Consider the following 108,666-nt stretch of genomic DNA (forward strand, 5'->3'; position numbering starts at 1 on the left):
CGGATCGAGCGGGGCGAGATAGCTTTCCTTCTTGTGGCGATAGCGCCCGCCGGCATTGGCCTGCCAGAATTCGAGCAGTGCCCCCGGCACGGGCCGCGCCCGCTCGTCCAGCACGCGGCCATGCACGATGATGCGCTCGCCGATGGCGCTTTCGCCGGCTTTTGCGAAATTGTGGATCAGGTCGTTGTCGAGCTCGCCCAGCAGGGAATGGCCGAAGACCGGGCCGGTGATCTCCGAGATCGTGCCGTCGAGTGAAAGCAGCGCCTTCTGCGGCGAGCGCAGCACGGAGGTCTTGTAGCCGGGCGTCAGCCCCGGCGGGTGCCAGAGCCGGTCACGGGAGAAGAAGGCGCCCGTTTCGGGCTTTTTGTTGGAAAGGTCTGTCATCTTAGCCTCAGGCCGCCTTTTCCGCGTCGATTTCCTCGAAAACCTGCTTGGCGATCTTGATCGCCCGGTTGGCTGCCGGCACGCCGGCATAGATCGCCACATGCAGCAGCGTCTCGGTCACGTCCTGGCGGCTCGCGCCCGTATTGACGGTCGCGCGCACATGCATCGCCACTTCCTCGTCATGGCCGAGGGCGGCGAGCAGCGCAATCGTCACCAGGGAGCGCTCGCGTTTCGTCCAGCCGGGCCGCGACCAGACCGTGCCCCAGGCACCTTCCGTGATCAGCTCCTGGAAGGGCTGGTCGAAGGCGGTGGTGGTGGAGGAGGCGCGGTCGACATGGGTGTCGCCGAGCACTGAGCGGCGGGTCACCATGCCCTGGCGATAGCGATCGGAAAAGGTATGGGTGTCAGCCATGGGGCTCGTCTCCGGCAGGTAGGGTGTCGATGAAGGCGCGGATCATCTCGGTGAGGATTTCCGGCTGTTCGATGCAGGGAATGTGCCCGGCATCCTTGATGACCTCGTAACGCGCGCCGGCAATGAGCTTGGCCATGGACAGCACGACATCCGGCGGCGTCGAGCCGTCCTGGTCGCCGACGACGCAGAGCGTCGGCACGGCAAGGCGTCTGGTCGATTCGGTAAGGTCGGCATCGCGCAGCGCCGCGCAGGTCGCGGCATAGCCGACGGCGGACTGGCGCGTCAGCATGTTGCGGTAGCCGTGATAGGCGGCGTTTTCCGGGCGGCGGAAAGCGGGCGTGAACCAGCGCTCCATCACGGCGTCGGCGAGGCTCTCGATACCCTTCGTCTCGATGCTTTCGATGCGGGCGTTCCACATGTCCGCGGTGCCGATCTTGTGCGCCGTATCGCAAAGAACGAGCGCCCTGACGAGATCGGGACGCTTGGCTGCAAGCCCCTGCGCGATCATGCCGCCGACGGAAAGGCCGCAGATGACCGCATTCTTCACGTCGAGCCGGTCGAGCAGGGCGGCAAGGTCGAGCACATGGTCGTCGATCGAATAGGGCACCTGGCCGAGATCGGAGAGGCCATGGCCGCGCTTGTCATAGGTGATGATCGGGAAATCGCCGGCAAGGCGCACGATGACGTCGCGCCAGATGCGGAAATCGGTGCCGAGCGAATTGGAGAATACGATGACGGGCCGGTTGGCCGGGCCGCCGATCAGCTGGTGATGTAGGATGACGTCGTTGACGGTTGCGAATTGCACGGATCTTCCTCCCGTCCTTGCAGATTGATCGTTTGATCTGGTTAGGTAAAATGATATTTCATGCCATTTCATTAACTGGGGGGTTATGAAAAGCCGTGATCGATAGCCGTATCAAGTTCCGCCATCTGCAAACCTTTGTCGAGGTGGCGCGCCAGAAGAGCGTCATGAAGGCGGCGGGCGTGCTGCATGTCAGCCAGCCTGCCGTGACGAAGACGATCCGCGAGCTGGAGGCTGTGCTGGGCGTTGCGGTCTTCGAGCGCGAGGGCCGGGGCATCAAGATTACCCGCTATGGCGAGGTTTTCCTGAAGCACGCGGGAGCGGCGCTGACGGCGCTGCGGCACGGCTTCGATTCCGTCTCGCAGGCGCTTTCCGGCGACGCTACCCCGGTTCGCATCGGCGCCCTGCCGACTGTTTCCACGCGCATCATGCCGAGCGCGATGCGGCTGTTTCTGGAGGAGGGCACCGGCGCGCGGATCAAGATCGTCACGGGGGAAAATGCCGTTCTGCTCGAACAGCTGCGCGTCGGTGATCTCGATCTCGTCGTCGGGCGTCTGGCCGCGCCGGAAAAGATGACGGGCTTTTCCTTCGAGCATCTCTATTCGGAAAAAGTCGTCTTTTGCGTGCGCGCCGGCCACCCGCTGCTTTCCGGCGGGTCGTCCTTCTCCGGGCTCGATGCCTATCCCGTGCTGATGCCGACCCGCGCTTCGATCATCCGCCCCTTCGTCGACACCTTCCTGATCACCAACGGCATTGCCGGGCTGCCGAACCAGATCGAGACCGTCTCCGACGCCTTCGGCCGCGCCTTCGTGCGCGAAAGCGATGCGATCTGGATCATCTCCGAAGGGGTCGTGGCCGCCGATATCGCGGAGGGCAAGCTGGCGGCCCTGCCGATCGACACGGGGGAAACGAAGGGCCCGGTCGGGCTTACCATGCGCACCGATGCCGTGCCCTCCATGCCGCTCGCCATTCTCATGCAGACGATCCGCGAGGTGGCCGGCAAGGTCTCGCCGGCGGCTTGAGCGCAGCCCGTCATTTCGCTACGACGGGCCATGACCAGCGAACTCGACCCTTTCCGCAAAGCGATCCTCACGGTTCACCCTGACCTTGAGGATGCCGCGTTCCGTGCGCTGCCGGGTGGCTGGCATTCACGCGCCGTGGCGGTGGATGACCGTCTCGTCTTCAAGTTCCCGCAGGGCGAGGAGGCGGAACTTGCCTTGCGGCGCGAGGCATCGATCCTTGCTGCGGTGCGTCCGCATGTTTCCATGCCTGTGCCGGACCTTCGTCTCCACGAGGGCATGCCGCTCTTTTCCGAGCATGCGATCATTCACGGCGCGCATCTGGAAACGGCGCAGTACGAGGCGCTGCCGGAGGGGCGGCGACAGGCATTGGGCGAGGTCATGGCCGGCTTCTATGCGCAACTCCATGCGCTCGACCGGGCTGCGATGACGGCGGCGGGCGCGTGTCCCGTCGAGCGCTGGCTGGATGGCGATGCGATTGCCGCCAGGGCCCTGCCGCTCCTGCCGGCAGCCCTCCAATCCTTCGCAGGCAGGACCATTGCCGGATGGCGCAACCTGCCGCCTGATCCGCTGGGCGAGACCTATGGCTTCTTCGACGGCCACGGCTGGAACATGGCCTTCGATCATGCGGCCGGGCGGCTCAACGGCATCTATGACTTCGCCGATTCCGGCTTCGGGCCGCTGCACCAGGATTTCATCTATTCGAACTTCATCGATCCGGACCTGACGGCGCGTATCATCGACGGCTACGAGCGGCTGACCGGCCGCGCGATCGACCGCGCCCGCGTCGCGTTGCTCACGGGCCTGCATCGCCTGTGGGAACTGGCAGCGCTCGCCGATGCGCCTGAGCATCATGAAACCATGATCGCCTCGGTTGCCGCCTGGGCTGCGCGTCAGTAGGGCAGGCCGACGTAGTTTTCCGCCAGCACCGTCTCCGCCGCGCGCGAATGGGTGAGGTAGTCGAGCTCGGCTTCCTGGATCTTCTGGTCGAAATCGCCGGTATCGGGGAAGCGATGCAGCATGGTCGTCATCCACCAGGAGAAGCGCACCGCCTTCCAGACGCGGGCAAGCGCCCGTGCCGAATAGGCGTCGATACCGGCATTCGAGCGGTCCTGATAGTGTTCCAGAAGGCCGGCGAAGAGGTAGTGCACGTCGCTCGCAGCAAGGTTCAGGCCCTTGGCGCCGGTCGGCGGGACGATATGGGCGGCGTCGCCGACGAGGAACAGCCGGCCGAAGCGCATCGGCTCGGCGACGAAGGAGCGCAGCGGCGCAACCGATTTCTCGAAGCTCGGGCCGGTGACCATCGCCTCGGCATGATGGGCGGGAAGCCGGCGGCGCAACTCATCCCAGAAGCGATCGTCGGACCAGTCCGCGATCTTCTCGTCCAGCGCGCACTGGATATAGTAGCGGCTGCGGCTGTGCGAGCGCATGGAACAGAGCGCAAAACCGCGCGGATGGTTGGCGTAGATCAACTCGTCGCTGACCGGCGGCACATCCGCAAGGACGCCGAGCCAGCCGAAGGGGTAGACCTTCTCGAAGGTACGGATCGCGCCTTCCGGCACCGCCTTGCGGCTCGCCCCATGAAACCCGTCGCAGCCCGCGATGAAATCGCAGTCGATGCGGTGGGTCACGCCGTCCTTCTCGTAGGTGACGAAGGGCGCCTGCCCGTCGAAGGCGTGCGGCGTCACGTTTGTCGCCTCGTAGATCGTTCGCCGTCCATCGGCCTCGCGCTGTTCGATCAGGTCGCGGGTCAGTTCCGTCTGGCCATAGACCATGACGCGCTTGCCGCCGGTCAGATCGAACAGGTCGATGCGATGGTCGCGCCCGTCGAAGGCGAGCGAAAAGCCGTCATGCGGCAGGCCTTCCTGCTGCATCCGGGCGCCGACGCCGGCCTGGTCCATTAACCGGGTGGTGCCTTCCTCAAGCACGCCGGCGCGCACGCGGCTGAGGATATGCGCGCGGCTCGTCCGGTCTAGGATGACCGTCTCGATGCCGGCATTGCCGAGCAATTGTCCCAGCAGAAGCCCCGACGGACCCGAGCCGATAATGGCGACCTGAACGCGCATGATGTCCTCCCCGAACTGACGTTCTGCAAATTGTCAGCGAGAAGGGTCGCATCGGGCAATGGACGGATCAGCCTTCTGCTTGTACAAATCGAACATTGCAAATTGATGGTGCCGAGATGAGCCGAGCCGTCCCGACCTACGAGCTTTACGGCGAGAAAGCCGGAGACCTGCCGGATTTCTGGTTGCACTGCGAAACGATCCCGTCGCGTAGCAGCCTGCATCGCTACGAGATCGGCCTGCACCGGCATGAGAGTTTTTTCCAGCTCCTGTACATTTCCGCCGGATCGGGCGATGCGTTGTTTGGAAACGCGCGGCTGGCATTGACGCCTGGCAGCGTCGCAACGGTGCCGCCGGCGCTCAGCCACGGCTTTCGCTTTTCGCGGGATATCGACGGTTATGTCTTCACCATGGTCGCTTCGCACCTGCGTCTTGCCGGCGAGGTGCGGCGCTTTGCGGCGGAGCCGCGCGTGACGTCGCTCGATCCCGGCGATCCGGACGGCGCCTTCGTCCTTTCGACACTCGAACGGCTCGCCGCCGAATGGACGGGCCGTCGCAGCGGGCGTACGGATCTGCTGGAGGCCTATCTCGTCTCCGTGCTGGCGCTGACAGCGCGGCTGTGGAGCCGGAACAATCCGGCCGAAGGCGCTGGCGAGACGGCGCGGCGCATGGAACACCTCAACGGCCTGATCCAGCAGCATTTCCGCAGCCAGAAGCCGGCGAATTTCTACGCACAGGAACTCGGCATCTCGCCGACCCACCTCAACCGCATCGTCAAGGCGGCGACGGGGCTGACGGCGCATGCCTATATCGGCCGCAAGCTGATCGACGAGGCAAAGCGCGATCTCGTTTTCACGCAGACGCCAGCGCAGGAGATCGGCCTTCGCCTCGGCTTTGCCGATCCCGCCTATTTCTCGCGCTATTTCCTGCGCGAGACCGGCGAGACGCCGCGCGCCTTCCGGCTGGCCGAGCGGGCGCGGCTTGCCGCTCAGTTGCCGGAATAGCGTTCATCCGCCCCGCCCCGACAAGGATCGTTCAGGCGAGCACCGGCCGCAGCGCCGCCTGCACCGCCTGCATTGCCGGCAGGTAGCGTTCGATCATGTCGTCGGCCGCCGCATGGGCGGCCGGCGCGCCGATATTGAGTGCGGCGACCACCCGGCCGCGTGAATTTTCCAGCGGCACGGCGATGGAGCGCAGCCCGATTTCCAGCTCCTGGTCGATCAGCGCATAGCCCTGCCGGCGCACGCGGGCGAATTCCTCCAGCAGCGCATCGGGTTCCGTTTTCGTGAACGGGGTGTTCGCCTTGCGATCGGAGGCCTCCACGATGGCGCGCGCCTCCGCCTCCGGCAGGGCCGCCAGCAGCACGCGCCCCATCGAGGCGCAATAGGCGGGCAGGCGCGAGCCGGGCATGAGGTTGATCGACATGACGCGTTTCTGTGCGGCGCGCGCCACATAGACGATTTCCGCCCCATCGAGCACGGAGACCGATGCGCTCTGGCCGACCTTCTCGGAGAGCTGGTCGAGATAGGGCTGCACCAGCCGCGGCAGGGGCGTCGCCGAAAGATAGGCATGGCCGAGCCGCAGGATTTTCGGCGTCAGCTCGAAGAACTTTCCGTCATAGGCGGCATAGCCGAGTTCGGCGAGCGTCAGCAGGCAGCGCCGCGCCGTCGCCCGGTCGAGACCGGTTTCCTTCGAGATGTCGGTGATGGTGAGCCGGGGCCTCGCCTCGCCGAATGCCTCGATGACCTTCAGCCCCTTGGCGAACCCGCCGATGAAATCCGTTTCCCGCATCGTCGTCTCCTGTCATCGGGCCATCTGCGCTCTCGCAAGGTGATCCTCGGTGCGAGATCGAGGATGACTATGAGCGTCCCGGTTCATTCGTTGCCTTTCTTCATTTTGTGCGATAATTGAACAAAAGTCAAATATCGCACAAACTGTATTGCCGCTTTTCCCCTTCCGATTTAACTCTAGGGCGACAACAGGAGATTTTGCATGGACAAGACCATCAGCAGCCTGACGGAGGCCGTGGCCGGCATTGGCGACGGCGCGGTGGTGATGATCGGCGGTTTCGGCGGCTCGGGCGCGCCGATCGAGCTGATTCACGCGCTCATCGACAAGGGGCCGAAGGACCTCACCGTCATCAACAACAATGCCGGCAACGGCCGCATCGGCATCGCCGCGATGATCGACGCCGGCATGGTCCGCAAGATGATCTGCTCCTTCCCGCGCTCCTCCGATCCGCGCGCCTTCACGGACAAGTACCTTGCCGGCGAGATCGAGCTGGAACTGGTGCCGCAGGGCACGCTGGCCGAGCGCATCCGCGCCGGCGGGGCAGGCATTCCGGCCTTCTACACGCCGACGAGCTACGGCACGGAACTGGCCAAGGGCAAGCCGATCGCCGAATTCGACGGCCGCATGTATGTGCAGGAGCGCTGGCTGAAGGCCGATTTCGCGCTGATCAAGGCGCATGTCGGCGATACGCACGGCAACCTCTCTTACAACAAGGCCGCCCGCAATTTCAGCCCGCTGATGTGCATGGCCGCCGAAAAAACCATCGTGCAGGTCGGCAGTCTGGTGAAGCCGGGCGGCATCGACCCGGAGCAGGTCGTCACCCCCGGCATCTTCGTCGACGGCGTCGTGGAAGTGGCTGACGCCAGGCAGGAAGAAGATCTCATTCGCGCAGGAGTGGCCTACGCATGACAATCGACACGCGTGAAGACATCAAGCTGTCCAATGCCCAGATCGCCTGGCGCGCCGCGCAGGATATCGCCGACGGCGCCTATGTGAATCTCGGCATCGGCTTTCCCGAAATGGTCGCCCGCTATCAGCCGGAAGGCCGCGCGGCGATCTTCCACACGGAAAACGGCATTCTCGATTTCGGCGAGGCCCCGCCCGCCGGCGAAGAGGACTGGGACCTGATCAATGCCGGCAAAAAGGCCGTAACGCTGAAGCCGGGCTCGGCCTTCTTCCACCATGCCGACAGCTTCGCCATGGTGCGCGGCGGCCATCTCGACGTCGCGATCCTCGGGGCCTACCAGGTGGCCGAGAACGGCGACCTTGCCAACTGGCGCGTCGGCTCGAAGGGTGTGCCGGCGGTCGGCGGGGCGATGGACCTCGTGCATGGCGCGAAACAGGTGGTGGTCATCACCGAGCATGTCACCAAGAACGGCGAGCCGAAGCTGGTCGAGCGCTGCACCTTCCCGCTCACCGGCGTCGGCTGCATCACCCGCATCTATACGAGCCATGCCGTCATCGACGTTGCAGGCGGCCGCTTCGTGCTGCGCGAAAAGCTTGCCGGCATGACGGTCGAGGAATTGCAGGCAATGACCGGCGGCAAGCTCCATGTCGAAGGTCCCGTGGCCGATCTCGTCGTGCCGGAACTTTAGGGGAAGATCATGTCAGACGCCTATATCTGCGACTATATCCGCACGCCCATCGGCCGCTTCGGCGGGGCGCTGTCCTCCGTGCGCGCCGACGATCTCGGCGCCGTTCCGCTGAAGGCGCTGATGGCGAAGAATGCCGGTATCGACTGGGAAGCGGTCGATGACGTCATCTTCGGCTGCGCCAACCAGGCGGGCGAGGACAACCGCAATGTCGCGCGCATGTCGTCGCTGCTTGCCGGCCTGCCGATTGCCGTTTCCGGCACCACGATCAACCGGCTCTGCGGCTCCGGCATGGATGCCGTGATCGCCGCGGCCCGCGCCATCAAGGCGGGCGAGGCGGAACTGATCGTCGCCGGCGGCGTCGAAAGCATGAGCCGCGCGCCCTTCGTCATGCCCAAGGCGGAGACGGCCTTTTCGCGCCAAGCCGAAATCCACGACACGACCATCGGCTGGCGCTTCGTCAATCCGCTGATGAAGAAGCAATACGGCGTCGATTCCATGCCGGAGACCGGCGAGAATGTCGCCGAGGACTTCAAGGTATCGCGCGCCGACCAGGACGCCTTCGCGCTGCGCTCGCAGGACAAGGCCGCAGCGGCGCAGGCGAACGGCCGACTGGCGAAGGAAATCACGCCCGTCGTCATTCAGCAGAGGAAGGGTGACCCGGTGGTCGTCGAGAAGGACGAACACCCGCGCGCGACGACGCTGGAGACCCTCGCCAAACTGGGCACCCCGTTCAAGAAGGAAGGCGGCACGGTGACGGCGGGCAATGCTTCCGGCGTCAATGACGGTGCCGCGGCGCTGATCATTGCCTCGGAGGCGGCGATCAGGAAATATGGCCTGACGCCCATCGCCCGCATTCTCGGCGGTGCGATGGCCGGCGTTCCGCCGCGCATCATGGGCATCGGCCCGGTCGCAGCCACGCAGCGCCTGTGCGCCCGCCTCGGCCTGAAGCCATCCGATTTCGACGTGATCGAGCTCAACGAAGCCTTCGCCTCCCAAGGTCTTGCGACGCTGCGCGAGCTCGGCATTGCCGACGATGCGGGGCACGTCAATCCCAATGGCGGGGCCATTGCGCTCGGCCATCCGCTTGGCATGTCGGGTGCGCGCATCACCGGCACGGCGGCGCTGGAACTGCAGCTCACCGGCAAGAAGCGCTCGCTCTCCACCATGTGCATCGGCGTCGGCCAGGGCATCGCCGTGGCGCTGGAGCGGGTCTGAGGCGAACACGACCGGGCGGTTGACAAGCCGCCCGGTATTTCGCACCCATGCGGACCAATTGTCTCGTTTCCCTGACGGCCCGCCATGTCCAAGACCACCCGCGCCACCCAGGCCCTCGCCAAGGCCGGTATTTCCTTCACCGTTCATACCTACGACTACGACCCGACGGCCGACCGCGTCGGCATCCAGGCCGCCGAGGCGATTGGCGAGGATCCGTCGCGCGTCCTGAAAACGCTGATGGCGGAGGTGGATGGCAAGCCGGTCTGCGTCATCGTGCCGTCGGACCGCGAGGTCAGCATGAAGAAGCTGGCAAGCGCCTTCAAGGGCAAGTCGGCCAATATGATGAAGCCGGCGGATGCCGAACGATTGACCGGCTTCGTCGTCGGCGGCATCAGCCCGTTCGGCCAGAAGAAACAGGTGCCGACGGCCATCGAGGAAGAGGCGCTGGCGCATGAGGCGGTGTATATGAATGGCGGCCAGCGCGGGCTTCAGGTGCACCTTGCCCCGCGCGACGTGGTGACGGTGCTGAAGGCGATTGCCGCATCCGTCATCGCCTGATTGCGCCTTCTCATTCACGCTCCGGCGCACTAAGTTTGCCTGATCCCTTTGCAAATCAGACAGGCATGCCATGACCGTTTCCGCCAGTTCCACCTCTCCCATCGATGCGGCAAAGCTCGACAAGCTTGCCGAAGTCGCCGTGCGCGTCGGCCTTCAGCTCCAGAAGGGGCAGGACCTCGTGATGACGGCGCCTATCGCCGCGCTGCCGCTCGTGCGCCTCATCACCAAGCACGCCTATATGGCCGGCGCCGGGCTCGTCAGCACCTTCTATGCGGACGAGGAGGCGACGCTTGCCCGCTATCGCCACGCGCCGGACGAAAGCTTCGACCGCGCGACCGACTGGCTCTACGAGGGCATGGCGAAGGCCTATGCCAATGGCGCGGCGCGCCTTGCCATTGCCGGCGACAACCCGATGCTGCTCTCCGGCGAGGATCCGGCCAAGGTGGCGCGCGCCAACAAGGCGAACTCCACCGCCTACAAGCCGGCGCTGGAGAAGATCGCCAATTTCGACATCAACTGGAACATCGTCTCCTACCCGAATCCCTCCTGGGCAAGGCAGGTCTTCCCGAACGATCCGGAAAACGTTGCGGTCGAAAAGCTGGCAAACGCCATCTTCGCGGCCTCGCGCGTCGACCTTGCCGATCCGGTGGCCGCCTGGGCCGAGCACAATGCCAATCTTGCCAAGCGCTCGGCCTGGCTGAACGGCCAGCGTTTTTCCGCCCTGCACTTCAAGGGGCCGGGCACCGACCTGACGGTCGGCCTTGCCGATGGCCACGAATGGCACGGCGGCGCTTCCATGGCGAAGAACGGCATCACCTGCAATCCGAATATCCCCACCGAAGAAGTCTTCACCACGCCGCATGCCCTGCGCGTCGATGGCCATGTCTCCTCGACCAAGCCGCTCTCCCATCAGGGCACGCTGATCGACGATATCCTGGTGCGCTTCGAGGGCGGCCGCATCGTCGAGGCGAAGGCCTCGAAGGGCGAGGCGGTGCTGAACAAGGTGCTGGATACGGACGAGGGCGCGCGCCGGCTCGGCGAAGTGGCGCTGGTGCCGCATTCCTCGCCGATCTCGGCCAGCGGCATCCTCTTCTACAACACGCTGTTCGACGAGAACGCCTCTTGCCACATGGCGCTCGGCCAGTGCTATTCCAAGTGCTTCCTCGACGGTGCGAACCTGTCGCCGGAACAGATCCGCGCGCAGGGCGGCAATGAAAGCCTCATCCACATCGACTGGATGATCGGCTCCGACAAGGTGGATATCGACGGCATCCGCGAGGATGGCAGCCGTGCGCCCGTCATGCGCGCCGGCGAATGGGCCTGATCGATCTCCTCATCAAAGGAGCGGCCGGCATCCACCGATGCCGGCCGTTTCATTCAAGGGCCTGACGCGGCAATGCCGGGCCGGTCCGCCGGTTCGCTCTGTGCCCATTGGCTGAGCCAGACGCTGCCCAGCACCACTGCCATGCCGGCGATCTGGAGGGGGCTGAGGTCCTGCCTGAGCAGCGCCCAGCCGAGCACGACGGCGACGAGCGGGCTGAGGAAGCCGAGCGGCGAGATCGCCGCCGGACCAAGGCGCGACAGGCCGCGGAACCAGAGGATATAGGTGAGCGCCGCGCCGATCAGGCCGAGATAGACAAAGCCGACGAGGTTTTGCGCCGTCGGCACGGGCAGCGGGGGCTCGAAGAACAGCGCGACGGGCACGAGCAGCAGGCCGCCTGCCGCAAGCTGCCAGGCGGTGAAGGTGAGCGGCGGCACCGGCGGCTCCCAGTGGCGCGACAGCACCGTGCCGAAGGCCATGGAGATGGCGCCGGCAAGACCCGCGGCAATGCCGATCGGATCGAGGCTGGCGGCGGGCGTCATCACCAGCAGCGCAACGCCGCCGATGCCGGCAAGGCCGGCCAGAACCGAGAGCGGCCGGACCGCCGTGCCCATGACGACGCGTGACAGCCCCAGCACCATCAGCGGCTGGATGGCGCCGACGGTGGCCGCGACGCCGCCCGGCAGGCGATAGGCCGAGACGAAGAGCATGGCCCAGAAGAAGGAAAAATTCAGCGCGCCGAGCAGGAAAGTGCGGGGCCACCAGATGCCCCTGGGCAGCTGGCGGACGAGGAGAAGCAGCAGCAACCCGGTCGGCAGCGCGCGTAGCATGGCGACGGTCAGCGGATAGCCGGCTGGCAGAAGTTCCGTGGTGACGATATAGGTGCTGCCCCAGATGGCGGGGGCGGCCGCGGTCAGGAGAATGTCGGAGGTGCGGGACATGATTGCCTCCAATGAAAGAATCTTGACGTCAAGATATATCATTTTATCTTGACGTCAAGATAATATCTGCTTTAGTCGGGCCATGGATCACGTTGACAGAATTCTCGCCCAATGGAACCGCGAACGGCCGGACCTCGACGTCGAGCCGATGGGGCTTCTCGGCCGGATTTCGCGGCTTTGCACCCATCTCGCGCGGGAAATCGAAAAGACCCTGGCGGCGCACGGGCTGAATTCGGCAAGCTTCGATGTGCTGGCGACGCTGCGCCGTTCCGGCCCGCCCTACCGGCTGTCTCCGGGAGATCTCGTCGCCACCACCATGGTCAGTTCCGGCACCATGACCAACCGGCTAGACCAGCTGGAAAAGGCCGGCCTCATCGAGCGCTCGCACAATCCGGACGACCGGCGCGGCGTCATCATCGCGCTGACGGCGAAAGGGTTTGCGCTGGTGGACGAGGCGGTAAGCGCCCATGTCGAGAACGAGCATCGGCTCATCCAGGGCCTCGATGCACAGGAGCGCGCGGCGCTGGACGGCCTGCTGCGCAAATTCCTCAAGGAATTCGAATAGTCAGATCCGGTCGGCGAGCTTTTCCACCCGTGCGATATGCGCCTTTCGCCCGGCCTCGCTTACGCGGTCCATGTCGTAGAGGTTGACCAGCCTGAAATTCAGCCCCTTGGCGCAGAAGGCGGCGATGCCGCGCTTCAGGAGGCGTCTGACCGGATTGCCCATATAGAGGTTGACCACCCACCAGGGCGAGCCGGTCGTGGTGAAGGCCCAGAACAGGCGGATATTGCCGAGCCGCGGCTGGATGCGCCCGCCGTCCGGGTCGTTCTCGAAGGCGACGCCGGGCGCAAAGACCCGGTCGAAGAAGCCTTTGAGGATGGCCGGGAAATTGAACCACCATTGCGGAAACACCAGCACCAGCCCGTCCGCCTGTTTCAGGCGCGCGACGAAGGGTTCCGCCTCGGACGGATCGTAGGCCGGCGCGAAATAGCGCGAGCGTTCGGACGGGGTCAGGCGCGGATCGAACCCCTCGCGGTAGAGATCGAGCAGGTCGACCGTATGGCCGTTCGCCGTCAGCTTGTTGCGCACCGTCTCGGCGACGCTTGCGGCAAAACTGTCTTCCAGCGGATGGGCGAGCACAAGCAAGATGCGCATGGCGGCCTCAGAACAACGAGCCCTGGCGAGTGGCGGGCTTTGCCGCCTCCACCGCCTCTGTCTTCGCGACCTTCTTGCGCGGTGCGCCGCCGCCCGAGCCGGTAACGGCATCGACCGTTCCATCGTTGAATTCGATGGCGATGGCGCGGCCGGGACCGAGGCTTGCTGCGCCCTTCACCGGCGCGCCGTCCTCGTCGCGCACCAGCGCATAGCCGCGTTTCAGGACATTGCGGTAGGAAAGCGATTGCAGCATGCGGTCCTGCGCCTGCACCAGGGCGCGGCGGCGGGAAAGATCGCCGGCAAGCGCGCTTTGCGCCCGCAGTGCCAGGCCCTTGAGCCGGTCGCCGGCGCGCTCGGTCTGCGTCTTGATGCGGGCGGGCGTTGCGCGCAACGACACGTCGAAGGCGGACAGGCGGGCGCGCAGCTGGTCCAGGCGACGCTCGACGATGCGGTCGGCCCGCAGCAGGTGGTCCGTCACCCGCTGGCGGCGCTCCGTGATGCGGGCGATCAGCATGTCGGGGCGAAGATGCGCCGCCGTGCGCTCGAAGGCGCGGCGCTTGTTCACCGTGTTCATCTGCAAGCCGCGGCCAAGGCCGGTCGCCGCCTCGTCGAAGCGCCGGCGCGGCAGCGCCAGAAGCTGGTCGAGCGAGGGTAGCGCGCGGGCAAGCGCGCGAACGCCCTGGCGGCGATTGTCCATCTGGCGCGCCATCGCGCCGCGAAGCCGCGCGGTGAGCGAAGCGATTTCCGCCTCGAGATCGGCCTTCACCGGTACGGCCATTTCGGCCGCTCCCGTCGGCGTCGGCGCGCGCCGGTCGCTCGCATGGTCGATCAGCGTCCAGTCCGTCTCGTGGCCGACGGCGGAAATCAGCGGGATGTTCGAGGCGGCGGCCGCGCGCACGACGATCTCGTCGTTGAAGCTCCAGAGGTCTTCGAGACTGCCGCCGCCGCGCGCGACGATCAGTACGTCCGGCCGGGGGATAGGCCCGCTGGGCTCGAACCCATTGAAGCCGTCGATGGCGGCGGCCACTTCCTGCCCCGAACCTTCGCCCTGCACCTTGACCGGCCAGACGACCACATGGACCGGAAAGCGGTCGGCGATGCGGTGCAGGATGTCGCGGATGACCGCGCCGGTCGGCGAGGTAATGACGCCGATCACATGCGGCAGGAAGGGCAGGGGCTTCTTGCGTTCTGCGTCGAAAAGTCCTTCGGCGGCAAGCTTGCGGCGGCGTTCCTCCAGCAGCGCCATCAACGCGCCGGCGCCGGCCGGCTCCAGCGTCTCGATGACGATCTGGTATTTCGATGAGCCGGGGAAGGTGGTGATCTTGCCGGTGGCGATCACCTCCATGCCCTCTTCAGGCTTGAAGCGCAGGCGCGAGAAGCTGCCCTTCCAGATGACGGCGTCGATGCGCGCCTTGTCGTCCTTCAGCGAGAAATAGGCGTGCCCCGAGGAGTGCGGGCCGCGATAGCCGGAAATCTCGCCGCGCACGCGCACCTGGTCGAACGCCTGCTCGACCGTGCGCTTGATGGAGCCGGAAAGCTCCGAAACCGAATATTCGGCAAGGTTTGAGGGCGAATCAGTGTCGGAAAAGAAGCTCATGGCGTTAAGTGTAGTGCGTTTGGCCGGCGATGACAGGGCGCGGCGCGCGACATCCCCAATCCGCTTGCCTCGCGTCTATTCCGGCCTCACCCGATAGAGCCGCAGCCGGGCGTTCTCCGTGCCGGGAATGGGCTCCAGATAGGCAGGAACCTTGCCCTTGAAGAGATCGGCATAGAGGCCGCCGGGTTCGGCCTTCGCTATATTGTGGGCCTGCGAGTCGGTTTCGCAGAAGGCGAGCAGGGTCACCTGCGCGCCGCGCAGGAAGGCTTCGGCCTGCTGCGGGTTGGAAAGGCCGATATGCAGCTCGGTCAGCATGCCGCCCTGGTTGCGGTGATAGGGCGCGGCAAGCGCACGGTGGCCGGTGTAACGCAGGATCGGCGCTCCGAGGTTGGATGATCCCGCAACGACCCCGATGGGCTCGGCGGCCAGCGGCGTGATGGATGCCGCAGCAGAGCAGGACGGGCGCTCCTGCCCGTTCGAAAGTCCGGATTTCAGCGTGTCCTGCGAGGGGCCGGGCAGGAGCGCGCCGGCGACTGCCCAGCAGGCCGGAACGGAGGCGAGCGTCAGGCCGATGAAGGCAAGCGCTATCCTGATGTTCTTCGGTTGGGCGCGCGAGGCGCGCTGAAGGTCCGCGATGGCGTAGCCGAGCGGCAGGGCGGACAGCATGTTCGAGAAGATCGCGCCGCGGATCTGGAGGATCGTGATGGCAAAGGCGACAACCAGCAGGCCGAGCACCACGGCATGCGCCTCGACGGCCTGTCCGCGTCGGATGCGCCAGAGGCAGACGACAATGGCGAGCAGGCCCGGCGCATAAAAGATGCCGATCGATGCAGGCTCGAGCTTGAATTGCGCGATGGCCGATTGCGCCTCGGTGACGCCGGAGAGCCAGAAGGTCACGAGGAGCGGATCGAGCGTGTCGAGCGGGTTGCCGAGACAGGCGGGGGCGATGACGAGGACCGACGCGGCAATCACCAGGCCGGCACCGGCAAGGGCGGCCAACCGGCCGCTGAAGGACCAGGCGCTGGTCAGCGAGGCCGTCAGGAACAGCACGCCGCCGCCGAGCGTAGCGAGCGCGTAGAAACCGTAGGAAAGGCTGTCGCAGGTTACCTGGCTGTACTGCGCGGGCGCGACGGTTGCGAAGAAGGCGAGCGTGACGGTCAGCGCCAGCGACAACCCGAAGGCGGCGGCAGCATCGCGCATGGCCGCGCCGTGCCTCAGCCAGCGCAGCGCCACGATGAGGCAGACGGCGCCGATCAACGGTGTCGTCTCCGCGCCGATGGCGATGGCAAGGCCGGCCAGAAGCCCGGCGACGGCTTGGTCGCGCGCCCGGTTCTTCGGGTCGAGCAGCATGGCGGCAATGCAGGCGATGAGCGCCAGCTGCACATTGTGATGGTCGATCGAGCCCGGCTGGAAGCGGTTGAGCGCGACGAGGAAGATGCTTGTCAGCACCAGCGTCGCATGCATCGCCATGGTGCCGCCGAGCCGGTGGGCGGCAAGTCCCATGCCGAAGAGCACCGGCACGACGAGCAGGACCGGCCAGATCGCCAGTGCGATGGCCTCCGCCTGGTGTTGCTCGAAGAACATCGAGAAGAAGCTGATGAGATTGGCGATCGGCAGGTCGATAAGGCGCGACCAGTGCATCTGCGTGCCACCCTCGAGCCCGAGGCGGTACTGCGTCGTGTCGAACCAGCTCTGGCCGGAAAGCAGGTCGCGCACCACGACGAGCCGCATGATGTCGTCATTGTCGGCCCCGACATAGTCGGCCGCAAAGGGCAGCGACAGGGCGAGCAGCAGCGTGATGGCGATGACCGAATAGAATGCGAGCACGCCGAGCGTCATGCCCTGGCGGTGAGACGGTCTGTCCGATTGCGTGAAAGGAAGGGCCGCAGGCATGGATTTCGACACGTTCTGCCCTTTCGGCCGCCGTTTGAAGACAGCCGAAACCTAGCCTTAACCTTCTCAAGAAATAGTAAAACCCAGGGTCGCATGAGGCGACCTGTGACGGGAGAACGCGCCGCCATGTCGGAAGCCTTGCTGGAAGATCTCGATATTGCCGTGCTGTTGCCCTGCTACAACGAGGCGCAGACGATCGGTGACGTCGTGAACGGATTCCGCGCCGCACTCCCCTCGGCCCGCATCTATGTCTACGACAACAATTCCACCGATTCGACCGCGCTGCGCGCCGCGCTTGCCGGCGCGACGGTGGTGCGCGAGCGCCGCCAGGGCAAGGGCAATGTGGTGCGCCGCATGTTCTCCGATATCGAGGCGGATATCTACATCATGGCCGATGGCGACGGCACCTACGCCGCCACGGACGCGCCCGAGCTGATCCGCACCCTCATCACCGAGGGCGCCGACATGGTGGTCGGCACGCGCCGCGGCGTACATGCGGATGCGGGCCGCCAGGGCCACGCCTTCGGCAACCGCATCTTCAACACCCTGTTCCGCTCGCTCTTCGGCAACGATTTCTCCGATATCTTCTCCGGCTACCGCGCCTTTTCGCGCCGCTTCGCCAAGAGCTTCCCGGCCGTTTCCGGCGGCTTCGAGATCGAGACCGAAATGTCGGTGCATGCCTCGCGCCTGCGCCTGCCGGTCGCCGAACTCGAACTCGACTACGGCCGCCGCCCGGAGGGATCGCACTCGAAACTCTCGACCTTCCGCGACGGCGGAAAGATCCTCTGGATGTTCGCCATGCTGATGAAGGAGACGCGGCCATTCACCTTCTTCGGGGCCATCAGCGCCGGCTTCCTCTTGCTCAGCCTCACCTTCATGGCACCGGTTCTGGGGGAATATTTCCGCACCGGCCTGGTCGAGCGCATGCCGACCTGGGTCTTCTCGCTGGTGCTGCTGATGATGTCCTTCCTCGTCTTCTCCGCCGGCATGATCCTCGATTCGCTCGCCCGGGCCCGGGCCGAGCAACTGCGCATCCACTACATGAACCTGCCCGCCGGCCACACCGATCATCGTCGCGCTGCACGACCATCCGAGGAAACGCGGGCGCGCTCGCGCGCCGCATGAAACGCGCTTTCCTCTTTTCTATCGTTGGCGGCGCCGGCTTTCTCATCGATGCCTCGATGCTGGCATGGCTTTTGTGGGCAACGTCCCTCGGCCCTTTCATCGCTCGCATTGTCGCGATCGCAACGGCCATGTGCTTTACCTTCTGGCTGAACCGCAACTTCACTTTCGGCCGTAGCGGCCGGGGTCTTGCGGCGGAAGGGACGCGCTATGGCGGCGTCGGCATCAGCGCCGCGATCCTGAACTACGCGGTCTATTCGGCAATCGTGCTGGCCTTTCCAGCGCTTTGGCCGGTATTCGCCGTCGCCGTTGCCTCTCTTGTCGCGATGGTGTGGTCTTTCCTTGGCTATTCCCGCTTCGTCTTCGGCCGCTCAGCTTCCTCGAAGTGAGCCCGCGTCTCGGCGTCGGCCGGGAAGAAGCTTTCGATCAGCACGCCCTGCACCAGCGCATCCTGCGCCGAGCCGAAGGAGGTGAGGGTGGTGATCCAGTTGAAGCGTTTCGTGCCGATCTTCATCTCGATGGGCAGGACCGGCAGCCGGTCGGTTTTCGGGAAGGCCTCGAGCGCCGCTTTGATATCCGGCGCCGCCGCCAGCCGCTCGATGCGCTTTGAAAGCGGGCTGCGCGGCCCCTGAAGCCAGGCCTCCGCGCGGATGCGGTGCACCAGATCGGCGGCCGATCGAGCCCAGTTTACGACGATCGAGCGCAGCGGCGTTTCGCCGAGATAGGCATCGAGAAAATTGTCGCCCGGCGAGACGGCGATGCCCGCCATGCCGGCAAGGCCGAGAAAGGCCTGGTTGGCGGTCAGCACATTGTATTCATGGTCGAAGACGACGCCCGGATAGGGATCGTGGCGGGCGAGGATAAGCCCGATCGCCTCCGTCACCTCCGGCGGGAAGGCGGCCAGGCTTGCGGCCGGCGATGTCGCAAAGCGCGGGCGGAAACCGGCGGCGGAAAACAGCGCTCCCTGATCGCGCGCCGGAATGTCGAGCACGGCGGAAAGCCGCAGGATCATGCCCTCGGTGGGGCGCGAGCGGCCGGTCTCGAGAAAGGAGAGGTGGCGGGCGGAAATGCCGGCCTCGGTGGCCAGCTCCAGCTGGCTCATGCGCCGGTGGCCGCGCCATTCCTTCAGGTGATCACCAAACTCCATATCTGCCTCCGTTTGCCTCACCGCACTAAACAGGAGGGGCGACATGATTTCCATTACCTCCAAGGTAATTGGTTTGCGTCACCTGTCCCGGCAGGGTCGGCCCATCGAAAACGAAAGGAGCCCATCATGTTCGCCAGCCTCAATCGCAATCTCCTGAAGTCCGTCATGCTCGCCGATGGCGTTTTCTCCATCGCCGCCGCCGCGGTACTCCTCGCCTTCTCCGGTCCGCTCGCAGCCCTGATCGGCCCCCACGCGACGCCGGCCATCGTCACGGGCTTTGCCGCCTTCTTCCTTGTCTGGGGCGTCTTCCACCTTGCCGTCGGCCGGCAGGAGCGCCCGTCACTCGTCGCGGTGCGTGTCGCCATTGCCGGTGATGCGCTGTGGGTTCTCGGCAGCATCGCCGTTCTCCTGCTCGCCCGCGGCGGGCTGACGCCCACCGGCATGGCGCTTATCGCGGTTGCCGCCGTTGCGGTCGCCGATATCCTGCTCCTCAAGCAGGTCGGCATCGGCCGGCAGCAGCGCGCCGCACTCGCCTGAGCCCATCGCCCGCTCTTCGCCCTCCAACAGGCGGGGCGAAGGCGGTTTGTGGTCCTTCGGCAAAGCGGTTCTCTGCCCCGCAGGGGAGATTCCCCTTCCGCGAAAAATGCTCTACCGTCGCGCATAATGAAAAACGGGGAGCCCTTCATGCGCGTTATCTTTTCCGAGGACCACAAGCTCAGAAATGCTCGCAGCGAGCTATACGGCGGCGAGCTGGTGCCGCCCTTCGAGGCGCCGTTCCGGGCGGAATGGATTCTCGCCGCGGTCAAGGATGCGGGCTTCACCGACATTTCCGCGCCGGAGCGCCATGGCCTCGAGACCGCACGCAAAGTGCATGATACCGGCTATCTGTCCTTCCTCGAAACGGCCTGGGACCAGTGGAAGGCCGCCGGCTACAATGGCGAGGCGATCGCCACGTCCTTCCCGGTGCGCCGTACCTCGCCGCGCATCCCGACGCAGATCGACGGCCTGCTCGGCTATTATTGCAACGCCGCCGAAACGGCGATCTCGCCCGGCACATGGGAAGCGGCCCTTTCCTCCATGCAGACGGCGCTGACGGCGGCCGATATCGTCGTGGGCGGCGAAAAGTCCGCCTTCGCACTCTGCCGTCCGCCGGGCCACCATGCCGGCATCGACAGTTTCGGCGGCTACTGCTTCATCAACAATGCCGCTGTCGCGGCCCAGCGCTTCCTCGACAAGGGCGCGGGGAAGGTCGCGGTCCTCGACGTCGATTTCCACCATGGCAACGGCACGCAGGATATCTTCTATGAGCGCGCCGACGTGTTCTTCGCCTCGCTGCATGGCGATCCGGCCGATGCCTTCCCACATTTCCTCGGCTATGCGGAGGAGACCGGCAAGGGCGCGGGCGAGGGCACGACGCTGAACCATCCGATGCCGCCCGGTACGCCCTATTCCGTTTGGGAAGCGGCCCTTGTCGATTCGCTGAAGCGTATTTCCGCCTTCGGCGCGGAGGCAATCGTGCTTTCGCTCGGCGTCGATACGTTCGAAAAGGACCCGATTTCCTTCTTCAAGCTCACCTCGCCTGATTATGTGACGATGGGACGGGCGGTCGCCGCCAGCGGCGTTCCCGTTCTCGTCGTCATGGAGGGCGGCTATGGCGTGCCGGAGATAGGCCTCAACGTCGCCAACACGCTGAGGGGCATCGCGGGCTGACGCCAGCATCAATTTTCCTGAAGCAAGGCGTCACGAATATCAATTTGTCGCGTGGCAGACCCTCCTCTAGGACTGGGTGCCGGAGGAGGAGGACCCCATGGCGGATCAACAGGTAATGGCGCAGCCGAACAATGCAGGGCTCCTTTCGGGCATCCTGCTCTGTTTCGCCTCCATGTCGAGCATCCAGTTCGGTTCGGCTTTTTCCGCCACGGCGATCACCGCCTATGGGCCGTCAGCCACGACCTTCCTGCGCCTCGTCATCGCGGCGGCGGTGCTGGCGCTTCTGGTGCGCCCGCCGATGCGCTCCTACAGCCGCGAACAGTGGAAAAGCGCGCTCTTTCTCGGCGTCACCATGGCGGGCATGACGCTCTGCTTCTTTGCGGCCATCGACCGCATTCCGCTCGGCCTTGCCGTGGCGATCGAATTTCTCGGACCCCTTGCCGTCGCCACCTGGGCGCTCGGCGCCGGCTGGCGGCTGGTCTGGCCGCTTGCGGCCTTCCTCGGCGTCGTGCTGCTTTCCCATGACGGCGAGGGCTGGATCGGCGATCCGGTGGGCGTGCTGTTTGCCTGCGGCGCGGGGATCGGCTGGGGCTCCTACATCATCCTCATGAAGAAGTCCGGCAAGGTATTTCGCGGCCTGGAAGGTCTTTCCATGTCGCTGATCGTCGCTGCGGTGGTCGCGGCCCCCTTTGGCCTTCCGCGGGTCGGGGAAGCGCTCAATCCGGAAGGCCTCGGCCTGATGCTCGGCCTTGCCCTTCTCGTGCCGCTCTTGCCCTATGCGCTGGAAATGATCGCGCTGCGCCGCATGCCCATGTCGGCTTTCGGCATCCTGATGAGCCTCGAGCCGGCGCTCGGCGCGCTTGCCGGTTTCCTCGTGCTCAGCCAGCCGATGACGCCGTTGCAGATGCTCGGCACGGGGCTGGTGGTGGCCGCAAGCGCCGGTGTCACCTCCAGCGCAAACGCCGCCGAAGGCTAGCAAAAGCCGCCCCCTTTCATGTTCCTGCCGCAATCGGTAGGTTGAAGCAGAATCATCGAAGTCTCCGGGGATCCTCCATGTACAAGAAAGTTGCGCTCGTCGCGCTCGCTGCGACCTATCTCTCCGCCTGCACGACGACCGACCCCTATACGGGCGAGCAGAAGGTCTCGAATACGGCCGGTGGCGCCATGATCGGCGCGGGCCTCGGTGCCGCGGCGGGCCTGCTCGTCGGCAACAACCCCGTCCAGCGCCGCAATGCGGCCCTTATCGGCGCGGGCGTCGGCGCGCTCGCCGGCGGCGCGATCGGCAACTACATGGATACGCAGGAATCCGAGCTGCGCGCCCAGCTCCAGGGCACCGGCGTTTCCGTCACGCGCATGGGCGACCGCATCATCCTCAACATGCCGTCGAACGTCACCTTCGCGACGGATCAGGACCGGGTCATCCCGCCGTTCTATCCGACGCTCGATTCGGTCGCGCTCGTGCTGCGCAAGTTCGAAAAGACGCTGATCGACGTCGACGGTCACACCGATTCGGTCGGCAATGCCAGCTACAACCAGGACCTTTCCGAGCGCCGCGCCAATTCGGTCGCCAACTACCTCGCCTCGCGCGGCGTCGATCCGCGCCGCATGTCGGCGATGGGCTATGGCCTCGAGCGTCCGATCGCCTCCAACGCTTCGGAATCGGGCCGTGCACAGAACCGCCGCGTCGAGATCGCCATCTCGCCGCTGCGCCAGTGACAAGCCTCCAATTTTTGCTGCGATTTTTCACGAAGGGCCGTTTTTACGGCCCTTCCCTGTTTGCGGCCCATTGCAGCCGCTTGTAGTCGAAGCCGTATTTCAGCGTCGGCTTGACGATCTCGAAATAGGGCGAGAGGTCGAAATCTCGCGGCGTGTAGAGCGAATGGTGGCGGATGTGGAGGACTTCCTCGCGCGAGTAGGTCGAGGTTGCCGCCGCGTGGCCCGGTTCGTACACGAGGTCGGGCAGGATGGGGTAGCGGATTGTCTCGAAGGCCTGGGCAATCAGTGTCGAGCAGATCGCGCGCGTCGGGTCGCCTGAGCCGAAGGCGATCATGCGGCGGCGCCAACGCACCGGAATGGGCGGCGTCGGCATGAAGTAGCGCAGCATGTCCAGGATGTTTTTCACGTCGTATTTCAGGCCCAGCCGCGAGATCATGAAGGAGAGAACTGCATCCCGGTCCTCCGGCGTCAGGCCAACCGGGCGGCAGATGCGCGTGTTGAAGGTGCGATACTTGCTGAGCGGCACGGCAACGCATCCCTCGCCGATATTCACCTCGATGAGTTGCGGCCGGTCGGCCGCCGGACGCGCCGCCTGGTCGAGCGTCAGGGGAACCTCGTCTCCCACGAAGAGCGCGGCATGCGACCAGGTCGATTGCGTCAGGTATTTGATCGCCGCCGAGACCTTCTGGTTGCCTTCCACCAGCAGCACGTCGCCGGGCCGCAGCGTACGGGCCAGGGTCGCCGGATCGGATGGCGTATAGGGCTCGTAACCGGAGGTCTGGTTTTGCAGCCGGTCGGCGATGCGGCGACCGAGGCGGTCGAGCAGCGTGTCGCGGCTGGCGGAAAGCGGCTTCAGTCCGGCGGTCACGTCACGTCCTTCACATTCATATGCTGCGGCACTCTAGCCTCAGGCGCGACATCCTGTCGAGCTTGACCGTGGCGGTTGTTTTCTTATATTTAGAATAATTCTAAACTGGATATTCGAAGATGTTGTCCCACTTTCTCCGTCCGGGCAAACGCAGCCTGGAATCCCTGAGCGAACAGGAAATTCTCGCCCTCGCCATCTCGTCCGAGGAGGATGACGGGCGCATCTACCTCGCATATGCCGACGCGCTACGGGATGCCTATCCCAATTCCGCGCGCGTCTTCGAGGAGATGGCGGCGGAGGAAAGCCATCACCGCCAGATCCTGATCGACCGGCACATCGAGTGCTTCGGAGACCGCATCCCGCTGGTACGGCGTGAATATGTGCGCGACTTCCCGGAGCGCAAGCCCGACTGGCTGATCCAGAACATGTCGATCGAGAACATCCGCGAGCAGGCAGAAGCGATGGAGGCGGCGGCGCACCGCTTCTATCTGGCCGCCGCCTCGCGCACGCAGGATGCGGCGACCCGCAAGCTGCTCGGCGATCTGGCGCTGGCGGAAAAGTCGCACGAATCGCTCGCCCGCAGGCTCGGCGAGGAGCACACGCCCGACACGGTGAAGGCGGAGGAAGACCAAACGGCGCGGCGGCAGTTCCTGCTGACCTATGTGCAGCCGGGCCTTGCCGGCCTCATGGACGGCTCGGTCTCGACGCTCGCGCCGATCTTCGCCGCGGCCTTCGCCACGCAGGATACCTGGCAGACGTTTCTCGTCGGCCTCTCGGCCTCCATCGGCGCGGGCATTTCGATGGGCTTCACGGAAGCCGCCCATGATGACGGCAAGCTGTCCGGCCGCGGCTCCCCGCTCAAGCGCGGCCTTGCCTCGGGCATCATGACGGCGCTCGGCGGCCTCGGCCATGCGCTGCCCTATCTCATTCCTGATTTCATGCTGGCGACGGTCATCGCCGTCTTCGTCGTGTTCGTGGAACTCTGGGCGATCGCCTTCATCCAGAACCGTTACATGGAAACGCCGTTCTTCCGTGCCGTGCTGCAGGTCGTTCTCGGCGGCAGCCTCGTCCTGGCCGCGGGCGTCCTGATCGGCAATGCATAGCAGGGGACTGAGCGCCTGAAACGGAAACCCCCGGCTCTCGCCAGGGGTTTCAAGTCCTCGGTGGAAAGACCGGCCTTCCTATTCGTCGCCCATCTTGAGCGCGGCGATGAAGGCTTCCTGCGGGATCTCCACCTTGCCGAACTGGCGCATGCGCTTCTTGCCGGCCTTCTGCTTGTCCAGAAGCTTGCGCTTGCGCGTGGCGTCGCCGCCGTAGCACTTGGCGGTCACGTCCTTGCGGAGCGCCGAGATGGTTTCGCGGGCGATCACGTTGCCGCCGATGGCGGCCTGGATCGGGATCTTGAACATGTGCTTGGGGATCAGCTCCTTGAGCTTCTCGCACATTTCGCGGCCTCGCTTTTCAGCCGCCATGCGGTGCACCATCATCGACAAGGCATCGACCGGCTCGCCGTTCACCAGGATCGACATCTTGACCAGATTGCCCTCCCGATGCTCGGTGATCTGGTAGTCGAAGGAGGCGTAGCCCTTGGAGATCGACTTCAGGCGGTCGTAGAAGTCGAAGACGACTTCGTTGAGCGGCAGGTCGTAGGTCAGCATGGCGCGCGTGCCGACATAGGTCAGCTCCACCTGGATGCCGCGACGGTCCTGGCAAAGCTTCAGGATGCCGCCGAGATAATCGTCGGGCGTCAGGATCGTCGCGCGGATCCACGGTTCGTGGATTTCCGAGATCCGCACGACATCCGGCATGTCGGCCGGGTTGTGCAGCTCGCGCTCCGAACCATCGTTCATGAAGAGCTTGTAGACGACCGAAGGTGCCGTCGCGATCAGGTCGAGGTCGAACTCGCGTTCAAGCCGTTCCTGAATGATTTCGAGGTGCAGCAGGCCGAGGAAGCCGCAGCGGAAGCCGAAGCCGAGGGCGGCGGAGGATTCCATTTCGAAGGAGAAGGAGGCGTCGTTGAGGCGCAGCTTGCCCATCGCCGAGCGCAGGTCCTCGAAATCGGCGGCATCGACCGGGAAGAGGCCACAGAAGACGACCGGCTGGGCCGGCTTGAAGCCCGGCAGGGCCTTTGCCGTCTGGCGCTTGTCCTCGGTGATCGTATCGCCGACGCGGGTATCGGCCACTTCCTTGATCGAGGCGGTGATGAAGCCGATCTCGCCGGGGCCGAGGCTGTCCATCGCGACCATCTTCGGCGTCAGAACGCCGACGCGCTCGACGGTGTATTTCGCGTCCGTGCCCATCATGCGGATGGTCTGCCCCTTCGAGAGACGGCCCTCGATGATGCGCACGAGAACCATGACGCCGAGATAGGTATCGTACCAGCTGTCAACGAGCAGCGCCTTCAGCGGCGCTTTCTCTCCGCCCTCGCTCACGGGCGCGGGCAGGCGGTTGACGATGGCTTCGAGCACGTCCGGGATGCCGAGGCCGGTCTTGGCCGAGATCAGCACCGCGTCGGAGGCGTCGATGCCGATCACTTCCTCGATCTGCTCCTTGATGCGCTCGGGCTCGGCCGCCGGCAGGTCGATCTTGTTGAGGACCGTGACAAGCTCGTGATTGTTGTCGATCGCCTGGTAGACATTGGCGAGCGTCTGGGCTTCCACGCCCTGAGAGGCGTCCACGACGAGCAGCGAGCCCTCGCAGGCCGACAGCGAACGCGAGACCTCATAGGCGAAGTCGACGTGGCCGGGCGTGTCGATGAGGTTCAGGATATAGGTCTCGCCATTGTTCGCCTTGTAGTGCAGGCGCACGGTCTGGGCCTTGATCGTGATGCCGCGCTCGCGCTCGATATCCATGTTGTCGAGGACCTGCTCCGACATCTCGCGGTCGGCAAGGCCGCCGGTGGCCTGGATCAGCCGGTCGGCGAGCGTCGACTTGCCGTGGTCGATATGGGCCACGATCGAGAAATTGCGGATATGGTCGAGGGGCGTCGAATTATTGGTGCTCATGCGCGCCATATAGCAGTGAGGAGGATTCCCGCAAAGCGGTAAATGAAAGGTTCCCTCGCCGCAAGCACCGCTATTCCGGGGCTTCCTGGCCTTCCACCAGCGCGCCGGCATTCGGCACCTGCGCGCTTCTGATCTCAAAGCCTTCCCGCTCCTGCGGCGGCACCGTCTCGCGCAGGCGCAGGCGCTGCGCGACGAAGGCGGCATAGAGCAGCGCCACCGCCATCGCGGCATAGATGAAGGTCTTGGGGCCGAAGACCGGCGTCAGCGCCGTCACGCCGAGCGGAACGAGCGTGGCGGAGGTCGACCAGGCGACGAGCAGCGTGGAGGCGAGCGGCACGTAGTCCTCCGGGTCGGTGCGGTCGTTGGCATGGGCGTTGGCGATCGAGTAGACGCTTTCGACGGCGCCCGCCCAGAGCGCGAAGACGATCATCAGCAGGATCAAGGCCCCGAAGGAGACGAAGAGGGCGGCAACCGCGGTGCCGGCGATCAGGAGGCAGGTGAAGATCAGCACGATGCGCCGGTCGATGCGGTCGGAGAGCGTGCCGAGCGGGTACTGCACGAAGATGAGGCCGAACTGCATGACGAACATCAGGAGCGCCACATCGGCCTGCCCGACTTCGTGGGTGGCGGCATAGATCGGCGTGAACCCCTGCACCACCATGGAAAGCCCGCCCGAGGCGAGGATGCCGATGAGCGCGACCGGGGAATTGCGCCAGGCCATGGCGAAGTCGAGGTTGACGCGGGCCGGCGGCGGCGGGGTGGGGAGTTTCGTCAGGCCGATCGGCAGGAGGGCGATCGTGGTGACGAAGATGGTGACGAGCGGGGCGAGATTGCCGTCCGCCGGCATCTGGCCGAACAGCCAGGCGCCGACGCCGAGCCCGAGCACATAGGCCATGTAGAAGAACGACATGGCCTTGCCGCGCCAGCGATTGTCCGCCGCATGGTTCAGCCAGCTCTGGGCGATGATGAAATTGGAATTGCCCGCCACGCCATAAAGACAGCGCGCCAGAATCCAGAGGATCGGATTGACGCCGAGCGCCACGAGGAAGGCGGCGACGATGACGAGCGCCAGCGAGCAGGAAAAGGCGCGGGCATGGCCGACGCGGCGGATGACGGGGCCGGCGATGACGCAGCCGACAAGCCCGCCGAAGGCGATGGCGGTAACCGCCGCCCCCGGCGTCCAGGACGCGGCATCGGCGCGCGACAGCACATAGGGCACATAGGCAAGCATGATGCCGTTGCCGATGGCGACGAGGGTCATGGAAACGACGAGGGCGGTGATGGAAAAAAGCGACGATGTCCGCTGCGTTTCACCCGTCGTCATCCGTCTCTCTCCCCCGATTCTGCGTCCACCTTATCGGGCCGGGCGGCGTCGCATTGTCGCCGGAGCGGCATGACGGGAAATTATTTTCGGATGGGTGGCAGAGGTTGAGCGGCGGCGCGTGCGCCGCCCCGTCAGGCGACCCGCCGGGTCCTTGCTGCCGCGATCGTTCCGACCCAGGCGCGGGCAAGGGCAAGGCCGGTGGCTTCGGCGCTCGGGCCGTTTTCGGCGGCGAGGGCGGCGCGCTGCTCCAGCCAGCCGGGCGCCTGCTTCTCGATGTAGTGGGGGAAGATCGTCGCCCATTCGTCGACGACCTGCCGGTTCGCCTCGAAGTGGAACTGCGTGGCGTAGGTGGCCCGGCCGATCCGGAAAGCCTGGTTTTCGGCCGCGCTGTTGGTGGCAAGCCGCACTGCGCCGTCCGGCAGCGTGAACGTGTCGCTGTGCCACTGGAAGATCTCGAAGGAACCGGCTGCCGCCGAAAGCACCGGATCGCCGGCGCCGTCCGGCGTCAGCGCCACGGTGCACCAGCCGAATTCCGGCGCGGTGCCGATCAGGTTTTCCGCACCATAGGCGCGCGCCAGAAGCTGGCTGCCGAGGCACACGCCGAGCACCGACTTGTCGGCATCGCTGAAACGGCGCATCAGCCCGCCAAGCGCCGGCAGATAGGCGTGGTTTTCGTCGTCGAGTGCGTTCTGCGGTCCGCCCATGACGACGATGGCGTCATGATCGGCGTCGTCGGCGGGGATGGCGTCGCCGGCATGCGGGCGACAGATGTCGAGCTCGGCGCCTGCTTCCTCAAGGGCGATGCCGATCTGCCCGAGCAGCGTTACCTTGTCGTTTTCAACCACCAGAACCCGCATGCGATACTCCTGTCTTCGATGCGGCGAGACAATCATGTCGGCCTGCTTCGTTCAAGAGCCGCGCATGCAAAGAACGCGGCTCTTGCGAGATGAAAATCAGGGGTAGATGACGCCCTTGCGCAGGATGACATTGGCATAGAGCCGCGGTTCGCCCGTCTGCACCAGCGTATGAGCGGCACGCACGCGGTTGTAGAAATCAGCTCCGACGAGGGGAACGACCGTACGTGCCGGCTCGTGCCGGGCGCAGCAGGCGAGGATTTCCTGGTGTACCGGCTCCAGCGTGTCGCGTTCCTGGCGGAAGGTGGAGCGGAAGATCGCGTCCTCGACGAAGTCGTCGATCGGCAGCGCCGAGAGCACGGCGTTCAGCACGGCAACGAGCGGCACGCCATCGAGGCGGATCAGCCGGCGCGCATGTTCGACGCCCGGATAATTGCCGTCGACGATGGCGATCTCGTCGCCATGGCCCATGGAGCGGAGCGTTGCCAGAAGCTCCGGGCTGAGGATGGGGTCGATACCTTTCAACATTCAGGCAAGCTCCTTGAAGAGGACGTTGTGGTCGGGAAGATAGCGGGAAAACAGCGGCAGGCTCGCCCCGCCGATCGAGCGGGCGTGACTGCCGACGGCGCCTTCGACGATGTCGGGCATCGTGACGCCCTGAAGGTCGAGCCGGGCGACGGCGGCCCGGGTCGCCGCGACGACGCGCTCGCGCACCCATGCGGGAAAGCCGCCGTCGATGACGACCGCGGCAAAGTCGATGACGGAGGCGGAGGCGACGACCGCCTGGGCAAGCGCCGCCGCCATGTCCTCGATCCAGATATCGAGCGGCGCACCGAAATCGATCCAGTCGTCGGGCGAATACCACAACGGTTCGGGATCCATCCCGTGCTCGCGCAGCAGGTTTTCCAGCCGGTAGATCGAGGCGATCTTGAGAAGCTGTACCGTCTCGCCGTTGCGACCCTGCACGGGAAGCGGACCGATCGCCCCGGCGGTGCCGGTGCGGCCGGTGAAGAGCGCGGAATTCAGCACCACGCCGCCGCCGATGAAGGAGCCGATGAAGAGATAGAGGAAGTCCGGATATTGCGGGCCGAGGCCGAAGACGAGTTCGGCCGCGCAGGCGCTCGTCGCATCGTTCTGCACCACGACCGGATAGGATACGCGCCTGGCGATCTCCGCCTCCAGATCGACGCCGCGCCATTGCTCCATGTCGGCCTGCGGCGCGCCCACTTCGCTCGCCCAGCTCCACAGCTCGAAGGGCGTGGCGACGCCGAAACCGGCGATGCGGGCGCGCTCCTCGCGCGTCAGCGTCGCCTCCAGTTCAGCAAGGCCTTCCTCGATGAAGGAAAGCAGCGGGCCGGGCATCGGATAGGCAAACGTGCGGCGCACCTGCCGGCGGATGCCGCCGACGAAATCCATCATGACGAGGTCGGCGCTGCGCCGGCCGATCTTGAAGCCGAAGGAATAGACCGCATCCGGATTGAGCAGCATGGGAACCGAAGGCTGGCCGACCTTGCCGCGCATCGGCTCGCCGCGCATCAAGAGCCCCTCGGCTTCGAGCGCCCGCATGATGACCGTGACGGTCTGGGCGGAAAGGCCGCTGCGTCGCGCGATTTCGGCCTTCGACAGGCTGCCGTGCCGGCGCACCAGCGACATGACCAGGCGCTCGTTATAGGCCCGGACGCGCACCTGGTTGGCGCCCCCGCTCGGGTCGAGAATTTCGGCCGGCGACGCGGGTGCCGTCGCGGCATGTCTTGTCATCGTTTCCTCCCGTGCCGGTTCAGGCGAAAACGCCTTTTTCCCGGTCCTCTTAGCGACTGGCGTCCCGCTCTTCCACCGGAAACGATACAGCCCGGGCCTTCGCCCTCTCTTTCCCGGAGCATGCCATATCGGATTAATAATTCAATTCGATTTATTTATTGACAGGTTTTTCTTTTGGTGATTTTCTCATCGCCGGAAGCATGGTCGGCCGGTGGAGGAGCCTCGGCCCCTGCGACCGGATGGCCCCAGGAGAGGGGCGCATCCCGTTTCGTCCTTGGGAGGATTACATGAAGAAGACGCTCGTTTCCGCCGCTCTTGGCGCGCTCGCGCTTGGCGTGGCCTTTGCCTCGCCGGCCGCTGCCGACACTACCGTTTGCCTGATCACCAAGACCGACACCAATCCCTTCTTCGTCAAGATGAAGGAAGGCGCCACCGCGAAGGCGGCCGAAATCGGCGTCACGCTGAAGGCCTATGCCGGCAAGATCGACGGCGATTCGGAAAGCCAGGTTGCCGCCATCGAGACCTGCATTGCCGATGGCGCGAAGGGCATCCTGATCGCCGCTTCCGACACCAAGGGCATCGTTCCCTCCGTGCAGAAGGCGCGTGACGCCGGCCTCGTCGTCATCGCGCTCGATACGCCGCTCGAGCCGCTCGACAGCGCCGACATGACCTTTGCCACCGACAACCTGCTCGCCGGCGAACTGATCGGCAAATGGGCCGCCGCCAGCCTCGGCGATGCCGCCAAGGACGCCAAGATCGCCTTCCTGAACCTCACGCCGTCCCAGCCGTCGGTCGACGTGCTGCGCAACCAGGGCTTCATGAAGGGCTTCGGCATCGACGTGAAGGACATCGGCAAGATCGGAGACGAGGACGATCCGCGCATCGTCGGCCACGACGTGACCAACGGCAACGAGGAAGGCGGCCGCACCGCCATGGAAAACCTCCTGCAGAAGGATCCGTCGATCAACGTCGTGCACACGATCAACGAACCTGCCGCTGCCGGCGCCTATGAAGCGCTGAAGGCCGTCGGCAAGGAAAAGGACGTGCTGATCGTTTCGGTCGACGGCGGTTGCCCGGGCGTCACGAACGTCGCCGATGGCGTCATCGGCGCGACCTCGCAGCAATATCCGCTGATGATGGCGGCGCTTGGCGTGGAGGCGATCAAGAAGTTCGCCGACACCGGCGAGAAGCCGAAGGCCACCGAAGGCAAGGACTTCTTCGACACGGGCGTGACGCTCGTCACCGACAAGCCGGCAGCAGGCGTCGAATCCATCGACACCAAGGCCGGCAAGGACAAGTGCTGGGGCTGATGCCCTGCGGCCGGCCCGGTTTTCCCGGGCCGGCATCCGCTACGGACGGACCGGGCGGCGTGAAGGGCGCAAGGCAACATGCGCTGCATGCACCCTGCTTTGACATTCGCAACAAGACGTGGGCACTTTTCTTCTGCGGGCCGCGGCGATAGCCGGACCTGCCTGCGGGAAGGTCGCCCGAAGATGGCGGCAGGTGCGCAAGGCGCTCCACCGATGCGTCCGTGCACCCAGTTCATCCGGCAGAGCCGCGACGGTCGGCACCGGTAGGGGAGGAACAGGATCATGACTGAGACAACGACGGCCTCGCAGCCATCGCAGGAATTCGAGAAGGCGCTCGCCGGCAGTTCGACGCAGGTCGCATCCTTCGATACGCACGACAGGACAGCCGTCCAGAAATTCCAGCACTTCCTTCATTCGAGCCCGGCGGCCGTGCCGCTGATCGTCCTCGTGTTCTCGGTGGCGGTGTTCGGCATCGTTCTCGGCAGCAAGTTCTTCTCCGCCTTCACGATGACACTCATCCTCCAGCAGGTGGCCATTGTCGGTATTGTCGGTGCGGCGCAGACGCTGGTGATCCTCACCGCCGGCATCGACCTGTCGGTCGGCGCCATCATGGTGCTGTCGTCCGTCGTCATGGGCCAGTTCACCTTCCGCTACGGCCTGCCGCCAACGGTGTCCGTGCTCTGCGGTCTCGCCTGCGGCGCGTTCTGCGGCTATCTCAATGGTCTGCTCGTCGCCCGCATGAAGCTGCCGCCCTTCATCGTCACCCTCGGCATGTGGCAGATCATCCTCGCCTCGAACTTCCTCTATTCGGCCAACGAGACGATCCGCTCGCAGGATATTTCCACCCAGGCGCCCCTCCTTCAGTTCTTCGGCAACAACCTGCGTATCGGCAGCGCGGTCTTCACCTATGGCGTCATCGCCATGGTGCTGCTGGTGGCACTGCTCTGGTACGTGTTGAACCACACCGCCTGGGGCCGCCATGTCTATGCCGTCGGCGACGACCCGGATGCGGCGGAACTTGCCGGTGTCAACGTCAAGCGCATGCTGGTCTCGGTCTATACGCTGTCCGGCCTCATCTGCGCGCTGGCGGGCTGGGCGCTGATCGGCCGCATCGGCTCGGTTTCGCCGACCGCCGGCCAGTTCGCCAATATCGAATCGATCACGGCGGTGGTGATCGGCGGCATCTCGCTCTTCGGCGGGCGCGGCTCGATCCTCGGCATGATCTTCGGGGCGCTCATCGTCGGCGTCTTCTCGCTCGGCCTTCGCCTCATCGGCACGGACCCGCAATGGACCTATCTCTTGATCGGCGTCCTCATCATCTCGGCTGTCGCAATCGACCAGTGGATCAGAAAGGTAGCAGGCTGATGGCTCTCGAACCCATTCTCACGGCGCGCGGCCTGGTCAAGCGCTACGGTCGCGTCACCGCCCTCGACCAGGCCGATTTTGATCTCTATCCGGGCGAGATTCTCGCCGTGATCGGCGATAACGGCGCGGGCAAGTCCTCGATGATCAAGGCGATCTCCGGCGCCATCACGCCGGACGAGGGCGAAATCCGGCTGGAGGGCCGGACGGTCAATTTCCGTTCGCCGATCGAGGCGCGTAGCGCCGGGATCGAGACGGTCTACCAGAACCTCGCGCTCTCGCCGGCGCTGTCGATCGCCGACAACATGTTCCTCGGTCGCGAGATCCGCAAGCCTGGCGTGATGGGGAGCGTGTTCCGCAAGCTCGACCGCGGGGCGATGGAAAAATTCGCCCGCGACAAGCTCTCCGAACTCGGCCTGATGACGATCCAGAACATCAACCAGGCGGTGGAAACGCTGTCCGGCGGCCAGCGCCAGGGTGTCGCGGTGGCGCGCGCGGCGGCCTTCGGCTCGAAGGTTATCATCCTTGACGAGCCGACGGCGGCGCTCGGCGTCAAGGAAAGCCGGCGCGTGCTGGAACTCATCCTCGACGTGCGCCGGCGCGGCATTCCGATCGTGCTCATCTCGCACAACATGCCGCATGTCTTCGAGGTGGCGGACCGCATCCATATCCATCGCCTCGGCAGGCGGCTGACCGTCATCAATCCGAAGGACTACACCATGTCGGACGCCGTCGCCTTCATGACCGGGGCAAAACTGCCGGCGGAGGCCATTGCGGCATGATATCGCCTGCCACGATCGTGGATGCCCTCCAGCGGCGCGCCGGCGACACGCGCCGCTTCCTCGTCGGCCTCGCAGGCCCGCCGGCCGCCGGCAAGTCGACCCTTGCCGAAGCGCTGCGGGAGGGCCTTGTCGCCCGTGGCGAGAGCGCCGAAATCCTGCCGATGGACGGCTTTCACCTGGACAACGCGCTCCTTGCCGCCCGCGGCCTGCTGCCGCGCAAGGGCGTGCCGGAGAGTTTCGACGGCCGCGGCTTCATCGATGTCGTCAAGGCATTGAAGCGGGCGGACGGCGAAGTGCTGGTGCCGGTGTTCGACCGGTCGCGCGAGATCGCCATCAACGCCGCCCGCGCCATTGCGCAGGAGACCCGCTTCGTCCTTGCCGAGGGCAACTATCTGCTCTTCAAGGACGCGCCGTGGGACCGGCTCGACGGCATGTTCGATTTCACCATCTTCGTCGGCCCGCCCTATGCGGTGCTGGAAGAGCGGCTGCGCCAGCGCTGGCTGCAATATGCGCTGCCGGACGACCAGGTCCACTGGAAACTCCACGGCAACGACCTGCCGAACGGAAAGCGCATCCTGGAGCACTCGCGCCCCGCCGACCTCACCATCGACCTCTTCTGAGACGATTGTCGCGCGGCCCCGCGGGTGCTATCGCAGCCGCCAGAGCCATTCCAGCAAGACGCGCAGCGTTTTATCCGGAATAGCGCCAGAATAGGCAGCTAGAGCATATCCGCGAGCGGACATGCTCTGAGACGGGGAGAGACGCCCATGACCAATGAACTGACCATCCGCCGGCCGGACGACTGGCATTTGCACCTGCGCGACGGCGCCATGCTCGAAGGCGTGATCGGCGACACCAGCCGCCATTTCGCCCGCGCGATCATCATGCCGAACCTCGTGCCGCCGGTCGTGACCACGGCCGATGCCACCGCCTATCGCGACCGTATCCTCGCCGCCCTTCCTGCCGGCGATCGGTTCGAGCCGCTGATGACGCTCTACCTCACCGAAGATACGAACCCGGACGATGTTGAAGCCGGGTTCAGAAGCGGACTGATCCGCGCCGTAAAGCTCTATCCGGCGGGGGCGACGACGAATTCCCACGGCGGTGTGCGCGATATCGGCAAGGCGATGCCTGTGCTGGAGCGCATGGCGAAGATCGGCTTGACGCTCTGCGTGCATGGCGAGGTGACGACGCCGGAAGTCGATATTTTCGACCGCGAGGCCGTGTTCATCGAGACGGTTCTCGAGCCGCTGCGCACGCGCCTGCCGGAGCTGCGCGTCACCATGGAGCACGTCACGACGAAGAACGGCGTCGACTATATCAAGGCCTCCAAGGAAAACCTCGCCGGCTCGATCACCACGCATCACCTGATCATCAACCGCAACGCCATCCTCGTCGGCGGTATCAAGCCGCACTATTATTGCCTGCCCGTCGCCAAGCGCGAGGAGCACCGGCTGGCGCTGCGTGCGGCCGCCGTTTCCGGCGATGCCCGCTTCTTCCTCGGCACGGACTCCGCCCCCCATGTCGATCCGCTCAAGGAATGCGCCTGCGGTTGCGCCGGCATCTATACGTCGATCAACACGATGAGCTGCCTTGCCCATGTCTTCGAGGACGAGGGCGCTCTGGGTAAGCTGGAAGCCTTCGCCTCGCTGAACGGTCCGGCTTGGTACGGCCTGCCGGTGAACGAGGAGACGATCCGCCTCGTCAAGCGGGCCGAGCCCGTGTCCTTCCCCGCCAGGATCGAGACAGGGGCCGGACCGGTCACTGTCTTCGACCCGATGTTCCCGCTGCACTGGGACGTCGCCTGACGGCTGGAAAATTCTAGATGAAGGGCCGCGGCCCGCGCTGCAGCCCTTCCCATCCCGCCAGCGCCTGAAGGCCGTCCGGATCGATGATCTCGCAGCCCCGGTCCAGCCAGCGCATCAGCTTGCGGTCGGCGAGCTTGCGCAGCGTCTTGTTCGTGTGGACGAGCGACAGGCCGAGCGTGTCGGCGACATGTTGCTGGGTGATCGGGATGACGCGCCGCCCGCCATTGGCGCCCGCCACATGGGCGCGCTGGTGCAGGAACGAGATGAGGTAGGCGGTGCGCTCCAGCGCCGTGCGCCGGCCGATGCTGAGCAGGTGCTCGTCGAGGATGCGCTCCTCGTGCGCGGCGATCCAGGTGAGGTCATAGGCAAGCGAAGCATGGCGCTCGAAAAGCCGCTCCAGCTTGGAGCGCTCGAAGACGCAGAGTGTCACCGGCGTCAGCGCCTCGACTGAATGGTCCATCTCGCCCATCAGCGTGCCCTGGAGGCCGATAAGGTCGCCGGGCAGCACATAGTTCATGATCTGCCGCCGCCCGTCCGGCAGCAGCTTGTAGCGGAAGGCCCAGCCGGACAGCACGGTGAAGAGGTGCGCGCTGTGCATGCCCTCGACGAGGATCGTCGCGCCGCGCTCGCTCAGGAGCTCGCCGCTCTTGAACTGGGACACGAAATCCAGCTCCCTGGCCGAGAAATCGCGAAAACCGGGGAGCTCGCGCAGGGGACACTGCTGGCAGGGCGTACGCCATTTCGAGGGATGGTTTCCCGCCAAGCTGCTTGCCATGCTGTCTTCGCCCCGCTCGTTCGCAGCCCTCAAGCCTTGGGCTGGCCAATGGAACGCGGTGCAGCCGCGCTTGTTCCGCTCGGCCGGTCCCTATGTCTTATTTAAATGACACCCCGCGGTGCCGGGCCCACAGTCCGCCTCCCGAGCCGCCCCTATTTCGGCGGTTCCACATGGAATGAGGAGTGCGGCGCCATGGAACCCTTTCTTCCGCACATCTTGATCGCCGAACGTGAGTTCCTGATCGCGCTCGATGCGGAATATCTGATCAAGGCGGCGCTCGACTGCCGCATCACGCTTGTTCGCCCGGATCAACTCGACCAATGGGACGAGACGGCGCTGGCGGATGTCGATCTCTGCCTGTTCACCGTGCCGTTCGATACAGCGCGGATGCGGCCGCGCATCGAGCGGCTGATGGAGGCGCAGGTGCCCCTGCTCTTCACGATGGTCGCCGATATCCATCTCCTCGGCGTCGAAGGGCTCGAGGTCATTCCTGTCGTCAGGAAGCCCTATGACGGGGAGACGCTGGTCTCCCTGGTCAGGGGACAGCTGCGGCAAAGGCCGCAACCGTCCGGCAGGATCGATCAGAACTGACGGCCGAGCTTGGCGTCGACCGAATGGCTGTTGCCGCCGCGAATCACGAAGAAGAACATGATGAGCGTCCACAGGATGGATTTTTCCGCGCCCATCAGGCCTTCGCCCTGCACGATGCCGTGGAAGTAGACGGTGACGGCGAGCACGATCATCGCCGCGAAGGCGGCAGGGCGTGTGAGGAGGCCGATCGCGATCAGGATGCCGCCGAAGAACTCGGTGGCGGCCAGCAGCGGCGACCACAACGCGCCGGGGTAGAAGCCGAGGCTTTCGACCATGCCGCTTGCGCCGAGCGGGTTCAGGATCTTGCCGTAGCCATGCGTTACGAGAAGCGCGCCGGCGGCCACGCGTAGGATCGTTTCCGCGCTTTCATGCAGTGCAGCGTAGAGGCCGCCGAGCGCGGGGATGAAAAGGCGAGGGCGGTTAGTGGAAAGCTCTGTCATGGGGGCTCCTGTCGGAATGTTGCAGTGCACCACCTCTCTGATACGAATCCGGCTGCGACAAGATGTCCGGCGACAAAACATGATAAATTGAGTTGACAATTCCGTGAACCGATTGCGATCGGCGGCGTGTCAGGGAGCGTTTGCTGATATATGCTGCGCTGCCGATACAGGAGGTTGCCATGTCCGCAGAAAAGCCGCGCGTTTCCATTCTCTACTGCACCCAATGCAACTGGCTGCTTCGCGCCGGCTGGATGGCGCAAGAGCTGCTGGCGACTTTTTCCGATGCGCTCGGCGAGGTGGCGCTCATTCCCGGGACGGGAGGCAACTTCGAAATCCGTGTGGGGGAGGCCCTTGTCTGGGAGCGCAAGCGCGACGGCGGTTTTCCGGGGCCGAAGGAGCTGAAGCAGCGGGTGCGCGACGTGATCGAGCCCGGCCGCGATCTCGGCCATACCGACCGGGCGGACAAGGCGCCCGGCTGAATGAGAAACGGCGGGCCGAAGCCCGCCGTTCCCGTGTTCGTCTTCCGGCAGCCTCTGCTTACCGGTAGGGCGAATAGCAGGCCCGGTAGATACCGCCGCCGGCATGGTAGCGGTTGGTGTAGGGGTCGTAGGTGCGGTAGCGGTTCATGCACCAGCGCACATGTGCATTGCGCCCTCCACCATAGTAACGTGGCCGCTCATAGTGCCGCTCGCCATAGTAACGCGGCCGCTCGTAGCGCGGACGGTAGTAGCGACGCTCATAGCCGTAATACGGACGATGGTGGCGGCGATAGTAGCGCGGACGGTCGCAGCCGTAGCCCACGCAGAATTCCACCTGCGCCTTCTGCACGCCGCTATTCGTCTGCATCTTCAGGTCCGGTACGGCAAGCGGGACGGCCTGCGCCGCCCCCATGGGCGCGATTGCGGAGGCAATGCCCATTACGCAACCGAAAACGAGATTTCGAATCTTCATCCTGTGATCCTCACGGTTTCTGACGGGATATTTCCCGGTTACGTCCCTGTTTTGCATTACGTTCACGCATTTTGTTTTATTCATGATCGCAACCGTCCATGGGCGGGATGTATCGCCGGATTTTCGATCCGCAAGAGGCATGAGGGGATAGTATGAGCCTGAAATTCGGAACCAGTGGCCTGCGGGGTCTTTCGGTGGATCTCGAAGGGCCGGCGAGCGCGCTTTATGCGACCGCCTTTGCGCGCCATCTGCTGGCCGCCGGCATCGCCCGGCCGGGTGACGAGATCCTGATCGGGCGCGATTTCCGCGCCTCCAGCCCCGCCATCTCGGCCATCGCAATCGCCGCGCTGCGCAAGGCCGGCCTCACCCCGCGCGATTGCGGCGAGCTGCCGACGCCCGCGCTCGCCTTGCTGGGCCTTGGCCGCAAGGCAGCGGGCCTGATGGTCACGGGCTCGCACATCCCCGCCGACCGCAACGGCATCAAGTTCTATCGGCCGGACGGCGAGATCGACAAGGCGGACGAAGCCGCAATCACGGCCGCAGCGGACGCGATCCGGGCCGAAGGCGCGGTTCCCGACGCTGCGCGGGAAACGGCCGAGGACCTCCATGAGGCGGCCATGGCGCTTTACGGCGCGCGCAACCGCCAGCTCCTGCCGCAAGGCTGCCTGGCGAACCTCCGGGTCGGTGTCTACCAGCATTCGACGGTGGCGCGCGATCTCTTCGTCTCGGTGCTTGCCCATTACGGTGCGGACGTGGTTGCACTCGGCCGTTCGCAGACCTTCATCCCGGTCGATACGGAAGCGGTCTCGCCGGAGACCGTGGCGCTGCTGCAGGGATGGGCCGTGCAGCATGGCCTGCATGCCATCATCTCCGCCGACGGCGACGGCGACCGCCCGCTCATCACCGATGAGACCGGCACGCCGATCCGCGGCGATCTCGTTGGCCTCATCGCCAGCCGCTTCCTTGGCGCGGGCGCGATCGCCACGCCCGTCACTTCCAATTCGGGCATCGAGGCGGCCGTCTCCGGCACGGTGCTGCGCACCCGGGTCGGCTCGCCCTTCGTGATCGCGGCGATGAATGAGGCGGTTGCGGCAGGTGAGATAGCCGTCGCCGGTTTCGAGGCGAATGGCGGCACGCTGACGGCAACGCCCTTCACTGTGAACGGCCACACGCTTGCGCCGCTGCCGACGCGCGACAGCCTGATGCCGGTGCTCGCCGTGCTTGCGCTGCGTGCGGCCGAGGAGCGGCCGCTCTCGCAGATCGCCGCCGGCTTCGCCCTGCCGGCTGCGGCAAGCGACCGGCTGGAGAACTTTCCGGTCGAAACCAGCGCCGCGCTTATGGCCGAACTGCGCTCGGGCGCGGATGCGCTCTCCGCTTTCCTGGCGCCGATCGGCGTACCGCAGAAGGTGAGCGACATAGACGGGCTGCGCGTGACGCTGGAGGATGCAAGCGTCATTCATTTCCGCCCCTCGGGCAATGCGCCGGAAATGCGCTGCTATGTGGAGGCGGCCGACGAGGCCGCCACCGCGCGGCTGCTGGATGCCGGGCTTCGGCGCATCCGCGATTGGGCGCTGAACCGCTGAACATCTTTTCCACACATGTCGCGCAAAACCACCCCTCATATTTTGCGCGACATGAGGTTTTCGCCAAGTCGTTGCAAAAACTTCAAAAAGCCTGTTGACACAGGGCGGCGCTCCTTCTACATGCCTCTCCGTCGCCCAGATGGCGGAATTGGTAGACGCGCCAGCTTCAGGTGCTGGTACTCGAAAGGGTGTGGAGGTTCGAGTCCTCTTCTGGGCACCAAATTCCCAATCCGGATTTTTCCGGATGTATCAAAAAAGCCCGGCTTAGCCGGGCTTTTTTGTTGCCTTGCGGCAGCCGGTTTTGCTGCCCTCGTGGCAACACAGAATCTTGCCCTTGCGCCCTTGCGTCATCGGCGCGATAGGCACATAAGCCTTGAAAGTCATCATCTGCCTTTCAAAGATCAGGATCATCGTGGCCCCATCGCAACACGATGCCCGCAAATCGGGCATTCTGTCCAAATTCCGGCTGTTCACTCCCATTCTCGCCGGTGCCACGCTCAAGGAACGCCTCATCGGCTGCCTCGGGGCCCTGATCGGTATTTGCCTTACCGGCTTCGTCTGCGGTCTCGCCCTTGGCAATGATCCACATCTCCCGCTGATCGTCGCGCCCATCGGCGCCTCCGCCGTGCTGCTCTTCGCGGTGCCTGCCAGCCCGCTGGCGCAGCCCTGGTCGATCGTCGGCGGCAACACGATCTCGGCCTTTGTCGGCGTGACGGTCACGACGCTTGTCGCGGATCCGGCGATCGCCATCGGCCTTGCCGTGGCGCTGGCGATCCTCGTCATGTCGCTGACCCGCTCGCTGCATCCGCCAGGGGGCGCAGCCGCGCTGACGGCCGTCATCGGCGGGGCCGCGGTCACCCGCGCCGGCTTCTGGTTCCCGCTCGTGCCGATCGCGATCAACTCGATGATTCTCGTGGCCGTGGGCATGCTGTTCCACCGGCTCGCCGGCCGGCAATATCCGCATCGGCAGGCGGTTGCGCCCGTCAACACGCACAAGACGGCCGATCCGCCGGCGGCCTTTCGCGTCGGTTTCAACACCGAGGACATCGACGCCGCCGTCGCGAGCCTGAACGAGACGCTCGACATCAGCCGCGCCGACCTCGACACGCTGCTGCGGCAGGTCGAGCTTCAGGCATTGCTGCGCCAGCGCGGCGAACTCACCTGCGCCGACATCATGTCCCGCGATGTGGTGACGGTTACCGCCGATGCGACCGCCGAGGAGGCGCGCGCGCTGCTTCTCGACCACGATATCCGCACGCTGCCCGTGGTCGATGCCGAAGGGCTGCTGGTCGGAACCGTGGGCCTCAGGGAACTGGCCGCCACGGTGCCGCCCGCGCCGCTTCCGGTTTCCCAGGCGGCAACGGCAAATCCCTCCGAGCTGGCGATCGGCCTCCTGCCGCGCCTGACGGATGGTTCCATCCATGCGGTCGTGGTGACCGACGAGGCACGTCGCGTCGTCGGCATCATTTCCCAGACCGATCTTCTTGCCACGCTTGCAAAAAGTCTTTCCCAGACCGGCCCCGCCGTCCTGATGGGCGGCCACGGGCAGGGTATCTGAGAATGCCCGGACGATCTAATCCGGGCCGACCGGTGTCATGCCGGCGGCCCTCCCACAAAACGCGAGACCGATAGACGAAAGGAATGCCGCCATGGCGACTGTCGACGAGAAGCTAGAACCGATCCTTGCCCAGGTGCTGCAGCGCAACCCGGCGGAACCGGAATTCCACCAGGCGGCGCGCGAGGTGCTGGAAAGCCTCGGCCTCGTCGTCACCAAGCATCCCGACTATCTGACGGACGCGCTGATCGAGCGCATCTGCGAGCCGGAACGCCAGATCATCTTCCGCGTGCCGTGGGTCGACGACAAGGGGCAGGTGCATATCAACCGCGGTTTCCGCGTGCAGTTCAACTCGGCGCTCGGCCCCTACAAGGGCGGCCTGCGCTTCCACCCCTCGGTCAATCTCGGCATCATCAAGTTCCTCGGATTCGAGCAGACCTTCAAGAACGCGCTGACCGGCCTGCCGATCGGCGGCGGCAAGGGCGGCTCCGACTTCGATCCGAAGGGCCGGTCCGAGGGCGAAATCATGCGCTTCTGCCAGTCCTTCATGACCGAACTCTACCGTCATCTTGGCGAGTACACGGACGTGCCGGCCGGTGACATGGGCGTCGGCGGCCGCGAGATCGGCTGGATGTTCGGTCAGTACAAGCGCCTGACCAACCGCTTCGAGGCAGGCGTCTTCACCGGCAAGGGCCTCAGCTACGGCGGCTCGCTGGTGCGCAAGGAGGCAACCGGCTACGGCGCGGTCTACTTCACGCGCGCCATGCTCAAGAGCAAGGGCACCGGCTTCGAGGGCAAGAACGTCACCGTTTCGGGCTCAGGCAACGTGGCGGTCTACGCCATGGAACAGGCGATCAACTACGGCGCAAAGATCGTCGCCTGCTCGGATAGCAGCGGCTATGTCGTCGACGAAGAGGGTATCGACCTTGCCCTCATCAAGGAATTGAAGGAAGTGCGCCGCGCGCGTCTTTCCGAATATGCCCGCATCAAGACGAAGGGCGTGCATTTCATTCCGACCGGCAAGGGCTCGATCTGGGATGTGCCCTGCGACGTGGCGCTTCCCTGCGCCACGCAGAACGAGCTTTCGGGCAAGGACGCCCGCACGCTGGTCAAGAACGGCGTCATCGCGGTGGCCGAGGGCGCCAACATGCCGTCGACCCCGGAAGCCGTGCGCGTCTTCCAGGACGCAGGCGTGCTGTTCGGTCCCGGCAAGGCGGCCAATGCAGGCGGCGTCGCCACCTCCGCGCTGGAAATGCAGCAGAATGCCAGCCGCGACAGCTGGAGCTTCGAGAAGGCGCGTGAGCGTCTCGGCCAGATCATGCAGGGCATCCATGACAGCTGCGCCGAAACGGCGGAAGAATACGGCTTCAAGGGCAACTATGTGCTCGGCGCCAACATCGCCGGCTTCACCCGCGTGGCCGAAGCCATGCGCGCGCAGGGCGTGATCTAACCGCCCTGCTTTTCATCGTCATGCAGCCGACGGCCCCGGACCATCTCCGGGGCCGTTTTCGTTGGCCGCGGTGAAGGCGCGATCGGTGAGCCCGCCGGCAATCAGCCGGAACGGCGCACGCGCCGACGGCTGGGAGGAGATCGCGGCTGCCGGCTGAAAATGCACCTTTTCCAGCACGAGCCAGTCACTCCGCCCCTCGGGCCGGTCGAAGCTGATCGTCTCGCCTTCCCGGAGCCCCAGAAGCGCGAGGCCATAGAAAGTGGTGATCGACAGGAAGGCGCCGCCGGGCGTGTATGTGCCCGGCAGGCAGAGTGTGCGGGTATCGGTGAGCCCGCTTGCGCAGCGGAAGGAGACACGCGCATCGATCGCCGCGAGGTCGGGAGGTGTCGGGGCATCCGCAGCCAGGCGGCCGCTCGACAGCTTTCGCTGGAGCAGCGCCTGCCATTCTTCCGTCAGCGGCGGCCATTCGCGCAGCACCTTGTCCAGCAGATAGCCGTCTCGCGCGGTAAGCATTCCGGGATCCTGTCCCATCGTCATTCTCCATCCTGCCCGCCGTCCATCGCGGGTCATCCAGGGTCCATGGTGGAGAAGCCCCCTGGCCGCGTGTGCGGCGCAGGGGGTCACGATCCTGCGACGAGGCAACCTCCGATGCGCCCGGCTTGGGAAAAGGACAGGAATTTCATCGGCGGCAGGCCTCAGGACGCGCTGGCGGCATCCGGTGCGCCGTGATGGACGGCGGCGACGCTGATGCGCCGCACCCGGCCATCGCGCGCGGCCCACTCGATCGACTGGCCGGCGGAAAGGCCGAGGAGCGCCGAGCCGACCGGCGTCAGAACGGATATGCGCTGGCGGGAAATGTCGGCATCGCCGGGGAAGACGAGCACGGCGGTCTGCATCGCTTCGTCGTCGATCTGGAATTCGGCGGTGGAGCCGATGCGTATCACGCCGGGGGCCATGCGTGCGTCATCGACGACCTTTGCGCGGTCGAGTTCCGCGGCGAGCTGCTCGGCGGAATGCGGGTCGCGCTCCGCCAGCATGTCGGCAAGGTTTGACAGGCGTTCATATTCGGAACGGGCGATGGTGATGGCGGGCAGGCGGCTGCCCTTGGTCTTGGCCGTCATGGAAACCTCACGACATGAGTTCTCGGCGGCCCGGTGGGCGCGCGCAGAAGTGGAAATTGAGAAATTTGCCGCGCTGCTTCGATGTGGCCCGTGTTATTTCACGAAACCGCTATTGCCCCACGGCCGGGGCGCGACACGACCAAGCCGGGGGCTAGTATCCTGCGAGAGGAAACAACCGTTTCAGAAATCGGGCAAAGGCGTGCGTCGTCATCATGTGTCTATGATGAGGCGAGGTCGAGAGTAAAGTCAAGCCACCCGTTCCGGCGTGGTTGAAGCGCTCCTGCGACGGACTGGCAATTTGACAGAAGCCAGGTGCGGGCAGATAGCTCGGTTGTCCCAACAAGTGGAGCCCCGTCATGATCGAAGACCTTTTCGCCAGGAACAAGGCTTGGTCCACTGAGCGCAAGGCGGAGAAGGCCGACTATTTCGAGCGGCTATCGACGCTGCAGCAGCCGGAATATCTCTGGATCGGCTGTTCCGACAGCCGCGTGCCGGCCAATGTTATCGCCGGGCTCGAGCCGGGCGAGGTCTTCGTCCATCGCAACGTCGCCAACCTCATCCACCCGGCCGACCTCAACATGCTGTCCGTGGTCGAATATGCCGTGCACCAGCTTGGCGTGAAACACATCATCATCTGCGGGCACTATGGCTGCGGCGGCATCCGCGCCGCCGTCAGCGGCGAGCGATTCGGCTTGATCGACCATTGGCTGCAACCGGTCCGCGACGTGGCGGACGGGCGCTTCGAATGCCGGGAATGCGGATCGTGGAGCGACGGGGATCTCGACCGGCTCTGCGAGGCCTCCGTCGCCGCGCAGGTGGAGCGCCTCGCCCGCACGCCCACCCTGCAGGCGGCCTGGCAGGCCGGCAGAGACGTTTCGATCCATGGATGGGTCTATGGCTTGCAGGACGGGCTGCTTTCTGATCTCGAATGTACGGTGAGCGCCAATCGGGGAGGATAGGCATGGCGGTGCATATCAAGCGTGTCTATGACGAACCGGAGGCGGGCGACGGCGAACGCATCCTCGTCGACCGGCTCTGGCCACGCGGCGTCTCGAAGGAAAAGGCCGCCTTCGACGCGTGGATGAAGGAACTCGCGCCGACCTCCGAACTGCGCAAATGGTTCGATCACCGGCCGGAGCGCTGGGAGGAATTCAAGGAGCGCTATCGGGACGAACTGCACGGCAACCCGGCTGTGGATGTCCTGCGGGACCGCATCAGGGCGGGAAGCGTCACGCTGCTCTACGGTTCGCGCAACCGCGAGTTCAACCATGCCCTCGTGCTGGCCGATGTTCTGACAGAAAAATCCTGAGGCCTTCCGCCTGCGGGGGAGAGATTTGCTGCAAAAATCTTGCAGTCATTTAGCAATAGAATTCGTTTGTCAGGGATCAACATCCCCGCCATCTTCCTCGCGTAGCATGAGGAGCAGCACCGATGTCCGAGCGAACGGCGATCGAAGTTCAACCGGAAACCGTTGCCGCGGCGCATGGGGTGGCAAGCGATACCGCCTTCGGCGCGGTGGTGCCGCCGCTCTATCTGTCCAGCACCTATGAATTCGCGGATTTCGATACGCCGCGCGCCTATGACTACGGCCGCGTCGGCAACCCCACGCGCGACCTTCTGGCCGAAGCGCTCGCCAGACTGGAGGGCGGCGCCGGGGCGGTGCTGACGCCGAGCGGCATGGCTGCGGTCGATCTTCTCGTCGGGCGGCTTGCCGTCGGCAGCCTGGTGCTGGCGCCTCACGATTGCTACGGCGGCACGATGCGGCTGCTGAAGGCGCGCGCCGAGCTCGGGCAGATCCGGCTGCGGCTGGTGGACCAGTCCGACATGGAAGCCTTCAAGGCGCGGCTGTGGGATCATCCGGTGCTGGTGCTGATCGAGACCCCGAGCAACCCCCTGATGCGCGTCGTGGACATCGCGGCCCTTTGCACCCTCGCCAGGGCGGCGGGGGCGCGTGTCGCCGTGGACAACACCTTCCTGTCGCCGGCGCTGCAAAAGCCGCTGTCGCTCGGCGCGGACTATGTGCTGCATTCGACGACGAAATTCCTCAACGGCCATTCGGACGTGATTGCCGGCGCGGTGATCGCCGCCGATGCCGGGGAGGCGCTCGAGCTGAAGCGCTGGGCCAATGTCACGGGCGCGATTGCCGCCCCCTTCGATTCCTGGCTGACGCTCAGGGGGCTCAGAACGCTGTTTGCCCGCATGGCGGCGCAGGAGAGGAATGCGATGGCGATTGCCGAGCGGCTTGTCGCCCATCCGGCGGTCGTGCGCGTTCACTATCCGGGCCTTGCAGACCATCCGGACCATGCCCTTGCCGGACGGCAGCAGCAGGGGTTCGGTGCGATGATGAGCTTCGAGCTTGCCGGCGGCGTGCCTGCGGTGCGACGCTTCGTGCGGGCGGTGCGCGGGTTCACGCTGGCCGAATCGCTCGGCGGCGTCGAAAGCCTCGTGGCCCATCCGGCGACGATGACCCATGTCGATATGGGCGCGGAGGCCCGGGCAAGGGCCGGCATCGGCGACGGGTTGCTTCGGCTGTCCGTCGGGCTCGAACATATCGACGATCTTGCGGCCGGGCTCGAAACCGGCCTTTCGGCGTGTTGAGGACGATCAGGGAGAGCAGCGATGGCCGACGACGATACCCCCGCCAGCTTTTCCTCGCCGGCCTGTTTCCTGCATGAGGTCGATCCTGCCTATTCCGGCCTGCCGGGTCCGCTCGACCTGCAGGCCTGGACGGATGTCAGCCGCTGGCGCAAGAACGAACGGGAGCGGCTGATCGCGGCGCGTCTGGCGGTGCCGGCCGAGCTGCGCGCCGCCCAGGGCGAGGCGATCGCGGCCGGGGCGCTTGCGGAGATCGGCGATGTCGCAGGCCGCATCGTCAGCGCCTATTGGCCGTTTCGCGGCGAGCCGGATCTGCGCCCGCTCCTGAAGCAGGTCGCCGACCGCGGCGGGCACACGGCGCTGCCTGTGGTGGTTGAAAAGGGGCGGCCGCTGGAATTCCATCTCTGGAGGGAGGGTGAAGCGCTGTCGCGCGGGGTCTGGAACATTCCGATACCGGCCGAGCAGCGTCCGTGCCAGCCCGATATCGTGCTTGCCCCCGTCGTCGGCTACGATCCGTCCTGCTACCGGCTCGGCTATGGCGGCGGCTTCTTCGACCGGACGCTCGCCGCCATGCCGGCAAGGCCGCGCGTCATCGGCCTCGGCTACAGCGCGGCGCGGCTGGCGACGATCTATCCGCAGGCGCACGATGTCCCGATGGACCTGATCGTCACGGAGGCTGACATCATCCGTCCTCAGGCGGACGTTTCCACCGTGCGCGCATTGACGTAGAGCGCCCGGCCGGCGAACCAGCCGTTGACCGCCGCGCCAAGGCCCAGCAGCACGAAGAGCACGGCGCTCCAGGCGAAACTGCCCGTCCAGCTGCGGATAAGGCCGACAACCAGCGGTCCGATGGCGGCAAGCAGGTAGCCGACGCATTGCGCCATGCCGGAAAGATGCGCCGCCACATGCGGATCACGGGTCCGCAGCACGATGACCGTCATCGCCACTGCGATCAGCCCGCCCTGGCCGATGCCCTGCAGGACGGCCCAGATCCAGACCGTGGAGAGCGGCGCGAACAGCAGGCCGAGAAGGGCGACGACGGCGAAGCCGCAAAGCACGACATTGATCAGCCGCTGGTCCCTGCCGCGCACGGCAATATGCGGTGCGACAAGGCAGGCGGCGGCCTGCACCATCACCGAGACCGAGACGATGGCGCCTGCCGTGACGCCGTCGAGCCCGCGTTCGCGCAGGATCGGCACCAGCCAGCCGAAGACGCAATAGGCGAGCGCCGATTGCAGGCCCATGAAAAGCGTGACCTGCCAGGCGAGCCGGTCGCGCCAGAGGCCTTCGACGCGAAAGCCGGTGCGCTTGGCCTGCGAACGGGTGGCCAGAACCTGCGGCAGCCAGAGCAGCGCGACGAGGAGCGCGGGGAGCGCCCAGATCGCCAGCGCGCCGTCGAGCGAGCCGCCGAACGCATGCTCGATCGGCAACGTCAGGCCGGCGGCGCTTGCCGCGCCCGCGCAGAGCGCCATCGTATAGCAGCCGGTCATCAGCGCGGCCCTGTCCGGGAAGTCGCGCTTGACGAGACCGGGCAGCAGCACATTGCCGACGGCGATGCAGGCGCCGGCCAGCGCGGTGCCCAGAAACAGCATCGGAACGGAGGAAAGGCCGCGCATGGCGGTTCCGAGCGCCAGCAGGAAGATGACGGCGAGCAGCGTGCGCTCCGTGCCGATCCGTTGCGCAAGGCGCGGCGCGAGCGGCGAGAACAGGCCGAGGCAGACGACGGGCAGGGTCGTCAGAAGACTGGCGCCGGTCGCCGAGAGGCCAAGCACGCTCCGGATTTCCGGCAGCAGCGCCGAGGCGCTGGAAAAGACGGGGCGCAGGTTGAAGGCGATCAGCACGAGGCTGGCCCCGAGCAGGAAGCGCGCCACGGGTGTGGGCGGCCGATGCGGCTCGGGTGCGGGCACGCTGTCGGCTTCGGCATCGATCAGGTCGATGGCGGCGGGACTGGTCTGGGCAGGGTGGCTCATGAGAGAAGCAATCGATCAAGGGCTGAAAGGACGGGCGCCATGAAGCGGCGCACGGCGGCATCGGCCGCGTCGGGATCGCCGCTTTCGATGGCGTCGACGATGGCGGCATGGGCCGGCATGTCGGGTTCCGGCAGGTCTTCGTGCAGGCTCGCCTCGATAGTTTCGGCAATCAGCGACGAGAAGAAATCGTACATGCCGATCAACACGGCGTTGCTTGAGGCGGCTATCACTGCCTGATGAAAGGCGAGGTCACGGACGATGAAGTCTGCCTTGTCGCCACCTTCGTGGTTGCCGCGCTCGGCCAGAAGCACGCGCAGCCCGGCGATCACGCCCGGCGTCCGGCGCAGCGCCGCCAGCCGCGCGGCCTGGACATCGAGCGCCATGCGCGCCTCGAACTGGTCGCGCAGGCCCGCACGACGCGCCATGGTGAGCGGGCGTGTCGTATCGGCAGTCGAGAGCACATAGGTGCCGGAGCCCTGGCGGGTTTCGAGATAGCCCTGCGAGACGAGGACGCGCACCGCCTCGCGCACCGTGCCGCGGCTGACGCTTAGCATGGCCGACAGCGCAGCCTCGTTCGGCAGCTTGTCGCCGATCGCCCAGCGTCGCTCGAGAATTTCTGTCCGGATCGCCTCGACCGCGGTGTCGGCGAGATTGGTCTTGCTGAGGGAGTGCATGGATATTCACCAAGTCATCTGATGACTTGGTGAATATCGTGCTTTCGACGAAAGGTCAAAGGCATTTCCGGCCGGTCGCATGTGAGCGCCACCGGCCGGCGGGCAGGAAGCTTACTGCTTGCGCGGCCAGGTATCGGCGAGGCGGTAGCCGGCCGGCCACGGATCGTCCGGGTCGAGCATGACCTGGCTCGTGCCGGTGATCCAGGCGCGGCCGGAAATTTCCGGCACGATGGCCGGCCGGCCGCCGACAGTGGTTTCACCGAGAATGCGGCAGTCGAAGCGCGAATCGAGGATCGAATAGCCCGAGAAGGACTGGCCGATCCTGATCTGGCCGCGCGCATGCAGCACTGCCATGCGGGCCGAGCATCCGGTGCCGGTCGGCGAGCGGTCGAGCTTCGCCGGCTGGATGACGACCGTGTTGCGGCCATGCAGCGCTCCGTCGCGCTCCTCGACCGGCAGCGTCAGCTGGCAGAAGGAGATGTGGTTCCATTCCGGGTTTTCCGGGTGGGTGAAGCCGAGCTGCTCGTTGGCCGCCTTCGTGATGCGGATGCCGGTTTCGGCAAGCTCGCGGGCCTCGTCCGGGCTCACGGCAAAGCCGAGCGCGCGGGCATCGGCAAGGACGAAGCTGTCGCCGCCATAGGCCGTATCGACGGTGAGGGTGCCAAGGCCCTCCACTTCCAGCTTCGCATCCAGCTTATCGGCGAAGGAGGGCACGTTGGTAACGGTGATGCGCTCGGCCTTGCCGTTGCGGCAGGCGGCGACGACATTGACCAGCCCGCCCGGCGCTTCCAGCACCATATGGGTCTCCGGCTCGACCATCGGCACGATGCCGCTGTCGAGCAGCACGGTGGAGACGCAGATCGAGTTGGAGCCGGACATCGGCGGCGTATCTTCCGGCTCCATGATGATGAAGCCCATCGTGGCGCGCGGGTCCTTCGGCGGGACGAGCAGGTTGATATGGCGGAAGACCCCGCCGCGCGGTTCGTTCAGCACGAAGTTGCGCAGCGTCTTGTCCTCGGCGATGAAGTTGCGCTGCTCCCACAGCGTCTTGCCGGGGGGCGGGGCAACGCCGCCGACGATGACGTCGCCCACCTCGCCCTCGGCGTGGCAGGAGACGATATGGATGACCTTGCTGCTGCGCATGGTTTTCTCTCCGATTTCAGGCTGTCTAAGCGCCTTGGCGGGCATGCCGGCGGCGCGGTCGTTCTTTCATAGAAAAATTGGATCCAATATACAATCATGTTTCGTGCATCGGCCTCCAGGTGCGTTTGTTGCCCGGTCGCCGGATTCGACCTATGACCGATTTCTCCATTCACCGGGGTTCATGTGATGAAATTTGCAGCCGTCGATGTCAGGCAAGCCGCTTCGGCGGCCGACATCGTCTATGAGGCCCTGCGCAAGGCGATCATCGAAGGCGAGCTTGCCGTGGGCGAGAGCCTTCGGCAGGAAGAAATCGCGCAGATGTTCAACACCAGCCGCATCCCCGTGCGCGAGGCGCTCTCCCGGCTGGAGCAACATGGCCTCATCACCACCCAGCGCTACAAGGGGGCGGTTGTCGCCGGCCTCTCCATCGAGGAAATCGAGGAGATCTTCGAGTTTCGCGCGTTGATCGAGGCCGAGGTCATCCGCCTTGCGGTGCCCAATCTCGACGGGGAGGTGCTGGAGCGGGCGCGGCTCTACTGCAGCGCATTCGACCACGAGACCGATCCGCATCGGTGGGGCGAGATCAACCGGAATTTCCATTACAGCCTCTACGAGGCTTCGCGCCGCCCCTACTATCTGCAGAATGTGCGCTCCTCGCTCGATCGCATCGATCGCTATCTGCGCGCCCAGCTCACCTTCACCAATGGCGTGTCGCGGGCCGGCCGCGAGCACGAGGCGATCCTTGCCGCCTGCCAGAAGGGCGATGCCGATCTTGCCTCGCAACTGACGCGCGATCATATCCTCGACGCGGGAAAATCGCTGATGACGTTCCTTCGGGAGCAGCGGGCGTAAAACGGGCGGGTTTTCCCGCCCTTTCTTTTCCATCCGTTCCTTTGATGGCTTGACGACGCTTTCGTCAAAATGCCCATTTTAAGCGATTGATAGCGCGGGCAGACAGTTGTATTTCTTTTGTCGACAAAAGGATTTTCGATGACCAAAACCGTTTCCAGCTCCCTGCCCGAGCGCAAGCGCGGCTCCGGCGTAAAAATGGTCTACGACCTGCTGCGCGACGAGATTCTCGACCTGCAGCTCGCACCCGGCAGCCCGATCGACGAGGTGCAGCTTGCCGAGCGGTTCAAGATGTCGCGCACGCCGATCCGCGAGGCGCTGGTGCGGCTTGCCGGCGAAGGGCTGATCGAGACCCTGCCGAACCGTTCGACCATGGTGGCGAGCATCGATTTCCTGAACCTCAACACCCTCTTCGATGCCCTCGTGCTGATGTACCGCGTGACGACGCGGCTCGCGGCGCAGAGCCATCGCCCGGAGGACCTTGCCGTCATCCGTGGATTTCACGAGGATTATGCCGAGGCGGTCAGGGCGCGCGATACGCTGGCCATGATCTCGACCAATGCCGCCTTCCACGCCGCCATCGCCGAAGCTGGCCGCAATCCCTATTTCACCGGCTTGTTCCGCCGGCTGCTCGACGAGGCGCGGCGTATCCTGCGCCTTTACTACCAGTCCTATGAGGAGCAGTTCCCGCAGCTCTTCGTGGACGAACATGCGGCGATCATCGCGGCCATCGAGGCGCGCGACATCGAGGAGGCCGACCGCCTCGGCAAGGCGCATGCCGAGCAGATCGTCGCGCAGGTCCAGAAGCTTTTCAGCCGCAACGACCGCCTGGACATTCCGCTCTGAGTTCTTGTATTTTTCTTGTCGACAAATAAAATACAGAGTGCTATATCTACCATCGAGAGAGGGGAGGCCATGCGTTATTGCCGGCCGTTCCCGACCGAACGGCAAAAAAGGAGATTTGACGTGAAGGCCAAGGTATTTTCCGGTGTCATTCCTGCTCTGATGACCCCCTGCAAGGACGACCGCACCCCCGATTTCGACGCTCTCGTGCGCAAGGGCAAGGAACTGATCGAGAAGGGCATGTCCGCCGTCGTCTATTGCGGCTCGATGGGTGACTGGCCGCTGCTCACCGATGCCCAGCGCATGGAAGGCGTCGAGCGCCTGGTGAAGGCCGGCGTTCCGGTCGTCGTCGGCACCGGTGCCGTCAGCACGGCGTCCGCCGTCGCCCACGCCGCCCACGCCCAGAAGGTCGGCGCCCATGGCCTGATGGTGATCCCGCGTCTTCTGTCGCGCGCCACGATCGTTTCCGCCCAGAAGGACCACTTCAAGGCGGTTCTGGCCGCGGCTCCGGATCTGCCGGCTGTCATCTACAACAGCCCCTATTACGGCTTCGCAACCCGTGCGGACCTCTTCTTCGCGCTGCGCGAGGAACATCCGAACCTGATCGGCTTCAAGGAATTCGGCGGCGGCGCAGACATGCGTTACGCAGCCGAGCACATCACCAGCCGCGATGACGACGTTCTGCTGATGATCGGCGTCGATACCTGCGTCTTCACCGGCTTCGTCGATTGCGGCGCGTCCGGCGCCATCACCGGCATCGGCTGCGTCCTGCCGAAGGAAGTGCTGCACATGTGCAATCTGGCAAAGGCGGCTGCTGCCGGCGATCCGGATGCCCGCCAGCGCGCACTGGAGCTGGAATCGGCGCTCGCCGTGCTCTCCTCCTTCGATGAAGGCCCGGACCTCGTCCTCTACTTCAAGCACATGATGGTGCTGAAGGGCGACAAGGAATACACGCTGCACTTCAACGAGAGCGATGCGCTCTCCGACAGCCAGCGCGGCTATGTCGAAGCCCAGCTCAAGCTGTTCGACACCTGGTACGCCGAATGGAGCAAGCTGCCGGGCGCCGTAGAGAAGTACAAGGCGTAAGCTTCAGGCTTTCCCCAATGCGAAAGGCCCTCCGCAAGGAGGGCCTTTTTTTGTCGGCTGACAAATAGGAAGACACGATCAGGAGATCGCGTCGAGGCCCTTTTCCAGCAGGCGGTCGAGCTGTTCCACCTCGGCGGCGCTCAGCGTGACGCCGTCCGTGTCGGAGACCTTGCGGGCGGCGAAGCGGCGCTGCGAGGGCAGGCGGGCGCCCTGGCCGACAATGGCGTCGAACAGCACTTCGGCGCGGGCGAAGGGATTGCCGGGCCGGCCGGCGGCGAAGGCTTCCGGCGACATGGCGATGATGAGTTCGCCATGGAAGGGCGAGAGCGTCGTCGTGCCGAGATAGTCGAGCACTTCAGGGCTCGTCAGGTCGCCGATCATGATGCCGGCGAGCAGCTCGATCATCGTGCCGATGGCCGAACCCTTGTGGCCGCCGAAGGGCAGCATGGCGCCGTCAAGCGCGGCTTCCGGATCGGTGGTCGGGTTGCCCTCGGCGTCGATCGCCCAGCCTTCCGGCAGCTGCTTGCCGGCGCGGCGGTGCAGCTCGATCTCGCCGCGCGCAGCGACCGAGGTGGCGAAATCGAAAACATAGGGCGACCCGTTGGGGCGCGGCCAGCCGAAGGCGAAGGGGTTGGTGCCAAGCAGCGGCTTGTTGCCGCCGGTCGGCGCGACCGTCGCATAGCTCGGGCACATGACGAGGCCGGCAAGGCCTTCCTTCGTCACGGCTTCCACTTCCGGCCAGAGCGCGGAGAAATGGGTGCAGTCGTTGATGACGAGGGCGGCAATGCCGAGCTTGCGGGCGCGGTCGGCCAGTGCCGGAACGCCAAGCTCGAAGGCGGGGTTGGCAAAGCCGCCGTCTGCGTTGACCTTGACGATGGCGGAGCCCTCGTTGAGGTCCAGCTCAGGCACGGCATCCGGCTTGACCTTCCCGGCCTTTACCGTGCGCAGCGCGCCTTCGATGCGGTAGACGCCGTGCGACTTGCAGGCATCCCGCTCGCCGGCGACGATAACGCGGGCAATGGCCCCGGCCTGCACGGCGTTCAGGCCAGCCTTTAGGAAGATCGCTTCGACCCGCTGGTGAAGGGCGGCAATCGTAAAGGTCGTGCTTTGCGTCATCTCTCGTCTCTTCAAGTCTGGTGCCGCCGTGCGGTCGGCGATTGAACATTTGCATACATAGAGTATACAAGATTTCGATAAGTGCAATTCGCACCGCCGTCGCCTATATCGGGCGAATCCCATTCCAACGAAAGGTACGTCAAATGGCTTTCACTCCCAACGGTAAACACCTCGTCGCCGGCGAATGGCTCGACGGGGAGGGTACCTTCGCCTCTACGCCAGCCCACGGACCGTCGCATAATTTCGCCGTTGGTACGGTCGCTCTCGTGAACCGCGCAGCCGAGGCTGCCGAAGAGGCGTTCCTCAGCTACGGTTATTCCTCCCGCGCCGAGCGTGCCGCGTTCCTGCGCGCTATCGCCGACGAGATCGAGGCGCGGGCCGAGGCCATTACAGAGATCGGCACGCAGGAAAGCGGCCTGCCGGTTGCGCGCCTTCAGGGCGAGCGTGGCCGCACCACCGGCCAGCTGCGCCTTTTCGCCGACCACATCGAGAATGGCGACTATCTTGACCGCCGCTTCGACGCCGCCCTGCCGGATCGCCAGCCGGCGCCGCGTCAGGAAATCCGCCTGATCCAGCGGCCGATCGGCCCGGTCGCCGTGTTCGGCGCCTCCAACTTCCCGCTGGCCTTCTCGACGGCCGGCGGCGACACGGCGGCAGCGCTTGCCGCCGGTTGCCCCGTCGTGGTGAAGGGCCATTCCGCCCATCCGGGCACCGGCGAGATCATCGCCGAGGCCATCGAGGCCGCCATCCGCAAGACCGGTGTGCATCCGGGCGTCTTTTCGCTGATCCAGGGCGGCAACCGCCAGGTCGGTGAAGCAGTGGTTCAGCATCCGCTGATCAAGGCCGTCGGCTTCACCGGCTCGCTGGCCGGCGGTCGTGCGCTCTTCAACCTGTGCGCCGCCCGTCCGGAGCCGATCCCGTTCTTCGGCGAGCTCGGCTCGGTCAACCCGATGTTCCTGCTGCCGGAAGCCCTGAAGGCTCGTGCCGAAGCGCTCGGTCAGGGCTGGGCTGGCTCGCTCACCATGGGCGCCGGCCAGTTCTGCACCAATCCGGGCATCGCCATCGTGGCCGAAGGGGCCGATGGGGATCGCTTCACCGCCGCCGCCGTCGAGGCGCTCGGCAAGATCGGCCCGCAGACCATGCTGACGGACGGTATCGCCAAGGCCTATCACGATGGCCAGGCGCGCTTTGAAGGCCGCAATACGGTGAAGCCGCTGTTCACGACGCAGTCGGCCGGCCGCGAGGCGCTGCCGAACCTCTTCGAGATTTCCGGCGAAAAGTTCCTCGCCGACCATGCGCTTTCCGAAGAGGTCTTCGGCCCGCTCGGTCTCGTGGTCCGCGTCGGCTCGGTCGATGAGATGGTTGAGCTTGCCCGTGGCTTCGTCGGCCAGCTGACCGCGACCATCCACATGGATGCCGGCGATCTCGACAATGCCAAGCGCCTGCGCCCGATCCTTGAGCGCAAGGCCGGCCGCGTGCTCGTCAACGGCTTCCCGACGGGCGTCGAAGTGGTCGATTCCATGGTTCACGGCGGCCCGTATCCGGCCTCCACGAACTTCGGCGCGACGAGCGTCGGCACGATGTCGATCCGCCGATTCCTGCGTCCGGTTTCCTACCAAAATATGCCGGAAGGCCTGCTGCCGGAAGATTTTCTCAACTGATTCAGTCTGTTGAATAGAGCGGAGCCGGGCCTTCCAAGGGAGGCCCGGCTCCCGTATTTTTATGCTCCCGGGCTATATACTTTTTGTATATTGGTTGTATTTTGTTGGCAGGTTGACGTTTGGCGCAGGAGGATCTTCGCTGGCGTGAACTGCTAGATCAATCCAGGGAGAGAGTTATGAAGAAGATCTCGGTCCTCGCCTTCGGCCTCGTGGCCGCCACCGCTCTGACCAGCCCGGCCAAGGCCGACAAGCTGGACGACATCATTTCGTCTGGCACGCTGCGTTGCGCCGTCGTCCTCGACTTCCCGCCGATGGGTTCGCGCGACGAGAACAACAACCCGATCGGCTTCGACGTCGACTACTGCAACGATCTCGCCAAGGCGCTCGGCGTCACCGCGGAGATTGTCGAGACGCCGTTCCCCGAGCGTATCCCGGCCCTGATGTCCGGCCGCGTCGATGTCGGCGTCGCCTCGACCTCCGACACGCTGGAACGCGCCAAGACCGTCGGCATTTCGATCCCCTACTATGCTTTCGAAAACTCGGTCGTTGCGAGCGAGAAGGCGGACTTCGCCAATTGGGAAGGCATGAAGGGCAAAGTCGTCGGCGCCACGGCCGGCACCTATGAGGCAATCTGGCTGGAAGGTCAGGTCAAGGCCTGGGGTGAAGGCGAGTTCCGCCCGTACCAGACCCAGGCCGACGTCTTCCTCGCCCTGAGCCAGGGACAGCTGGACGCCACCGTTTCCACGACCGAAGTGGCCAATGCCAACGTCAAGTCCGGCAAGTTCCCGGGCATCAAGATCGTCGACAAGGCCCCGATGGTTCCGGACTACGTCGCGCTCTTCACCAACCGCGAGGAATACGGCTTCCTCAACTATCTCAACCTGTTCATCAACCAGCAGGTTCGTACCGGACGTTACGCCGAGCTTTACAAGAAGTGGGTCGGCGAAGGCGAGCCTGCGAACCTTTCCGTGAACGGCGTCTATCGTTGATCTCACCTTGACACTGACGGCGCGGGACGATTGTCTCGCGCCGTTCCTCGTTTCCAAAAGGTGAGACGGCATGTTCAACTACACCTTCCACTGGAACCAGGCGCTGAAGGCGTTGCCCCAGATGCTCGACGGAGCGCTGGTCACGCTGCAGATTGCGCTGCTTTCCATGGCCATCGGCCTCGTCGTCGCCCTGGCGCTGACGCTCTTCCGGCTGTCCGGCAACCGCGTCCTGAACGGCTTCGCCACGGCCTGGGTCGAGGTCGCGCGCAACACGCCGGCCCTCTTCCAGATCTACATGGCCCATTTCGGCCTCGGCAATTTCGGCATCCACCTCAGCCCCTTCACGGCGCTGCTCGTCGGTATCGCCTTCAACAATGCCGGCTATCTCGCGGAGAACTTCCGCGGCGCGCTGAAGGCGATCCCGGAGACGCAGACCCGCGCCGGCCGCTCGCTCGGCATGACGCCGCTGCAGGCCTTCCGCTACATCGTCATGCCGCAGATGCTGCGCATCGCCTTCCTGCCGGCCACCAACCAGATGGTCTGGGCGATCCTGATGACGTCACTCGGCGTCACCGTCGGCATGAACACGGATCTTGCGGGCGTCACGCAGGCCTTGAACGCGGTGTCTTTCCGTACCTTCGAATTCTTCGCGCTTGCGGCGGTGATCTACTACCTGATCGCCAAGGCCGTGACGCTCGCCGCCCGGCTCGCCGCCGCGCGCATGTTCCGCTACTGAGAGGGGTAAGCCATGTTCGATACCGCTCTCACCTGGGCCGATCTCGGCTTCCTTGCGCAAGGCGCCGCGATGACGCTCGCCGTCACCGCCGTCTCCGTGCTGGCGGGCACCGTGCTCGGCGTCTTCTTCGGCGTCGTGCGCAACCAGCTCGGCCCCTACTGGTCGATGCCGATCACCTTCCTGCTCGATATCTTCCGCTCCGTGCCGCTGCTCATCCAGCTCGTGCTCGGCAATGCGCTGCAATCGATCATGAAGCTCGGCTGGGCGCCCTTCACCACGTCCTGCGTGGTGCTGTCGCTCTATACCGCTGCCTATTGCACCGAGATCGTGCGCGGCGGCATTTCCGCCGTGCCGGCCACAACGCGCCGGGCGGCCCGCTCGCTCGGGCTGACCTGGTGGCAGGACATGCGCTACATCGTGGCGCCGCTCGCCACCCGCGTCTCGCTGCCGGCATGGATCGGCCTGACGCTCGGCGTCATGAAGGATTCGGCCCTCGTGCTCTGGCTCGGCCTGATCGAGCTCCTGCGCGCCTCGCAGATCCTCGTCACGCGCCTGCAGGAACCGCTGTTCATCCTGCTGATCTGCGGCGCCATCTACTTCATCATCAGCTTCCCCATCGCCCGGCTCGGCGGTTATCTCGAAAGACGGTGGTCCAATGATTGAGATCGAAAACGTCCGCAAATCCTTCGGCTCGCTCGAAGTCCTCAAGGGGATCAACCTCACCGTCGAAAAAGGCGAGGTGCTGACCATCATCGGCGGCTCGGGCTCGGGCAAGTCGACGCTGCTCACCTGCATCAACGGCCTGGAGACTATCGACGCCGGCCGCATCGTCGTCGACGGCACCGACGTCCACGCCAAGGGCACGGACCTCAACAAGCTGCGCCGCAAGCTCGGCATCGTCTTCCAGCAGTTCAATGCCTTCCCGCATCTGACGGTTCTGGAAAATGTCATGCTGGCGCCGCTCAAGGTGCTGGGCCAGTCCAAGGCCGAAGCCGAGGCGATGGCCGTCAAGCAGCTCACCCATGTCGGCCTCGGCGACAAGCTGAAGGTCTATCCGAACCGCATGTCGGGCGGCCAGCAGCAGCGTATGGCGATTGCCCGCGCGCTCGCCATGTCGCCGGCTTACATGCTGTTCGACGAAGTGACCTCGGCGCTCGACCCGCAGCTCGTCGGCGAAGTGCTCGACACGCTGCGCATGCTGGCTTCCGAAGGCATGACGATGATCTGCGTCACGCATGAAATGAAGTTCGCTCGCGAGGTTTCCGACCGCGTCGCCTTCTTCCACAAGGGTGTGATGGCCGAGATCGCCCCGCCGGAAGCGCTGTTCGGCGCGCCGAAGGATCCCGACCTTCAGGCGTTCCTCGCCGCGACCCACTGAGGCCATCATGAAGACTGGAATCGAACCCGGCGTCGTCGTCATCGGCGCCGGCGTGGTCGGCCTGTCCGCGGCGATCGCCGCGCAGGCGCGCGGCCTTGCCGTCACCGTCCTCGAACGCGAGGAGCCTGCCGCCGGTGCGTCCGCCGGCAATGCGGGCGCCTTCGCCTTCACCGACATCCTGCCGCTCGCCTCGCCCGGCATTCTCAGGAAGGCGCCGAAATGGCTGCTCGATCCGCTCGGGCCGCTCTCCGTGCCGCCGTCCTATGCCTTGCAGATCGCGCCGTGGATGTTCCGCTTCTGGCGCGCCTGCTCGGCAGGCCGTGTCGCCCATTCCACCGCCGCGCAGACCGCGCTGATGGATCTTTCCAGGGCCGAGCTGGAGCCGTTCCTCGATCAGACCGGCACGGCCGCGATGCTGCGCAAGGACGGCAATCTCCAGGTCTATGAGAGTCAGGCCGAGCTCGACGCCTCGCTGCCCGGCTGGAAGGTACGGGAAGAACACGGCATCGAGTTCCGCCACATGGATGCGGCCGCCATGGCGGAAATCCAGCCCGGCCTTGCGCCGCGCTTCACGCATGGCACCTTCACTCCCGGCTGGTATTCCATCGCCGATCCGAAGCTCTACACGCTGGCGCTTGCCGATCATTTCCGCGCCAGAGGCGGCGTGATCGAGCGTGCCGAGGCCTCCAGCCTGCACCCCGTCGAGGGAGGCGTGGAGATCTGGACGGCGGATGGGCGGACGCTGCGCGCGCAAAAGGTCGTGCTTGCCGCCGGTGCGTTCTCCCACCGCCTCGCGCGCACGCTCGGCGAAGCCATTCCGCTCGAAACCGAGCGTGGCTACAACACGACGCTGCCGCTGGATGCCTTCGACCTGCGCATGCAGGTCACCTTCGGCGGTCACGGCTTCGTCGTCTCGCGCCTTTCCACTGGCATCCGCGTTGGCGGTGCGGTGGAACTCGGCGGGTTGAAGCTGCCGCCGAATTTCAAGCGGTCGCAGGCCATGCTGGAAAAGGCCCGCAGCTTCCTGCCGGGCTTGAAGCCCGCTGGCGGCGCGCAGTGGATGGGGTTCCGCCCGTCGCTGCCGGACAGCCTGCCGGCCATCGGCCGCTCCCGAGCGACGCCTGATATCGTCTATGCCTTCGGCCACGGTCATCTCGGCCTTACCCAGTCGGCCGGCACCGCGCGCCTCGTCGCCGATCTCCTCACCGATAGCAGGGCGGCGATCGACATAGCCTCGTTCTCGCCACAACGCTTCTAGCGACAGGAACCGCTCCATGGCCGATCTCTCCGCCCGCAGCATTCTTTCCGGAACAGCCTCCGGTCCGATCATCGCCGCTGGCGAAGCGCTGAGCTTCTGGGGCGGCGTCGATCCGGCGACCGGCCGGGTCATCGACGTGCACCACCCGCTGCATGGCGTCACGATCACCGGCGGCATCCTGATGATGCCGTCGAGCCGTGGTTCGTGCACCGGCTCTGGCGTGCTGCTCGACCTTGCCTTGACGGGCCGCGCGCCCGCCGCGCTGATCTTCAGCGAGGCGGAGGACGTGCTGACGCTCGGTGCGCTGATCGCGGCGGAAATGTTCGGCAAGTCGCTGCCGGTGCTGCGCCTCTCGCGCGATGCCTTCGCCGCGCTCTGTCGTGCCAAAACGGCGCGTATAGGCGAGGCGGCCATCGAGGCCGATGGTCTCGTGATCCCCGTTGCTCCGCCTGCAACCGCTGCCCTCGATCTCACTGGCGACGACCGCGCCATGCTGGAGGGCCGTGACGGTGTCGCCGTGCAGCTTGCCATGCGCATCACCGCGGCCATGGCGGCGCAGCAGGGTGCGTCGAAGCTTACCGACGTGGTGCAGGGCCATATCGACGGCTGCATCTATGCCAGCCCCGCCAACCTCACCTTTGCGGAAAAGATGGCCGATATGGGCGCGAAGGTGCGCGTGCCGACCACGATGAACGCCATTTCCGTCGACCGGGCCAACTGGGAGAAGCAGGGCGTGCCGCGCGATTTCGGCGATCCGGCCGCCCGTCTTGCCGACGCCTATGTCCGGATGGGCTGCCGCCCGACCTTCACTTGTTCGCCGTACCTCCTCGATAGCGCGCCGAAAACCGGCGAAGCCATCGCCTGGGCGGAATCCAATGCCGTGATCTTCGCCAATACCGTGCTCGGCGCGCGCACGGCGAAACATCCGGATTTCCTCGACCTCTGCATCGCGCTGACCGGCCGCGCGCCGCTCTCCGGCGTCTATCTCGATGCGCAGCGCAAGGCGCGCCGCGTCATCGACGTCGACCTGCCGGACAATGTGGACGACGCCTTCTGGCCGCTCGTCGGCTATCTCGCCGGGCGCGCCGCGCCCGACCGCATCCCGCTTTTGCGCGGCCTTGCGGCCGCAAAGCCGACGCGGGACGACCTGAAGGCCCTCTGCGCCGCCTTCGGCACCACCTCGGCGGCGCCGATGCTGCATATCGAGGGCGTGACGCCCGAGGCGGACGATGCGGCAGGACCGGATGCAGACCGTGCGACCATCACCCGGGCCGACATGATCGAGGTCTGGAGAATGTTCAACGACGGGCCGGAAGAGGTCGAGCTTGTCGCCATCGGCAGCCCGCATGCCTCGCTTTCGGAATGCCGTGCCTTCGCCGATGCGCTCGGTGATCGGCAGAAGCACGCGGACGTGGCCGTGATCGTCACGGCCGGGCGGGATGTCATGATGCAGGCGGGCGACGTGCTGGCGCGGCTCAGGGCAAGCGGCGTGCAGGTCCTGCCGGATCTGTGCTGGTGCTCGATCTCCGAACCCGTCTTCCCGCCGAAGACCCGCACGCTGATCACCAATTCCGGCAAATACGCCCACTACGGTCCGGGCCTTTCCGGCCGCACCGTGCGCTTCGGCAATCTTGCCGACTGTATCGAGGCGGCACTGACCGGCCGCGTGCCGCCGCGCCTGCCCGGCTGGCTTGCCTGATCAGTCCCGGCCGAAGACGTCGCGCGTGTAGACTTTGCCGGCGACGTCGTCGAGGTTTTCCGAGAGGCGGTTGGCGATGATGACGTCGGCCCGGCGCTTGAAGGCGTCGAGGTCGCGGACGATTTCCGCGCCGTCGAAGCTGTCCTCCGCGAAGTCCGGCTCATAGACGATGAGGGCAATGCCCTTCGCCGCAACGCGCTTCATGACGTCCTGGATCGAGGATTCGCGGAAATTGTCAGAACCCTTCTTCATGGCGAGGCGATAGACGCCGACGACCTTCGGGTCGCGCGCGATGATATCGGCGGCGAGGAAGTCCTTGCGCGTCGCATTGGCCTCGACGATGGCGCCGATGAGGTTCTGCGGCACGTCGCCGAAATTGGCGAGCAGCTGCTTGGTATCCTTCGGCAGGCAATAGCCGCCGTAGCCGAAGGAGGGATTGTTGTAGTGGCCGCCGATGCGCGGATCGAGGCCGACGCCCTCGAGGATCTGGCGCGTGTCGATGCCGTGCGTCATGGCGTAGGTGTCGAGTTCGTTGAAATAGGCGACGCGCATGGCAAGATAGGTGTTGGCGAAGAGCTTGATCGCCTCCGCTTCGCCCGGGCCGGTGAACAGCACGGGAATGTCCTTCTTCACGGCGCCCTGCCGCAACAGGTCCGCGAACTGGCGGGCCTCGGGCGTATCCGCGCCCATGACGATGCGCGAAGGATGCAGGTTGTCGTAGAGCGCCTTGCCCTCGCGCAGGAATTCCGGCGAGAAGACGATGCGCTCGTCCTGCCGCTCTACGCGCACCGACTGCGTATAGCCGAAGGGGATCGTCGACTTGATGACGATCGTGGCGCGCTTGTTGACCTGCCTGACGTCCTCGATGACCGCCTCGACGCTACCCGTATCGCAGCGATGGGTCTCGGGATCGTAGTTGGTCGGCGTCGCGATGACGACGAAGTCGGCATTTGCAAAGGCTTCCGCCTTGTCCGTCGTCGCCTTCAGCCGCAAGGGCTTCGAGCGCAGGTAGTCCTCGATCTCCGCGTCGACGATCGGCGAGATGCGCGCGTTGAGCGCTGCGACCCGTTCCTGCCAGATGTCGTAGGCGATGACGTCGTTGTGCTGGGCGAGAAGCACGGCATTGGACAGACCGACATATCCGATGCCGGCAACCGTGATATTGACCATGAAAAACCGTCCGAAATAGGCGTGTAAGACTGGATCCGCCGCCTGAAACGCCGGGCTCGACTGGCATTAGGCAACAATAGCATGCCTTGCAAGTGCGTTTCGGCCCGTCTGCCCGCATGAGGCGGAGCCACCGGCTGTTTTCGACGCTGCTTGTCGCACGAACTGAGAGGATGAAATGGAGATGGCGGACAGAGAGGGATTCGAACCCTCGATAGAGTTTCCCCTATACACGCGTTCCAGGCGTGCGCCTTCAACCACTCGGCCACCTGTCCATCCGCTCGCTGCCGGAGGTTAGCCCGGCGCGGTTCGCTTTCCTGTTTCCAATCCGGCGAGACGGCGCGATATATACCGAGGTTTGGCGCGGGATCAACCGCTTTCTGACAGATTTTTGAAGGATATCCCGCATTGCGGTGAAGGATTGCGCAAGATGGCCCGTCTTCCTATCTATAGGCAGGAAACAAGCGAGGCAAAAACCGGCTCGCGCAAGCGCCACCAGGAGGGTGCGATGGTAAGATTCATCCTGAGAGCGATCAGTCTCATAGCCCTCGTCATCGCGGTCATGGCGGGCACGATCGACGCGATCCAGTCGGTTTCCGCGTCCGAACCCGTGCTGACGCCGCTGGCCGTCGCGTGGAGCACGGCAAGCCCTGACACGATCGCGCTGGTCGCTGACGGCATCATGCGCAACTTCCATCCCTACGCCTGGGATCCGACGGCCATGTGGGTGCTCTCCCAGCCGGCCTTCGCCGTGCTGCTCGCCGTCTCGCTGTTCTTCTGGCTGATCGCCTACAAGCGTTCGCCCGTTGCAGGCCGTTTTGCGGCCTGACGCTCCATTTCACGCAATTGCGGCCAGGAGGCCACGATGTTCCTGATCGACATGTTCAACAAGAAGACCGTCATGCCCGCGCCCGAGGCAGCCTTGCCCGGCCGCAACGAGCCCATTCCCACATCCGCCGCGCATTTCGTCAACGGACGGCCGCTGAAGGGGCCCTATCCTGCGGGCCTCAAGACCGTGCAGCTCGGCATGGGGTGCTTCTGGGGCGCAGAACGGTTGCTCTGGCAGATCCCGGGTGTCTGGGTCACTGCATCCGGCTATGCCGGCGGCTTCACGCCGAACCCGACCTATCACGAGACGACGACGGGCCTTACAGGCCATACCGAAGTCGTGCTCGTCGTCTATGATCCCGAAGAGGTCTCGCTCGAAGCCCTGCTGAAGGTGTTCTTCGAGGCGCACGACCCCACCCAGGGCATGCGGCAGGGCAACGATATCGGCACCACCTACCGGTCGGCGATCTATCTCGACGACGAGGCGGACCTTGCAACGGCGCGCCGCGCCCGTGACGTCTACCAGGCGGCGTTGAACGCGGCGGGCCGGACGGACCGCATCACCACGGAGATCGCCGGAACCGGTCCGTTCTACTTTGCCGAGGACGTGCACCAGCAGTATCTCGCCAAGAATCCGGGCGGCTATTGCGGCCTTCGCGGCACGGGCGTTTCCTGCGCCATCGGCTGAAGGCGCCTTTGTTTTCAACGGGCTGGCGCCGCTGCGAACGGGTGTTTAACCCCCCGCTTCGCAGCGGTTCATATTTTTTACCAACTGAAAAAATTCTGGTGAATTTTTCCCGGAGCCGTGCAAGGATGCCGCCAGCCTGACCCAGGGGAAAGGGTCGGTGGCTCCGTTGCGCGCTTTGCGAGCGCCCACGCGGAAGGTCCCTATAAGATCAATAGCGAACAGGGCTGCACAATGAAAAAAACCCTTCTCACCGTTCTCGCCACGGCCGCCATGTCGGCAAGCGCGCTCGCCGCGGATATCAAGCCGGCGATCATCTACGATCTTGGCGGCAAGTTCGACAAGTCGTTCAACGAGGCAGCCTATAATGGCGCGGAAAGGTTCAAGGCCGAGACCGGCATCGAATTCCGCGACTTCGAAATCGCCAACGACGCGCAGCGCGAACAGGCGCTTCGCCGCTTCGCCGGTGATGGCAACAATCCGATCGTCATGGCGGGCTTTTCCTGGGCCGCTGCGCTTGAGAAGGTCTCCGTAGAATATCCGGACACCAAGTTCGCCGTCATCGATATGGTTCTCGACAAGCCGAATATCCGCTCGATCGTCTTCAAGGAAGAAGAGGGCGGCTGGCTCGCCGGTATCCTGGCCGGCATGGCGTCGAAGTCGAAGACCGTCAGCTTCGTCGGCGGCATGGACATCCCGCTGATTCACAAGTTCGCCTGCGGCTATATCGGCGGCGCCAAGTCGCTTGGACCGGATTACAACGTCCTTGAAGCCTATACGGGCACGACGCCGGATGCCTGGAACGACCCGGTCAAGGGCGGTGAAATCGCCAAGTCGCAGTTCGACCAGGGTTCGGACGTGGTCTACCACGCCGCCGGTGGCACGGGCGTCGGCGTCCTGCAGGCTGCCGTCGATGCCGGCAAGCTTGGCATCGGCGTCGATTCCAACCAGAACGGCATGCATCCGGGCAAGGTGCTGACCTCCATGGTCAAGCGCGTCGACGTCGCCGTCTACGATGCCTTCATGACCGCCAAGAACGATACGTTCCAGCCCGGCGTCAACGTGCTCGGCCTCAAGGAAAATGGCGTCGACGTCGCGATGGACGAGAACAACGCGGCGCTCATTACGCCGGAAATGAAGGCTGCGATCGACAAGGCCCGCGCCGACATCATCTCGGGCGCCGTGAAGGTGCACGACTACATGTCGGATGAAACCTGCCCCTACTAAGCGGCATTGAACGGCCCGTTTGCGCAAGCAGACGGGCCGATTCCGTCTTCAAGGACGCCTGTTTTGCCTGACCCAATTCCCCGAACGCTGAACCGCTGCGCGCGCTTGCCGAAATGGCCTCAATAGTGCGGCGGGCGCGTGATGGCCGGGGCTTCGAGGGCTCCCTCTTCCAGCGCGAGGAAACGTTCCGTCAGCCGGTCGACTTTTGATCGCAGTTGCTCGACCACGCGCCATTGTTCGGCGAGCTGGTCGGAAAGCTCCTCGATCGTATTGGCCTGATGGGCGATATGCTCCTCCAGGCTGGCAAGGCGCTGGGATTGGGTCTCGTCGGGATGGGCGGGCGTGGTCATGGCAATCCTCGTCGATCAGGGCCGGCGGCGTGAGCTATAGCGGCGCGGGCCCGCGCCCGCAATCGGGCTGGACAAGCGCTTCGGAAGTAACAAGACTAAGACCGGCAGGCCGGACGGCTGTCGGCCCCAAATCCCCGTAAGAGTGGATCGTCATGAGCGAATTGGCAATCGAACTGAAGGGCATCGACAAGAGCTTCGGCCTCGTCCACGCCAACCGGAACATCAACCTGAAGGTCCGAAAAGGCACCATTCACGGTATCATCGGCGAAAACGGCGCCGGCAAGTCCACCCTCATGTCCATCCTCTACGGCTTCTATCAGGCCGATCGCGGCGACATCCTGATCGGCGGCAGCAAGGTCAATATCCGCGACCCCAATGCCGCCATCGCGGCCGGCATCGGCATGGTGCACCAGCACTTCATGCTGGTGGAAAACTTCACCGTGCTGGAAAACATCATGCTCGGCGCGGAGGAAAGCCAGATCCTCAATGCCGGCATCACCAAGGCGCGTGGAGAGCTGAAGCGGCTCGAGAAGGAATATGCGCTGGAGGTCGATCCCGATGCGGTGATCGAGGAACTGCCGGTCGGCATCCAGCAGCGCGTGGAAATCCTGAAAGCGCTTTACCGCAAGGCCGACATTCTCATTCTGGACGAGCCGACGGGCGTTCTGACGCCGCCCGAAGCCGACCACCTTTTCCGCATCCTCGAACAGCTGAAGGATCAGGGAAAGACGGTTCTCCTCATCACCCACAAGCTGCGCGAGATCATGGCGATCACCGACGAGGTCTCCGTCATGCGCCGCGGCGAGATGGTCGCGACGCGCACCACGAAGGATACTTCCGTCGAGGAGCTGGCCGAGCTGATGGTCGGCCGCCGCGTGCTGCTGCGTGTCGAGAAGGGCGAGGCCAGGCCGGCCGACGTCAAGCTTTCGGTGAAAAACCTCACCGTGCGCGACAGCCGCGGCGTGACCATGGTCGATGACGTCTCCTTCGACATCCGCGCCGGCGAGATCGTCGGCATTGCCGGCGTTGCCGGTAACGGCCAGTCGGAATTGCTGGAAGCGATCGCCGGCATCTGCCGCGCGCAATCCGGCACAGTGCTGCTCAACGGCAGCGAAATCGACGTGACCGGCCATGCCGACCCGGCGCAGCTGCGCAAGCGCGGCCTTGCCCACGTGCCGGAGGACCGCCACCATGTCGGCCTCGTCCTCAAATTCGAGGAGAGCGAGAACGCCATCCTCGGCTATCACGACGATCCGAAGTACCGCAAAGGCCCGTTTCTCGACATAGACGCCATCCGCGCCGATGCGGAAGCGAAGATCGCCGCCTACGACATCCGCCCGCCGAACCCGCGGCTGAAGACCGCGAATTTTTCGGGCGGCAACCAGCAGAAGATCGTGCTGGCGCGCGAGATGGAGCGCGGGCCGGACGTGCTGATCATCGGCCAGCCGACGCGCGGCGTCGATGTCGGAGCCATCGAATTCATTCACAGGCGCATCATCGAAATGCGCGATCAGGGCAAGGCGGTGCTGCTCGTCTCGGTGGAGCTCGACGAAATCCGCGCGCTGTCGGACCGCATTCTGGTGATGTTTGCCGGCCGGGTTGTCGGCGAGCGCACGCCGGACGCCACCGAAGGAGAAATCGGCCTGTTGATGGCCGGTGTGGAAGGCCGGAAGGAGGCCGCGGAATGAGTGTTCCCTATGCGAAACTGCCGGCCTGGGCCGAATACGGCCTGATCCCGCTGATCAACCTCGCCGTCGCCTTCCTGATTTCCGGTCTCGTCGTGCTGATCGTCGGCGAAAGCCCTCTGGAAGCCGCCTATCACATGATCAACGGCGCCTTCGGCCGCGGCGAATATATCGGCTTCACGCTCTACTATACGACGACCTTCATCTTCACTGGCCTTGCCGTGGCGGTGGCCTTCCATTGCGGCCTGTTCAATATCGGCGGCGAGGGGCAGGCCTATATCGGCGGCATCGGCGTGGCGCTTGCCTGCCTTGCCTTCGACCGCACGCTGCCCTGGTATCTTGTCTTCCCGATCGCCATCCTGGGCGCTGCATTCTTCGGCGCGCTCTGGGCGGTGATCCCCGGCTGGCTGCGGGCCAGGCGTGGCAGCCACATCGTCATCACGACGATCATGTTCAACTTCATCGCCGCGAGCCTGATGAACTACCTGCTCAACAAGGTGTTCAAGCCGCTCGGCTCCATGTCGCTCGAAACCCGCACCTTCGAGACCGGCGGGCAGTTGCCCAAGCTCGACTGGCTGATGTCGATCTTCGGCCTTTCCGTCGGCACCGCACCGTTCAACATTTCCTTCCTGCTGGCGCTTGTCGCCGCCTTCGGCGTCTGGGTGCTGATCTGGCGCACCAGGCTCGGCTATGAGATGCGCACCATGGGCCACAGCCCGGAGGCCGCGCGCTACGCCGGCATCAAGGAGGCGCGCATCATCGTCATCGCCATGATGATTTCCGGCGGCCTTGCCGGCATGATGGCGCTGAACCCGATCATGGGCGAGCAGTTCCGCATGCAGCTTGATTTCGTGCAGGGCGCCGGCTTCGTCGGCATCGCGGTGGCGTTGATGGGCCGCTCGCACCCGGCAGGCATCATTCCTGCCGCGCTGCTCTTCGGCATGCTCTATCAGGGCGGCGCGGAAATCTCCTTCGAGATGCCCTCGATCTCCCGCGACATGATCGTCATCATCCAGGGGCTGGTGATCCTCTTTGCCGGCGCGCTTGAACACATGTTCCGTCCGGCCATCACGCGCATCATCGTCGGGCTTTCGCCCAAGGGCCGCGACGTCGCCGCCACCAAGGGAGCCTGATCGCCATGGATTTCTTCCAGACCTTCATCGAGCTTTCCCAGTCCACCGTCCGCGTCTCGACGCCGCTGATCCTCGCCGCCCTTGCCGGTCTCTTCACCGAACGGGCCGGCGTCTTCGACATCGGCCTTGAGGGCAAGATGCTGGGCGCGGCCTTCGCCGCCGGCTCCGTCGCCTATATCACCCAGTCGGTCTATATGGGCCTGCTTGCCGCCATTCTCGTTTCGGTCCTGCTCGCGTTGGTGCACGGCTACGCCTCGATCACCCAGCGCGGCAGCCAGATCGTCTCGGGCGTTGCGATCAACTTCGTCGTCGCCGGCTCGACGGTGATCCTTGGCGAGGCGTGGTTCCGTCAGGGCGGACGCACGCCGGCGCTCTCCGCCGATGGCCGCTTCGGCACGATCCAGCTGCCTTTTGCAGATAGCGTGCGCGAGGTGCCGATCCTCGGCCCGCTCTATTCGAACCTGCTCTCCGGCCATTCGCCGCTCACCTATCTCGCTTTCCTGATGGTGCCGCTCAGCTGGTGGATCCTTTACCGCACGCGCTTCGGCCTCAGGCTGCGCGCCGTCGGTGAAAATCCGGGCGCGGTCGATACCGCCGGCATCTCGGTCATCTGGCTGCGCTACCGCGCGGTCATCTGCTGCGGCATCCTGTGCGGCATTGCCGGCGCCTATCTCTCGCTGGCGGCCAATGCCGGCTTCACCAAGGGCATGACGGCGGGCAAGGGCTATATCGCGCTCGCCGCACTGATCTTCGCCAAGTGGCGGCCGAAGAACATCCTCTTCGCCTGCCTGCTCTTCGGCTTCCTCGATGCCTTCGCCATCCGCTACCAGGGCTACGCCTTCCCGCTGATCGGCAAGGTGCCGGTACAGCTGATGCAGGCGCTGCCCTATATCCTCACGGTGATCCTGCTTGCGGGCTTCATCGGCAAGGCCATTCCGCCGAAGGCCGGCGGCGTGCCCTACGTCAAGGAGCGCTAGAATGTCCCACGACCTCTTCGAGGCGGCGCGCGCGGCAATGAGCCTTGCGCATGCGCCCTACTCCAAGTTCCCGGTCGGCGCGGCGATCCGCGCCGAGGACGGCAGGATCTATGCCGGCGCCAATATCGAGAACCTGTCCTTCCCGCAGGGCTGGTGCGCCGAGCCGACCGCGATCAGCATGATGATCATGGGCGGGGCGAAGAAGATCGTCGAAATGGCGGTCATTGCGGAAAAACTGCCGCTCTGCCCGCCCTGCGGCGGCTGTCGCCAGAAGATCGCGGAGTTCGCCACGGCCAGGACGCCGATCTATCTGTGCGACGAGACAGGGGTGAAGAAGACCATGACCATGGAAGAATTGCTGCCGCACGGTTTTTCGACGGATATCCTCGGATGAGCGTCCAGACCACCGACCTCCTGCTCTCCCGTCTCGGCGACGTGGCGCCGCGCTACGGCATCGTGCTCGGCTCCGGCCTCGGCTCGCTGGTGGACGCGGTCGAAAACCCGCTGCGCATTTCCTATTCGGACCTGCCGAGCTTTCCGGTCAGTTCCGTCTCCGGCCATGCCGGCGAGCTGGTCATCGGGCATCTGGGCGCGGTGCCGGTGATCATGCTGTCCGGCCGCGTGCACTTCTATGAACGGGGCGATGCCAATGCCATGCGCACGCCCATCGAGGTGCTGAAGGGGCTCGGCGTCACCTCGTTGATCCTCACCAACTCGGCAGGCTCGCTGCGCCAGGACATGCCGCCCGGCTCGGTGATGCGCATTGCCGACCACATCAATTTCTCCGGCACGAACCCGCTGATCGGCCTCGACAGCGACGACCGCTTCGTCGGCATGACCAACGCCTACGATGCCGATCTTGCGGCCCGCATGGACGCGGCGGCCAAACGGCTCGACATTCCGCTTTCGAGCGGCGTCTATATGTGGTTCTCCGGCCCGAGCTTCGAGACGCCGGCGGAAATCCGCATGGCGCGCGTCTTCGGCGCGGATGCCGTCGGCATGTCGACCGTGCCGGAGGTGCTGATCGCGCGCCATCTCGGCCTCAAGGTCGCAGCCGCCTCGGTCATCACCAACTACGGCGCCGGCATGACGGGCGCCGAACTCAGCCATCACGAAACCAAGGATATGGCCCCGATCGGCGGGAAGCGGCTTGCCGCGATCCTTTCCGAAATGATCGCGGGCGGAGGCGATGAACATGCATGAGGACCGCAAGAAGGAGACCGCGAGGAAGGCGCTCTCGCTGCTCGACCTGACCGACCTCACGGACACCTGCGATGCCGCAGCCATCGAAAAACTCTGCGCGCAGGCGCAGACGCCCTTCGGCACGACGGCCGCCATCTGCATCTGGCCGCGCTTCGTGGCGCAGGCCCGCGGCATTCTCGGCGCCGGTCATGCGGTGAAGATCGCCACGGTCGTCAACTTCCCCTCCGGCGAGCTCGTCGTTTCCAAAGTGGTTGCCGAGACGAAGCAGGCGATTGCCGACGGCGCCGACGAGATCGATCTCGTCATTCCCTACCGCGATTTCATTGCCGGCGACGAAGCGGCCGTGACGGAGATGGTGGCTGCGGTGAAGGCCGCCTGCACACCGCCCGTCATCCTCAAGACCATTCTGGAAACCGGCGAACTCAAGGATCCGGCGCTGGTCCGCGAGGCCTCGGACCTTGCGATTGCCGCCGGCGCGGATTTCATCAAGACCTCGACCGGCAAGGTTCCCGTCAACGCCACCCTGCAAGCCGCCGAGGTCATGCTGAACGCCATCAAGGCCAGCGGCAAGCCGGTCGGTTTCAAGCCGGCGGGTGGCGTGCGCACAGTGGGCGATGCGGCGGACTATCTTGCGCTCGCGGCCACCATCCTCGGCGACGACTGGGCGAAGCCAAAGACCTTCCGGTTCGGTGCTTCGGGCCTGCTCGCAGATATCCTCACCGTGCTCGGTGGCCAGTCCGCACCGTCAGCGCCGGCGAGCTATTAGAATGCTCCCGCAGGAGACGATCCGCCGCAAGCGGAACGGCCAGCCTCTTTCCCGCGAGGAGATCGCCCGTTTCGTTGCGGGCATCACGGATGGCAGCGTCTCCGAGGGGCAGGTGGCGGCCTTCGCCATGGCGGTCTGCTTCAACGGTATGGCGCGCGACGAGACGGTGGCGCTGACGCTTGCCATGCGCGATTCGGGCGACACGCTCGACTGGTCGGGCATCGACCGGCCGGTTGCCGACAAGCATTCGACCGGCGGCGTCGGCGACAATGTCTCGCTGATGCTGGCGCCGATCGCGGCGGCCTGCGGCCTTGCCGTGCCGATGATTTCCGGCCGCGGGCTCGGCCATACGGGCGGCACGCTCGACAAGCTGGAAGCGATCCCCGGCTATACGATCATGCCGTCCGCCGACCTGTTCCGCCGCACCGTGCAGGACATCGGCTGTGCGATCATCGGCCAGACGGCCGATCTCGCCCCGGCCGACAAGCGCCTCTATGCGATCCGCGACGTCACCGCGACGGTCGATTCCGTCCCGCTGATCACCGCTTCGATCCTCTCCAAGAAGCTCGCAGCCGGTCTCCAGTCGCTGGTGCTGGACGTCAAGGTCGGCAACGGGGCCTTCATGACGGATACGGCCGAGGCCGAGACGCTGGCCCGCTCGCTGGTGGAAGTCGCCAACGGTGCGGGTGTCAAGACCGCTGCTCTCATCACCGACATGAACCAGCCGCTGGCGGATGCGGCCGGCAATGCCGTCGAGATCGCCAGTTGCATCGCCTTCCTGAAGGGCGAGAAGGCCGGCACGCGGCTGGAGCGCGTCGTACTCGCCTTCGCGGCGGAAATGCTTGTCCTGTCAGGCCAGGAGACGGATCTGGCCGTGGCCGAAGCCAAGGCGGGCAGGGCGCTTGCCAGCGGCGCGGCGGCCGAAACCCTCGGCCGCATGGTGCATGCCCTCGGCGGGCCGTCCGACATCGTGGAGAAAGCGGATCGCTATCTGGTGCCCGCCCCGGTCATCCGTCCGGTCAGGGCCGCTGATGGCGGCTATCTCGTCTCCTGTGATACGCGGGGCGTGGGACTTGCCGTCATCGAGCTTGGCGGCGGGCGCACCAGGCCGGACGATGCGATCGACCATCGCGTCGGCTTTGACCGGCTGTTGCCCCTCGGCACGAAGGTGGAAAAGGGCGTGGAGATCGGCCGCGTGCATGCGGCCAGCGAGGCGGATGCGGCGCGCGCCATGGAGCGTCTTGCCAGCCTCTACCGGATCGCGCCCGAGGCGCCGGCGGCATCATCCGATATTCTGACGCGCATCAGCGCGTGAGGTGCAGCCGGCCCTCTTCCACCTTGTAGGAGGTAAGCCCTTTCAGGAAGCTCATGCCGATCAGTGTGCCGGACAGCGCCTTGTCGTCGAGCACCATCGCGCCGACATTCTCGATACGAACCGGGCCGATCTCTATCTTGTCGAGGCGGATATAGGCCGCGCGCGTCTTGCCGTTGGCCGTATCGACGGCATAGCGGAAATCGAGGCTTGCCTTGTCGATGCCGATGCGCTGCGCCGTCGAGACGTTGAGGGCGACCATGCTGGCGCCGGTATCGACCATGCCTTCTTCCTTGCGGCCGTTGATGGCGAAGAGGCCGGTGAAATGGCCATCCGTATTGGCGCTGATCACGGCGCTGCGATTGCCGGTATAGCGCGCCGCGCCCTGTCCGGTCTGGACGGCCACCTTCTCGATCCTGACGTCGGGCGTCTTGCTTTCTTCGAGATAGCGGGTCGCAAGGCCGGGCACGAAGGTGGCGGCGGCAATGACGGAGCCGACGACAAACACAAGGCTGCGAACGAACATGGGACAGTCTCCGGAAGGATTTGTCCCGAAATAGCACGCATCCGGCTAACGGAAGGCAAAAGGGACGCCTGATGGCGTCCCTCTCCACGATCTTCGCGCGGCTTGGTAAATGGCCGGTTAAGGCGTTACTTCGTGCCGTACATGCGATCGCCCGCATCGCCGAGGCCGGGCACGATATAGCCCTTCTCGTTGAGCTGGCGGTCGATGGAGGCGGTGTAGACCGGCACGTCCGGATGGTGTGCGCGGAAGCTTTTGATGCCTTCGGGCGCAGCCAGCAGGCAGAGGAAGCGGATGTTCTTCGCACCGCGGCCCTTCAGCGTGTCGATGGCGGCGATCGCCGAGTTGCCGGTCGCCAGCATCGGGTCGACGACGATCACGAGGCGTTCATCGATGCTGTCAGGCGCCTTGAAGAAATATTCGACCGCCTCCAGCGTCTCGTGGTCGCGGTAGACGCCGATATGGGAGACGCGGGCCGACGGCACCAGTTCCAGCATGCCTTCGAGAAGGCCGTTGCCGGCGCGAAGGATCGAGGCGAAGACCAGCTTCTTGCCTTCGAGAACGGGAGCGTCGATCTCTTCCATCGGCGTCTCGATGCGCTCGGTGGTCAGTTCCAGATCGCGCGTGACCTCATAGCAGAGCAGGGTGGAGATTTCGCGCAGCAGGCGACGGAAACTGCCCGTGGACGTTTCCTTCTTGCGCATGATGGTCAGCTTGTGCTGCACGAGCGGGTGATCGATGACTGTGACGCCGTCCATGGCCAACCTTCCGAAAGTAAGAGAACACCTCTTTTTCCACGGAACGGCAGGGCCCCGCAAGAGAAGAGAGCCGGCCGCGGGCAACTTCCCCAGCCAGCTTGTGCCTCAGAGGCGCAAAAGCAGCCGCTGCCGCGTCGGCTCGTCGACGAAGGCGGCCTCGATGGCCGTCCGCGTCATGCCGATTATGTCCTCATCGCTGAAGCCCATCACGCTGGAGGCGATCTCGTATTCGCGCGCCAGTGACGTATGGAAGAATGGCGGATCGTCGGAATTGAGCGTGACGCGCACGCCAGCCTCGTGAAGCGCCCGCAGCGGATGGCGCTGAAAATCCGGGAAGACGCCGAGCGCGATGTTCGAGCCCGGGCAGACTTCCAGCACCACGCCCTCATCCGCCAGCCGCTTTACGAGATCGGCATCCTCGATGGCGCGCACGCCGTGGCTGATGCGCGAGGGCCTGACATGGTCGAGCGCGTCACCCACGCTGAAGGCGCCGGACAGTTCACCGGCATGGATGGTGATGCCGAGGCCGGCATCGCGCGCTATATCGAAGGCGCGCGTGAAATCGGCGACGCGGTGCATGCGTTCCTCGCCGGCAAGGTTGAAGCCTGATATCAGCGGATGCGCCCGGCGCGCGGCATACTCCGCCGCCTTCACCACGCGCTCCGGACCGAAATGGCGGATGCCGACGATGATCAGGCGCGTCTCGATGCCGGTCTTCTCTCTCGCCCGTTCGGCCCCTTCGGCAAGGCCGTTCACATAGGCGTCGGCGCCGATGCCGACGGCGTCGCCCTGGTCCGGCGAGACGATCAGCTCGCTATAGATGGCACCGGCCTCGGCGATCTCGGTCAGGTAGGTTTCGGCGAGCAGCGCATAATCCTCCTGCGTGCGGAAGAGGTTGGCGGTCGCATCGTAGCTTGCAACGAAGCTGGTGAAGTCCTGCCAGGCATAGGCGCCGTCCCGGATGAAGCCGGACGTATCGATGCCGTAGCGTTCGGCCTGGGCAAGCGCCAGGCCGGGGGGCGTCGCGCCCTCGATATGGCAGTGCAGCTCCGCCTTGGGCAGGGTTTTCGTCACAGGAAGCTCCTTCCGTGGGGGCCTGGTGGAATGCCGAGATGGCGGGCGATGCTTTCTCCGATATCGGCGAAAGTGGTGCGGGTCTCGATCAGGCGCGAACGAATGCCGGGGCCGAAGCTCATGATGGGCACGCGCTCGCGCGTATGGTCGGTGCCGCGCCAGGTGGGGTCGCAGCCGTGGTCGGCGGTAAGGATGACGATGTCGCCCGGTTTCAGCTTGCGGTCGACTTCCGGCAGGCGCCGGTCGAAGGCTTCAAGGGCGGCCGCATAGCCGGCGACGTCGCGTCTGTGGCCGTGCAGCATGTCGAAATCGATGAAGTTGGTGAAGACGAGATCGCCGTCCTTCGCCTCGTCCATAACGCGCAGCGTCGCCTCGAAAAGCGCCATGTTGCCGTTCGCCTTGGTGAGCGTGCCGATGCCCTGGTGGGCGAAGATGTCGCCGATCTTGCCGACGGCGTGCACGGTGCGGCCGGCATCGGTCAACCGGTCGAGCAGGGTCGGTTCGGGCGGAAGCACGGAATAGTCGCGGCGGTTGCCGGTACGTTCGAAGGTTTGCGGCGTCTCGCCGGTGAAGGGGCGTGCAATGACCCGGCCGATGCGCCCGCCCGGCCGTTCGTCGAGGATTTTCCGCACGCTCTGGCAAAGGGCGAGCAGGCGGTCGAGGCCGAAGCGGCCTTCATGCGCGGCAATCTGGAAGACGGAATCGGACGAGGTGTAGCAGATCGGCCTTCCCGTGCGGATGTGCTCCAGGCCGTATCTTGCGATGATGTCCGTACCGGAAGCATGGCAATTGCCGATTATGCCCGACACGTTGCCGGCAGCACGTATCGCCTCGACCAGCTCCGGCTCGAAGGCGTCGCCATCCGATGGAAAATAGCCCCAGTCGAAGGTGACGGGGGTGCCGGCGATCTCCCAATGGCCGGATGGCGTGTCTTTGCCGTTCGAGACTTCGCTGGCGGCGCCATGATAGCCGAAGACGCGCTGCGGCACGTCCATGCCCGGCGGGAACCGGCCGGTCGCGGCGCGCGCGGCATGCAGGAGGCCGAGGGCCGACATGTTGGGAAGTTTCAGCGGGCCCTGCCGCAGGCCTGTCCGGTCGGCGGCGCCTGCCGCGCAGAATTCGGCGATATGGCCGAGCGTGTCGGCGCCGAGGTCACCGAAGGCTGCTGCATCCGGGCCGCCGCCGATACCGAAGGAATCGAGAACGAAGAGAAAGGCCCGCGCCATGATTCACCTGCCGTCTGTCCGCATCATCCGTCTGACATGACACGCGCATGACAAAGGGTTCAAGAGAAATCGCGCCGTGAAAAGCCGTCAGCAGCCGCTGCAGGTGATCCCGTCGCCCTCGCGCTGGCGGAAGAAGCTCGTTCTTTTGAGATCGAACTTTCTAAGGTCGGCGGACAGGCCCGGCGCCATGAGAAGAATCGTGTGCGGCACGGCGTACTCCGTGCGAACGAGGAAAGTGCTCGTGGCGGTCATGTCCTTGGGCAACGTTACAGCCGCTCCCTTGGCATAGGCGGCGTCCGCTCCCGCGCCGTGTGACCAGGCAATGGTCGCTTGTCCCGCAGCGTTGACCGCGATGCCGGTAATCTTCAGCGTGTGGCCGTCCTGGGAGAACGGTGCGACGATGTTTTTCGTAACGTCCGTCATAGCGGCAAGCGTCGTCGCACTTGTCGTCTTGCTCCGCGTCAGAAGATCGGAAACCGTACTGGATGCACGGCTGACCTTGCGCGACATGGAAACGGCGACGGAAATCTCGAAGGCGCCGATATAGGCCATGATCATCAGCGGCGCGACGATGGCGAATTCGATCGCACCGACGCCCCGGCGGTCGGTGAGGAAACGGCGCATGCGCATGAGAAGGCCGCGCCCCTGCAATACCTTATCCCTTGCGGCCACCGGTGACGAAGCGATCCGTTCCGTCATGGATAGTCCTCGTTCTGCACGACAGCGGTCGCCACCATCAGGTAGTTCTGCCTGGAGCCGTTCTGCGTCTTGATGTTGGAGAGCAGCGGGCGCACGAGATCGGTGACGATATCCCAGCGATAGTAGGCGCGGACGATGTTGATCGACTTCTTGCCGCCGGGGTCAATCTTGAACCCACTTGTATCGAGGTCGGTGTCAATAAGGGGAACGGTTGCCGGAATGCTCGCATAGTCCGGGAAGTGACGCACATCGAGGAAGAGCTTGTTTGGGGTGGCAATCTCTTCCGCCGAGCAGCGCATCAGGATCTTGATTTCTTCGCAGAACGCTGTCCTGAATTCTTGCTCCTGTTGCTGCGCCGATGTGCCGGGGCGGATTTCGCCGGTGCGGATCTTGCGCGCCATCGTCTCGGTGGCGTTGGCCAGCAATTGCTCGCCGGTAAAGGCCACGAAGGTTTCGATCGAAGCGAAGACGATGACGAAGAAGGGAATGGCGAGGATCGCGAACTCGATGGCGGTCGCGCCGTCGCGACGGGCGAGGAGGCGGCCGAACAGGCTCTTCATCGGCCGACGGCGAGTGGTTGCGTCATGATCGAGCGGCATCGCGATCCGTTCCCAAATGCTCCAGCCGACGAGACTAGGCGGCAGACCGTTTATATTTCGTGTGCGAGGAGCGGAAGCTTGAAAGGTTTCCCGTATTCATACGTGCGAAAGCGCGGCGGCTCAGTTGCCGTTGCCGGATTTGGTGACATGCTCTTCGCAATTCGGCGTACAGGAGAGCACGGAGCGATCTGTCTGCCGGAACACGCGCACAGTGTTGCCTTCGTCGATGGACACGAGGATGCGCTCGTCGACAATGGCATTGCCGTCAGCGTCGAGGAGAACGAGGTTGGTGGTGCCAAAATTGCGGCCCGTGAGGACGATCGTCTGGGCATCGGCCACCGTCGCATCGGCGACCTCCGCATTGCCGATGATCACCTTGCTGACGGGCCGGTCGAGCCGCAACACGCGGGCATGATCCATGTGGACGCGCAGGAACTGTTCTTCCGCGAGGGCATTGGCGGCGACTGGCAGCATGACCAGAGTGGCCAATGCAAGCTTTGCCGCACTCATAGCGAAGGTCCGATCGCGTCCCATAAACAGTCATCCCACATGAAAACAGAAAGCAGCATCGCCGGGAATGGTGAATGAAGCTTTAAGGGAGCCTGCCGTATTCTCATTTCAACCCTCGCGTTCAGTGGTTCATTTTCAAGAGAAGGGTGAGAAACGTAGGGAAATACGCGGTCACAAGCGAAATAACCAATTGGAAACCATAGATTTGGTAGTTCCGTGTGATGGATTGTTTACCATCTTCCTTAAAGTGGTGGAAATGGACTGCCTGTAGGTTGCATTCATCCGAGCAACGGAACCGGTTGACGGGCGTACTGCACCAATATCGCGGAGCTAGGGAATGCCATGACCAAGATTTTCGCTCGCCTTGTGAAGGACGAATCTGGCGCAACCGCCATCGAATACGGCCTGATCGCCGCCCTGATTTCCGTCGCCCTCATCGCTGGTGCGACGTCGCTCGGCGACACGCTGAATGAAACGTTCTCTGCAATTTCTGGTAAGATAGAAGACGCCAAAAGCGTATCCGACACCTACACCGCTCCCTGAGTGGCTCACACCAGAAAGCCGCCGAAACCGGCGGCGTTCTATTTCTGCAGGAAGTTTTTGCGCACCGCGCCGGGGAAGGCAGTATTGACCCAAGCCATCATCTTTGTGGTTTTCCCGCTTTGCCTTGCGGTCGCGGCCTGTTCCGATTTCCTGACCATGCTTATTCCCAACCGGGTTTCGGCGATCCTGCTGGCCTCGTTCGTCGTCGTGGCTCCGCTTGCCGGCCTCGGCCTGACGGATATCGCCATGCACCTGGCCGCCGGCCTGATCGTCTTTTCCGTCTGCTTTGCGCTCTTCGCTCTCAACATCATGGGCGGCGGTGATGCAAAACTCCTGACGGCGAGTGCCGTCTGGTTCGGAATGACCTTCTCCCTGTTTGAATTCCTGATCTATGTGTCGTTCGTCGGCGGGGTCCTGACCATGGCGATCCTGGCCCTGCGCGCCCATACGAACACGATCCTTGCGAGCGGCCTGCCCATTCCCGCACATATCGTGCTGGCGAAAAAGGTGCCTTACGGCATCGCGATCGGCGTTGCGGCCTTCATGGCCTACCCCTCCTCGCCGCTGATGCTTGCCGCCCTCGGCGGCTGACTGCCTCTCCCTTCAGGTGAAACCACAGATTGGTTGAGCGCCGGTGCGAAGACGTGCCGGCCTGTTTTTGTCAATCGGCTGTTAACCATACCCGTAAGGCGCTTATTAACCATAATTACACCATTGCCGGTCAATGTGGGCGGATAGAAAAGTCCGCAGTTCAGGGAAGCCACATGAAACCGGCGCGAATCATCATTCTGGCAGTGGCCGTCGTTTCGGCGGGCGTCGCAGGCTTCCTCGCCCTGCAGATCGCTCGCGGCAACGGCGTGTCCGTGGTGGAGACCGAAAGGGTCGTCGAGCGCGAGCCCACCATCAACGTGCTCGTCGCCAAGGAAAGCCTGCCGGTCGGCGCGCGGCTCAATCCCGAAGTGATCGCCTGGGCGGCCTGGCCGCAGGGGTCGATCGTCGAAGGCTTCATCACCGATCAGGCCCGGCCGGATGCGATGGAAACCCTGAACGGTGCGATCACCCGCATGCCGATCTTCAACGGTGAGCCGATCCGTCAGGAAAAGATCGCCGATTCGTCCAACCGCATCATGTCGTCGCTTCTGCCTTCCGGCAAACGGGCCGTGGCAACGGAAATTTCGGTTTCGACCGGCGCCGGTGGCTTTATCCTGCCGAACGACCGCGTTGACGTCATCATGGTGCGCAAGGGCGATGCTGGCGCCTATCTCACCGAAACCGTGCTCTCCAACGTTCGCGTGCTCGCGATCGACCAGCAAATCCAGGAAAATCCGGATGGCTCCAAGGCTGTCGTCGGCACGACGGCCACGCTCGAGCTCACGCCTGACCAGACCAAGGTGATCTCGGTCGTGCAGCAGATGGCTGAGCGCCTGTCGCTGGCGCTGCGCAGCGTCGCCGACGCTCAGGAGCCCGATACGGGTGCAGCAGAATACCTGCTCAGCGGCGGTGAGGGCCGGCCGCAGGTTCAGGTGATCAAGACCGGCACAATCGTCAACGGCAACACCCCTGCCGCAGCGCAGTAATGACCAGGAGCTGACCGTGTTTGGAATCGCAAGGACTTTCAAGGCTTCTGTCGCCGGCGGGATCAGCTTCTGCATGGCGGTTGGGGGCCTGCCCGTCGCCCTCGTCACCGGTGCGTCCGCCGAAGCGGCGACCTCATCCATCCTGCGCATTCAGGAAAGCGGACCCGGCGCCCGCAAGTCCGTCAAGCTCGGCCTCAACAAGGCGCTTGTCGTGGACCTGCCGAGCGATGCGCACGACATTCTCGTCGCCGATCCGGTGAAGGCCGATGCAGTCACGCGCACCTCGCGCCGCATCTATCTGTTCGGCAAGGAAGTCGGCCAGACCAATATCTTTGTCTTCGGCCCGAACGGCGAGGAGATCGTCAGCATCGATCTCAGTGTCGAACGCGATGTCAGCGGGCTTCAGGCAAACCTGCGCCGCTTCATTCCCGAGTCCGACATCCAGGTCGAGATCATCTCGGACAATATCGTGCTGAGCGGTTCCGTGCGCACGCCGCAGGATGCCACGCGGGCGCAAGAAATCGCCACGATCTTCCTCAAGGGCGGCGAAGCGACGACACGCAACATCACCGCGCAAGGAAACAATGGCGATGCAGCGATCTTCGGGGAAGCCCGCCAGAACTCCCAGATCATCAACATGCTGCAGATCGAGGGCGAGGATCAGGTCACGCTGAAGGTCACCGTTGCGGAAATCCGCCGCGAAGTGCTGAAACAGCTCGGTTTCGACAATGCGTTCCGCCGCATTCCCGGCGCGTCCGGTTCGAGCCTCGATGTCCTGCAATTTGCCACGGATGCCACTGGTGTAACCGGTACGATTGCGGGCAATATCGGCAAGCTCGGCATCGGGACGATGATGAGCGCGCTCGAGCAGGCCAAGGCGATCCGTACGCTGGCCGAGCCGACGCTCACGGCGGTTTCCGGTCAGTCGGCGACGTTCAATTCCGGCGGCGAACGGCTCTACTCCGTACCCGATGGCGACGGCGGTGTCCGGATAGAAACCTACCAGTACGGCATTTCGCTCGGCTTCACGCCCACCGTGCTTTCCTCGGGCCGTATCGGCCTGCGCATCCAGACGAAGGTTTCCGAACCGGTGGCCTCGACAACCGGAACGGAGTATCGCCGCCGCTCCGCCGAAACGGTCGTGGAACTGCCGTCGGGCGGTTCCATCGCGCTGGCGGGCCTCATCAACGACGACGTCGAGCAGACCATGTCCGGCACGCCTGTCGCCTCCAAGGTGCCGGTCCTCGGCGCGCTCTTCCGTCAGAAAACCATCACGCGCAACGAGACGGAACTGGTGATCATCGCGACCCCCTATCTGGTCAAACCGGTGAGCAGGAACGCGCTGGCGCGGCCGGACGACAACTTCAATCCGGCCAATGATGCCGCAAGCGTGTTCCTTGGCCAGGTAAACCGGATTTACGGCAGGAAGAGCGACCTGCCGGTCCAGCGCTACGAAGGCAGCGTCGGGTTTATCTACAAATGATCGGGTGCGATGTGACGAAGGAACGGGTCCAGCCCATGGCAAACCAAATGCATTCCACCAGAAAGAACGCTCGCCCCAGCAATTACGCCGGGCGCAATGTCACGCTCCTTGCAATGGCGGCCCTCATCGCGGTCGCTTCGGGATGCGCCAACCCGGACCGGTCGACAACAGGCTCGCTGCCCGATGACTACCGCACGCGCCATCCGATCGTCGTCGGCGAGCAGGAGCGGACGATCGACATTCCGGTCGCCACCGGCGCAAGCCAGCTGACGCGTGGCCAGAGCGAGGTGGTTGCCGGCTTCGTCTCCGGCTATTCGGTCGCTTCGTCCGGCACGTTCCGCATCATCCTGCCGCGTGGATCGCGCAACGACGCCGCGACGACCGTCGCCGGCCGGCAGATCCGCAAGATCGCCACGCGGCATGGTGTTCCGGCGAGCAAGGTGATCGTCGAAAGCTACGCCGGCAATCTGGACGAGGCTGCGCCCATCCGCCTTGCCTACTATGCGATCGCCGCCTCTACGCCGGCCTGCGGCCAGTGGCCGGACGACCTCGTGGTCAACACCCACGAGAACAAGAACTACTACAATTTCGGCTGTGCGACGCAGAACAACCTCGCCGCCCAGATCGCCGATCCGAACGACCTTCTCGGCCCGCGCCGCATGACCCCGGCGGACGCCACGCAGCGTGGCCAGGTGCTCGATCGCTACCGCGGCGCCTATACCGAACTGAAGGAGATGCAGTGATGCCCACCTTTATCCAGCCAGGTCAGGTACGTCATGAGCACGGTTGATTACACGTTCGACAATGGGGTTGCGCGCGATCAGGTCGACGATGCCGTCCGGCCGGCGGACATCGAGGCCGTGCGCCCGCTGCCGCGCATTTCCGTGCATGCCTTCTGCGAGAGCGAAGCGATGCTGCGCACGATGGAACGGTGTGGGCAGGACCGGCGCATGGCGAAGGCGAGCCTTCGCATATCGAGCGCCAGCATCACGGCGGCGGCCAACATGTTCGCCTCTGCGCCGACGCCGAACCTCCTGATCCTCGAAACTTCGACGGAGCCGCACTCCATCATGGAGGAGCTTGCGCCACTCGCCGAAGTCTGCGATCCGAGCACGAAGGTCGTCATTGTCGGGCGCTATAACGACATCGCGCTCTACCGCGAGCTCATCCGTAACGGCATTTCCGAATATCTGGTCGGGCCGATCGGCATGGCCGAGGTGATGAACGCCATGGCGGCGATCTTCATCGATCCGGATGCAGAGCCGCTGGGCCGCACCATCGCCTTCATCGGCGCCAAGGGCGGTTCGGGCTCCTCGACGATCGCCCACAATTGCGCCTTCGACGTTTCCAACCTGTTCCAGACCGAAGTCATCCTCGCCGATCTCGACCTGCCCTACGGCACGGCCAATATCGACTTCGATCAGGACCCGCCGCAGGGCATTTCCGAGGCGATCTATGCGCCGGAACGCCTCGATGAAGTGTTCCTCGACCGCTTGCTGACGAAGTGCTCGGAGCATCTTTCTCTGCTTGCGGCGCCGTCGATGCTCGACCGTGCCTACGATCTCGAGCGCGGCTCGTTCCAGCCGGTTATCGAGGTGCTTCAGCGCAGTGCGCCGGTCACTGTGCTGGATGTGCCGCATGCCTGGTCGGAATGGACGCGAACGCTGCTGTCCGAGGTGGACGAGCTGGTCATCACGGCGGTGCCGGATCTTGCCAACCTGCGCAACGCGAAGAACATGCTCGATGCGTTGAAGAAGCTCCGGCCGAACGACAAGCCGCCGCATCTGATCCTCAACCAGGTCGGCATGCCCAAACGCCCGGAAATCGCGCCCGGCGACTTTTGCGAGCCGCTCGGCATCGAGCCGATCGCGATCATTCCCTTCGATGCGCAGCTCTTCGGCTCGGCCGCCAATAGCGGCCGCATGATCGCCGAGATGGATCGCAAATCCCCGACCGCCGAAACCTTCTCGCAGATCGCCCATCTCGTGACGGGCCGCGCGACGGTGAAGAAACCCAAGAAGGCCGGGCTCGGCAAGATGCTTGGCCTCATCGGTCGCAAGTAAGCCGCACGCGGCGCAACAACTGGATGAAACGGCATGTTCGGCAGACGTGGCAATGAGGGTTTCGGCAAGAGCGGTGCGACAGGTCAGGCGACCCACGTCGAGCCTGCGGCCGCCACGACCGTAACGATGGAGCGGCAGGCCGCCGCCGCGCCGGCGCTGCAGCCTGCCTTTGAACCCGCACCACCGCCGGTGGCGGTGCCGGCTGCCGCACGCCGCCGCGTGGCCCGCACCGAGGACTACTACGACACGAAGAGCCAGGTCTTCTCCGCGCTTATCGACACAATCGACCTCTCGCAGCTCGCCAAGCTCGACACGGAAAGCGCGCGTGAGGAAATCCGCGATATCGTCAACGACATCATCACGATCAAGAACTTCGCGATGTCGATTTCCGAGCAGGAGGAGCTGCTCGACGACATCTGCAACGACGTTCTCGGCTATGGTCCGCTGGAGCCGCTTCTGGCGCGCGACGACATCGCCGACATCATGGTCAACGGGGCGGGCAAGACCTATATCGAAGTGGCCGGCAAGGTGCAGGAATCGGAGATCCGTTTCCGCGACAACGCCCAGCTTCTCTCGATTTGCCAGCGCATCGTCAGCCAGGTCGGCCGCCGCGTCGATGAATCGAGCCCGATCTGCGACGCGCGCCTGCCGGACGGCTCGCGTGTCAACGTCATCGCCCCGCCGCTCGCCATCGACGGCACCGCGCTCACCATCCGTAAATTCAAGAAGGACAAGCTGACGCTCGACCAGCTCGTCCGGTTCGGCTCGATCACGCCGGAAGGCGCCACGCTTCTCCAGATCATCGGCCGCGTGCGCTGCAATCTCGTCATCTCGGGCGGTACGGGGTCGGGCAAGACCACGCTGCTCAACTGCCTGACGAATTATATCGACCGGGACGAGCGGGTCATCACCTGCGAGGATTCGGCCGAACTCCAGCTCCAGCAGCCGCATGTCGTGCGCCTCGAAACCCGCCCGCCGAATATCGAAGGCGAGGGCGAGATCACCATGCGCGATCTCATCAAGAACTGCCTGCGCATGCGCCCGGAACGGATCATCGTCGGCGAAGTGCGCGGACCGGAGGTCTTCGATCTCCTGCAGGCGATGAACACCGGCCACGACGGTTCCATGGGCACGATTCACGCCAACACGCCGCGCGAATGCCTCAGCCGTATGGAATCGATGATCGCCATGGGCGGCTACACGCTGCCGGCGAAGACCGTACGCGAAATCATCGCCGGCTCGATAGACGTCATCATTCAGGCGTCGCGCCTGCGCGACGGGTCGCGCCGCATCACCCACATCACCGAAGTGGTCGGCATGGAAGGCGATGTCATCGTCACCCAGGACCTGATGCGTTTCGAGATGCAGGGCGAAGATGCCAATGGCCGCATCATCGGCCAGCATACGGGTACCGGCATCGGCAAGCCGCATTTCTGGGATCGCGCACGCTATTTCAACGAGGACAAGCGACTGGCGGCAACGCTCGACGCAATGGAGAAGCCGTAAGCGGCGGGCGGGGCGCAGATGTTCGGACTGGATATCAACATCGTGGCGATCTTCGCGCTGGCGGCGCTCTCCACCGCCGGCCTTGCCTATGGTTTGCTCTATTCTCGCATCGAGGCGGAGAAGAAGACGGAAAGCCGCGTTCGCCGGGTGCAGTCTGCCGAGACCGAACAGGGCAAGGCGAAGGCTGCGCGCGACCGCGTGCAGGAAATGTCCAAGCGCCGCAAGTCGGTGCAGGATTCGCTGAAGGACCTCGAAAAGAAACAGCAGGAGCAGACCAAGCGTGTCGCCACGACGCTGAAGGCGAAGCTCATCCAGGCCGGCCTTTCGATCACCCCGGCGAAATTCTATGTCTTCAGCGCGGTCTTCGGCCTGTTCGCCTTCGTGGTCGCGCTCATCGCGGGCATGGGGCTTCTCGTTTCGCTCGGCGTCGCCTTCATCGCGGCCGCAGGCCTGCCGCGGTGGTTCGTCGGCTTTCTCATCAAGCGCCGGCTGAACAAGTTCCTCGAGGAGTTTCCCAACTCGCTCGATGTCATGGTGCGCTCCATCAAGTCGGGCCTGCCGCTGACGGACGCCCTCCGGCTGATCGCGGCCGAAGGCCAGGAGCCGGTGAAGAGCGAGTTCCGCAAGGTGGTCGAATCCCAGCAGGTCGGCCTCAGCGTGCCGGAAGCCTGCGCGCGCATGTTCACCAACATGCCGTTGCAGGAGGTCAATTTCTTCGCGATCGTCATCGCCATCCAGAGCCAGGCCGGCGGCAACCTGTCCGAAGCGCTCGGCAACCTTTCCCGCGTGCTGCGCGAACGCCGCAAGATGCGCGCGAAGGTCAGCGCGCTGTCGATGGAGGCAAAGGCCTCGGCCGCGATCATCGGGGCGCTGCCGTTCATCGTGACGCTGCTCGTCTACCTGACGTCGCCGGACTATATCATGGTCCTGTTCCAGGATCCGCGCGGCCACCTCATCCTCGGCATTTCCGCCGTCTGGATGTCCATCGGCATCCTTGTGATGCGCAACATGATCAATTTCGACATCTAGGGGGCCGACAAACATGGTCGCCATGCTTACCGATCCCGCCATCCTGCTCCCCGCCTTCGTCATGATCGCGGTGCTGGCCACCTTCTATACGCTCGCGGTTCCCTATTTCGATCGCGGCGATCTCGACAAGCGCATGAAGTCGGTGGCGCTGGAGCGCGAGCAGATGCGCGCCCGCGAGCGCGCCCGCCTCAATGCGGAGGGCGTGCAGAGCAAGGCGTCGCTGCGCGCACAGCACAACACGTCCGTGCGCCAGGTCGTCGAGCGGCTGAACCTGCGCGAGGCGCTGGTCGACGCCAATACGATGAACCGGCTGCGGCAGGCTGGCTATCGCTCGCAGAATTCGCTCAACGTCTTCCTGTTCGCGCGCTTCGTGCTGCCCTTCGTCTTCCTGCTGCTGGCTGCCTTCTACATCTTCTATCTCGGCGTTCTGGGCGACAAGCCGCTGCCGATGCGTCTCCTGGCGACCATCGCCGCCGCCTATCTCGGCTTCTATGCGCCCAATATCTTCATCTCCAACAAGGTGACGAAGCGCCAGAAATCAATCCGCAGGGCCTGGCCGGATGCGCTCGACCTCATGCTGATCTGCGTGGAATCGGGTATTTCCATCGAGGTCGCCTTCAAGCGCGTGGCGGACGAAATCGCCCTGGCCTCGCCGGAGCTTGCCGAGGAACTGGTGCTTACCACGGCGGAACTCTCCTTCCTGCAGGAGCGCCGCCAGGCCTATGAAAACCTTGGAGCACGCATCGGTCTCGATACGGTCCGCTCGGTGATGCAGGCTCTCATCCAGGCGGAGCGCTACGGAACGCCGCTCGCCCAGGCGCTGCGCGTGCTGGCGCAGGAATGCCGGGACCAGCGCATGAACGAGGCGGAAAAGAAGGCCGCGGCCCTGCCGCCCAAGCTGACCGTGCCGATGATCCTGTTCTTCCTGCCCGTGTTGGTCGCCGTCATCCTCGGCCCGGCCGGTATTCAGGTCGCCGATACGTTCTAATCACACGGGATCGAACACAAGAAAACGCCCCGGTCGATGCTGTCGGCCGGGGCGTTGGCGTCTTGGGAGGGACGCGGGGTTAGTTCGTGTTGCGGCTGTCGTCGGCCGCGAGCTTCTTCCAGGCATTCTGCTGGGACAGCATGGCGCGCAGATAGGCGACATTGGCTTCGGCCTGGGCAGCCGTCAGTTCCTGGCGCGCAATGGTTTCCGCCTCCTGGAAGCGGCCCTGCAGGCCGACGGCAAGGGCAAGGTTCTGCCGCACGCTACTGTCGGCGCCGGGCTGGTTGGCGGCCGAGCGCAGGTAGGTCTCGGCGGTCTTCAGGTCCCGGGCGAGCACATAGGACATGCCGAGATTGGACAGGATCGAGGATTCGTTCGGCTGGATGTCGAGCGCCTCGCGGTAGCGCTGGCGCGCCTCGGGCGCGCGGCCGAGCTGGTCCAGGATCGCGCCTTCCGCCGACTTCAGCCGCCAGTCCGGCCGGTCGGGCGTCTGGGCGCGGAGGATCGTGTTCAGCGCCTCTTCGAGCTGGCCGGCGGCGGCCTGCGCCTTGCCATAGGCGGCAAGCACCTCGCGGTTGTTCGGATTGGTGATGGCGACCTGCTGCATGACCGCGAGCGCCTGATCGTTGCGCCCGTTCATGCGCAGCACATTGGCATAGTTGATACCGGTCGCGGCATCCCTCGGGTTCTTCTCGTAGGCGCGGCCGATGCTGTCGGCGGCGCTGCGCAGCTCGGTTGCATTCATCTCGCCGACGGGCTTGGATGTCTTGGCGATGGAGCCGGTGGTGAGGTTGCTCTTTCCGGCGCAACCCGCCACCGCGACGCCGATCGCGATCAGTGCCGCGCCTCTCAGGAGCGCCGAGCGAAGTGACGGAACGGAAGTGGCCATGATCAAGTCCCCGAAGCGATTTCCGCATCTCGCGACGGTTAAGAATCACGCCGCAATCTCCGCTCCAGCAATAATCTGTTAACCCTAACAGAGTGTTAATCGCCTGATTCTGAAGCTCTTCCCAAAGGTTCCGCCATGGCTCCCTTCCAGTTCATCGACCGGCCCTCTCCCTTCAATACGAAAGGCGGCAAGACGCTGCCGATCTTCGCGATCACGCCGGCCCATATCGAGACCGGGACGATAGATCCGATCGCGCTCGACTGGGCGAAGAAGGCCGGGTTCAAGGCGGATGCTGGCGCGCTGTTGATGGTGCCGACGGCGGACGGGCATCTTGGCGGCGCGCTGTTCGGCCTCGGCAGGAACCCGTCCGACGCACCGTTCCTGACCGGCAAGCTCGCACGCTCGCTTCCCGCCGGCGACTGGCATATCGAGACCGCGCCGCTGACGGCGAACCGGCTGGCGCTCGGCTACGGCCTCGGCAGTTACCGCTTCGAGCGTTACAAGGCCTCCACCTGCGAAGCGCCGACCCTGCTCATCCCCTCCGACGCCGACGCGGCCGATATCAGGCGCCAGCTTGCCGGCGTCTTCCTTGCGCGCGATCTCGTCAACACGCCGACCAACGACATGGGGCCGGAGGCGCTGGAGGATGTCTTCCGCAAGCTCGGGGCGCACTACAAGGCCAAGGTCTCCGTCGTCACGGGCGACGATCTCCTCAAGCAGAATTTCCCGCTCATCCACACGGTCGGGCGCGCCTCGGAACAGGCGCCGCGCCTGCTCGAACTCACCTGGGGCAAGAAGGGCCACAAGCGCGTGACGCTCGTCGGCAAGGGCGTCTGCTTCGATACGGGCGGCCTCGACATCAAGCCGGCTGCCTCCATGCTCCTGATGAAGAAGGACATGGGCGGGGCGGCGAATGTCATGGGCCTTGCGCTGATGATCATGGACGCCAAGCTGAAGGTGGACCTGCGCGTGCTGCTGCCGGTCGTCGAGAATTCCATCTCGGCCAATGCCTTCCGTCCCGGCGACATCTACAGGAGCCGCAAGGGCCTGACCGTGCAGATCGACAATACCGATGCCGAGGGCCGGCTGATTCTGGCCGACGCGCTTGCCTATGCCGACGAGGAGGATGCCGACCTCATCATCGACATGGCGACGCTGACGGGCGCGGCCCGTGTCGCGCTCGGCCCGGACCTGCCGCCCTTCTTCACCGACGACGACGACCTTGCCCACGACCTTGCCGAGGCGAGCCTTGCGGTGGATGACCCGATGTGGCGCATGCCGCTCTATATGGGCTACGACAAGGACGTATCGGCCCGCATCGCCGACCTCACCAACGCGCCCGCAGGCGGCATGGCGGGCTCGATCACAGCGGCGCTCTTCCTCAAGCGCTTCGTCACGCGCAACCGGCACTGGGCGCATTTCGACATCTTCGCCTGGGCTCCGGCCGAGCGGCCGCATTCGCCTGTCGGCGGCGAGGCGCAGGCGATCCGCGCGCTCTACCACCACCTGCGCGGCGTGACCGCGTGAGCGGTCACTTTCCTTCGGGCGAATGATACGGTAGCGTAACGAAATACGGAGTTGCGTCCAACAGCGCCCGGAAGGAGCGAGCCGTGACGGTAGACCTGAGCCCTTCGCAGGCGCTGAGCCTCTGGCACGCGGTGACCGTGCGGCAGGTCCACCAGGACGGGCGCGACCTGACGCTGCGCCAACTCGCCATCCTGCTCGAAATCTATCTCGTGCCGCCCCCGCACACCGTGCGGGGGCTGGCGGCCAAGCTCGGCGTCACCAAGCCGGTCATCACCCGCGCGCTCGACACGATGGGCGAGCAGGGGCTGGTCACCCGCGTGCGCGACGAGCGTGATCGCCGCAACGTCATCATCAAGCGCACTGTGGACGGCGCGCTCTATCTCGAGCGCCTCGGCGACCTTATTATCGCCACGGGACGCAGCCAGATTTCATGAAGGCCTCGTGAGAACACTATGAACGCTCTGCCAGACCGCCGCCTCAACGCCTATCGTCCCGACCTCGCCGAAGCGGCGCTTCAGGACACCGTGACGGCCGAACGATACGTGACGGGAACGCCGGCGCGCGTTGCCGCCCCGGTCGCCGCCCTTCGCCCCCGGCCGGACGAAACGGCTGGCATCGATACGCAGGTGCTGTTCGGCGAGCGCCTGCGGGTGCTCGACCGGGCAAACGGCTGGGCCTGGGTAAAGTCGGATCTCGACGGCTATGTGGGCTATCTGCCGGAAGCGGCGCTGGATGAGGCTGCGGCAACAGCCGCAACGCATGTTGTCGCGGTGCCGCGCAGCTTCGCCTATAGCGGTCCGGACCTGCGCACACCCGCAGCCTTCGCCCTTTCCATCGGAAGCCGGCTAACGATTACAGGCGAGAGCGAGACGCGCGGCACGCGCTATTTCACGCTCGAAGGCGGCCAGTCGGTCATTGCCGGCCATTGCCTGCCCGTCGGCGAGATGGTGAGCGACGACTATGTCGCCGTGGCGGGCCGGTTTCTCGAAACGCCCTATCTGTGGGGCGGTCGCTCCGGCTTCGGCCTCGATTGCTCCGCCCTCGTGCAGCTCTCGATGATGATGACGGGCCGCAGCGCGCCGCGCGATTCCGACATGCAGGCAACGGGCCTCGGTACGCCCATCACACGCGAGGAACTGCGGCGTGGCGACCTCGTGTTCTGGAAGGGCCATGTGGCCATCATGGAGGATGGCGAAACCATCATCCACGCCAATGGTCACACGATGAGCGTTGCCCGCGAGCCGCTGGCCACGGCCATCGAGCGCACCGGCTATCTCTACCAGCAGCCGACCGGCTATCGCCGGCCCGCCTAGAGATCCAGACGTTCAGAACAGGGTTTCGTAGATGTCCGGCTTGAAACCGGCGGTCAGTTGCCCGTCGCGGTCGAGGATGGGGCGCTTGATCATCGAGGGCTGGGCGAGCATCAGCGCGATTGCCTTCGCCGCATCGATATCCTGCTTGTCTGCGTCGGGCAGGTTGCGGAAGGTGGTGCCGGCGCGGTTGAGCACGGTTTCCCAGCCGAGCGCATCGACCCAGTGCGTGAGGCTTGCCGCGTCGATGCCTTCCAGCTTGTAGTCGTGGAAGCGGTAGACGACGCCCCTGCCGTCGAGCCAGGTCCTCGCCTTCTTCATCGTGTCGCAGTTCTTGATGCCGTAGATCGTGACGGTCACGCGCCTCTCCTCATGTCTTTGAAATGCCTTCATAAAGCTCTGTGGCTGTCACGTCACCCCGTGATAGCGGCCGGGGCGGTGATTGATGGCGAGCGTCATGTTGACGACGACGGCGCCTACGATGGAAAGGGCGAGGCGGTCGAGCGGAATGACAAAGAAGGCGGCGGATAGGATGGCAAGATCGACGGCAAGCTGGAAGTAGCCGGCGCGCAGGCCGAAGCGGTCCTGCAGGTAGATCGCCAGCACATTGATGCCGCCAAGCCCCGTGCGGTGGCGAAAGAGGATGAGCAGGCCCGTGCCGGACAGCGCCCCGCCCATGATCGCCGCATAGAGCGGATCGAGATGGGAGAAGGAGACGAGGTCAGAAGTGAGCCGGGTAAAGATCGACACCAGCGTGACGGCAGCGAAGGTGCGCAGCGTGAAGGCCCAGCCGAGCTTTTTGACGGCAAGCACGTAGAACGGCAGGTTGATGGCGAAGAACAGCCACCAGAAGCCGATGCCCGTCGCATATTGCAGCAGCAGGGCCAGGCCCGCAGTGCTGCCGGCAAGCAGCACCGCCTTGGTATAGATCACTACGCCGAGCGCCATGAACATCGTGCCGACGACGATGGCGATGACATCCTCGTAGGCGGAATGGCGCTCGGGCTGCGCCGCCGTCTCGACCGTCATGTTTGACCTCAGAGGCTCAGGAATTTCTCGATGACGGCATCGACTTCCGCCGACTTGAGGCCGGCAATGTTGATGCGGCCTGAGGTCGGCATGTAGATGGCGTGCTCGGCGCGCAGCTTCAGCACGGCCGCCTCTTCGAGCGGCAGCAGCGAGAACATGCCTTCCTGCTCGCGGATGGCCGTCAGCACCTGCCAGCGGGCGGAAAGGCCGGTGGCGAGGCGCTCGCGGATCGAGGTGATGCGCAGCCGCATGCTTTCGATCTCCGCCTTCCAGTCGGCCGTCAGGGCCGCGTCGCCGAGGATCGTGCTGACGATGGCCGCGCCATGATCCGGCGGCATGGAATAGCTGGTGCGGGCGAGCGCGGCGAGGTTGGTGCGCACGGTCAGCGCCGCCTCGGCATTGCTGCAGGCGGCATAGATCGCGCCGGTGCGTTCGCGGTAGAGGCCGAAGGATTTCGAGCAGGAAACGGAAACGAGTGCTTCCGGCACGGTGGCAAGCAGCGTGCGCAGGCCCGCGGCGTCCTCGTCTAGACCGCGGCCATAGCCCTGATAGGCGATATCGACGAGCGGCAGCAGGCCACGCTCGGCGATGAGGTCGGAGACGGCGCGCCACTGGTCGGCCGAAAGGTTCGCGCCGGTCGGGTTGTGGCAACTGGCATGAAGCAGCACGGCATCGCCGGGCGCGGCGCCCGACAGCGATTCCATCATGCGGTCGAAGAGCACGGCCTGCGAGGGGATGTCGAAGAAGGGGTAGGTGATGACTTCAAGGCCGGCCGCCTTGAAGATGCTGGCATGGTTCGGCCAGCTCGGCAGGCCGAGCCAGATGCCCTTGGTGCCTATGCGCGCCATCAGGTCGGCGGCAAGGCGCAGCGCCCCGGAACCACCCGGCGTCTGGAGGGCGGCAACAGCCCGGCCGCGGCCGGCGTCGCCCGTCGTCAAGTCCCAGAGCCGCTCGAGAAAGACCGGGTCGCCTTCCGGTCCGACATAGGACTTGGTCGGTTGGGTCTCGACGAGGCGGCGCTCGGCCTCCTTCACCGCGCGGAAGATCGGCGTCGCGCCCGTTTCGTCGCGATAAACGCCGACGCCGAGATCCACCTTGCCGGCCCGCTCGTCCGCTCGGAAAAGGCCGATCAGGGCAAGCAACGGATCATCGGGCTGGCGGGTGAGGGCGTCGAACATGGCCGGTTTCCTGTATGGGGTGGAGTATGCAGTGGGTGTAGGCCAAAGTCCTCGCAAAATCGACCATGATATTGCGGAGAAAGCGCAAGAAGCTTTTGTATTCTTGCCCATGGCGGCTAGATTGATGCAGGTTTTTGCTCCGGGAGCGGGATATGGACAGAAAAGCTGGCGACGGGATGGTGCTGGACCAGACGGACCGGCGCATCATCCGCCTGCTCGTCGAGGATGCGGGGCTTTCCAACAACCAGCTCGCCGAAAAGGTCGGGCTCTCTCCCGCGCCGCTCTCGCGCCGGCTGGCGCGGCTGGAGGCGAATGGCGTGATCCGCCATACGGTGATCGTCGATCCGCGCGCGGCCGGTATCGGCTTCCAGGCCTTTCTGGAGGTGACGCTGGAGCGCACGGCGCCCCGCGTCGGCGAGCGGTTCATCGATCTCGTGCGGCGCATGCCGGAAGTGGTGGAATGTCACACGGTCGCCGGCGATTTCGATTTCCTCCTCAAGATCGCGGTGAAGGACGTGGCTGACTACCGGCGGCTGCTGTGGAGCGAGTTCGAGCGTATCGGCGAGATCAAGACGCTGCGTTCGACCATCCTGCTCGACAGTCCGAAGATGCAGGTGAGCGCTCTTCCGTGAGGCTTTTGTTGAACATTTCTCGGCGGCAAAAGGTTGTCGATGGTTGGAAAGCGCCCATATGATGGATGCGCCACCAAGGAAGGGCCAGTGGACAGGAAGCTGAACGAGAAGATCATGCCGGCGGCGTTGCTTTCGGCCATCCGCAAACGGCGTGGCCATCGTCCGCCGGAAAACAATCGCCCGGGCGACACCGTCATCGCGTCCTACAACGTGCACAAATGCGTGGGCATCGACCGGCGTTTCGATCCGGAGCGCACGGCGAGCGTGATTGCCGAGATCGACGCGGATATCATCGCGATCCAGGAAGCGGACAAGCGCTTCGGCGAGCGCTCGGGCCTGCTCGACCTCGACATGCTGGAGCGCGATTGCGGCCTCGTGCCCGTACCGATCGCCGCGCTATCCTCCACCGGCCACGGCTGGCACGGCAACATGATCATGATCCGCAAGGGCGCGGTCGGCGGGGTGCGGCAGCTGAAGCTGCCGGGCATCGAGCCACGCGGCGCGCTGGTCGTGACCCTTGATCTGCCGGTCGGAAAACTCCGGCTCGTCGCTGCGCATTTCGGCCTGTTGAAGCGCTCGCGCGAACAGCAGGCGATGGCGATTCTCGCCTCGGTCGCGCAGGAGGAAGAAATGCCGACGCTGCTGGTCGGCGACCTCAACGAATGGCGCGTCGGCCGGGGCTCCTCGCTCTCGCGCCTGCAGCCGACCTTCGATCCGGCCTCCGGCGCGGTGCCGAGCTTTCCCTCGCGCTTTCCGGTTCTGGCGCTCGACCGGGCGCTCGGCCATCCGCACGATCTCGTCACCTCCGTGGAGGTGCACAACTCGCCGCTCGCCCGCATCGCCTCCGATCATCTGCCGATCAAGGCGCATATCGACCTCAAGGTCGTCTGGGAGCGGTCGTTCGGGCCTACAGATACGGTGAGCCAAGCCATGTGATGCGCTCGACGAGGCGCTGCGGGAAAGGCCGCGCCTTCAGATCGTCGAGCCTGACCTCCTCGGCCTGTGAAAGGGCGGCGGCGATGCGGTTGCCGATGAGGTCGGCGAAGTCCGCATCCAGCACCTCGATATCCACCTCGAAATTCAGCCGCAGCGAGCGCGGGTCGATGTTCGACGAGCCGACATAGGACCAGGCGTCGTCGATCACCGTCAGCTTGGAATGGTTGAAGGGACCGGAGGCACGCCAGATGCGGCAGCCATATTTCAGCATCTGGTCGAACTGTGCGGTCATGGCAAGATCGACAAGCTTCAGGTTGTTGGACGAGGGCACGACGATGTCGATCTCCACGCCGCGCCGCGCTGCCGTGACGATGGCGCTGATCAGCTCGCGGTCGGGCAGGAAATAGGGCGACATGATGCGGATATGCTTCTTGGCGACGGAAACGGCGCCCATCAGCATGCGGTGATTGGTCTCCAGGCTCTTGTCCGGCCCGGAGGGCACGACGCGGGCAAGCATGCCGCTCTCCGGCGCGTCCGGCGGCGGCGCTATCTGCCAGGTCTCGCCGGAGAGGTCGTCGCCGCCGGAAAAGCGCCAGTCCTCATAGGAAATGCGGAACAGATCGCCGACGACCGGTCCGGTAAGGCGGAAATGCGTATCGAGTGCGGTCGTCGCGCCGGAAAATTCTGCGCAGAAGCCGGCTCGGATATTAAGCCCGCCGGTGAAGGCGACGCTGCCGTCGACGATGAGGATCTTGCGGTGGGTGCGCAGGTTCGCATAGGGCAGGCGCAGGCCCATCACGATATTGCCGTTGAAGACGTCCGTCGGCACATTGGCGCGCTGCAGTTCCGACACGATGGAGGGGATGGAATAGCGCGCGCCGACCGCATCGATCAGCACGCGCACCTCGACACCGCGGGCAACCGCTGCCGACAGGGCCGCGACGAAGCGCTCTCCCACGCCGTCGCGGTCGAAGATGTATGTTTCCAGCAGGATCGAGCGCTCGGCGCTGCCGATGGCCGAAAGCATCGCGGCATAGGCCTCATCGCCGGTCGGCAGCAGCGCGATGCGGTTGCCGGAAGTGAGCTTGCAGCGGCCGACCGCATTGCCGAGGCGCTGCATCGCGGCAAGCGCTTCGCCATAGGCCACCCTTACATGCTCGTTCGACACGTCATATTCGGCCATATGGTGCCAGCCGGCGGCCAGCAGCTCCTCGCGGCTGAGATTCAGCGTCTTGCGGCGGATTCGGTTCACCCCGCCGACCGCATAGATGAGCGGGCCGACCACCGGAGAGAGCATGATGACGCCGACCCAGCCGATCGCCGCACGCACCTCTTCCTTCGTCATCGTCACATGGATTGCGGCCGGCACGCCGAGGATAATCGACAGGGCGACGAGAATATGCGGCCAGTAGGCGGAGAGCGTCTCAAACATGATGCGTGCGGACCATCCCAGGGCGGCAAATTCTTTTGCCGCCTCTATATATTGCTCTGGACGATACGAATGCGAGGGGGGCAAACGTCCCCCCGCGGAAAGATTTTTTCCGCAGGACGCTCAGTCCTCCAGCGTGCCCGGCTTGCGATCCTTGCGTGTCGCTTCGTGGCAGGCGAGCTTCATCAGGTCCTCGCCGCGCCGCGCATAGCGGGCGGAGCTGCGCGTGGCGACCAGTCCGTCATGGCCGGCCTTCACGGCAAGCGTGCCGTCCGGCTCGCCCGGCCGGGTGATCAGCGTCGCCAGAAGGTCGCCCGCCTTCACCGCGTCGCCGATTTCGCGGTGGAACAGCACGGTGCCGGGCTCGGGGGCTCGCACCATCTCGATATTGTCGAGCGGCACGGCCGGGCCGGCATAGGGCTTTGCCGCTTGCGTCGGATCCGCAACGACGCCGCGGCCGGCGAGGAACGCCCAGAGCCCGTCCGCATCCCGCTTTGCCATGTCCGGATAGACATCGCGCTTTCCACGCAGTTCAACGGTGACGGCAAGCCGGCCCGGCACGGTCTTGAGCTTGTCGCCGCCCTGGTGCTTGAAGGCATGGCCGACGGCCTCCTCGAAGGCGGTGCTTTCGCCGTCCGAAAGGAACACGGCCTGCATGTCGAGCGCGCTCGCAAGGTCGGCCGCTTCCGGCCAGAAGGCCTCGTCGATATAGGCGTATTGCAGGGATTCGTCGTCGCAGTGCAGGTCCAGCATCAGATCTGCGCCGAGCGCCTTGTGCAGCAGCGCGCGCTTCAGCCGGTCGGCGGCGGGGCGGCGATCGAGGTCTTCCAGCAGCGTGTCACGCTCGGCAAGCGCCACCAGCGGGAAATCGCGGTTGAAATTCGTGCGTGAGCCGAGGTCGAACCGGCCCTCCATCTCGCTGAAGTGATATTGCGCAAGGCCGATCGGATTTGCCTGCGGGACGACGGTGATGTCGCCGCGAATGGCGTCATCGGCTTCCGCCCTGCGCAGCCGTTCGAGCAGGAAGTGGAGAAGCGCCGTGCCGGGCAGTTCGTTGGCATGCAGCGCCGCCTGGATATAGACGCAGGGCGCCTTCGCGTCGCTGCCCGCAAAGCGGAAGACCGGCACGCGCCATTCGATGCCTGCCGTATCACCGCCGATGATGATCTCCGAACGTTCCACTTTGCGTCCTCCTGAATTCTTGCCGAGGGTTATGCGAATTGGCTGCGGGGAGCGCAAGCCCTGGCAAGAAACGGGTTGAAAGCGGCCGGGCGAAGCCCGATCTTGTGACAAACGGGATGAGGAGCCGATCATGACCGGCAAGACCTATTTTCGGATCTTCGATACGCAAGGCGGTCCCTGCGGCATCGCCTGGACGGCGGTCGGGGTCGTGCGCTTCCAGCTCCCCGGCGAGGATGCCGCCACCACGCAGCGCCTGCTGCTGCGCCATCTGCCGGGCGCGGAAGCAGCCGAACCGCCACCGGCAATCGCCAGCGCCGTCGCGGCGGCGCAACGGTATTTTGCCGGCGAGGCGGCGGACTTTACCGAGGTTCCGCTCGATCTTACAGGCCAGAGCGATTTTTTCCGGGTGATCTACGATGCAGCGCGCCGTTTGCACTGGGGCGAGACGACGACCTATGGCGCGCTTGCCCGCGCCCTCGGTACTGGCCCGGAAGGCGCCCGCGAGATCGGCCAGGCCATGGCGAAGAACCCGATCGCCCTCATCATTCCCTGCCACCGTGTGCTCGCCGCCGGCGGCAAGGTCGGCGGTTTCTCCGCGCCGGGCGGCGCTTCGTCCAAACTGAAGATGCTCGCCCTCGAAGGCATTTCCTTCGCCCCGCCGGAACCGGCGCAGCAGTCGTTCGGGTTCTAGCCGGGCAGTGCGAGGGCGGTAAGCTTGTCCGACTTGCGCGTGCGGTAGATGGCGGTGATGCTGCCAAGGCAAAGAAAAAGTCCCGGCGCGAGGCACCGGGACTTTGATTGTCTTTCGACGTTGAGAGGAAGCGTCGGGCCTGAAGCCCTCACTCCCACTCGATCGTACCCGGCGGCTTCGACGTCACGTCGTAGACGACGCGGTTGATGCCGCGGACCTCGTTGATGATGCGCGTGGCCGCACGGCCGAGGAAGTTCATGTCGTAGTGGTAGAAGTCGGCCGTCATGCCGTCGACCGAGGTCACGGCGCGCAAGGCGCAGACGAACTCGTAGGTGCGCCCGTCGCCCATGACGCCGACGGTCTGGACCGGCAGCAGCACGGCGAAGGCCTGCCAGATCTTGTCGTAGAGGCCGGCCTTGCGGATCTCGTCGAGATAGATGGCGTCGGCTTCGCGGAGAATTTCCAGCTTGTCGCGGGTGATGCCGCCCGGGCAGCGGATGGCAAGGCCCGGGCCCGGGAAGGGGTGACGGCCGATGAACGAGTCCGGCAGGCCGAGTTCGCGGCCGAGCACGCGCACTTCGTCCTTGAAGAGCTCGCGCAGCGGCTCGACGAGCTTCATGTTCATGCGCTCGGGCAGGCCGCCGACATTGTGGTGCGACTTGATCGTGACCGAGGGGCCACCGGTAAACGAGACGCTCTCGATGACGTCGGGATAGAGCGTGCCCTGGGCGAGGAATTCCGCGCCGCCGAGCTTCTTGGCCTCTTCCTCGAAGACTTCGATGAACAGACGGCCGATGATCTTGCGCTTGGTTTCCGGGTCGGAGACGCCTTCCAGCTCGCCGACGAAGCGATCGACGGCATCGACGTGGATGAGGTGCAGGTTGTAGTGCTCGTGGAACATGGCGACGACGTCCGCCGCCTCGTTCTTGCGCATCAGGCCGTGGTCGACGAGGATGCAGGTAAGCTGCGCGCCGACGGCCTCATGGATGAGGAGAGCGGCAACGGAACTGTCGACGCCGCCGGAAAGGGCGCAGATGACGCGCTTGTCGCCGACCTGCTCGCGGATCGCCTCGACGGCGCGCGCACGGTAGGCCGACATCGACCAGTCGCCCTTGATGCCGGCGATTTTGTGCACGAAGTTGGAGATGAGTTTCGCGCCGTCCGGCGTGTGCACCACTTCCGGGTGGAACATGGTGGTGTAGTAGCGCTTCGCCTCGTTGACGCAGATGGCGAAGGGTGCGTTTTCGGAAACGCCGATGATCTCGAAGCCTTCGGGGGCGACGGTGACGCGGTCGCCGTGGCTCATCCAGACCGGGTATTTGTTGCCGACATGCCAGAAGCCGTCGAAGAGCGGGCTCTCTTTCAGGATTTCCACGTCGGCGCGGCCGAATTCGCGGGCATGGCCGCCCTCGACGGTGCCGCCGAGCTGGGTGGCAAGCGTCTGCTGGCCGTAGCAGATGCCGAGGATCGGCAGGCCGGAATCGAAGACGACCTGCGGCGCGCGCGGGCTGCCCTGGTCGAGCACCGAGGCGGGGCCGCCGGAGAAGATGATCGCCTTCGGCTGCATGCGGTGGAAGGCTTCTTCCGCGGACTGGAAGGGGATGATCTCGCAATAGACGCCTGCTTCGCGCACGCGCCGCCCGATGAGCTGGGTCACCTGGCTGCCGAAATCGATGATGAGAACGCTGTCGGGATGAGCTGTCTGGGTCATGGCGAGCCTTTAATGAATATCCGCGCGGCGCGCAACCGGGGAAAGCCGGTTTTTCAGCCTTTGCGAAGGAAGGTCGCACCGGTGATTGCTGCTTCCAGCCGATCGACGGCGGCGGAGAGCTTTTCGTCGATCACGTGCAGGTATTCCGTCCAGTCGCCGATATGGGTGAGTTCCGCCTTGCCGTCGGAAATACCGCGCAGGCCGATGAGCGGGATGCCGAAGGTCTGGCAGGCGCGCAGGGCCGCATAGGTTTCCATCTCCACCATGTCGGCATCGATATCGTCATAGGTGGCGCCCGAGACGATGTTGGCGCCGGTCGAAAGCCGGGCCTGCGGGATGCCGGGAATGCGGATGGGAAGCGGTATTTCCACGGGAAGGTCGAGGAAGGGCGTCGCGCCCCTGGTAAAGCCGAGCGGCGAGGCGTCCATGTCGCGATAGGAGACGGTGGATGCCTGATAGACGCCGGTCTGCTCCAGCGTCGCCGAACCGGCAGAGCCGAGCGAAACGACGAAATCGGGCAGGTTGCCTTCCGCCGACAGATGAGAGAGCGCGAGCGTGAGCTGCACGGCCGCCTCGACCGGGCCGACGCCCGTCATGAAGGGCGCGATGCGCGTTTTCAGATGCGGTCCGTATTCGGCATCGGCGGCCATGACATAGAGGATGCGGTGCGCGCCGACGGTCTTGAGGGGGATGCTCATTCGGCAATATCCTCGCGGCCGCGCATGACCATCATCGTGCCCGTCATGGAGGCGATCAGCTTGGCAGGGCCATCGGAGATGGCATAGCCGCGCCCGTCGGCCACGATGATGTTGGAGCCGGGCTTGGTCACCTCGCCGCGGAAGAGGAAACGCTCGCCGCGCCCCGGCGACATGAGGTTGACCTTGAACTCGATGGTGAGGATCGAGGCATCCGCGTCGATGACGGAATAGGCGGCATAGCCGCAGGCCGTATCCAGTGCGGCGGAAATGACGCCGGCATGGAGAAAGCCGTGCTGCTGCGTCAGTTTCTCGTCGAAGGGCAGCTCGATCTCCACCGTGCCATGTTCGACACGGGTCAGCTCCGCCCCGATCAGCTGCATGGCAGCCTGCCGGTCGAAACTCTTGCGGATGCGCTCGGAAAAACCCGATGGAGGAAAACTGTTCATGATGCACACATTTGCCGGCATGTCGGCCCGAAGTGAAGTTGGCCGACGTTTGCACGGTGCATGCTGCACTGCAAGCGTTCTGTGCCGGTCACGGCAATCGGCCTGTTCAGCGAGGCGGCTTCAGGCTGGCGATGTGCTGATCCCAGGCGACATTCTCGCGCCGTCCGGCAAAGCGGCCATCATAGGAGGAAACGGCGAAGCCGCGCGGCGCCGTGGCGATGCCGGCGGCGTCCGCGATGTCTTCCTGGCTGACGACACGGCCGGAACCGGCGTCGAGAACGACGAAGCGTCCGCCATTCGGCGAGGTAAGGCCGACAAGCCCCTCGCGCCGGTTGACGGCGATAGCGCCGACATAGTTGGCAAGGCCGAGCGTGGTTTCTTCCGGCAGCGTGAGGAAGGTCAGGTCCTCTCCCTTGCCGAAATGGCCGACGAGCGGCGGCAGGTCGTTGCGCGGACCTTCATACTGGCAGGCGAACCAGATGCGGCCCCTGTCGTCGAGGTCGATATGGCGCGTGGAAAGCTGGCGTAGCGTTTCCGGTAGTGTGTGACGCTCGACAAGGGTGCCGGTCGCCGCCGCGATGAGGGCGAGCGAGGGTTCCATGTGGTCGAGGTTGAGCTTGGTGCGGCCGAAATCCGGATGGGTCTCGATGCCGCCATTGGCTGCAATCAGCAGGCGTCCGTCGTCGCTGACGGAGAGGTCGTGCGTGCCGATGCCATAGGTGGAATATTCGCCGATGCGGCGGTAGCCGTCACGGGCGTCGTAGAGGCCGATCACGCCGCGATTGGCCTCGAAATCGTTCTCGCTGGCATAGAGCAATCTGCCGTCCGGCGAAAAGCAGCCATGGCCGAAGAAGTGCCGGTCCTCGGCAGCCGCGATGGTTACGGGTTCCGTCTCGCCCGTCCGGTCTGTCACCAGTGCGAAGGTGCCGGGCCGCCTTGCGAAGGCGACGAGATGGCCGGTGGCGGGGGAGAAGGCCATGCCGTGGCTGCGGGCGGGCAGCGCCGTGCGGTCGATGATCGTGCCGTCTTCGGCAAGCACCGCAATGCCGAAGCTGCCGTCGCGCTCCATGTAGCCGGAGGCGAAGACGGCGTCGGTGCGCGATAGCGCAAAGGACTGGCGGGCATCGAGCGTCGCGACCCAGGCCGCGCCCGCCATGCGCAGGAAGGCGCGGCGGTCGACAAGCGCGCTATGGCTGCCCGTGGTCGCCATCAATCGCCGTCCGCAAAGGAGAAGCCCGCGCCAAGCCCGATGGCGCCGCCATATTCCGTGTTGAGGCGCAGGATCAGGTCGCGCGTGTTGACGAGCAGGAAGGTGATCTTCTGCTGTTCCGCCGGCACGGATACCGCCTTTTCTATGTCGGCATCGATCGTCGGGGCGACGCGATGCAGCGATTTCAGCACGAAATCGATATTGCCGGCGATGGACTGGAAGTTCGGGTCGATGAGGTCCGCCATGCCGGACTTGTCGAACAGCGTTTGCAGGCCCTCGATATTGGCATTCACCGACGTCCAGGTGTTGCCGGAGCGCCAGAATACTGCCGATTTCGGCCGCGCCGTGCCGCCATTGCGGTAGAAGGTCTCGATGCGCTGGTCGCGCACTGCTTCCGCGCCATGCACGAGGATGCCGAGCAGCGCCGTCATGGCTTCCTTGCCGGTGCGGAAGACGGGGTTTTGCGGGCCGGGATGCTTCCAGTCGCGCTGCACGCCATCCGGTGCATCCCAGGCGGCGGCAAGCTGGCTCGCCGTCGTGCGGATATGGGCGGCGACGGCAGCGGCATAGCGGCAGCGGAAGCTGTCCTTCCCGGTCGCCAGCGTTTCGGAGCCGGTGCCGTAGAGGGCGAATTCGAGCGCGCCGAACCCCTGGATGGCGACGCTCTTGCCGGCCATCGTCGTGGCGTCGGTATCGGCTTCGTCCTGTTCCCGCAGCAGCGCCTGCACCTGTTTCAGGCCGGTTCCCTTGCGGTCGGGATAGAACAGGATGCGCTCGAAGCGGTTGTCGTCGAGCACCGGGCCGATGCGCACGATCTCGATATGGCCCCAGTCGGTGACCGCCTGCCGGAAGGCGTCATCGACGGTTTTGCGCGAGGCTTGGGAAGGCGTCTTGCAGTAGGAGGCCGTTGCTTCGGCGAGCTTGCCTGCCGAGGCCTCGAAGGCGCGGTAGCCGGGTCGGATGACGTCATCGACCGCACGCGTCATCACGCCCAGCACGTTGTCTGCGGTCAGGTCCGGCGGTACGGGCGCCGCGCCCTCCTGCGCGAGCGCCGGCAGGGTGGCGGAAAACATCAGGCCTGCCGCAAGAAGGGTGGCAAAACGCGGGAAGATCGGGCGCCGGTTCAGCATCAGAGGCTCTCCAGAAAGGTCAGAAGGGCGTCGCGGTCACGTTTTTCCAGCGCCGCGAAGCGGTCGCGCGCAGCCTTTGCCTCGCCGCCGTGCCACAGGATAGCCTCGGTGAGATTGCGGGCGCGCCCGTCATGCAGGAAGAACGTATGGCCGTTGACGGTATTTGTAAGGCCGATACCCCAGAGCGGCGGCGTGCGCCACTCCCGGCCATCCGCCACGCCGACCTGCTGCCCGTCGGCAAGGCCTTCGCCCATGTCGTGCAGCAGGAAATCGGAATAGGGCCAGATCAGCTGGAAGGCATGGGCCTTGTTGGCGGCATCGCGCCGGGTAACGAATTTCGGCTGGTGACAGGAAGCGCAGCCTGTCTCGTAGAAGACGCGCTTGCCGGCGAGCGTTTGGGGAAAGCTCGCCCTGCGCCGCGCCGGCACGGCGAGGTTCTCCGCATAGAAGGTGACGAGGTCCATCACCGGCGGCGGCGCTTCCGCCTCGCCCAGCCGGGCCTGCACGCCGTCCGGTCGTTCGAGGCAGGCGGCTTGCGCCGCCGTGCAGTCGCCCTGATGCAGCGGCACTTCCGGCGTCGAGATGCCGATGTCGAAGGCGAAGGCTTCGGCGCTCTGCTGGCGCACGCTCGCCGACTGTGCCTTCCAGCCGAACCGGCCGAGCGCCTGTTTGCCGGTCGTCGGATCGATGGCGATGGCGGCCTTGCCGCTGATGCCGTCGCCGTCCGCATCGTCGGGATCGGCCAGCGCCAGGATGTCCGCCTCGTGGATCGCCTGAATGAGGCCGAGGCCGAGCATCGGCTGGGTGACGCGCGGCGAGAGCGTCGTTGTCGGGTCGAGATCGCCATAGGCGAGATCGGCGACGGAATAGGTCGGGCGGCGCAGCAGGATGACCTCGCCGCCGGCAAGCGTTACCGGCTCTTCGCTGTAGTCGATCACCATGCGGCCCTCGCCCTTGAGGCCGGGAATGGCGAGATCCTGAAGCTGGCGGCCATAGATCGGATCCGGCAGGCTCATCTCGCGCAAGCTTTTCAGCGCCGCCTCTTCGTCCGGCGTCTTGGCGGCGCGGGCGAGGCGCAGGAACATGGATGTCGCGTCTGCCGCTCGATCCTCCGGCGGATGGCCGCGGCCGTCCTTGATGTGGCAGGTCTGGCAGGAGCGCGCATTGTAGAGCGGCCCCAGCCCGTCGGAGGCCTGCGTGGAAGAGGGCGAGGAGACCCAGAGCTTCTGGAAGAGGGCATTGCCGAGCTTGAAGGTCTCTTCCTCGACGAAGGTGATGTTTTCCGAAAAATGCGAAAAACTGTTCACGTTGATCGCGGCGAGCGACGTCGCCGCCCCGCCCGACATTGCCTCATATTGCTCGGCCCTGGAAAAATCGGACGTCCGGGCGGTCACGGCTGCGACACGGTCCCGGTCCTTTTGCGAAAGGTCATCGCGCCCATGATCGGCGGAGCGGGCATCGGCCAGAACAAAAACGCCTGCCGCGACGATGAACGCGGCGGAAACCGCGAGCAGGCGACGGGCAGGGCGTTTCGTCATTTCTGAAATCGGGCCGTCTCTCCGCAAAGGGGACGGCCCGCCTTCTATCATTGGAAGACAGCGTTAGGATTATCCAGGCTGTCGGAGCCTTCAAGCTCGATCTTGCCGAGGTCCAGCGACCCGATGACGCGTTCGATCGTCTTCGTCTGGTCGATCAGGCTGTCGATGGCGGTCTGGACGACCTTGTTGCCCTCTTCATTGCCTTCGCCGATCATCTGGTCATAGGCCTCGCCGCCTTCGGCACGGTCGACCAGCGCCTTGAACGCGGTGTGGCTGGCGTCGAGCTTGCCCTTCATTTCCGTATCAAGCGCGGCATCCTTTTCCGCAACCAGTTCGGACAGCGACGGCCCGGTCAATTTCGAGCCGTCCGGCCGGGTATATTCGCCCGTATAGACGGTCTGGATGCCGACGACGTCGTAGTAGTGCGAGTTGTGCGTGTTGTCGGAAAAGCAATCGTGCTCCTCTTCCGGATCGTGCAGCAGCAGGCCGAGCTTCATGCGCTCGCCGGCAAGTTCGCCATAGGAGAGCGAGCCCATGCCGGTCAGCATGGCGGTGATGCCGGCCTTCGGATCGGCGGTCACGTTCTTGGTGGCGTCGCCGTCCGCGGCCCAGGCCTTCACCATTTCTTCGAGGTCGGTGACGAGCAGCGAGGAGGCGGCCTTCAGGTAGGCGGCGCGGCGGTCGCAATTGCCGTTGGTGCAATTGGCCGTATCGTAGTCGCTCGCCTGCCGGTTGCCGGCGCCCTTTCCGGTGCCGTTCAGGTCCTGGCCCCACAGCAGGAATTCGATGGCGTGATAGCCGGTGGCGACGTTGGCTTCCACTTCGCCGGCCTCGTGCAGTTCCTGCAGGACCTCCGGCGTGATCGTGGTGGCGTCGATCGTCTTGCCGCCGATCTCCAGCTTCGGATTGGCAATGACATTGCCAACGAAGAGGGCGTTCTCGTCGCTTTCCGTGCCGTAGCTGCCATCGACATAGTCGATCAGGCCTTCATCGAGCGGCCAGGCGTTTACCTTGCCTTCCCAATCGTCGACGAGCGGATTGCCGAAGCGGTAGGCCTCCGTTTGCTGGTAGGGCACGCGCGACTTCAGCCACGCCTCGCGGGCGGCCTTCAGCGTTTCGTCGCTCGGCTTGGCGATGAGGGCGTCGATCGCCGCATCGAGCGCCTTGGCGGCGTCGAGCGAGTCGGAAAACTTGGCATGCGCGATCTCGGCATAGTGCTTGACGATCGCAGCCGGATCGGTGGCCGCATGGGCGGAGCCGATGGCAAGGCTTGATGCCGCAGCAGCAAGCGCAAAGGCGGCCGCGCGAAGGAAGGAAGTGGTCATGACGTCTCCTGGTGTCCTGTTGGCGTGTCCCCCCGACACCGGATGCCGCAGCTTGCATGCCGCTGCCCGGATGGTCCGGCAGACCGCCGGGCTCGGGTTTGTTCAGGCATGACTGTCATGAACCAAATGAAAACTGGTGTCAAAATGTATAGTTTAGAACGATTTCAAGCTGCTCTTCCGTCCTTGACGGATCGCAACTGAATCAAGCCTTGCGGCCCATGGCGCAGAAGAAGAAGCCGTCCGTATCGGTCAAGCCCGGCGTCAGGGTGACCGTCTTGCCGTCGCGCGACCAGGGCTGCGGCTTGCCGCTGCCGAAGAGGGTCTTCCAGGTGTCGGCGGCAGACTGGATTTCGAATTCCGGGTTGTTCTGGCAGAAGCTGTGAACCTGCTCTTCGTTCTCCTGCGGCAGGATCGAACAGGTGACGTAGAACAGGAGGCCGCCGGGCCGCACGAAGGTGCTGGCATTGGCTAACGCTTCCTGCTGCTGGACAAGGCGCTCTTCCAGATTCTTGTCGGTGAGGCGCCATTTCGTATCGGGCCGCCGGCGCCAGGTGCCGGTGCCCGTGCACGGCGCATCGACCAGCACGCGGTCGAAACGGCCCTCCAGCGATGAGAGGCTGGAAATATCCTCGTGGATCTGGACATTGCGGGTGCCGGCGCGCTTCAGCCGCTCGATGATCGGCATCAGGCGCTTGCGATCGGTGTCGTAGGCGTGCACCTGGCCCTTGTTGTTCATTGCGGCCGCCATGGCGAGCGTCTTGCCACCGCCGCCGGCGCAGAAGTCGAGCACCTGATCGCCTTCCTGCGGGAAGACGAGATCGGCGACGATCTGCGAGCCCTCGTCCTGCACCTCGAACCAGCCCTTCTGGAAGGATAGGTCGGCGGTGAGGTTCGGCAGGCGGGACGGGCCTTCGCCGGCCGGAATGCGGATGCCCTGGCGGGCGATGGGGGAAGCGGCGGCGGCGTTGCTCTCGAGCGCCTCCAGCACTTTTTCGCGGCTTGCCTTGAGGGTATTGGCGCGCAGGTCCAGCGTCGGCCGGCCGGCAAGCGCCTTGGCCTCCCTCAGCCAGCCTTCGGAAAAGTTCGTCTCGAATGAGGGCTGGATCCATTCCGGGATGTCGCCCTGCACATGCGGGGCGGCCCCGGCGAGATCGCGGGCGTGGAAGGCGGCAAGCTTTTCCTGCGAGAGCGGTTCCGGCGCGAACCGGTCGCCCTCGAATTCCGCGGCGAGCGCCTCGGGTGCAAGACCCCATTGGCGCAGCAGCACGGCATGGCCGAGGGCGGTGGGGCTGTCGTCGCCCATCAGATAGGCGTGCGACAGTTTCATGCGCAGGGCGTCGTAGACGATATTGCCGATGGCCGCGCGGTCGCCCGAACCGGCAAACCGATGGGAGAGGCCCCAGTCCTTGAGCGCATCGGCGACGGGGCGCCGCCGCGTCTCGATATTCGTCAGAACCTCGATGGCTCCCGAGAGCCGCCCACCCAATCGCATCCGTATACTCCGTTTTGCGTCGTGGTAGCGGCGGAATGCAGGAAGAGCAAGCTGGAAGCCGCAGAATGGGGTGTCGGTTCAGCCGATGACTTCGAAACAGATCTTGGCGTGGCCGGAGCTGATCATGCCGATGTTGGAGGCGGCCGCCTTGGAGAGATCGAGCACCCGGCCGCGGATGAACGGGCCGCGATCGTTGATGCGCACCACGACGCTCTTGCCGTTGTTCGAATTGGTCACCTTCACCTTGGTGCCGAAGCGCAGGCTCCGGTGTGCGGCCGTCAGCAGGTTCGGGTTCATGCGTTCACCGGAAGCGGTGCGCGAGTGCAGCGCATACCACGATGCACGGCCGCAGCCGGCCGCCTGTGCTTCCGAGAATGTAACGAAAGACGAGGAGGCTATGACGAGAGAAGCAAGCGCGAGACTGGA

115 protein-coding genes and 2 tRNA genes (2 of these 117 running past the window's edge) are annotated in these 108,666 nt (G+C 64.9%); 66 read left to right on the plus strand and 51 right to left on the minus strand.

All coding sequences use genetic code 11. From position 1 onward, the window contains the following. The 3 genes in view from pcaH to pcaD are tightly spaced (at most 7 nt apart) and all read right to left on the minus strand, a layout consistent with a single transcriptional unit that may run on beyond the window. Positions 1 to 384, minus strand: partial view of a protocatechuate 3,4-dioxygenase subunit beta gene (pcaH, locus tag WA950_RS05755; RefSeq protein ID WP_424550735.1) — the 5' portion only. The gene continues 366 nt to the left of window position 1, outside the view; only the first 384 of its 750 coding nucleotides appear in the window; it begins with the start codon at positions 382 to 384; its stop codon lies off the left edge, out of view. Between the two features lie 7 nt (positions 385 to 391). Continuing rightward, complete coding sequence (gene pcaC / locus WA950_RS05760; protein ID WP_424550736.1) at positions 392 to 796, minus strand: 4-carboxymuconolactone decarboxylase; 405 nt, start codon at positions 794 to 796, stop codon at positions 392 to 394. Next, positions 789 to 1,601: a 3-oxoadipate enol-lactonase gene (gene pcaD, locus WA950_RS05765; protein ID WP_424550737.1), complete on the minus strand. Its 813-nt coding sequence runs from the start codon at positions 1,599 to 1,601 to the stop codon at positions 789 to 791. Before pcaD ends, pcaC begins: the two co-directional genes overlap by 8 nt. Positions 1,602 to 1,696: 95 nt before the next feature. On the opposite strand from pcaD, the gene pcaQ reads away from it, so the two are divergent. Both pcaQ and WA950_RS05775 read left to right on the plus strand, forming a co-directional pair. Further along, on the plus strand, positions 1,697 to 2,620 hold the full coding sequence (gene pcaQ / locus WA950_RS05770) for a pca operon transcription factor PcaQ (RefSeq protein ID WP_424550738.1): 924 nt from the start codon (positions 1,697 to 1,699) through the stop codon (positions 2,618 to 2,620). Between the two features lie 30 nt (positions 2,621 to 2,650). Further along, complete coding sequence (locus WA950_RS05775) at positions 2,651 to 3,517, plus strand: phosphotransferase family protein (RefSeq protein ID WP_424550739.1); 867 nt, start codon at positions 2,651 to 2,653, stop codon at positions 3,515 to 3,517. Here the strand turns inward: WA950_RS05775 and pobA are convergent. Then, complete coding sequence (gene pobA / locus WA950_RS05780) at positions 3,511 to 4,683, minus strand: 4-hydroxybenzoate 3-monooxygenase (protein WP_424550740.1); 1,173 nt, start codon at positions 4,681 to 4,683, stop codon at positions 3,511 to 3,513. The two genes, WA950_RS05775 and pobA, sit on opposite strands and share 7 nt — an antisense overlap. Positions 4,684 to 4,799: 116 nt before the next feature. Between pobA and WA950_RS05785 the strand changes: the two genes are divergently transcribed. Continuing rightward, on the plus strand, positions 4,800 to 5,684 hold the full coding sequence (locus WA950_RS05785; protein WP_424550741.1) for a helix-turn-helix domain-containing protein: 885 nt from the start codon (positions 4,800 to 4,802) through the stop codon (positions 5,682 to 5,684). A gap of 31 nt (positions 5,685 to 5,715) precedes the next feature. Here WA950_RS05785 and WA950_RS05790 read toward each other — a convergent pair whose 3' ends face one another. Next, the gene (locus WA950_RS05790; RefSeq protein WP_424550742.1) at positions 5,716 to 6,471 is read right to left on the minus strand and encodes an IclR family transcriptional regulator; all 756 of its coding nucleotides are present in this window, start codon (positions 6,469 to 6,471) and stop codon (positions 5,716 to 5,718) included. Positions 6,472 to 6,672: 201 nt separating this feature from the next. On the opposite strand from WA950_RS05790, the gene WA950_RS05795 reads away from it, so the two are divergent. The 5 genes from WA950_RS05795 (at position 6,673) to WA950_RS05815 (ending at position 11,163) form a co-directional block, all read left to right on the plus strand. After that, positions 6,673 to 7,380 (plus strand): 3-oxoacid CoA-transferase subunit A, encoded by a 708-nt coding sequence (locus WA950_RS05795; protein WP_424550743.1) that lies wholly within the window; start codon positions 6,673 to 6,675, stop codon positions 7,378 to 7,380. Beyond that, entirely contained in the window at positions 7,377 to 8,066 is a 690-nt protein-coding gene (locus tag WA950_RS05800; protein WP_424550744.1) for a CoA transferase subunit B, read from the plus strand. Before WA950_RS05795 ends, WA950_RS05800 begins: the two co-directional genes overlap by 4 nt. 9 nt (positions 8,067 to 8,075) lie before the next feature. After that, positions 8,076 to 9,281: a 3-oxoadipyl-CoA thiolase gene (pcaF, locus tag WA950_RS05805; RefSeq protein WP_424550745.1), complete on the plus strand. Its 1,206-nt coding sequence runs from the start codon at positions 8,076 to 8,078 to the stop codon at positions 9,279 to 9,281. An 84-nt stretch (positions 9,282 to 9,365) separates the two neighbouring features. Continuing rightward, complete coding sequence (ybaK, locus tag WA950_RS05810) at positions 9,366 to 9,839, plus strand: Cys-tRNA(Pro) deacylase (protein WP_424550746.1); 474 nt, start codon at positions 9,366 to 9,368, stop codon at positions 9,837 to 9,839. 70 nt (positions 9,840 to 9,909) lie between these two features. Further along, complete coding sequence (locus tag WA950_RS05815) at positions 9,910 to 11,163, plus strand: aminopeptidase (protein ID WP_424550747.1); 1,254 nt, start codon at positions 9,910 to 9,912, stop codon at positions 11,161 to 11,163. A 53-nt stretch (positions 11,164 to 11,216) separates the two neighbouring features. Here the strand turns inward: WA950_RS05815 and WA950_RS05820 are convergent, their stop codons facing one another. Next, positions 11,217 to 12,101, minus strand: coding sequence for an EamA family transporter (locus tag WA950_RS05820; RefSeq protein ID WP_424550748.1), 885 nt, complete (start codon positions 12,099 to 12,101; stop codon positions 11,217 to 11,219). Between the two features lie 82 nt (positions 12,102 to 12,183). Here WA950_RS05820 and WA950_RS05825 point away from each other — a divergent pair, with 82 nt between their 5' ends. Continuing rightward, positions 12,184 to 12,666, plus strand: coding sequence for a MarR family winged helix-turn-helix transcriptional regulator (locus tag WA950_RS05825; RefSeq protein WP_424550749.1), 483 nt, complete (start codon positions 12,184 to 12,186; stop codon positions 12,664 to 12,666). On the opposite strand, the gene WA950_RS05830 is transcribed toward WA950_RS05825, so the two are convergent. The 3 genes from WA950_RS05830 to WA950_RS05840 all read right to left on the minus strand — a co-directional run bounded on the left by WA950_RS05830 (position 12,667) and on the right by WA950_RS05840 (position 16,747). After that, positions 12,667 to 13,257: an NAD(P)H-dependent oxidoreductase gene (locus WA950_RS05830; protein ID WP_424550750.1), complete on the minus strand. Its 591-nt coding sequence runs from the start codon at positions 13,255 to 13,257 to the stop codon at positions 12,667 to 12,669. A gap of 7 nt (positions 13,258 to 13,264) precedes the next feature. Then, positions 13,265 to 14,854 carry an exodeoxyribonuclease VII large subunit gene (gene xseA, locus WA950_RS05835; RefSeq protein WP_424550751.1) on the minus strand — a complete coding sequence of 530 codons (1,590 nt, stop codon included), beginning with the start codon at positions 14,852 to 14,854 and terminating at the stop codon, positions 13,265 to 13,267. Positions 14,855 to 14,929: 75 nt separating this feature from the next. Then, positions 14,930 to 16,747 (minus strand): hypothetical protein, encoded by a 1,818-nt coding sequence (locus tag WA950_RS05840; RefSeq protein WP_424550752.1) that lies wholly within the window; start codon positions 16,745 to 16,747, stop codon positions 14,930 to 14,932. A gap of 126 nt (positions 16,748 to 16,873) precedes the next feature. Between WA950_RS05840 and WA950_RS05845 the strand changes: the two genes are divergently transcribed. After that, entirely contained in the window at positions 16,874 to 17,872 is a 999-nt protein-coding gene (locus WA950_RS05845) for a glycosyltransferase (RefSeq protein ID WP_424550989.1), read from the plus strand. Further along, a complete protein-coding gene (locus WA950_RS05850; protein WP_424550753.1) occupies positions 17,869 to 18,258 on the plus strand; it encodes a GtrA family protein in 390 nt (129 codons plus the stop codon). Before WA950_RS05845 ends, WA950_RS05850 begins: the two co-directional genes overlap by 4 nt. Here the strand turns inward: WA950_RS05850 and WA950_RS05855 are convergent. Then, a complete protein-coding gene (locus WA950_RS05855; RefSeq protein ID WP_424550754.1) occupies positions 18,216 to 19,016 on the minus strand; it encodes a helix-turn-helix domain-containing protein in 801 nt (266 codons plus the stop codon). The genes WA950_RS05850 and WA950_RS05855 overlap by 43 nt on opposite strands. Positions 19,017 to 19,142: 126 nt before the next feature. On the opposite strand from WA950_RS05855, the gene WA950_RS05860 reads away from it, so the two are divergent. The 4 genes from WA950_RS05860 to WA950_RS05875 all read left to right on the plus strand — a co-directional run bounded on the left by WA950_RS05860 (position 19,143) and on the right by WA950_RS05875 (position 22,442). Beyond that, entirely contained in the window at positions 19,143 to 19,553 is a 411-nt protein-coding gene (locus WA950_RS05860; RefSeq protein ID WP_424550755.1) for a hypothetical protein, read from the plus strand. A 147-nt stretch (positions 19,554 to 19,700) separates the two neighbouring features. After that, entirely contained in the window at positions 19,701 to 20,726 is a 1,026-nt protein-coding gene (locus WA950_RS05865; protein ID WP_424550756.1) for a histone deacetylase family protein, read from the plus strand. 97 nt (positions 20,727 to 20,823) lie between these two features. Further along, positions 20,824 to 21,702 carry an EamA family transporter gene (locus WA950_RS05870; protein WP_424550757.1) on the plus strand — a complete coding sequence of 293 codons (879 nt, stop codon included), beginning with the start codon at positions 20,824 to 20,826 and terminating at the stop codon, positions 21,700 to 21,702. A 77-nt stretch (positions 21,703 to 21,779) separates the two neighbouring features. Next, complete coding sequence (locus WA950_RS05875) at positions 21,780 to 22,442, plus strand: OmpA family protein (RefSeq protein WP_424550758.1); 663 nt, start codon at positions 21,780 to 21,782, stop codon at positions 22,440 to 22,442. 43 nt (positions 22,443 to 22,485) lie between these two features. Here WA950_RS05875 and WA950_RS05880 read toward each other — a convergent pair whose 3' ends face one another. Continuing rightward, positions 22,486 to 23,310, minus strand: coding sequence for a lipo-like protein (locus WA950_RS05880; RefSeq protein ID WP_424550759.1), 825 nt, complete (start codon positions 23,308 to 23,310; stop codon positions 22,486 to 22,488). 119 nt (positions 23,311 to 23,429) lie between these two features. Here WA950_RS05880 and mbfA point away from each other — a divergent pair, with 119 nt between their 5' ends. After that, a complete protein-coding gene (mbfA, locus tag WA950_RS05885; RefSeq protein ID WP_424550760.1) occupies positions 23,430 to 24,413 on the plus strand; it encodes an iron exporter MbfA in 984 nt (327 codons plus the stop codon). Positions 24,414 to 24,491: 78 nt separating this feature from the next. On the opposite strand, the gene lepA is transcribed toward mbfA, so the two are convergent. The 5 genes from lepA to WA950_RS05910 form a co-directional block, all read right to left on the minus strand. After that, positions 24,492 to 26,324, minus strand: coding sequence for a translation elongation factor 4 (gene lepA / locus WA950_RS05890; RefSeq protein ID WP_424550761.1), 1,833 nt, complete (start codon positions 26,322 to 26,324; stop codon positions 24,492 to 24,494). A 61-nt stretch (positions 26,325 to 26,385) separates the two neighbouring features. Then, positions 26,386 to 27,639, minus strand: a complete 1,254-nt coding sequence (locus WA950_RS05895; RefSeq protein WP_424550762.1) for an MFS transporter — start codon at positions 27,637 to 27,639, stop codon at positions 26,386 to 26,388. 131 nt (positions 27,640 to 27,770) lie between these two features. Beyond that, positions 27,771 to 28,496 carry a type 1 glutamine amidotransferase gene (locus tag WA950_RS05900; protein ID WP_424550763.1) on the minus strand — a complete coding sequence of 242 codons (726 nt, stop codon included), beginning with the start codon at positions 28,494 to 28,496 and terminating at the stop codon, positions 27,771 to 27,773. A 96-nt stretch (positions 28,497 to 28,592) separates the two neighbouring features. Continuing rightward, complete coding sequence (locus WA950_RS05905; protein ID WP_424550764.1) at positions 28,593 to 29,021, minus strand: RbsD/FucU family protein; 429 nt, start codon at positions 29,019 to 29,021, stop codon at positions 28,593 to 28,595. Continuing rightward, a complete protein-coding gene (locus tag WA950_RS05910; RefSeq protein ID WP_424550765.1) occupies positions 29,022 to 30,251 on the minus strand; it encodes an ROK family transcriptional regulator in 1,230 nt (409 codons plus the stop codon). Positions 30,252 to 30,538: 287 nt separating this feature from the next. Between WA950_RS05910 and WA950_RS05915 the strand changes: the two genes are divergently transcribed. The 5 genes from WA950_RS05915 (at position 30,539) to pyrC (ending at position 35,513) form a co-directional block, all read left to right on the plus strand. Further along, positions 30,539 to 31,561 carry a sugar ABC transporter substrate-binding protein gene (locus WA950_RS05915; protein WP_424550766.1) on the plus strand — a complete coding sequence of 341 codons (1,023 nt, stop codon included), beginning with the start codon at positions 30,539 to 30,541 and terminating at the stop codon, positions 31,559 to 31,561. Between the two features lie 282 nt (positions 31,562 to 31,843). Further along, positions 31,844 to 32,926, plus strand: a complete 1,083-nt coding sequence (locus WA950_RS05920) for an ABC transporter permease (protein ID WP_424550767.1) — start codon at positions 31,844 to 31,846, stop codon at positions 32,924 to 32,926. Continuing rightward, entirely contained in the window at positions 32,926 to 33,705 is a 780-nt protein-coding gene (locus WA950_RS05925) for an ATP-binding cassette domain-containing protein (RefSeq protein WP_424550768.1), read from the plus strand. Before WA950_RS05920 ends, WA950_RS05925 begins: the two co-directional genes overlap by 1 nt. Next, positions 33,702 to 34,325 (plus strand): nucleoside/nucleotide kinase family protein, encoded by a 624-nt coding sequence (locus WA950_RS05930; protein ID WP_424550769.1) that lies wholly within the window; start codon positions 33,702 to 33,704, stop codon positions 34,323 to 34,325. Before WA950_RS05925 ends, WA950_RS05930 begins: the two co-directional genes overlap by 4 nt. 147 nt (positions 34,326 to 34,472) lie before the next feature. After that, positions 34,473 to 35,513 carry a dihydroorotase gene (pyrC, locus tag WA950_RS05935; protein ID WP_424550770.1) on the plus strand — a complete coding sequence of 347 codons (1,041 nt, stop codon included), beginning with the start codon at positions 34,473 to 34,475 and terminating at the stop codon, positions 35,511 to 35,513. Positions 35,514 to 35,526: 13 nt separating this feature from the next. Here the strand turns inward: pyrC and WA950_RS05940 are convergent, their stop codons facing one another. After that, positions 35,527 to 36,288 carry a Crp/Fnr family transcriptional regulator gene (locus WA950_RS05940; RefSeq protein WP_424550771.1) on the minus strand — a complete coding sequence of 254 codons (762 nt, stop codon included), beginning with the start codon at positions 36,286 to 36,288 and terminating at the stop codon, positions 35,527 to 35,529. 192 nt (positions 36,289 to 36,480) lie between these two features. Between WA950_RS05940 and WA950_RS05945 the strand changes: the two genes are divergently transcribed. Beyond that, positions 36,481 to 36,879, plus strand: coding sequence for a hypothetical protein (locus tag WA950_RS05945; protein ID WP_424550772.1), 399 nt, complete (start codon positions 36,481 to 36,483; stop codon positions 36,877 to 36,879). Here WA950_RS05945 and WA950_RS05950 read toward each other — a convergent pair. Beyond that, entirely contained in the window at positions 36,870 to 37,319 is a 450-nt protein-coding gene (locus WA950_RS05950) for a DoxX family protein (RefSeq protein WP_424550773.1), read from the minus strand. The two genes, WA950_RS05945 and WA950_RS05950, sit on opposite strands and share 10 nt — an antisense overlap. Before the next feature lie 179 nt (positions 37,320 to 37,498). Between WA950_RS05950 and WA950_RS05955 the strand changes: the two genes are divergently transcribed. Next, complete coding sequence (locus WA950_RS05955) at positions 37,499 to 37,798, plus strand: SelT/SelW/SelH family protein (RefSeq protein ID WP_424550774.1); 300 nt, start codon at positions 37,499 to 37,501, stop codon at positions 37,796 to 37,798. Between the two features lie 58 nt (positions 37,799 to 37,856). Here the strand turns inward: WA950_RS05955 and WA950_RS05960 are convergent, their stop codons facing one another. After that, positions 37,857 to 38,270: a BA14K family protein gene (locus WA950_RS05960; RefSeq protein WP_424550775.1), complete on the minus strand. Its 414-nt coding sequence runs from the start codon at positions 38,268 to 38,270 to the stop codon at positions 37,857 to 37,859. A gap of 152 nt (positions 38,271 to 38,422) precedes the next feature. On the opposite strand from WA950_RS05960, the gene WA950_RS05965 reads away from it, so the two are divergent. Together WA950_RS05965 and WA950_RS05970 are read left to right on the plus strand one after the other, a co-directional pair. Further along, positions 38,423 to 39,853, plus strand: coding sequence for a phosphomannomutase (locus tag WA950_RS05965; RefSeq protein WP_424550776.1), 1,431 nt, complete (start codon positions 38,423 to 38,425; stop codon positions 39,851 to 39,853). 133 nt (positions 39,854 to 39,986) lie between these two features. Next, positions 39,987 to 40,073: transfer RNA gene (locus WA950_RS05970), tRNA-Leu, on the plus strand. A 44-nt stretch (positions 40,074 to 40,117) separates the two neighbouring features. On the opposite strand, the gene WA950_RS05975 is transcribed toward WA950_RS05970, so the two are convergent. Next, a complete protein-coding gene (locus WA950_RS05975; protein ID WP_424551004.1) occupies positions 40,118 to 40,264 on the minus strand; it encodes a hypothetical protein in 147 nt (48 codons plus the stop codon). On the opposite strand from WA950_RS05975, the gene WA950_RS05980 reads away from it, so the two are divergent. Continuing rightward, positions 40,260 to 41,411: an HPP family protein gene (locus WA950_RS05980; protein WP_424550990.1), complete on the plus strand. Its 1,152-nt coding sequence runs from the start codon at positions 40,260 to 40,262 to the stop codon at positions 41,409 to 41,411. The two genes, WA950_RS05975 and WA950_RS05980, sit on opposite strands and share 5 nt — an antisense overlap. A gap of 91 nt (positions 41,412 to 41,502) precedes the next feature. Continuing rightward, complete coding sequence (gdhA, locus tag WA950_RS05985; protein WP_424550777.1) at positions 41,503 to 42,858, plus strand: NADP-specific glutamate dehydrogenase; 1,356 nt, start codon at positions 41,503 to 41,505, stop codon at positions 42,856 to 42,858. 18 nt (positions 42,859 to 42,876) lie between these two features. Here gdhA and WA950_RS05990 read toward each other — a convergent pair whose 3' ends face one another. Together WA950_RS05990 and rnk are read right to left on the minus strand one after the other, a co-directional pair. Beyond that, positions 42,877 to 43,395, minus strand: coding sequence for a hypothetical protein (locus tag WA950_RS05990; RefSeq protein ID WP_424550778.1), 519 nt, complete (start codon positions 43,393 to 43,395; stop codon positions 42,877 to 42,879). Positions 43,396 to 43,553: 158 nt separating this feature from the next. Beyond that, entirely contained in the window at positions 43,554 to 43,979 is a 426-nt protein-coding gene (rnk, locus tag WA950_RS05995) for a nucleoside diphosphate kinase regulator (protein ID WP_424550779.1), read from the minus strand. 356 nt (positions 43,980 to 44,335) lie between these two features. Between rnk and WA950_RS06000 the strand changes: the two genes are divergently transcribed. The 4 genes from WA950_RS06000 to WA950_RS06015 all read left to right on the plus strand — a co-directional run bounded on the left by WA950_RS06000 (position 44,336) and on the right by WA950_RS06015 (position 47,303). Next, on the plus strand, positions 44,336 to 44,938 hold the full coding sequence (locus tag WA950_RS06000) for a carbonic anhydrase (RefSeq protein WP_424550780.1): 603 nt from the start codon (positions 44,336 to 44,338) through the stop codon (positions 44,936 to 44,938). Between the two features lie 2 nt (positions 44,939 to 44,940). Beyond that, positions 44,941 to 45,288, plus strand: a complete 348-nt coding sequence (locus WA950_RS06005; protein WP_424550781.1) for a DUF488 domain-containing protein — start codon at positions 44,941 to 44,943, stop codon at positions 45,286 to 45,288. Positions 45,289 to 45,410: 122 nt separating this feature from the next. After that, positions 45,411 to 46,577, plus strand: coding sequence for a cystathionine gamma-synthase (metB, locus tag WA950_RS06010; protein WP_424550782.1), 1,167 nt, complete (start codon positions 45,411 to 45,413; stop codon positions 46,575 to 46,577). A 21-nt stretch (positions 46,578 to 46,598) separates the two neighbouring features. Next, positions 46,599 to 47,303 (plus strand): 5-formyltetrahydrofolate cyclo-ligase, encoded by a 705-nt coding sequence (locus WA950_RS06015; protein ID WP_424550783.1) that lies wholly within the window; start codon positions 46,599 to 46,601, stop codon positions 47,301 to 47,303. Here the strand turns inward: WA950_RS06015 and WA950_RS06020 are convergent. The 3 genes from WA950_RS06020 to WA950_RS06030 all read right to left on the minus strand — a co-directional run bounded on the left by WA950_RS06020 (position 47,267) and on the right by WA950_RS06030 (position 50,361). Further along, positions 47,267 to 48,544, minus strand: a complete 1,278-nt coding sequence (locus WA950_RS06020; RefSeq protein ID WP_424550784.1) for a CynX/NimT family MFS transporter — start codon at positions 48,542 to 48,544, stop codon at positions 47,267 to 47,269. The genes WA950_RS06015 and WA950_RS06020 overlap by 37 nt on opposite strands. Beyond that, a complete protein-coding gene (locus WA950_RS06025) occupies positions 48,541 to 49,218 on the minus strand; it encodes a FadR/GntR family transcriptional regulator (protein WP_424550785.1) in 678 nt (225 codons plus the stop codon). Before WA950_RS06025 ends, WA950_RS06020 begins: the two co-directional genes overlap by 4 nt. Before the next feature lie 111 nt (positions 49,219 to 49,329). After that, positions 49,330 to 50,361 carry a trans-3-hydroxy-L-proline dehydratase gene (locus WA950_RS06030; protein ID WP_424550786.1) on the minus strand — a complete coding sequence of 344 codons (1,032 nt, stop codon included), beginning with the start codon at positions 50,359 to 50,361 and terminating at the stop codon, positions 49,330 to 49,332. Between the two features lie 186 nt (positions 50,362 to 50,547). Between WA950_RS06030 and WA950_RS06035 the strand changes: the two genes are divergently transcribed. From WA950_RS06035 to WA950_RS06045, 3 genes are all read left to right on the plus strand, one after another. Beyond that, positions 50,548 to 51,213 carry a GntR family transcriptional regulator gene (locus tag WA950_RS06035; RefSeq protein ID WP_424550787.1) on the plus strand — a complete coding sequence of 222 codons (666 nt, stop codon included), beginning with the start codon at positions 50,548 to 50,550 and terminating at the stop codon, positions 51,211 to 51,213. A gap of 138 nt (positions 51,214 to 51,351) precedes the next feature. Further along, positions 51,352 to 52,056, plus strand: coding sequence for a GntR family transcriptional regulator (locus WA950_RS06040; RefSeq protein WP_424550788.1), 705 nt, complete (start codon positions 51,352 to 51,354; stop codon positions 52,054 to 52,056). A gap of 120 nt (positions 52,057 to 52,176) precedes the next feature. Next, positions 52,177 to 53,139 (plus strand): dihydrodipicolinate synthase family protein, encoded by a 963-nt coding sequence (locus WA950_RS06045; protein ID WP_424550789.1) that lies wholly within the window; start codon positions 52,177 to 52,179, stop codon positions 53,137 to 53,139. A gap of 78 nt (positions 53,140 to 53,217) precedes the next feature. Here the strand turns inward: WA950_RS06045 and WA950_RS06050 are convergent, their stop codons facing one another. Continuing rightward, positions 53,218 to 54,255, minus strand: a complete 1,038-nt coding sequence (locus WA950_RS06050) for an Ldh family oxidoreductase (protein WP_424550790.1) — start codon at positions 54,253 to 54,255, stop codon at positions 53,218 to 53,220. A gap of 143 nt (positions 54,256 to 54,398) precedes the next feature. Between WA950_RS06050 and WA950_RS06055 the strand changes: the two genes are divergently transcribed. The 7 genes from WA950_RS06055 (at position 54,399) to WA950_RS06085 (ending at position 61,976) form a co-directional block, all read left to right on the plus strand. Further along, a complete protein-coding gene (locus WA950_RS06055) occupies positions 54,399 to 55,916 on the plus strand; it encodes an aldehyde dehydrogenase (NADP(+)) (protein WP_424550791.1) in 1,518 nt (505 codons plus the stop codon). Between the two features lie 176 nt (positions 55,917 to 56,092). Continuing rightward, entirely contained in the window at positions 56,093 to 56,905 is an 813-nt protein-coding gene (locus WA950_RS06060; protein ID WP_424550792.1) for a transporter substrate-binding domain-containing protein, read from the plus strand. Between the two features lie 70 nt (positions 56,906 to 56,975). Beyond that, on the plus strand, positions 56,976 to 57,641 hold the full coding sequence (locus WA950_RS06065; RefSeq protein ID WP_424550793.1) for an amino acid ABC transporter permease: 666 nt from the start codon (positions 56,976 to 56,978) through the stop codon (positions 57,639 to 57,641). Positions 57,642 to 57,653: 12 nt separating this feature from the next. Beyond that, entirely contained in the window at positions 57,654 to 58,304 is a 651-nt protein-coding gene (locus WA950_RS06070; RefSeq protein WP_424550794.1) for an amino acid ABC transporter permease, read from the plus strand. Beyond that, positions 58,297 to 59,019 (plus strand): amino acid ABC transporter ATP-binding protein, encoded by a 723-nt coding sequence (locus tag WA950_RS06075; RefSeq protein ID WP_424550795.1) that lies wholly within the window; start codon positions 58,297 to 58,299, stop codon positions 59,017 to 59,019. Before WA950_RS06070 ends, WA950_RS06075 begins: the two co-directional genes overlap by 8 nt. A gap of 7 nt (positions 59,020 to 59,026) precedes the next feature. Further along, positions 59,027 to 60,277, plus strand: coding sequence for an NAD(P)/FAD-dependent oxidoreductase (locus WA950_RS06080; RefSeq protein WP_424550796.1), 1,251 nt, complete (start codon positions 59,027 to 59,029; stop codon positions 60,275 to 60,277). 16 nt (positions 60,278 to 60,293) lie between these two features. Then, positions 60,294 to 61,976 (plus strand): aconitase X, encoded by a 1,683-nt coding sequence (locus WA950_RS06085; RefSeq protein ID WP_424550797.1) that lies wholly within the window; start codon positions 60,294 to 60,296, stop codon positions 61,974 to 61,976. Here WA950_RS06085 and WA950_RS06090 read toward each other — a convergent pair whose 3' ends face one another. Further along, complete coding sequence (locus tag WA950_RS06090; RefSeq protein ID WP_424550798.1) at positions 61,977 to 63,146, minus strand: nucleotide sugar dehydrogenase; 1,170 nt, start codon at positions 63,144 to 63,146, stop codon at positions 61,977 to 61,979. It abuts the gene before it with no gap. 182 nt (positions 63,147 to 63,328) lie between these two features. Next, positions 63,329 to 63,418: transfer RNA gene (locus tag WA950_RS06095), tRNA-Ser, on the minus strand. A gap of 233 nt (positions 63,419 to 63,651) precedes the next feature. Between WA950_RS06095 and WA950_RS06100 the strand changes: the two genes are divergently transcribed. From WA950_RS06100 to WA950_RS06110, 3 genes are all read left to right on the plus strand, one after another. Beyond that, the gene (locus tag WA950_RS06100; RefSeq protein ID WP_424550799.1) at positions 63,652 to 63,972 is read left to right on the plus strand and encodes a hypothetical protein; all 321 of its coding nucleotides are present in this window, start codon (positions 63,652 to 63,654) and stop codon (positions 63,970 to 63,972) included. 36 nt (positions 63,973 to 64,008) lie between these two features. Continuing rightward, positions 64,009 to 64,659, plus strand: coding sequence for a peptide-methionine (S)-S-oxide reductase MsrA (gene msrA, locus WA950_RS06105; protein ID WP_424550800.1), 651 nt, complete (start codon positions 64,009 to 64,011; stop codon positions 64,657 to 64,659). 231 nt (positions 64,660 to 64,890) lie between these two features. Beyond that, on the plus strand, positions 64,891 to 65,883 hold the full coding sequence (locus tag WA950_RS06110; protein ID WP_424550801.1) for a BMP family lipoprotein: 993 nt from the start codon (positions 64,891 to 64,893) through the stop codon (positions 65,881 to 65,883). A gap of 119 nt (positions 65,884 to 66,002) precedes the next feature. Here the strand turns inward: WA950_RS06110 and WA950_RS06115 are convergent, their stop codons facing one another. Continuing rightward, a complete protein-coding gene (locus WA950_RS06115; protein WP_424550802.1) occupies positions 66,003 to 66,233 on the minus strand; it encodes a SlyX family protein in 231 nt (76 codons plus the stop codon). Between the two features lie 152 nt (positions 66,234 to 66,385). Here WA950_RS06115 and WA950_RS06120 point away from each other — a divergent pair, with 152 nt between their 5' ends. Genes WA950_RS06120 through deoA form a run of 7 tightly spaced genes read left to right on the plus strand, consistent with a single transcriptional unit; the run spans position 66,386 to position 73,312 of the window. After that, complete coding sequence (locus tag WA950_RS06120; RefSeq protein ID WP_424550803.1) at positions 66,386 to 67,921, plus strand: ABC transporter ATP-binding protein; 1,536 nt, start codon at positions 66,386 to 66,388, stop codon at positions 67,919 to 67,921. Then, positions 67,918 to 69,051 carry an ABC transporter permease gene (locus WA950_RS06125; protein ID WP_424550804.1) on the plus strand — a complete coding sequence of 378 codons (1,134 nt, stop codon included), beginning with the start codon at positions 67,918 to 67,920 and terminating at the stop codon, positions 69,049 to 69,051. The genes WA950_RS06120 and WA950_RS06125 overlap by 4 nt, the downstream gene beginning before the upstream one ends. Positions 69,052 to 69,056: 5 nt before the next feature. Beyond that, positions 69,057 to 70,028, plus strand: a complete 972-nt coding sequence (locus WA950_RS06130; protein WP_424550805.1) for an ABC transporter permease — start codon at positions 69,057 to 69,059, stop codon at positions 70,026 to 70,028. A gap of 1 nt (position 70,029) precedes the next feature. Then, positions 70,030 to 70,422: a cytidine deaminase gene (locus WA950_RS06135; protein ID WP_424550806.1), complete on the plus strand. Its 393-nt coding sequence runs from the start codon at positions 70,030 to 70,032 to the stop codon at positions 70,420 to 70,422. After that, positions 70,419 to 71,231 (plus strand): purine-nucleoside phosphorylase, encoded by an 813-nt coding sequence (locus tag WA950_RS06140; RefSeq protein ID WP_424550807.1) that lies wholly within the window; start codon positions 70,419 to 70,421, stop codon positions 71,229 to 71,231. The genes WA950_RS06135 and WA950_RS06140 overlap by 4 nt, the downstream gene beginning before the upstream one ends. Then, entirely contained in the window at positions 71,218 to 71,997 is a 780-nt protein-coding gene (gene deoC / locus WA950_RS06145; RefSeq protein ID WP_424550808.1) for a deoxyribose-phosphate aldolase, read from the plus strand. The genes WA950_RS06140 and deoC overlap by 14 nt, the downstream gene beginning before the upstream one ends. Then, positions 71,993 to 73,312 (plus strand): thymidine phosphorylase, encoded by a 1,320-nt coding sequence (gene deoA, locus WA950_RS06150; protein ID WP_424550991.1) that lies wholly within the window; start codon positions 71,993 to 71,995, stop codon positions 73,310 to 73,312. Before deoC ends, deoA begins: the two co-directional genes overlap by 5 nt. On the opposite strand, the gene WA950_RS06155 is transcribed toward deoA, so the two are convergent. The 7 genes from WA950_RS06155 to WA950_RS06185 all read right to left on the minus strand — a co-directional run bounded on the left by WA950_RS06155 (position 73,302) and on the right by WA950_RS06185 (position 78,662). Continuing rightward, positions 73,302 to 73,835: a TIGR02281 family clan AA aspartic protease gene (locus WA950_RS06155; RefSeq protein ID WP_424550809.1), complete on the minus strand. Its 534-nt coding sequence runs from the start codon at positions 73,833 to 73,835 to the stop codon at positions 73,302 to 73,304. The genes deoA and WA950_RS06155 overlap by 11 nt on opposite strands. Positions 73,836 to 73,960: 125 nt before the next feature. Then, on the minus strand, positions 73,961 to 74,590 hold the full coding sequence (gene upp, locus WA950_RS06160; RefSeq protein WP_424550810.1) for a uracil phosphoribosyltransferase: 630 nt from the start codon (positions 74,588 to 74,590) through the stop codon (positions 73,961 to 73,963). Positions 74,591 to 74,695: 105 nt separating this feature from the next. Continuing rightward, a complete protein-coding gene (locus WA950_RS06165) occupies positions 74,696 to 75,664 on the minus strand; it encodes an adenosine deaminase (RefSeq protein ID WP_424550811.1) in 969 nt (322 codons plus the stop codon). Then, a complete protein-coding gene (locus tag WA950_RS06170; protein WP_424550812.1) occupies positions 75,661 to 76,890 on the minus strand; it encodes a phosphopentomutase in 1,230 nt (409 codons plus the stop codon). Before WA950_RS06170 ends, WA950_RS06165 begins: the two co-directional genes overlap by 4 nt. Before the next feature lie 87 nt (positions 76,891 to 76,977). Further along, positions 76,978 to 77,589 (minus strand): TadE/TadG family type IV pilus assembly protein, encoded by a 612-nt coding sequence (locus WA950_RS06175; protein WP_424550813.1) that lies wholly within the window; start codon positions 77,587 to 77,589, stop codon positions 76,978 to 76,980. Then, positions 77,586 to 78,188, minus strand: a complete 603-nt coding sequence (locus WA950_RS06180; RefSeq protein WP_424550814.1) for a TadE/TadG family type IV pilus assembly protein — start codon at positions 78,186 to 78,188, stop codon at positions 77,586 to 77,588. The genes WA950_RS06175 and WA950_RS06180 overlap by 4 nt, the downstream gene beginning before the upstream one ends. A 120-nt stretch (positions 78,189 to 78,308) precedes the next feature. Further along, on the minus strand, positions 78,309 to 78,662 hold the full coding sequence (locus WA950_RS06185; RefSeq protein ID WP_424550992.1) for a pilus assembly protein N-terminal domain-containing protein: 354 nt from the start codon (positions 78,660 to 78,662) through the stop codon (positions 78,309 to 78,311). A gap of 378 nt (positions 78,663 to 79,040) precedes the next feature. On the opposite strand from WA950_RS06185, the gene WA950_RS06190 reads away from it, so the two are divergent. The 9 genes from WA950_RS06190 (at position 79,041) to WA950_RS06230 (ending at position 87,887) form a co-directional block, all read left to right on the plus strand. Beyond that, positions 79,041 to 79,241 (plus strand): Flp family type IVb pilin, encoded by a 201-nt coding sequence (locus tag WA950_RS06190; RefSeq protein WP_424550815.1) that lies wholly within the window; start codon positions 79,041 to 79,043, stop codon positions 79,239 to 79,241. An 84-nt stretch (positions 79,242 to 79,325) separates the two neighbouring features. Beyond that, on the plus strand, positions 79,326 to 79,832 hold the full coding sequence (locus WA950_RS06195; protein ID WP_424550816.1) for an A24 family peptidase: 507 nt from the start codon (positions 79,326 to 79,328) through the stop codon (positions 79,830 to 79,832). 173 nt (positions 79,833 to 80,005) lie between these two features. Beyond that, positions 80,006 to 80,818 (plus strand): Flp pilus assembly protein CpaB, encoded by an 813-nt coding sequence (gene cpaB / locus WA950_RS06200; RefSeq protein WP_424550817.1) that lies wholly within the window; start codon positions 80,006 to 80,008, stop codon positions 80,816 to 80,818. 16 nt (positions 80,819 to 80,834) lie between these two features. Beyond that, entirely contained in the window at positions 80,835 to 82,301 is a 1,467-nt protein-coding gene (locus WA950_RS06205; RefSeq protein ID WP_424550818.1) for a type II and III secretion system protein family protein, read from the plus strand. A 35-nt stretch (positions 82,302 to 82,336) separates the two neighbouring features. Next, positions 82,337 to 83,044 carry a CpaD family pilus assembly protein gene (locus WA950_RS06210; RefSeq protein WP_424550819.1) on the plus strand — a complete coding sequence of 236 codons (708 nt, stop codon included), beginning with the start codon at positions 82,337 to 82,339 and terminating at the stop codon, positions 83,042 to 83,044. Between the two features lie 33 nt (positions 83,045 to 83,077). After that, positions 83,078 to 84,364: an AAA family ATPase gene (locus tag WA950_RS06215; RefSeq protein ID WP_424550820.1), complete on the plus strand. Its 1,287-nt coding sequence runs from the start codon at positions 83,078 to 83,080 to the stop codon at positions 84,362 to 84,364. Positions 84,365 to 84,397: 33 nt separating this feature from the next. After that, positions 84,398 to 85,870: a CpaF family protein gene (locus WA950_RS06220; RefSeq protein WP_424550821.1), complete on the plus strand. Its 1,473-nt coding sequence runs from the start codon at positions 84,398 to 84,400 to the stop codon at positions 85,868 to 85,870. 18 nt (positions 85,871 to 85,888) lie between these two features. Continuing rightward, the gene (locus WA950_RS06225; protein WP_424550822.1) at positions 85,889 to 86,899 is read left to right on the plus strand and encodes a type II secretion system F family protein; all 1,011 of its coding nucleotides are present in this window, start codon (positions 85,889 to 85,891) and stop codon (positions 86,897 to 86,899) included. Positions 86,900 to 86,912: 13 nt separating this feature from the next. After that, positions 86,913 to 87,887, plus strand: coding sequence for a type II secretion system F family protein (locus WA950_RS06230; protein WP_424550823.1), 975 nt, complete (start codon positions 86,913 to 86,915; stop codon positions 87,885 to 87,887). Positions 87,888 to 87,966: 79 nt separating this feature from the next. On the opposite strand, the gene WA950_RS06235 is transcribed toward WA950_RS06230, so the two are convergent. After that, positions 87,967 to 88,776 carry a tetratricopeptide repeat protein gene (locus WA950_RS06235; RefSeq protein WP_424550824.1) on the minus strand — a complete coding sequence of 270 codons (810 nt, stop codon included), beginning with the start codon at positions 88,774 to 88,776 and terminating at the stop codon, positions 87,967 to 87,969. Between the two features lie 135 nt (positions 88,777 to 88,911). Between WA950_RS06235 and WA950_RS06240 the strand changes: the two genes are divergently transcribed. The 3 genes from WA950_RS06240 (at position 88,912) to WA950_RS06250 (ending at position 91,616) form a co-directional block, all read left to right on the plus strand. After that, positions 88,912 to 90,303 carry a leucyl aminopeptidase family protein gene (locus WA950_RS06240; RefSeq protein WP_424550825.1) on the plus strand — a complete coding sequence of 464 codons (1,392 nt, stop codon included), beginning with the start codon at positions 88,912 to 88,914 and terminating at the stop codon, positions 90,301 to 90,303. A gap of 83 nt (positions 90,304 to 90,386) precedes the next feature. Further along, complete coding sequence (locus WA950_RS06245; protein WP_424550826.1) at positions 90,387 to 90,737, plus strand: MarR family transcriptional regulator; 351 nt, start codon at positions 90,387 to 90,389, stop codon at positions 90,735 to 90,737. 18 nt (positions 90,738 to 90,755) lie between these two features. Continuing rightward, positions 90,756 to 91,616, plus strand: a complete 861-nt coding sequence (locus WA950_RS06250; protein WP_424550827.1) for an NlpC/P60 family protein — start codon at positions 90,756 to 90,758, stop codon at positions 91,614 to 91,616. A 12-nt stretch (positions 91,617 to 91,628) separates the two neighbouring features. On the opposite strand, the gene WA950_RS06255 is transcribed toward WA950_RS06250, so the two are convergent. The 3 genes from WA950_RS06255 to WA950_RS06265 are packed head-to-tail and all read right to left on the minus strand — an operon-like array spanning position 91,629 to position 93,820. Further along, positions 91,629 to 91,973: an ArsC family reductase gene (locus tag WA950_RS06255; protein ID WP_424550828.1), complete on the minus strand. Its 345-nt coding sequence runs from the start codon at positions 91,971 to 91,973 to the stop codon at positions 91,629 to 91,631. Positions 91,974 to 92,021: 48 nt separating this feature from the next. Beyond that, positions 92,022 to 92,642 carry a YitT family protein gene (locus WA950_RS06260; RefSeq protein WP_424550829.1) on the minus strand — a complete coding sequence of 207 codons (621 nt, stop codon included), beginning with the start codon at positions 92,640 to 92,642 and terminating at the stop codon, positions 92,022 to 92,024. An 8-nt stretch (positions 92,643 to 92,650) separates the two neighbouring features. Beyond that, complete coding sequence (locus WA950_RS06265) at positions 92,651 to 93,820, minus strand: amino acid aminotransferase (protein ID WP_424550830.1); 1,170 nt, start codon at positions 93,818 to 93,820, stop codon at positions 92,651 to 92,653. A gap of 152 nt (positions 93,821 to 93,972) precedes the next feature. Between WA950_RS06265 and WA950_RS06270 the strand changes: the two genes are divergently transcribed. Further along, positions 93,973 to 94,452 (plus strand): Lrp/AsnC family transcriptional regulator, encoded by a 480-nt coding sequence (locus WA950_RS06270; RefSeq protein WP_424550831.1) that lies wholly within the window; start codon positions 93,973 to 93,975, stop codon positions 94,450 to 94,452. Positions 94,453 to 94,566: 114 nt separating this feature from the next. Then, positions 94,567 to 95,388, plus strand: coding sequence for an endonuclease/exonuclease/phosphatase family protein (locus WA950_RS06275; RefSeq protein ID WP_424550993.1), 822 nt, complete (start codon positions 94,567 to 94,569; stop codon positions 95,386 to 95,388). Here the strand turns inward: WA950_RS06275 and WA950_RS06280 are convergent. Beyond that, positions 95,360 to 96,820, minus strand: coding sequence for a phospholipase D-like domain-containing protein (locus WA950_RS06280; RefSeq protein ID WP_424550832.1), 1,461 nt, complete (start codon positions 96,818 to 96,820; stop codon positions 95,360 to 95,362). The genes WA950_RS06275 and WA950_RS06280 overlap by 29 nt on opposite strands. Positions 96,821 to 96,940: 120 nt before the next feature. Further along, positions 96,941 to 97,999, minus strand: coding sequence for a peptidase M14 (locus WA950_RS06285; RefSeq protein WP_424550833.1), 1,059 nt, complete (start codon positions 97,997 to 97,999; stop codon positions 96,941 to 96,943). A 130-nt stretch (positions 98,000 to 98,129) separates the two neighbouring features. Here WA950_RS06285 and WA950_RS06290 point away from each other — a divergent pair, with 130 nt between their 5' ends. After that, positions 98,130 to 98,690 (plus strand): methylated-DNA--[protein]-cysteine S-methyltransferase, encoded by a 561-nt coding sequence (locus tag WA950_RS06290; protein ID WP_424550834.1) that lies wholly within the window; start codon positions 98,130 to 98,132, stop codon positions 98,688 to 98,690. A 148-nt stretch (positions 98,691 to 98,838) separates the two neighbouring features. On the opposite strand, the gene guaA is transcribed toward WA950_RS06290, so the two are convergent. From guaA to WA950_RS06335, 9 genes are all read right to left on the minus strand, one after another. Beyond that, positions 98,839 to 100,401, minus strand: coding sequence for a glutamine-hydrolyzing GMP synthase (gene guaA / locus WA950_RS06295; RefSeq protein WP_424550835.1), 1,563 nt, complete (start codon positions 100,399 to 100,401; stop codon positions 98,839 to 98,841). Between the two features lie 53 nt (positions 100,402 to 100,454). Then, entirely contained in the window at positions 100,455 to 101,099 is a 645-nt protein-coding gene (locus WA950_RS06300) for a 5'-methylthioadenosine/S-adenosylhomocysteine nucleosidase (RefSeq protein WP_424550836.1), read from the minus strand. Continuing rightward, on the minus strand, positions 101,096 to 101,545 hold the full coding sequence (locus tag WA950_RS06305) for a PaaI family thioesterase (RefSeq protein WP_424550837.1): 450 nt from the start codon (positions 101,543 to 101,545) through the stop codon (positions 101,096 to 101,098). Before WA950_RS06305 ends, WA950_RS06300 begins: the two co-directional genes overlap by 4 nt. Before the next feature lie 106 nt (positions 101,546 to 101,651). Beyond that, entirely contained in the window at positions 101,652 to 102,755 is a 1,104-nt protein-coding gene (locus WA950_RS06310) for a DUF1513 domain-containing protein (RefSeq protein ID WP_424550838.1), read from the minus strand. Further along, positions 102,755 to 103,885, minus strand: a complete 1,131-nt coding sequence (locus WA950_RS06315) for an imelysin family protein (RefSeq protein ID WP_424550839.1) — start codon at positions 103,883 to 103,885, stop codon at positions 102,755 to 102,757. The genes WA950_RS06310 and WA950_RS06315 overlap by 1 nt, the downstream gene beginning before the upstream one ends. Beyond that, a complete protein-coding gene (locus WA950_RS06320; protein WP_424550840.1) occupies positions 103,885 to 105,423 on the minus strand; it encodes a di-heme oxidoredictase family protein in 1,539 nt (512 codons plus the stop codon). The genes WA950_RS06315 and WA950_RS06320 overlap by 1 nt, the downstream gene beginning before the upstream one ends. Positions 105,424 to 105,470: 47 nt before the next feature. Then, positions 105,471 to 106,748: an imelysin family protein gene (locus WA950_RS06325; RefSeq protein WP_424550841.1), complete on the minus strand. Its 1,278-nt coding sequence runs from the start codon at positions 106,746 to 106,748 to the stop codon at positions 105,471 to 105,473. A gap of 202 nt (positions 106,749 to 106,950) precedes the next feature. Then, a complete protein-coding gene (locus WA950_RS06330; RefSeq protein WP_424550842.1) occupies positions 106,951 to 108,240 on the minus strand; it encodes an RsmB/NOP family class I SAM-dependent RNA methyltransferase in 1,290 nt (429 codons plus the stop codon). 78 nt (positions 108,241 to 108,318) lie between these two features. Further along, a protein-coding gene (locus tag WA950_RS06335; RefSeq protein WP_424550994.1) for a septal ring lytic transglycosylase RlpA family protein crosses the window boundary here: on the minus strand, positions 108,319 to 108,666 show its 3' portion. Its footprint extends 12 nt past the window's final position; only the last 348 of its 360 coding nucleotides appear in the window; its start codon lies off the right edge, out of view — the gene reads right to left on this strand; the stop codon is at positions 108,319 to 108,321.

It is taken from the genome of Shinella sp. (assembly GCF_049651085.1).
GTDB lineage: Bacteria > Pseudomonadota > Alphaproteobacteria > Rhizobiales > Rhizobiaceae > Shinella.

Excerpts from the sequence above, each read along its gene's own strand:
- WA950_RS06215 (WP_424550820.1), top strand. The coding sequence starts at position 83,078 with ATGAGCACGGTTGATTACACGTTCGACAATGGGGTTGCGCGCGATCAG.
- WA950_RS06250 (WP_424550827.1), top strand. The coding sequence starts at position 90,756 with ATGAACGCTCTGCCAGACCGCCGCCTCAACGCCTATCGTCCCGACCTC.
- WA950_RS06075 (WP_424550795.1), top strand. The coding sequence starts at position 58,297 with ATGATTGAGATCGAAAACGTCCGCAAATCCTTCGGCTCGCTCGAAGTC.
- WA950_RS05860 (WP_424550755.1), top strand. The coding sequence starts at position 19,143 with ATGTTCGCCAGCCTCAATCGCAATCTCCTGAAGTCCGTCATGCTCGCC.
- WA950_RS06040 (WP_424550788.1), top strand. The coding sequence starts at position 51,352 with ATGACCAAAACCGTTTCCAGCTCCCTGCCCGAGCGCAAGCGCGGCTCC.
- WA950_RS06265 (WP_424550830.1), bottom strand. The coding sequence starts at position 93,820 with ATGTTCGACGCCCTCACCCGCCAGCCCGATGATCCGTTGCTTGCCCTG.
- WA950_RS05950 (WP_424550773.1), bottom strand. The coding sequence starts at position 37,319 with ATGACAGAGCTTTCCACTAACCGCCCTCGCCTTTTCATCCCCGCGCTC.
- WA950_RS05905 (WP_424550764.1), bottom strand. The coding sequence starts at position 29,021 with ATGTTGAAAGGTATCGACCCCATCCTCAGCCCGGAGCTTCTGGCAACG.
- WA950_RS05940 (WP_424550771.1), bottom strand. The coding sequence starts at position 36,288 with ATGGCAAGCAGCTTGGCGGGAAACCATCCCTCGAAATGGCGTACGCCC.
- WA950_RS06065 (WP_424550793.1), top strand. The coding sequence starts at position 56,976 with ATGTTCAACTACACCTTCCACTGGAACCAGGCGCTGAAGGCGTTGCCC.
- WA950_RS06130 (WP_424550805.1), top strand. The coding sequence starts at position 69,057 with ATGGATTTCTTCCAGACCTTCATCGAGCTTTCCCAGTCCACCGTCCGC.
- WA950_RS06015 (WP_424550783.1), top strand. The coding sequence starts at position 46,599 with ATGGCCGACGACGATACCCCCGCCAGCTTTTCCTCGCCGGCCTGTTTC.
- WA950_RS05910 (WP_424550765.1), bottom strand. The coding sequence starts at position 30,251 with ATGACAAGACATGCCGCGACGGCACCCGCGTCGCCGGCCGAAATTCTC.
- WA950_RS06230 (WP_424550823.1), top strand. The coding sequence starts at position 86,913 with ATGGTCGCCATGCTTACCGATCCCGCCATCCTGCTCCCCGCCTTCGTC.
- WA950_RS06020 (WP_424550784.1), bottom strand. The coding sequence starts at position 48,544 with ATGAGCCACCCTGCCCAGACCAGTCCCGCCGCCATCGACCTGATCGAT.
- WA950_RS06030 (WP_424550786.1), bottom strand. The coding sequence starts at position 50,361 with ATGCGCAGCAGCAAGGTCATCCATATCGTCTCCTGCCACGCCGAGGGC.
- WA950_RS06320 (WP_424550840.1), bottom strand. The coding sequence starts at position 105,423 with ATGACGAAACGCCCTGCCCGTCGCCTGCTCGCGGTTTCCGCCGCGTTC.
- WA950_RS05795 (WP_424550743.1), top strand. The coding sequence starts at position 6,673 with ATGGACAAGACCATCAGCAGCCTGACGGAGGCCGTGGCCGGCATTGGC.
- WA950_RS05930 (WP_424550769.1), top strand. The coding sequence starts at position 33,702 with ATGATATCGCCTGCCACGATCGTGGATGCCCTCCAGCGGCGCGCCGGC.
- WA950_RS05965 (WP_424550776.1), top strand. The coding sequence starts at position 38,423 with ATGAGCCTGAAATTCGGAACCAGTGGCCTGCGGGGTCTTTCGGTGGAT.
- WA950_RS06005 (WP_424550781.1), top strand. The coding sequence starts at position 44,941 with ATGGCGGTGCATATCAAGCGTGTCTATGACGAACCGGAGGCGGGCGAC.
- pobA (WP_424550740.1), bottom strand. The coding sequence starts at position 4,683 with ATGCGCGTTCAGGTCGCCATTATCGGCTCGGGTCCGTCGGGGCTTCTG.
- pcaF (WP_424550745.1), top strand. The coding sequence starts at position 8,076 with ATGTCAGACGCCTATATCTGCGACTATATCCGCACGCCCATCGGCCGC.
- WA950_RS05875 (WP_424550758.1), top strand. The coding sequence starts at position 21,780 with ATGTACAAGAAAGTTGCGCTCGTCGCGCTCGCTGCGACCTATCTCTCC.
- pcaC (WP_424550736.1), bottom strand. The coding sequence starts at position 796 with ATGGCTGACACCCATACCTTTTCCGATCGCTATCGCCAGGGCATGGTG.
- WA950_RS06210 (WP_424550819.1), top strand. The coding sequence starts at position 82,337 with ATGGCAAACCAAATGCATTCCACCAGAAAGAACGCTCGCCCCAGCAAT.
- WA950_RS05850 (WP_424550753.1), top strand. The coding sequence starts at position 17,869 with ATGAAACGCGCTTTCCTCTTTTCTATCGTTGGCGGCGCCGGCTTTCTC.
- WA950_RS05975 (WP_424551004.1), bottom strand. The coding sequence starts at position 40,264 with ATGATCCTGATCTTTGAAAGGCAGATGATGACTTTCAAGGCTTATGTG.
- WA950_RS05815 (WP_424550747.1), top strand. The coding sequence starts at position 9,910 with ATGACCGTTTCCGCCAGTTCCACCTCTCCCATCGATGCGGCAAAGCTC.
- WA950_RS05845 (WP_424550989.1), top strand. The coding sequence starts at position 16,874 with ATGTCGGAAGCCTTGCTGGAAGATCTCGATATTGCCGTGCTGTTGCCC.
- WA950_RS06125 (WP_424550804.1), top strand. The coding sequence starts at position 67,918 with ATGAGTGTTCCCTATGCGAAACTGCCGGCCTGGGCCGAATACGGCCTG.
- rnk (WP_424550779.1), bottom strand. The coding sequence starts at position 43,979 with ATGACGGCCAAGACCAAGGGCAGCCGCCTGCCCGCCATCACCATCGCC.
- WA950_RS06275 (WP_424550993.1), top strand. The coding sequence starts at position 94,567 with ATGCCGGCGGCGTTGCTTTCGGCCATCCGCAAACGGCGTGGCCATCGT.
- WA950_RS06175 (WP_424550813.1), bottom strand. The coding sequence starts at position 77,589 with ATGACGGAACGGATCGCTTCGTCACCGGTGGCCGCAAGGGATAAGGTA.
- WA950_RS05990 (WP_424550778.1), bottom strand. The coding sequence starts at position 43,395 with ATGACGATGGGACAGGATCCCGGAATGCTTACCGCGCGAGACGGCTAT.
- WA950_RS05785 (WP_424550741.1), top strand. The coding sequence starts at position 4,800 with ATGAGCCGAGCCGTCCCGACCTACGAGCTTTACGGCGAGAAAGCCGGA.
- WA950_RS06180 (WP_424550814.1), bottom strand. The coding sequence starts at position 78,188 with ATGCCGCTCGATCATGACGCAACCACTCGCCGTCGGCCGATGAAGAGC.
- WA950_RS06100 (WP_424550799.1), top strand. The coding sequence starts at position 63,652 with ATGGTAAGATTCATCCTGAGAGCGATCAGTCTCATAGCCCTCGTCATC.
- mbfA (WP_424550760.1), top strand. The coding sequence starts at position 23,430 with ATGTTGTCCCACTTTCTCCGTCCGGGCAAACGCAGCCTGGAATCCCTG.
- WA950_RS06310 (WP_424550838.1), bottom strand. The coding sequence starts at position 102,755 with ATGGCGACCACGGGCAGCCATAGCGCGCTTGTCGACCGCCGCGCCTTC.
- WA950_RS06260 (WP_424550829.1), bottom strand. The coding sequence starts at position 92,642 with ATGACGGTCGAGACGGCGGCGCAGCCCGAGCGCCATTCCGCCTACGAG.
- ybaK (WP_424550746.1), top strand. The coding sequence starts at position 9,366 with ATGTCCAAGACCACCCGCGCCACCCAGGCCCTCGCCAAGGCCGGTATT.
- WA950_RS05915 (WP_424550766.1), top strand. The coding sequence starts at position 30,539 with ATGAAGAAGACGCTCGTTTCCGCCGCTCTTGGCGCGCTCGCGCTTGGC.
- WA950_RS06300 (WP_424550836.1), bottom strand. The coding sequence starts at position 101,099 with ATGAGCATCCCCCTCAAGACCGTCGGCGCGCACCGCATCCTCTATGTC.
- WA950_RS05900 (WP_424550763.1), bottom strand. The coding sequence starts at position 28,496 with ATGCGGGTTCTGGTGGTTGAAAACGACAAGGTAACGCTGCTCGGGCAG.
- WA950_RS06280 (WP_424550832.1), bottom strand. The coding sequence starts at position 96,820 with ATGTTTGAGACGCTCTCCGCCTACTGGCCGCATATTCTCGTCGCCCTG.
- WA950_RS06035 (WP_424550787.1), top strand. The coding sequence starts at position 50,548 with ATGAAATTTGCAGCCGTCGATGTCAGGCAAGCCGCTTCGGCGGCCGAC.
- lepA (WP_424550761.1), bottom strand. The coding sequence starts at position 26,324 with ATGGCGCGCATGAGCACCAATAATTCGACGCCCCTCGACCATATCCGC.
- WA950_RS06330 (WP_424550842.1), bottom strand. The coding sequence starts at position 108,240 with ATGCGATTGGGTGGGCGGCTCTCGGGAGCCATCGAGGTTCTGACGAAT.
- WA950_RS06325 (WP_424550841.1), bottom strand. The coding sequence starts at position 106,748 with ATGACCACTTCCTTCCTTCGCGCGGCCGCCTTTGCGCTTGCTGCTGCG.
- WA950_RS06080 (WP_424550796.1), top strand. The coding sequence starts at position 59,027 with ATGAAGACTGGAATCGAACCCGGCGTCGTCGTCATCGGCGCCGGCGTG.
- WA950_RS06070 (WP_424550794.1), top strand. The coding sequence starts at position 57,654 with ATGTTCGATACCGCTCTCACCTGGGCCGATCTCGGCTTCCTTGCGCAA.
- WA950_RS06025 (WP_424550785.1), bottom strand. The coding sequence starts at position 49,218 with ATGCACTCCCTCAGCAAGACCAATCTCGCCGACACCGCGGTCGAGGCG.
- WA950_RS05955 (WP_424550774.1), top strand. The coding sequence starts at position 37,499 with ATGTCCGCAGAAAAGCCGCGCGTTTCCATTCTCTACTGCACCCAATGC.
- WA950_RS05825 (WP_424550749.1), top strand. The coding sequence starts at position 12,184 with ATGGATCACGTTGACAGAATTCTCGCCCAATGGAACCGCGAACGGCCG.
- pyrC (WP_424550770.1), top strand. The coding sequence starts at position 34,473 with ATGACCAATGAACTGACCATCCGCCGGCCGGACGACTGGCATTTGCAC.
- WA950_RS05790 (WP_424550742.1), bottom strand. The coding sequence starts at position 6,471 with ATGCGGGAAACGGATTTCATCGGCGGGTTCGCCAAGGGGCTGAAGGTC.
- WA950_RS06090 (WP_424550798.1), bottom strand. The coding sequence starts at position 63,146 with ATGGTCAATATCACGGTTGCCGGCATCGGATATGTCGGTCTGTCCAAT.
- WA950_RS06135 (WP_424550806.1), top strand. The coding sequence starts at position 70,030 with ATGTCCCACGACCTCTTCGAGGCGGCGCGCGCGGCAATGAGCCTTGCG.
- WA950_RS06055 (WP_424550791.1), top strand. The coding sequence starts at position 54,399 with ATGGCTTTCACTCCCAACGGTAAACACCTCGTCGCCGGCGAATGGCTC.
- WA950_RS06290 (WP_424550834.1), top strand. The coding sequence starts at position 98,130 with ATGACCGGCAAGACCTATTTTCGGATCTTCGATACGCAAGGCGGTCCC.
- gdhA (WP_424550777.1), top strand. The coding sequence starts at position 41,503 with ATGGCGACTGTCGACGAGAAGCTAGAACCGATCCTTGCCCAGGTGCTG.
- deoC (WP_424550808.1), top strand. The coding sequence starts at position 71,218 with ATGAACATGCATGAGGACCGCAAGAAGGAGACCGCGAGGAAGGCGCTC.
- WA950_RS06120 (WP_424550803.1), top strand. The coding sequence starts at position 66,386 with ATGAGCGAATTGGCAATCGAACTGAAGGGCATCGACAAGAGCTTCGGC.
- WA950_RS06050 (WP_424550790.1), bottom strand. The coding sequence starts at position 54,255 with ATGACGCAAAGCACGACCTTTACGATTGCCGCCCTTCACCAGCGGGTC.
- WA950_RS05855 (WP_424550754.1), bottom strand. The coding sequence starts at position 19,016 with ATGGAGTTTGGTGATCACCTGAAGGAATGGCGCGGCCACCGGCGCATG.
- WA950_RS06305 (WP_424550837.1), bottom strand. The coding sequence starts at position 101,545 with ATGAACAGTTTTCCTCCATCGGGTTTTTCCGAGCGCATCCGCAAGAGT.
- WA950_RS06225 (WP_424550822.1), top strand. The coding sequence starts at position 85,889 with ATGTTCGGACTGGATATCAACATCGTGGCGATCTTCGCGCTGGCGGCG.
- WA950_RS06190 (WP_424550815.1), top strand. The coding sequence starts at position 79,041 with ATGACCAAGATTTTCGCTCGCCTTGTGAAGGACGAATCTGGCGCAACC.
- WA950_RS06170 (WP_424550812.1), bottom strand. The coding sequence starts at position 76,890 with ATGGCGCGGGCCTTTCTCTTCGTTCTCGATTCCTTCGGTATCGGCGGC.
- guaA (WP_424550835.1), bottom strand. The coding sequence starts at position 100,401 with ATGACCCAGACAGCTCATCCCGACAGCGTTCTCATCATCGATTTCGGC.
- WA950_RS06085 (WP_424550797.1), top strand. The coding sequence starts at position 60,294 with ATGGCCGATCTCTCCGCCCGCAGCATTCTTTCCGGAACAGCCTCCGGT.
- metB (WP_424550782.1), top strand. The coding sequence starts at position 45,411 with ATGTCCGAGCGAACGGCGATCGAAGTTCAACCGGAAACCGTTGCCGCG.
- WA950_RS06315 (WP_424550839.1), bottom strand. The coding sequence starts at position 103,885 with ATGCTGAACCGGCGCCCGATCTTCCCGCGTTTTGCCACCCTTCTTGCG.
- WA950_RS06060 (WP_424550792.1), top strand. The coding sequence starts at position 56,093 with ATGAAGAAGATCTCGGTCCTCGCCTTCGGCCTCGTGGCCGCCACCGCT.
- WA950_RS05840 (WP_424550752.1), bottom strand. The coding sequence starts at position 16,747 with ATGCCTGCGGCCCTTCCTTTCACGCAATCGGACAGACCGTCTCACCGC.
- WA950_RS05960 (WP_424550775.1), bottom strand. The coding sequence starts at position 38,270 with ATGAAGATTCGAAATCTCGTTTTCGGTTGCGTAATGGGCATTGCCTCC.
- WA950_RS05870 (WP_424550757.1), top strand. The coding sequence starts at position 20,824 with ATGGCGGATCAACAGGTAATGGCGCAGCCGAACAATGCAGGGCTCCTT.
- WA950_RS06115 (WP_424550802.1), bottom strand. The coding sequence starts at position 66,233 with ATGACCACGCCCGCCCATCCCGACGAGACCCAATCCCAGCGCCTTGCC.
- WA950_RS06270 (WP_424550831.1), top strand. The coding sequence starts at position 93,973 with ATGGACAGAAAAGCTGGCGACGGGATGGTGCTGGACCAGACGGACCGG.
- WA950_RS06235 (WP_424550824.1), bottom strand. The coding sequence starts at position 88,776 with ATGGCCACTTCCGTTCCGTCACTTCGCTCGGCGCTCCTGAGAGGCGCG.
- WA950_RS05820 (WP_424550748.1), bottom strand. The coding sequence starts at position 12,101 with ATGTCCCGCACCTCCGACATTCTCCTGACCGCGGCCGCCCCCGCCATC.
- WA950_RS05925 (WP_424550768.1), top strand. The coding sequence starts at position 32,926 with ATGGCTCTCGAACCCATTCTCACGGCGCGCGGCCTGGTCAAGCGCTAC.
- WA950_RS06140 (WP_424550807.1), top strand. The coding sequence starts at position 70,419 with ATGAGCGTCCAGACCACCGACCTCCTGCTCTCCCGTCTCGGCGACGTG.
- WA950_RS05865 (WP_424550756.1), top strand. The coding sequence starts at position 19,701 with ATGCGCGTTATCTTTTCCGAGGACCACAAGCTCAGAAATGCTCGCAGC.
- WA950_RS05800 (WP_424550744.1), top strand. The coding sequence starts at position 7,377 with ATGACAATCGACACGCGTGAAGACATCAAGCTGTCCAATGCCCAGATC.
- WA950_RS05830 (WP_424550750.1), bottom strand. The coding sequence starts at position 13,257 with ATGCGCATCTTGCTTGTGCTCGCCCATCCGCTGGAAGACAGTTTTGCC.
- WA950_RS06220 (WP_424550821.1), top strand. The coding sequence starts at position 84,398 with ATGTTCGGCAGACGTGGCAATGAGGGTTTCGGCAAGAGCGGTGCGACA.
- WA950_RS06155 (WP_424550809.1), bottom strand. The coding sequence starts at position 73,835 with ATGTTCGTTCGCAGCCTTGTGTTTGTCGTCGGCTCCGTCATTGCCGCC.
- msrA (WP_424550800.1), top strand. The coding sequence starts at position 64,009 with ATGTTCCTGATCGACATGTTCAACAAGAAGACCGTCATGCCCGCGCCC.
- WA950_RS05775 (WP_424550739.1), top strand. The coding sequence starts at position 2,651 with ATGACCAGCGAACTCGACCCTTTCCGCAAAGCGATCCTCACGGTTCAC.
- upp (WP_424550810.1), bottom strand. The coding sequence starts at position 74,590 with ATGGACGGCGTCACAGTCATCGATCACCCGCTCGTGCAGCACAAGCTG.
- WA950_RS06110 (WP_424550801.1), top strand. The coding sequence starts at position 64,891 with ATGAAAAAAACCCTTCTCACCGTTCTCGCCACGGCCGCCATGTCGGCA.
- cpaB (WP_424550817.1), top strand. The coding sequence starts at position 80,006 with ATGAAACCGGCGCGAATCATCATTCTGGCAGTGGCCGTCGTTTCGGCG.
- WA950_RS06240 (WP_424550825.1), top strand. The coding sequence starts at position 88,912 with ATGGCTCCCTTCCAGTTCATCGACCGGCCCTCTCCCTTCAATACGAAA.
- WA950_RS05895 (WP_424550762.1), bottom strand. The coding sequence starts at position 27,639 with ATGACGACGGGTGAAACGCAGCGGACATCGTCGCTTTTTTCCATCACC.
- WA950_RS05920 (WP_424550767.1), top strand. The coding sequence starts at position 31,844 with ATGACTGAGACAACGACGGCCTCGCAGCCATCGCAGGAATTCGAGAAG.
- WA950_RS06185 (WP_424550992.1), bottom strand. The coding sequence starts at position 78,662 with ATGCTGCCAGTCGCCGCCAATGCCCTCGCGGAAGAACAGTTCCTGCGC.
- xseA (WP_424550751.1), bottom strand. The coding sequence starts at position 14,854 with ATGAGCTTCTTTTCCGACACTGATTCGCCCTCAAACCTTGCCGAATAT.
- WA950_RS06000 (WP_424550780.1), top strand. The coding sequence starts at position 44,336 with ATGATCGAAGACCTTTTCGCCAGGAACAAGGCTTGGTCCACTGAGCGC.
- WA950_RS05945 (WP_424550772.1), top strand. The coding sequence starts at position 36,481 with ATGGAACCCTTTCTTCCGCACATCTTGATCGCCGAACGTGAGTTCCTG.